The organism is Blastococcus sp. CT_GayMR16 (assembly GCF_004570875.1).
Classification (GTDB): Bacteria; Actinomycetota; Actinomycetes; order Mycobacteriales; family Geodermatophilaceae; genus Blastococcus_B.
The window spans coordinates 114,374-227,044 of sequence record NZ_SPQK01000005.1; the positions used below are offsets into that span (position 1 = coordinate 114,374).

Annotated in this window: 117 protein-coding genes, 1 tRNA gene and 1 pseudogene (2 of these 119 only partly in view); 53 read left to right on the forward strand and 66 right to left on the reverse strand. The window is 72.6% G+C overall.

What is annotated here, in order from left to right:
• The 3 genes in view from E4P38_RS08225 to E4P38_RS08235 are tightly spaced (at most 53 nt apart) and all read right to left on the reverse strand, a layout consistent with a single transcriptional unit that may run on beyond the window.
• Positions 1–76: the 5' end (the start) of an NAD(P)/FAD-dependent oxidoreductase gene (locus E4P38_RS08225; RefSeq protein ID WP_135131286.1), read on the reverse strand. Its footprint begins 1,394 nt before the window's first position; 76 of the gene's 1,470 nt are visible here — the first part of the coding sequence; it begins with the start codon at positions 74–76; its stop codon lies off the left edge, out of view.
• Positions 77–129: 53 nt separating this feature from the next.
• Positions 130–1,152: a methylmalonyl Co-A mutase-associated GTPase MeaB gene (gene meaB, locus E4P38_RS08230; protein WP_245160889.1), complete on the reverse strand. Its 1,023-nt coding sequence runs from the start codon at positions 1,150–1,152 to the stop codon at positions 130–132.
• Positions 1,149–2,336, reverse strand: coding sequence for an acetyl-CoA C-acetyltransferase (locus E4P38_RS08235; RefSeq protein WP_135131287.1), 1,188 nt, complete (start codon positions 2,334–2,336; stop codon positions 1,149–1,151). The genes meaB and E4P38_RS08235 overlap by 4 nt, the downstream gene beginning before the upstream one ends.
• Positions 2,337–2,538: 202 nt before the next feature.
• On the opposite strand from E4P38_RS08235, the gene E4P38_RS08240 reads away from it, so the two are divergent.
• From E4P38_RS08240 to E4P38_RS08270, 7 genes are all read left to right on the forward strand, one after another.
• A complete protein-coding gene (locus E4P38_RS08240) occupies positions 2,539–3,393 on the forward strand; it encodes an alpha/beta hydrolase (protein ID WP_135131288.1) in 855 nt (284 codons plus the stop codon).
• Between the two features lie 104 nt (positions 3,394–3,497).
• Positions 3,498–3,953: a methylmalonyl-CoA epimerase gene (mce, locus tag E4P38_RS08245; RefSeq protein WP_135131289.1), complete on the forward strand. Its 456-nt coding sequence runs from the start codon at positions 3,498–3,500 to the stop codon at positions 3,951–3,953.
• Positions 3,954–4,059: 106 nt separating this feature from the next.
• Entirely contained in the window at positions 4,060–5,391 is a 1,332-nt protein-coding gene (gene ccrA, locus E4P38_RS08250) for a crotonyl-CoA carboxylase/reductase (protein ID WP_135131290.1), read from the forward strand.
• 115 nt (positions 5,392–5,506) lie between these two features.
• Positions 5,507–6,595 (forward strand): hypothetical protein, encoded by a 1,089-nt coding sequence (locus E4P38_RS08255; protein ID WP_135131291.1) that lies wholly within the window; start codon positions 5,507–5,509, stop codon positions 6,593–6,595.
• Positions 6,596–6,755: 160 nt separating this feature from the next.
• Positions 6,756–7,508, forward strand: a complete 753-nt coding sequence (locus tag E4P38_RS08260; RefSeq protein ID WP_135131292.1) for a hypothetical protein — start codon at positions 6,756–6,758, stop codon at positions 7,506–7,508.
• A gap of 133 nt (positions 7,509–7,641) precedes the next feature.
• Positions 7,642–8,457, forward strand: coding sequence for a DUF4397 domain-containing protein (locus E4P38_RS08265; protein WP_167760496.1), 816 nt, complete (start codon positions 7,642–7,644; stop codon positions 8,455–8,457).
• 53 nt (positions 8,458–8,510) lie between these two features.
• Positions 8,511–9,110, forward strand: coding sequence for a class F sortase (locus tag E4P38_RS08270; protein ID WP_167760497.1), 600 nt, complete (start codon positions 8,511–8,513; stop codon positions 9,108–9,110).
• Positions 9,111–9,170: 60 nt separating this feature from the next.
• Here E4P38_RS08270 and E4P38_RS08275 read toward each other — a convergent pair whose 3' ends face one another.
• The 3 genes from E4P38_RS08275 to E4P38_RS08285 all read right to left on the reverse strand — a co-directional run bounded on the left by E4P38_RS08275 (position 9,171) and on the right by E4P38_RS08285 (position 12,143).
• Positions 9,171–9,488 carry a hypothetical protein gene (locus E4P38_RS08275; RefSeq protein ID WP_135131294.1) on the reverse strand — a complete coding sequence of 106 codons (318 nt, stop codon included), beginning with the start codon at positions 9,486–9,488 and terminating at the stop codon, positions 9,171–9,173.
• 3 nt (positions 9,489–9,491) lie between these two features.
• On the reverse strand, positions 9,492–11,273 hold the full coding sequence (locus E4P38_RS08280; RefSeq protein ID WP_135131295.1) for a 3-hydroxybutyryl-CoA dehydrogenase: 1,782 nt from the start codon (positions 11,271–11,273) through the stop codon (positions 9,492–9,494).
• Positions 11,274–11,363: 90 nt separating this feature from the next.
• Positions 11,364–12,143, reverse strand: a complete 780-nt coding sequence (locus E4P38_RS08285; protein WP_135131296.1) for a DUF5995 family protein — start codon at positions 12,141–12,143, stop codon at positions 11,364–11,366.
• A 154-nt stretch (positions 12,144–12,297) separates the two neighbouring features.
• On the opposite strand from E4P38_RS08285, the gene E4P38_RS08290 reads away from it, so the two are divergent.
• The gene (locus E4P38_RS08290) at positions 12,298–12,792 is read left to right on the forward strand and encodes an AAA family ATPase (protein ID WP_209309004.1); all 495 of its coding nucleotides are present in this window, start codon (positions 12,298–12,300) and stop codon (positions 12,790–12,792) included.
• Here E4P38_RS08290 and nucS read toward each other — a convergent pair.
• The gene (gene nucS / locus E4P38_RS08295; RefSeq protein ID WP_135131297.1) at positions 12,789–13,460 is read right to left on the reverse strand and encodes an endonuclease NucS; all 672 of its coding nucleotides are present in this window, start codon (positions 13,458–13,460) and stop codon (positions 12,789–12,791) included. The two genes, E4P38_RS08290 and nucS, sit on opposite strands and share 4 nt — an antisense overlap.
• Before the next feature lie 54 nt (positions 13,461–13,514).
• On the opposite strand from nucS, the gene E4P38_RS08300 reads away from it, so the two are divergent.
• Positions 13,515–14,372 (forward strand): hypothetical protein, encoded by an 858-nt coding sequence (locus E4P38_RS08300; protein WP_135131298.1) that lies wholly within the window; start codon positions 13,515–13,517, stop codon positions 14,370–14,372.
• On the opposite strand, the gene E4P38_RS08305 is transcribed toward E4P38_RS08300, so the two are convergent.
• The 3 genes from E4P38_RS08305 to E4P38_RS08315 are packed head-to-tail and all read right to left on the reverse strand — an operon-like array spanning position 14,362 to position 17,677.
• On the reverse strand, positions 14,362–14,862 hold the full coding sequence (locus tag E4P38_RS08305; RefSeq protein ID WP_135131299.1) for a pyridoxamine 5'-phosphate oxidase family protein: 501 nt from the start codon (positions 14,860–14,862) through the stop codon (positions 14,362–14,364). The genes E4P38_RS08300 and E4P38_RS08305 overlap by 11 nt on opposite strands.
• Positions 14,862–15,635, reverse strand: coding sequence for an enoyl-CoA hydratase-related protein (locus tag E4P38_RS08310; protein WP_135131300.1), 774 nt, complete (start codon positions 15,633–15,635; stop codon positions 14,862–14,864). The genes E4P38_RS08305 and E4P38_RS08310 overlap by 1 nt, the downstream gene beginning before the upstream one ends.
• Entirely contained in the window at positions 15,632–17,677 is a 2,046-nt protein-coding gene (locus tag E4P38_RS08315) for a protein meaA (RefSeq protein WP_135131301.1), read from the reverse strand. The genes E4P38_RS08310 and E4P38_RS08315 overlap by 4 nt, the downstream gene beginning before the upstream one ends.
• Positions 17,678–17,776: 99 nt before the next feature.
• Here E4P38_RS08315 and E4P38_RS08320 point away from each other — a divergent pair, with 99 nt between their 5' ends.
• Complete coding sequence (locus E4P38_RS08320) at positions 17,777–18,109, forward strand: hypothetical protein (protein ID WP_135131302.1); 333 nt, start codon at positions 17,777–17,779, stop codon at positions 18,107–18,109.
• Between the two features lies 1 nt (position 18,110).
• On the opposite strand, the gene murA is transcribed toward E4P38_RS08320, so the two are convergent.
• The gene (murA, locus tag E4P38_RS08325; RefSeq protein ID WP_135131303.1) at positions 18,111–19,391 is read right to left on the reverse strand and encodes a UDP-N-acetylglucosamine 1-carboxyvinyltransferase; all 1,281 of its coding nucleotides are present in this window, start codon (positions 19,389–19,391) and stop codon (positions 18,111–18,113) included.
• A gap of 39 nt (positions 19,392–19,430) precedes the next feature.
• Between murA and E4P38_RS08330 the strand changes: the two genes are divergently transcribed.
• Positions 19,431–20,045 carry a cob(I)yrinic acid a,c-diamide adenosyltransferase gene (locus E4P38_RS08330; RefSeq protein WP_135131304.1) on the forward strand — a complete coding sequence of 205 codons (615 nt, stop codon included), beginning with the start codon at positions 19,431–19,433 and terminating at the stop codon, positions 20,043–20,045.
• A gap of 6 nt (positions 20,046–20,051) precedes the next feature.
• Here E4P38_RS08330 and E4P38_RS08335 read toward each other — a convergent pair whose 3' ends face one another.
• From E4P38_RS08335 to argS, 24 genes are all read right to left on the reverse strand, one after another.
• Positions 20,052–20,450 carry a DUF2550 domain-containing protein gene (locus E4P38_RS08335; protein WP_135131305.1) on the reverse strand — a complete coding sequence of 133 codons (399 nt, stop codon included), beginning with the start codon at positions 20,448–20,450 and terminating at the stop codon, positions 20,052–20,054.
• A 37-nt stretch (positions 20,451–20,487) separates the two neighbouring features.
• Complete coding sequence (locus E4P38_RS08340; RefSeq protein ID WP_135131306.1) at positions 20,488–20,874, reverse strand: F0F1 ATP synthase subunit epsilon; 387 nt, start codon at positions 20,872–20,874, stop codon at positions 20,488–20,490.
• A gap of 121 nt (positions 20,875–20,995) precedes the next feature.
• The gene (locus tag E4P38_RS08345; protein WP_135131307.1) at positions 20,996–21,178 is read right to left on the reverse strand and encodes a hypothetical protein; all 183 of its coding nucleotides are present in this window, start codon (positions 21,176–21,178) and stop codon (positions 20,996–20,998) included.
• Between the two features lie 260 nt (positions 21,179–21,438).
• Positions 21,439–22,881, reverse strand: a complete 1,443-nt coding sequence (gene atpD, locus E4P38_RS08350; protein WP_135131308.1) for a F0F1 ATP synthase subunit beta — start codon at positions 22,879–22,881, stop codon at positions 21,439–21,441.
• 73 nt (positions 22,882–22,954) lie between these two features.
• Positions 22,955–23,929: a F0F1 ATP synthase subunit gamma gene (locus E4P38_RS08355; RefSeq protein WP_135131309.1), complete on the reverse strand. Its 975-nt coding sequence runs from the start codon at positions 23,927–23,929 to the stop codon at positions 22,955–22,957.
• Positions 23,930–23,932: 3 nt separating this feature from the next.
• Entirely contained in the window at positions 23,933–25,570 is a 1,638-nt protein-coding gene (gene atpA, locus E4P38_RS08360) for a F0F1 ATP synthase subunit alpha (protein WP_135131310.1), read from the reverse strand.
• 58 nt (positions 25,571–25,628) lie between these two features.
• Entirely contained in the window at positions 25,629–26,504 is an 876-nt protein-coding gene (locus E4P38_RS08365) for a F0F1 ATP synthase subunit delta (RefSeq protein ID WP_135131311.1), read from the reverse strand.
• Positions 26,504–27,067, reverse strand: coding sequence for a F0F1 ATP synthase subunit B (locus E4P38_RS08370; RefSeq protein WP_135131312.1), 564 nt, complete (start codon positions 27,065–27,067; stop codon positions 26,504–26,506). Before E4P38_RS08370 ends, E4P38_RS08365 begins: the two co-directional genes overlap by 1 nt.
• 53 nt (positions 27,068–27,120) lie before the next feature.
• Entirely contained in the window at positions 27,121–27,348 is a 228-nt protein-coding gene (gene atpE / locus E4P38_RS08375; protein ID WP_014742489.1) for an ATP synthase F0 subunit C, read from the reverse strand.
• A gap of 91 nt (positions 27,349–27,439) precedes the next feature.
• Positions 27,440–28,264: a F0F1 ATP synthase subunit A gene (atpB, locus tag E4P38_RS08380; protein WP_135131313.1), complete on the reverse strand. Its 825-nt coding sequence runs from the start codon at positions 28,262–28,264 to the stop codon at positions 27,440–27,442.
• Positions 28,261–28,419, reverse strand: a complete 159-nt coding sequence (locus E4P38_RS23485; RefSeq protein ID WP_245160890.1) for a hypothetical protein — start codon at positions 28,417–28,419, stop codon at positions 28,261–28,263. Before E4P38_RS23485 ends, atpB begins: the two co-directional genes overlap by 4 nt.
• A 184-nt stretch (positions 28,420–28,603) precedes the next feature.
• Complete coding sequence (locus E4P38_RS08390; protein ID WP_135131315.1) at positions 28,604–29,080, reverse strand: hypothetical protein; 477 nt, start codon at positions 29,078–29,080, stop codon at positions 28,604–28,606.
• Positions 29,077–30,318: an MraY family glycosyltransferase gene (locus tag E4P38_RS08395; protein ID WP_135131316.1), complete on the reverse strand. Its 1,242-nt coding sequence runs from the start codon at positions 30,316–30,318 to the stop codon at positions 29,077–29,079. Before E4P38_RS08395 ends, E4P38_RS08390 begins: the two co-directional genes overlap by 4 nt.
• A 4-nt stretch (positions 30,319–30,322) precedes the next feature.
• Positions 30,323–31,642: a serine hydroxymethyltransferase gene (glyA, locus tag E4P38_RS08400; protein ID WP_135131317.1), complete on the reverse strand. Its 1,320-nt coding sequence runs from the start codon at positions 31,640–31,642 to the stop codon at positions 30,323–30,325.
• Positions 31,643–31,710: 68 nt separating this feature from the next.
• Positions 31,711–32,352: an L-threonylcarbamoyladenylate synthase gene (locus E4P38_RS08405; RefSeq protein ID WP_135131318.1), complete on the reverse strand. Its 642-nt coding sequence runs from the start codon at positions 32,350–32,352 to the stop codon at positions 31,711–31,713.
• Positions 32,353–32,379: 27 nt separating this feature from the next.
• Positions 32,380–33,219 carry a peptide chain release factor N(5)-glutamine methyltransferase gene (gene prmC / locus E4P38_RS08410; RefSeq protein WP_135131319.1) on the reverse strand — a complete coding sequence of 280 codons (840 nt, stop codon included), beginning with the start codon at positions 33,217–33,219 and terminating at the stop codon, positions 32,380–32,382.
• 11 nt (positions 33,220–33,230) lie between these two features.
• Positions 33,231–34,304, reverse strand: coding sequence for a peptide chain release factor 1 (gene prfA / locus E4P38_RS08415; protein ID WP_135131320.1), 1,074 nt, complete (start codon positions 34,302–34,304; stop codon positions 33,231–33,233).
• Between the two features lie 91 nt (positions 34,305–34,395).
• Complete coding sequence (gene rpmE / locus E4P38_RS08420; protein ID WP_135131321.1) at positions 34,396–34,641, reverse strand: 50S ribosomal protein L31; 246 nt, start codon at positions 34,639–34,641, stop codon at positions 34,396–34,398.
• 135 nt (positions 34,642–34,776) lie between these two features.
• On the reverse strand, positions 34,777–36,843 hold the full coding sequence (rho, locus tag E4P38_RS08425; RefSeq protein ID WP_348633783.1) for a transcription termination factor Rho: 2,067 nt from the start codon (positions 36,841–36,843) through the stop codon (positions 34,777–34,779).
• 364 nt (positions 36,844–37,207) lie between these two features.
• Complete coding sequence (gene thrB / locus E4P38_RS08430) at positions 37,208–38,122, reverse strand: homoserine kinase (RefSeq protein ID WP_135131323.1); 915 nt, start codon at positions 38,120–38,122, stop codon at positions 37,208–37,210.
• Positions 38,119–39,192, reverse strand: coding sequence for a threonine synthase (gene thrC, locus E4P38_RS08435; RefSeq protein ID WP_135131324.1), 1,074 nt, complete (start codon positions 39,190–39,192; stop codon positions 38,119–38,121). Before thrC ends, thrB begins: the two co-directional genes overlap by 4 nt.
• The gene (locus tag E4P38_RS08440; protein ID WP_135131325.1) at positions 39,189–40,493 is read right to left on the reverse strand and encodes a homoserine dehydrogenase; all 1,305 of its coding nucleotides are present in this window, start codon (positions 40,491–40,493) and stop codon (positions 39,189–39,191) included. Before E4P38_RS08440 ends, thrC begins: the two co-directional genes overlap by 4 nt.
• Entirely contained in the window at positions 40,490–41,983 is a 1,494-nt protein-coding gene (gene lysA, locus E4P38_RS08445) for a diaminopimelate decarboxylase (RefSeq protein ID WP_135131326.1), read from the reverse strand. The genes E4P38_RS08440 and lysA overlap by 4 nt, the downstream gene beginning before the upstream one ends.
• Positions 41,980–43,641: an arginine--tRNA ligase gene (argS, locus tag E4P38_RS08450; RefSeq protein WP_135131327.1), complete on the reverse strand. Its 1,662-nt coding sequence runs from the start codon at positions 43,639–43,641 to the stop codon at positions 41,980–41,982. The genes lysA and argS overlap by 4 nt, the downstream gene beginning before the upstream one ends.
• 132 nt (positions 43,642–43,773) lie before the next feature.
• Between argS and E4P38_RS08455 the strand changes: the two genes are divergently transcribed.
• The 3 genes from E4P38_RS08455 to E4P38_RS08465 all read left to right on the forward strand — a co-directional run bounded on the left by E4P38_RS08455 (position 43,774) and on the right by E4P38_RS08465 (position 45,414).
• Positions 43,774–44,580, forward strand: coding sequence for a DUF3105 domain-containing protein (locus tag E4P38_RS08455; RefSeq protein WP_135131328.1), 807 nt, complete (start codon positions 43,774–43,776; stop codon positions 44,578–44,580).
• Between the two features lie 44 nt (positions 44,581–44,624).
• Complete coding sequence (locus E4P38_RS08460) at positions 44,625–45,284, forward strand: DUF305 domain-containing protein (protein ID WP_135131329.1); 660 nt, start codon at positions 44,625–44,627, stop codon at positions 45,282–45,284.
• 58 nt (positions 45,285–45,342) lie between these two features.
• Positions 45,343–45,414, forward strand: a tRNA-Arg gene (locus E4P38_RS08465).
• Positions 45,415–45,445: 31 nt separating this feature from the next.
• On the opposite strand, the gene E4P38_RS08470 is transcribed toward E4P38_RS08465, so the two are convergent.
• Complete coding sequence (locus tag E4P38_RS08470; protein WP_245160891.1) at positions 45,446–45,787, reverse strand: RidA family protein; 342 nt, start codon at positions 45,785–45,787, stop codon at positions 45,446–45,448.
• Between E4P38_RS08470 and E4P38_RS08475 the strand changes: the two genes are divergently transcribed.
• Positions 45,786–46,673 (forward strand): alpha/beta hydrolase, encoded by an 888-nt coding sequence (locus tag E4P38_RS08475; protein WP_245160892.1) that lies wholly within the window; start codon positions 45,786–45,788, stop codon positions 46,671–46,673. The genes E4P38_RS08470 and E4P38_RS08475 overlap by 2 nt on opposite strands.
• A gap of 10 nt (positions 46,674–46,683) precedes the next feature.
• Here the strand turns inward: E4P38_RS08475 and E4P38_RS08480 are convergent, their stop codons facing one another.
• Complete coding sequence (locus tag E4P38_RS08480; protein WP_209309005.1) at positions 46,684–47,454, reverse strand: 3-oxoacyl-ACP reductase family protein; 771 nt, start codon at positions 47,452–47,454, stop codon at positions 46,684–46,686.
• Positions 47,455–47,568: 114 nt separating this feature from the next.
• Here E4P38_RS08480 and E4P38_RS08485 point away from each other — a divergent pair, with 114 nt between their 5' ends.
• The 3 genes from E4P38_RS08485 (at position 47,569) to E4P38_RS08500 (ending at position 51,079) form a co-directional block, all read left to right on the forward strand.
• Positions 47,569–49,071 (forward strand): long-chain fatty acid--CoA ligase, encoded by a 1,503-nt coding sequence (locus tag E4P38_RS08485; protein ID WP_135131331.1) that lies wholly within the window; start codon positions 47,569–47,571, stop codon positions 49,069–49,071.
• 357 nt (positions 49,072–49,428) lie between these two features.
• A complete protein-coding gene (locus E4P38_RS08495) occupies positions 49,429–50,532 on the forward strand; it encodes an alpha/beta fold hydrolase (RefSeq protein ID WP_135131333.1) in 1,104 nt (367 codons plus the stop codon).
• A 1-nt stretch (position 50,533) separates the two neighbouring features.
• Entirely contained in the window at positions 50,534–51,079 is a 546-nt protein-coding gene (locus E4P38_RS08500; protein WP_135131334.1) for a GNAT family N-acetyltransferase, read from the forward strand.
• Here the strand turns inward: E4P38_RS08500 and E4P38_RS08505 are convergent.
• The 3 genes from E4P38_RS08505 to E4P38_RS08515 all read right to left on the reverse strand — a co-directional run bounded on the left by E4P38_RS08505 (position 51,066) and on the right by E4P38_RS08515 (position 54,335).
• Positions 51,066–52,703 (reverse strand): ABC-F family ATP-binding cassette domain-containing protein, encoded by a 1,638-nt coding sequence (locus E4P38_RS08505; RefSeq protein WP_135131335.1) that lies wholly within the window; start codon positions 52,701–52,703, stop codon positions 51,066–51,068. The two genes, E4P38_RS08500 and E4P38_RS08505, sit on opposite strands and share 14 nt — an antisense overlap.
• Before the next feature lie 68 nt (positions 52,704–52,771).
• Positions 52,772–53,857, reverse strand: coding sequence for an adenylate/guanylate cyclase domain-containing protein (locus E4P38_RS08510; RefSeq protein ID WP_135131336.1), 1,086 nt, complete (start codon positions 53,855–53,857; stop codon positions 52,772–52,774).
• A 13-nt stretch (positions 53,858–53,870) separates the two neighbouring features.
• On the reverse strand, positions 53,871–54,335 hold the full coding sequence (locus E4P38_RS08515; RefSeq protein ID WP_245160893.1) for a universal stress protein: 465 nt from the start codon (positions 54,333–54,335) through the stop codon (positions 53,871–53,873).
• 124 nt (positions 54,336–54,459) lie between these two features.
• On the opposite strand from E4P38_RS08515, the gene E4P38_RS08520 reads away from it, so the two are divergent.
• The 11 genes from E4P38_RS08520 to E4P38_RS08570 all read left to right on the forward strand — a co-directional run bounded on the left by E4P38_RS08520 (position 54,460) and on the right by E4P38_RS08570 (position 68,314).
• Positions 54,460–55,683, forward strand: coding sequence for an MFS transporter (locus E4P38_RS08520; RefSeq protein ID WP_135131338.1), 1,224 nt, complete (start codon positions 54,460–54,462; stop codon positions 55,681–55,683).
• Between the two features lie 245 nt (positions 55,684–55,928).
• Positions 55,929–56,810, forward strand: coding sequence for an ATP-binding cassette domain-containing protein (locus E4P38_RS08525; protein WP_280791066.1), 882 nt, complete (start codon positions 55,929–55,931; stop codon positions 56,808–56,810).
• Complete coding sequence (locus E4P38_RS08530; RefSeq protein WP_135131340.1) at positions 56,807–57,562, forward strand: ABC transporter permease; 756 nt, start codon at positions 56,807–56,809, stop codon at positions 57,560–57,562. The genes E4P38_RS08525 and E4P38_RS08530 overlap by 4 nt, the downstream gene beginning before the upstream one ends.
• Before the next feature lie 45 nt (positions 57,563–57,607).
• Complete coding sequence (locus E4P38_RS08535; RefSeq protein ID WP_135131341.1) at positions 57,608–58,417, forward strand: ankyrin repeat domain-containing protein; 810 nt, start codon at positions 57,608–57,610, stop codon at positions 58,415–58,417.
• Between the two features lie 165 nt (positions 58,418–58,582).
• Positions 58,583–62,428 carry a multifunctional oxoglutarate decarboxylase/oxoglutarate dehydrogenase thiamine pyrophosphate-binding subunit/dihydrolipoyllysine-residue succinyltransferase subunit gene (locus tag E4P38_RS08540; protein WP_135131342.1) on the forward strand — a complete coding sequence of 1,282 codons (3,846 nt, stop codon included), beginning with the start codon at positions 58,583–58,585 and terminating at the stop codon, positions 62,426–62,428.
• A 6-nt stretch (positions 62,429–62,434) separates the two neighbouring features.
• Positions 62,435–62,617 (forward strand): DUF6104 family protein, encoded by a 183-nt coding sequence (locus tag E4P38_RS08545; protein WP_135131343.1) that lies wholly within the window; start codon positions 62,435–62,437, stop codon positions 62,615–62,617.
• The gene (locus E4P38_RS08550) at positions 62,614–63,342 is read left to right on the forward strand and encodes an AAA family ATPase (protein ID WP_135131344.1); all 729 of its coding nucleotides are present in this window, start codon (positions 62,614–62,616) and stop codon (positions 63,340–63,342) included. Before E4P38_RS08545 ends, E4P38_RS08550 begins: the two co-directional genes overlap by 4 nt.
• A gap of 221 nt (positions 63,343–63,563) precedes the next feature.
• The gene (locus E4P38_RS08555; protein ID WP_135131345.1) at positions 63,564–64,277 is read left to right on the forward strand and encodes a metal-dependent hydrolase; all 714 of its coding nucleotides are present in this window, start codon (positions 63,564–63,566) and stop codon (positions 64,275–64,277) included.
• A 41-nt stretch (positions 64,278–64,318) separates the two neighbouring features.
• The gene (locus tag E4P38_RS08560) at positions 64,319–65,506 is read left to right on the forward strand and encodes an RtcB family protein (protein ID WP_135131346.1); all 1,188 of its coding nucleotides are present in this window, start codon (positions 64,319–64,321) and stop codon (positions 65,504–65,506) included.
• Positions 65,507–65,531: 25 nt separating this feature from the next.
• Complete coding sequence (locus tag E4P38_RS08565; RefSeq protein ID WP_135131347.1) at positions 65,532–66,869, forward strand: MFS transporter; 1,338 nt, start codon at positions 65,532–65,534, stop codon at positions 66,867–66,869.
• Positions 66,866–68,314: an aminotransferase class V-fold PLP-dependent enzyme gene (locus tag E4P38_RS08570; protein WP_135131348.1), complete on the forward strand. Its 1,449-nt coding sequence runs from the start codon at positions 66,866–66,868 to the stop codon at positions 68,312–68,314. The genes E4P38_RS08565 and E4P38_RS08570 overlap by 4 nt, the downstream gene beginning before the upstream one ends.
• Here E4P38_RS08570 and E4P38_RS08575 read toward each other — a convergent pair.
• Both E4P38_RS08575 and E4P38_RS08580 read right to left on the reverse strand, forming a co-directional pair.
• Positions 68,304–69,497: an NADP-dependent malic enzyme gene (locus E4P38_RS08575; protein WP_209309006.1), complete on the reverse strand. Its 1,194-nt coding sequence runs from the start codon at positions 69,495–69,497 to the stop codon at positions 68,304–68,306. The two genes, E4P38_RS08570 and E4P38_RS08575, sit on opposite strands and share 11 nt — an antisense overlap.
• Before the next feature lie 41 nt (positions 69,498–69,538).
• Complete coding sequence (locus E4P38_RS08580) at positions 69,539–69,922, reverse strand: S26 family signal peptidase (RefSeq protein WP_245160896.1); 384 nt, start codon at positions 69,920–69,922, stop codon at positions 69,539–69,541.
• 51 nt (positions 69,923–69,973) lie between these two features.
• Between E4P38_RS08580 and sodN the strand changes: the two genes are divergently transcribed.
• The 6 genes from sodN to E4P38_RS08610 all read left to right on the forward strand — a co-directional run bounded on the left by sodN (position 69,974) and on the right by E4P38_RS08610 (position 74,568).
• The gene (sodN, locus tag E4P38_RS08585; RefSeq protein ID WP_135131350.1) at positions 69,974–70,375 is read left to right on the forward strand and encodes a superoxide dismutase, Ni; all 402 of its coding nucleotides are present in this window, start codon (positions 69,974–69,976) and stop codon (positions 70,373–70,375) included.
• A 157-nt stretch (positions 70,376–70,532) separates the two neighbouring features.
• Entirely contained in the window at positions 70,533–71,783 is a 1,251-nt protein-coding gene (locus E4P38_RS08590) for a PP2C family protein-serine/threonine phosphatase (RefSeq protein ID WP_135131351.1), read from the forward strand.
• Between the two features lie 50 nt (positions 71,784–71,833).
• Positions 71,834–72,499, forward strand: a complete 666-nt coding sequence (locus tag E4P38_RS08595; RefSeq protein WP_135131352.1) for a phosphatidylserine decarboxylase — start codon at positions 71,834–71,836, stop codon at positions 72,497–72,499.
• Between the two features lie 7 nt (positions 72,500–72,506).
• Positions 72,507–73,304 carry a CDP-diacylglycerol--serine O-phosphatidyltransferase gene (pssA, locus tag E4P38_RS08600; protein ID WP_135131353.1) on the forward strand — a complete coding sequence of 266 codons (798 nt, stop codon included), beginning with the start codon at positions 72,507–72,509 and terminating at the stop codon, positions 73,302–73,304.
• A complete protein-coding gene (locus tag E4P38_RS08605) occupies positions 73,301–73,789 on the forward strand; it encodes a GNAT family N-acetyltransferase (protein WP_135131354.1) in 489 nt (162 codons plus the stop codon). The genes pssA and E4P38_RS08605 overlap by 4 nt, the downstream gene beginning before the upstream one ends.
• A complete protein-coding gene (locus E4P38_RS08610; protein WP_135131355.1) occupies positions 73,786–74,568 on the forward strand; it encodes an HAD-IIA family hydrolase in 783 nt (260 codons plus the stop codon). Before E4P38_RS08605 ends, E4P38_RS08610 begins: the two co-directional genes overlap by 4 nt.
• Positions 74,569–74,596: 28 nt before the next feature.
• Here the strand turns inward: E4P38_RS08610 and E4P38_RS08615 are convergent, their stop codons facing one another.
• Together E4P38_RS08615 and E4P38_RS08620 are read right to left on the reverse strand one after the other, a co-directional pair.
• Positions 74,597–75,583, reverse strand: coding sequence for a hypothetical protein (locus tag E4P38_RS08615; protein ID WP_135131356.1), 987 nt, complete (start codon positions 75,581–75,583; stop codon positions 74,597–74,599).
• 101 nt (positions 75,584–75,684) lie between these two features.
• A complete protein-coding gene (locus E4P38_RS08620; protein ID WP_245160897.1) occupies positions 75,685–76,167 on the reverse strand; it encodes a hypothetical protein in 483 nt (160 codons plus the stop codon).
• An 81-nt stretch (positions 76,168–76,248) separates the two neighbouring features.
• Here E4P38_RS08620 and E4P38_RS08625 point away from each other — a divergent pair, with 81 nt between their 5' ends.
• Together E4P38_RS08625 and E4P38_RS08630 are read left to right on the forward strand one after the other, a co-directional pair.
• Complete coding sequence (locus E4P38_RS08625; protein WP_135131357.1) at positions 76,249–77,211, forward strand: diacylglycerol kinase family protein; 963 nt, start codon at positions 76,249–76,251, stop codon at positions 77,209–77,211.
• A 308-nt stretch (positions 77,212–77,519) separates the two neighbouring features.
• Positions 77,520–77,771, forward strand: a complete 252-nt coding sequence (locus E4P38_RS08630; RefSeq protein WP_135131358.1) for a WhiB family transcriptional regulator — start codon at positions 77,520–77,522, stop codon at positions 77,769–77,771.
• A 289-nt stretch (positions 77,772–78,060) separates the two neighbouring features.
• On the opposite strand, the gene E4P38_RS08635 is transcribed toward E4P38_RS08630, so the two are convergent.
• Complete coding sequence (locus E4P38_RS08635) at positions 78,061–79,542, reverse strand: PAS domain-containing sensor histidine kinase (protein WP_135131359.1); 1,482 nt, start codon at positions 79,540–79,542, stop codon at positions 78,061–78,063.
• A 91-nt stretch (positions 79,543–79,633) separates the two neighbouring features.
• Between E4P38_RS08635 and E4P38_RS08640 the strand changes: the two genes are divergently transcribed.
• On the forward strand, positions 79,634–80,140 hold the full coding sequence (locus tag E4P38_RS08640) for a GNAT family N-acetyltransferase (protein WP_135131360.1): 507 nt from the start codon (positions 79,634–79,636) through the stop codon (positions 80,138–80,140).
• 1 nt (position 80,141) lies between these two features.
• Here E4P38_RS08640 and E4P38_RS08645 read toward each other — a convergent pair whose 3' ends face one another.
• The 4 genes from E4P38_RS08645 to E4P38_RS08660 all read right to left on the reverse strand — a co-directional run bounded on the left by E4P38_RS08645 (position 80,142) and on the right by E4P38_RS08660 (position 82,851).
• Positions 80,142–80,366 carry a biotin/lipoyl-binding carrier protein gene (locus E4P38_RS08645; protein WP_209309007.1) on the reverse strand — a complete coding sequence of 75 codons (225 nt, stop codon included), beginning with the start codon at positions 80,364–80,366 and terminating at the stop codon, positions 80,142–80,144.
• Between the two features lie 54 nt (positions 80,367–80,420).
• Positions 80,421–81,473, reverse strand: coding sequence for a biotin carboxylase N-terminal domain-containing protein (locus E4P38_RS08650; RefSeq protein WP_135131362.1), 1,053 nt, complete (start codon positions 81,471–81,473; stop codon positions 80,421–80,423).
• 341 nt (positions 81,474–81,814) lie between these two features.
• Positions 81,815–82,147, reverse strand: coding sequence for a mycothiol system anti-sigma-R factor (gene rsrA / locus E4P38_RS08655; protein ID WP_135131363.1), 333 nt, complete (start codon positions 82,145–82,147; stop codon positions 81,815–81,817).
• On the reverse strand, positions 82,144–82,851 hold the full coding sequence (locus E4P38_RS08660) for a sigma-70 family RNA polymerase sigma factor (RefSeq protein WP_135131364.1): 708 nt from the start codon (positions 82,849–82,851) through the stop codon (positions 82,144–82,146). The genes rsrA and E4P38_RS08660 overlap by 4 nt, the downstream gene beginning before the upstream one ends.
• Positions 82,852–83,059: 208 nt before the next feature.
• Between E4P38_RS08660 and ybaK the strand changes: the two genes are divergently transcribed.
• Complete coding sequence (ybaK, locus tag E4P38_RS08665; protein WP_135131365.1) at positions 83,060–83,533, forward strand: Cys-tRNA(Pro) deacylase; 474 nt, start codon at positions 83,060–83,062, stop codon at positions 83,531–83,533.
• Between the two features lie 34 nt (positions 83,534–83,567).
• Positions 83,568–83,894 (forward strand): hypothetical protein, encoded by a 327-nt coding sequence (locus E4P38_RS08670; protein WP_209309008.1) that lies wholly within the window; start codon positions 83,568–83,570, stop codon positions 83,892–83,894.
• A 13-nt stretch (positions 83,895–83,907) separates the two neighbouring features.
• On the opposite strand, the gene E4P38_RS08675 is transcribed toward E4P38_RS08670, so the two are convergent.
• Together E4P38_RS08675 and E4P38_RS08680 are read right to left on the reverse strand one after the other, a co-directional pair.
• On the reverse strand, positions 83,908–85,410 hold the full coding sequence (locus tag E4P38_RS08675) for a fused MFS/spermidine synthase (RefSeq protein ID WP_245160898.1): 1,503 nt from the start codon (positions 85,408–85,410) through the stop codon (positions 83,908–83,910).
• A 2-nt stretch (positions 85,411–85,412) separates the two neighbouring features.
• On the reverse strand, positions 85,413–86,159 hold the full coding sequence (locus E4P38_RS08680; RefSeq protein WP_135131366.1) for an SOS response-associated peptidase: 747 nt from the start codon (positions 86,157–86,159) through the stop codon (positions 85,413–85,415).
• A gap of 150 nt (positions 86,160–86,309) precedes the next feature.
• On the opposite strand from E4P38_RS08680, the gene E4P38_RS08685 reads away from it, so the two are divergent.
• The 7 genes from E4P38_RS08685 to E4P38_RS08715 all read left to right on the forward strand — a co-directional run bounded on the left by E4P38_RS08685 (position 86,310) and on the right by E4P38_RS08715 (position 95,198).
• Positions 86,310–87,752 carry an NAD-dependent succinate-semialdehyde dehydrogenase gene (locus E4P38_RS08685; RefSeq protein WP_245160899.1) on the forward strand — a complete coding sequence of 481 codons (1,443 nt, stop codon included), beginning with the start codon at positions 86,310–86,312 and terminating at the stop codon, positions 87,750–87,752.
• Positions 87,753–87,831: 79 nt separating this feature from the next.
• Positions 87,832–89,112 (forward strand): 3-phosphoshikimate 1-carboxyvinyltransferase, encoded by a 1,281-nt coding sequence (gene aroA, locus E4P38_RS08690; protein WP_245160900.1) that lies wholly within the window; start codon positions 87,832–87,834, stop codon positions 89,110–89,112.
• 10 nt (positions 89,113–89,122) lie between these two features.
• A complete protein-coding gene (gene rsgA / locus E4P38_RS08695) occupies positions 89,123–90,142 on the forward strand; it encodes a ribosome small subunit-dependent GTPase A (RefSeq protein WP_135131368.1) in 1,020 nt (339 codons plus the stop codon).
• Between the two features lie 85 nt (positions 90,143–90,227).
• Positions 90,228–90,899, forward strand: a complete 672-nt coding sequence (locus E4P38_RS08700) for a GntR family transcriptional regulator (RefSeq protein WP_209309009.1) — start codon at positions 90,228–90,230, stop codon at positions 90,897–90,899.
• A 70-nt stretch (positions 90,900–90,969) separates the two neighbouring features.
• The gene (gene atzF / locus E4P38_RS08705) at positions 90,970–92,781 is read left to right on the forward strand and encodes an allophanate hydrolase (protein WP_135131369.1); all 1,812 of its coding nucleotides are present in this window, start codon (positions 90,970–90,972) and stop codon (positions 92,779–92,781) included.
• Positions 92,782–92,818: 37 nt separating this feature from the next.
• Complete coding sequence (locus E4P38_RS08710) at positions 92,819–93,532, forward strand: cysteine hydrolase (RefSeq protein ID WP_135131370.1); 714 nt, start codon at positions 92,819–92,821, stop codon at positions 93,530–93,532.
• Between the two features lie 16 nt (positions 93,533–93,548).
• Positions 93,549–95,198 carry a regulator gene (locus E4P38_RS08715; RefSeq protein ID WP_135131371.1) on the forward strand — a complete coding sequence of 550 codons (1,650 nt, stop codon included), beginning with the start codon at positions 93,549–93,551 and terminating at the stop codon, positions 95,196–95,198.
• A 68-nt stretch (positions 95,199–95,266) separates the two neighbouring features.
• On the opposite strand, the gene E4P38_RS08720 is transcribed toward E4P38_RS08715, so the two are convergent.
• Positions 95,267–96,001: a hypothetical protein gene (locus tag E4P38_RS08720; protein ID WP_135131372.1), complete on the reverse strand. Its 735-nt coding sequence runs from the start codon at positions 95,999–96,001 to the stop codon at positions 95,267–95,269.
• A gap of 44 nt (positions 96,002–96,045) precedes the next feature.
• Positions 96,046–96,582: a DUF2087 domain-containing protein gene (locus E4P38_RS08725; protein WP_135131373.1), complete on the reverse strand. Its 537-nt coding sequence runs from the start codon at positions 96,580–96,582 to the stop codon at positions 96,046–96,048.
• A gap of 73 nt (positions 96,583–96,655) precedes the next feature.
• Between E4P38_RS08725 and hisN the strand changes: the two genes are divergently transcribed.
• Positions 96,656–97,459 carry a histidinol-phosphatase gene (hisN, locus tag E4P38_RS08730; RefSeq protein WP_135131374.1) on the forward strand — a complete coding sequence of 268 codons (804 nt, stop codon included), beginning with the start codon at positions 96,656–96,658 and terminating at the stop codon, positions 97,457–97,459.
• A gap of 10 nt (positions 97,460–97,469) precedes the next feature.
• On the opposite strand, the gene E4P38_RS08735 is transcribed toward hisN, so the two are convergent.
• Genes E4P38_RS08735 through E4P38_RS08745 form a run of 3 tightly spaced genes read right to left on the reverse strand, consistent with a single transcriptional unit; the run spans position 97,470 to position 100,374 of the window.
• A complete protein-coding gene (locus E4P38_RS08735; RefSeq protein WP_135131375.1) occupies positions 97,470–98,858 on the reverse strand; it encodes an FGGY family carbohydrate kinase in 1,389 nt (462 codons plus the stop codon).
• Between the two features lie 8 nt (positions 98,859–98,866).
• Positions 98,867–99,361 (reverse strand): XdhC family protein, encoded by a 495-nt coding sequence (locus E4P38_RS08740; RefSeq protein WP_135131376.1) that lies wholly within the window; start codon positions 99,359–99,361, stop codon positions 98,867–98,869.
• Positions 99,358–100,374 (reverse strand): aldo/keto reductase, encoded by a 1,017-nt coding sequence (locus tag E4P38_RS08745; protein WP_135131377.1) that lies wholly within the window; start codon positions 100,372–100,374, stop codon positions 99,358–99,360. Before E4P38_RS08745 ends, E4P38_RS08740 begins: the two co-directional genes overlap by 4 nt.
• A 117-nt stretch (positions 100,375–100,491) precedes the next feature.
• On the opposite strand from E4P38_RS08745, the gene E4P38_RS08750 reads away from it, so the two are divergent.
• Positions 100,492–101,886: a cystathionine beta-synthase gene (locus tag E4P38_RS08750; protein ID WP_135131378.1), complete on the forward strand. Its 1,395-nt coding sequence runs from the start codon at positions 100,492–100,494 to the stop codon at positions 101,884–101,886.
• Positions 101,883–103,019, forward strand: coding sequence for a cystathionine gamma-synthase (locus E4P38_RS08755; RefSeq protein ID WP_135131379.1), 1,137 nt, complete (start codon positions 101,883–101,885; stop codon positions 103,017–103,019). The genes E4P38_RS08750 and E4P38_RS08755 overlap by 4 nt, the downstream gene beginning before the upstream one ends.
• Here the strand turns inward: E4P38_RS08755 and E4P38_RS08760 are convergent.
• The 3 genes from E4P38_RS08760 to map all read right to left on the reverse strand — a co-directional run bounded on the left by E4P38_RS08760 (position 103,016) and on the right by map (position 105,266).
• The gene (locus tag E4P38_RS08760) at positions 103,016–104,008 is read right to left on the reverse strand and encodes an IS481 family transposase (RefSeq protein ID WP_135131380.1); all 993 of its coding nucleotides are present in this window, start codon (positions 104,006–104,008) and stop codon (positions 103,016–103,018) included. The genes E4P38_RS08755 and E4P38_RS08760 overlap by 4 nt on opposite strands.
• Before the next feature lie 131 nt (positions 104,009–104,139).
• Positions 104,140–104,430 (reverse strand): antibiotic biosynthesis monooxygenase, encoded by a 291-nt coding sequence (locus tag E4P38_RS08765; RefSeq protein WP_135131381.1) that lies wholly within the window; start codon positions 104,428–104,430, stop codon positions 104,140–104,142.
• Between the two features lie 65 nt (positions 104,431–104,495).
• On the reverse strand, positions 104,496–105,266 hold the full coding sequence (gene map, locus E4P38_RS08770; protein ID WP_135131382.1) for a type I methionyl aminopeptidase: 771 nt from the start codon (positions 105,264–105,266) through the stop codon (positions 104,496–104,498).
• 53 nt (positions 105,267–105,319) lie between these two features.
• Between map and E4P38_RS08775 the strand changes: the two genes are divergently transcribed.
• The 3 genes and pseudogenes from E4P38_RS08775 to nhaA all read left to right on the forward strand — a co-directional run.
• Entirely contained in the window at positions 105,320–105,583 is a 264-nt protein-coding gene (locus tag E4P38_RS08775; protein ID WP_135131383.1) for a helix-turn-helix transcriptional regulator, read from the forward strand.
• A gap of 71 nt (positions 105,584–105,654) precedes the next feature.
• Positions 105,655–106,167, forward strand: a complete 513-nt coding sequence (locus tag E4P38_RS08780) for a VOC family protein (protein WP_245160901.1) — start codon at positions 105,655–105,657, stop codon at positions 106,165–106,167.
• Between the two features lie 9 nt (positions 106,168–106,176).
• Positions 106,177–107,406, forward strand: a pseudogene (gene nhaA, locus E4P38_RS08785) (Na+/H+ antiporter NhaA); the annotation flags it as partial.
• A 24-nt stretch (positions 107,407–107,430) separates the two neighbouring features.
• Here nhaA and E4P38_RS23490 read toward each other — a convergent pair.
• From E4P38_RS23490 to E4P38_RS08820, 7 genes are all read right to left on the reverse strand, one after another.
• The gene (locus E4P38_RS23490) at positions 107,431–108,084 is read right to left on the reverse strand and encodes a DsbA family protein (RefSeq protein WP_245160902.1); all 654 of its coding nucleotides are present in this window, start codon (positions 108,082–108,084) and stop codon (positions 107,431–107,433) included.
• Positions 108,081–108,371 carry a GNAT family N-acetyltransferase gene (locus E4P38_RS08795; protein WP_135131386.1) on the reverse strand — a complete coding sequence of 97 codons (291 nt, stop codon included), beginning with the start codon at positions 108,369–108,371 and terminating at the stop codon, positions 108,081–108,083. The genes E4P38_RS23490 and E4P38_RS08795 overlap by 4 nt, the downstream gene beginning before the upstream one ends.
• A 39-nt stretch (positions 108,372–108,410) precedes the next feature.
• Positions 108,411–108,605, reverse strand: a complete 195-nt coding sequence (locus E4P38_RS08800) for a ferredoxin (RefSeq protein WP_135131387.1) — start codon at positions 108,603–108,605, stop codon at positions 108,411–108,413.
• Positions 108,602–109,894 (reverse strand): cytochrome P450, encoded by a 1,293-nt coding sequence (locus E4P38_RS08805; protein ID WP_135131388.1) that lies wholly within the window; start codon positions 109,892–109,894, stop codon positions 108,602–108,604. Before E4P38_RS08805 ends, E4P38_RS08800 begins: the two co-directional genes overlap by 4 nt.
• Positions 109,895–109,999: 105 nt before the next feature.
• Entirely contained in the window at positions 110,000–111,052 is a 1,053-nt protein-coding gene (locus E4P38_RS08810) for a lysophospholipid acyltransferase family protein (RefSeq protein WP_135131389.1), read from the reverse strand.
• Position 111,053: 1 nt separating this feature from the next.
• Entirely contained in the window at positions 111,054–111,932 is an 879-nt protein-coding gene (locus E4P38_RS08815) for a patatin-like phospholipase family protein (protein ID WP_135131390.1), read from the reverse strand.
• A 65-nt stretch (positions 111,933–111,997) separates the two neighbouring features.
• Positions 111,998–112,671 carry the 3' end of a DEAD/DEAH box helicase gene (locus tag E4P38_RS08820; protein ID WP_135131391.1) on the reverse strand. The gene runs 1,447 nt beyond the window's last position, so the window shows 674 of its 2,121 coding nt (coding positions 1,448–2,121); its start codon lies off the right edge, out of view; it ends in the stop codon at positions 111,998–112,000.

Consider the following 112,671-nt stretch of genomic DNA (forward strand, 5'->3'; position numbering starts at 1 on the left):
CGGCGGCCAGCCGGAGGGCGGCGGCCAGCCCGTTCGGTCCCGATCCGACGACGACGGCGTCGGCCTTGCCGTTCACTGCCGTGGCCCGTTCACCCGGTCATCCTCGCCGTGCCGGCGTGGTGCCGCCTGTCAGAGCTCGGCGAGCAACTCGTCGGCGGCGCGGAAGGGGTCGGTCTCCCCCGCGACGACGGACCCGGCGAGGGCGCCGAGCGCGGCCGAGCCGTGCACGTCGCCCATCCGCTCCCGCAGGGTGGCCAGCGCGATGGCCTCGATCTCGCGCGCCGCCCGCTCCTCGCGGCGGCGGTTGCCCTCGCCCGACGACTCGAGCCAGACGCGGTGCTCCTCGATCTTCTCGAGCACCGTGTCGATGCCGTTGTCGGTCTCGCGCGAGGCGACCGTCCGGCAGATCGGCGGCCGCCAATGACCCGCCTCGGAGTGCCGGCCGCCCAGGGACTGCATGTACCGCAGGTCGCGGACGGTCTGGTCGGCGCCGTCCCGGTCGGCCTTGTTGACGACGAACAGGTCGGCCACCTCGAGGATCCCGGCCTTCGCCGCCTGGATCCCGTCGCCCATCCCCGGCGCGACCAGGACCAGGGTGGTGTCGGCGAGCGAGGCGATCTCGAGTTCGGACTGGCCCACGCCGACCGTCTCGATGAGGACGACGTCAGAGCCGGCCGCGTCGAGGACGCGCAGCGCCTGCGGGGTGGCCCAGGCCAGTCCCCCGAGGTGCCCACGGGAGGCCATCGACCGGATGTAGACGCCGCTGTCGCCGGCGTGGTCCTGCATCCGCACCCGGTCGCCGAGCAGCGCTCCGCCGGAGAACGGCGACGACGGGTCGACGGCGAGCACGCCGACGCGCTTGCCGGCCGCGCGGAAGGCCCGCACGAGCGCCGTCGTCGTCGTCGACTTGCCGACACCGGGGGAACCGGTGAGCCCGATGACCTGCGCGTGGCCCGTGTGCGGCGACAGCGCGGCGGCCACCTCGCGCAGCGCCGGACTGGCGTCCTCGACCAGCGAGATCAGCCGCGCCACCGAGCGCGCGTCACCCTCCCGGGCGCCCGCGACCAGGGCCGGGACGTCGGCCGTCCGCCGGCCCCGCCGCCCAGCGAGGGTGGCGGCGGCCGGCGTCCGGATCGCGGTCTCTTCGATCAACGAGCGGGCACGTGCAAGATCAGGGCGTCGCCCTGACCACCACCACCGCACAGGGCGGCAGCCGCCACCCCGCCGCCACGGCGGCCGAGCTCGAGGGCCGCGTGCAGCACGATGCGGGCACCGCTCATGCCCACCGGGTGGCCCAGCGCGATCGCGCCACCGTTGACGTTGACCTTCTCGGGGTCGATGCCGAGCTCGCGGGTGGACACGATGCCGACCGCGGCGAAGGCCTCGTTGAGCTCGACCAGGTCGAGGTCCTTGGGGTCGATGCCCTCGCGCTCGCAGGCCTTGACGATGGCCCGCGAGGGCTGCGTCTGCAGGGTCGCGTCCGGCCCGGCGACGACGCCGTGCGCGCCGATCTCTGCCAGCGGGGTCAGGCCCAGCTCGGCGGCCTTCTCGGCGCTCATGACCACGACCGCGCACGCGCCGTCGGAGATCTGCGACGCCGACGCGGCGGTGATCGTGCCGTCCTTCGCGAACGCGGGCTTCAGCTTCGACAGGCTCTCGGCCGTCGTGTCGGCCCGGATGCCCTCGTCCTCGCGGAACTCGATCGGGTCACCCTTGCGCTGCGGGATGAGCACCGGGGTGATCTCGTCGTCGAACAGGCCGTTCTTCTGCGCCGCGGCGGCCTTCTGGTGGCTGGCCGCGGCGAACTCGTCCTGCTCCTCGCGGGTCAGGTCGTAGCGCGCGTTGGCCTCCTCGGTGAGTGCACCCATCGCCACCTGGTCGAAGGTGTCGGTCAGCCCGTCGTGGGCCATCGAGTCGATCAGCTTGGTGTCGCCGTACTTCGTGCCGGTACGGGAGTTGGCCAGCAGGTGCGGCGCCTGGGTCATCGACTCCATGCCGCCGGCCACGACGATCTCGAACTCGCCGGCGCGGATGAGCTGGTCGGCCAGCGCGATCGCGTCGATGCCGGACAGGCAGACCTTGTTCAGCGTGAACGACGGCACCGACATCGGGATGCCGCCGGCGACCGCGGCCGGGCGGGCGGGGTTCTGCCCGGCGCCGGCCTGGATGACGTGGCCCATGATCACGTAGTCGACCTGGTCGCCGGAGATGCCGGCCCGCTCCAGGGCCGCCTTGATCGCCACCCCGCCGAGATCGGCCGCCGAGAAGTCCTTGAGCGAGCCGAGCAGCCGGCCCATCGGGGTACGGGCGCCGCTGACGATGACCGAGCGGGACATGGGCTGCCTCCTGTGCCGGGTCGCCCACGGTGGCGACCGCAATGTCGGTGCCGCCGCGCGATACGCGGCGTCGATCTCCGAAGAGGATAGGACGCCGCGGTCGGACCGGTCACTGGCGTGACCGGGGTCTCAGGCCGAGTTTGATTGTGCGCTACCGGGTAGGGCGCAATGGACCACTCGTCCGCAAAGAGAGGGAGACCCCATGCCCCGCCTGACCGTCGGCACCGAGAACGGCCAGCCCATCGAACTCCACTACGAGGACCACGGCACCGGACGGCCCGTCGTCCTGATCCACGGATGGCCACTGTCCGGCCGCTCGTGGGAGGCCCAGGTGCCCGCGCTCGTCGACGCCGGCCACCGGGTCGTGACCTACGACCGCCGAGGCTTCGGCGACTCGTCGCAGCCCTGGACCGGCTATGACTACGACACCTTCACCGCGGACCTGCACGCACTCCTCGAGCACCTCGACCTGCGCGACGTCGCTCTCGTCGGCTTCTCGATGGGCGGCGGCGAGGTCGTGCGCTACCTGGCCACGTACGGGCCCGAGCGGGTCAGCCGGACCGTCCTGGCGTCGGCCGTCCCGCCGTTCCTCTACACGTCCGTCGACAACCCCGACGGCGGCCTGGACGACGCCACGATCGCGCAGTTCGAGGACGGCGTGCGCACCGACCGCCCCGCCTTCCTGGACGGGTTCACCGCGGACTTCTTCAACGCCGGCGGCAAGGGCCTGCTCGGCTCGAAGTCCGGCGAGGTCAGCGAGCAGCAGCGGCAGTACGCCCTGCGCATCGCGGAGTTCGCCTCGCCCAAGGGCACGCTGGACTGCATCGCCGCGTTCGGCCGTACCGACTTCCGCGGCGACGTCGCGAAGGTCACCGTGCCGACCCTGGTCATCCACGGGGACTCCGACGCGATCGTGCCCTTCGAGGTCAGCGGCAAGCGGTCGCACGAGCTCATCCCGGACAGCGAGCTGGTCGTCATCGAGGGCGGCCCGCACGGCATCAACGCCTCGCACCCGGAGCAGTTCAACAGCGCGCTGGTCGGCTTCCTCGCCCGCTGACCACACCGGCTCGTCGTCCCCGCCACACGGTCCAGTGCGGCGGGGACATCGGCGTCGCGCACCCTCGAGCTGACGTCTCAGACGTCTTTCGGCAAGATGCCCGCGTGACCACTGACGCGAGTACCGGCCTGCCGGCCGAGCTGTTCACGACCATCGACCACGTCGGCATCGCCGTGCCCGACCTCGACGAGGCGATCGCCTTCTACGCCCAGGCCTTCGGGGTGCACTCCGTGCACGAGGAGACCAACGAGGAACAGGGCGTCCGCGAGGCGATGCTCGCCGTCGGCGACGGGAGCACGCGCATCCAGCTGCTCGCGCCGCTGACGCCCGAGTCGACGATCGCCAAGTTCATCGGTCGCTCCGGCCCCGGCCTCCAGCAGCTGGCCTTCCGCGTCGAGGACGTCGAGGCGGCCAGCGCGACCCTGCGCGAGCGCGGTCTGCGACTGCTCTACGACACCCCCCGGCGCGGCACCGCCGACAGCCGGGTGAACTTCGTCCACCCGAAGGACGCCGGCGGTGTGCTCGTCGAGCTGGTGCAGCCGGCCGCCTCGGCGCACTAGCCGGCTCGACGGCACGGTTACCCACCGGTAACATGCGTCGCCAGGCACTGCTGCCCGCGCTGCCACCGCACCGCCCTCCGCGCCAACGACGACCCGGGAGACCTGTGTGAACGAGATCAGGGACGCCATCCTTGCCGGCCAGTTCGACGCCGTGGGGGGCCTGGCCGTGCCGGAGTCCTACCGCGCCGTGCTCGTGCGCAAGGACGAGCAGGACATGTTCGAGGGCATGCCCACCAAGGAGAAGGACCCGCGCAAGTCGCTGCACGTGGAAGAGGTCCCCACCCCCGAGCTCGGTCCGGGCGAGGCGATCGTCGCCGTGATGGCGTCCTCGGTGAACTACAACACCGTCTGGACGTCGATCTTCGAGCCGGTCTCGACCTTCGGGTTCCTCGAGCGCTACGGAAAGCTCTCCGAGCTCACCAAGCGGCACGACCTGCCTTACCACGTGGTGGGCTCCGACCTGGCCGGCGTCGTCCTGCGGGTGGGGCCGGGTGTGAACAAGTGGAAGCCCGGCGACGAGGTCGTGGCGCACTGCCTGTCCGTCGAGCTCGAGGACCCGGCCGGTCACGACGACACGATGATGGATCCGCAGCAGCGGATCTGGGGCTTCGAGACCAACTTCGGCGGCCTGGCCGACCTCGCCCTGGTCAAGAGCAACCAGCTGATGCCCAAGCCGGCTCACCTCAGCTGGGAGGAGGCGGCCGCCCCCGGGCTGGTCAACTCCACCGCCTACCGCCAGCTGGTCAGCCACAACGGCGCCAACATGAAGCAGGGCGACGTCGTCCTGATCTGGGGCGCCTCCGGCGGCCTGGGCTCCTACGCCACGCAGATGGCGCTCAACGGCGGCGCCATCCCGGTCTGCGTCGTGAGCAGCCCGGAGAAGGCGGGGATCGTCCGCTCCCTAGGGGCCGAGCTGATCATCGACCGCTCCGAGGAGGGCTACCAGTTCTGGAAGGACGAGAACAACCAGGACCCCAAGGAGTGGCAGCGCCTGGGCAAGAAGATCCGTGAGCTCACCGGTGGCGACGACGTCGACATCGTGTTCGAGCACCCCGGTCGGGACACCTTCGGCGCGAGCGTCTACGTCGCCAAGAAGGGCGGCACGATCGTCACCTGCGCCTCGACCACCGGCTACATGCACCAGTTCGACAACCGCTACCTCTGGATGAACCTCAAGCGGATCATCGGCTCGCACTTCGCCAACTACAAGGAGGCGTGGGAGGCCAACCGGCTCATCGACCGGGGCCTGATCCACCCCACGCTGTCGAAGGTCTACTCGATGGAGGACGTCGGGCAGGCCGCGTACGACGTCCACCGCAACCTGCACCAGGGCAAGGTCGGTGTGCTGACCCTCGCTCCCGAGGAGGGGCTCGGCGTGCGCGACCAGGAGAAGCGCGAGAAGCACCTGACGGCGATCAACCGCTTCCGCGGGGTCTGAGGGAGGTGCCCCGTCCCGGCCCCCGGGACGGGGCCACGGTGCTCAGTTGTCCCACTGGCACCGGATATCTCCCCGACACGCTGACGAGCGTTTGAGCGTCTGCGAGGATGAGTGCATGACCGACCCCCGCCACGATTCGCTGCCGATGCACGAGGCTCAGCACTCGTTCGACGTAGTGCTGCGGGGGTACGACCGCAGTCAGGTCGCCGACACGATCGAACGCCTCGAGGCCGACTTCCGGATCGCTCTCGCCGACCGCGACGCCGCCGTCTCCCGGTCCGCCGACATGGCCGGCCAGCTGTCGGCCCTGCACGGCGAGATCGAGTCGCTGCGCCGCAAGGCCGCCACGGCCTCGGCCCCCACCTTCGAGAACATCAGCGAGCGCATCCAGCACATGCTGCAGCTCGCCGAGGAGGAGGCCGGGGAGATCCGCCGGGCCGCCGAGCTCGACGCGCACGCCGTCCGCGAGCAGACCGCCGCCGAGGAGCGCGCGCTGCTGGAGCGGCACGCCGCGGGTCAGGCCGAGGTCGAGCGGATGCTCGCCGAGGCGCGCCAGACCGCCGAGCAGATCGCGCAGAAGGCCCAGCAGCGGGCCGACGAGCTCGTGGGCAAGGCGCAGGAGCGGGTGGCCCGGCTCGACGCCGAGTCGCAGGCGCGCCGGGCCAAGGTCGAGGAGGACTTCGACATCGCCCAGCGCTCCCGCCGCGCCGAGGCCGCCCGCATCGAGGAGGACCGCGAGCGCGTGTCCACCGAGGCCGCCCGGCAGCGGATCGCCGCCGCCGAGCAGCACGCCGCGCAGCTCATCGCCGACGGCGAGGCCAAGGCCGAGGCCATCCGCGGGATCCGCGACGAGCTGACCGGCCGACTGCTGCAGGCTCGTCAGCTGCTCACCTCGCTCCCCGACCTGGGCGACCGGCCGCAGCAGGCCGAGGCACCCCAGGCTCCGGTTGCGGCCCCCGAGCCCGAGCGGCGTCCGCAGCCGGGTCCGCAGGCAGCTCCACCCGCGGCACCCCCGCAGCCCGCGACCCAGGCCGTCCCGCAGGCCGTGCGCGCCGAGGGTGAGGCTGCCGCGGCTCGGCAGCCCACGCGGACCGAGCCGGCCACCCGGCAGCTCCCGATGCCCCCGCGCGGCAACGGCTCGACCGCCGCATCGGTCGGCCCGTCGACCCAGGCCATCGACCAGCCGGCACAGACGCGACACTGACGGCGAGCGAGCACCGCTCGTCCTCCGCCGTGAGCCCAGCCGCTGACGGCGCCGCCGAAAGGGGAACGTGACCTTTCAGTCGACGCCACCGCTCCGCCCCGGCGCACACCGGGCTCCGACGCGGTGGCTCCTGCGGCTCGGGGTCCTCTGCTCGGTCGCGGTGGTTGCCGTCGCCGCCGTCGTCGTGGTGGTCGCGCTGCGTCGCGAGACCACCACACAGTCCCCGGCCGCATCGGAACGGAGCGATGCGGCCTCGGCGGACGTCGTGCGGTGGGTCGAGACGGAGCTGCCGGCCGAGACTCCGGTACGCGCAGCGGGAGACGTACTGGGCGGCCTGACCGCGGCCGGTGGCGGCGACCGGTTCCGACCGCAGGAGAGCGGCGCGCCCGGGGGGCTGCTCGTCGTCCGTGGAGAGCAGCCACCGGGTTCGGCGGTGCTCGCCCGCTTCGGGGGAACGGCGGCAGGCGCTCTCGCCCTCGTCGACCCGAACCCCGGCCGGCCCACGGCGGAGCAACTGGAGCGACGGCAGCGCCTGTGCGCGGCCATCCTGGCCAATCCCGGCACGGGTGCGACCGGACGATCGGCGGACGTCCTCCGGTCTGCGGCCGTCGACGCCCGGCTGCTCGGTCTCCTCGCTGCCCTGGTGGCGCAGCTCGGCGCCGGTGTCGCCGACTTCCCGCAGCCTCCGGGCGAACCTGCCGACGGCCCGCCGGCCCGCCGCCTGCTCATCGACCGCGTCGGTACCGCGACGGTCGGGCCGGGCGAGGCTGCCGCCGACCGCCTCGTGGATTTCCTCCGGGCCCAGCTGCCCCCGTTCGCCCCGGACGACGTCGAGGTCACCGACGAGGGCGTCCTCGTCGGGTTCCGCTACGAGTCCTCGCCGGACGCGGTGGTCGAGGCGAACACTCCGTGACCGCGACACGCCACAGCGACAGGTGTGCCCCCGGCCCCAGGGGTAGGTGGACCACGACCGCCGTCACCGACGGACCGACAGTGTGCGGAGGCCCACGATGAGAGCGCTACGGGCAACAGGAGCGGCGGTCCTGATGGCCGGCGGAGTGATCGCCGGCTGGGCGGTACCGGCGGCCGCGGCCGAGGACACGGGGCTGCTGCGGCTGGCCCACCTCTCCCCCGATACGCCCGCGGTCGACGTCTACGTGGACTCCGTCGCCGACCCGGCGGCCAGGATCACGCTGACGGGCGTCGACTACGGCACCGTCTCTGAGTACCAGGACGTCCCCACCGGCGCGTACACGGTGAGCATGCGGCCCACCGGCGCCGACCCTGACACGCCTCCGGTGCTGTCGACGATCGTCGAGGTCTCGGGTGACAGCGCTCGCACCGTGGCCGGGGTCGGCCTGTTCGCCTCGCTCGGGCTGGAGATCATCGACGACTCGCTGGCGACCCCGCCGAGCGGGCAGGCCCGGATCCGCGTGCTCGCGGGCGCCTCGAACGCCCAGACGGTGGACGTCGCGACCGTCGACGGCACGACCGTCGCGTCGGGGCTCCCCTTCGCCACGACCAGCGACTACGTCGACGTGCCGGCCGGCGCGACGACCCTGCGGGTCTCGGCCGGCGGCGAACCGCCCACCGAGCTGCCGGTGGACGTCGCAGCGGGTGCCGTCTACAGCCTGGTGGTGCTGGACTCCGACGGCAGCGGGCTGAGCGTCCGGCCGGTGCTCGACGCCGCGAGCCCCGGCATCGTCCCCGCGGGTGGGGTCGAGACAGGGGCAGGTGGTACCGCGGGCGGCGACCTCCCCGTCGGTGTGATCGCCGCGGCCCTGGCTTCGGGCGGTGCGGCGCTGGCCCTCGGCCTCCGCTCGCGTCGGGGCCGGATGCGCTACGGGGCCCATTCCCGGTGACGCCCAGGTCGCCGCGGGGCCGGCACCGGTCGCACCGCACGGCCGGCCCGGCCGTGCGGCGCGCGTTCCTGACCGCTTCGGCTGCGCTCGGCCTGGTGCTGTCCCTGCCGGGCGCCCAGGTCACGAACCCGGTGGCCCCGGCCGCGTCGTCTGCACCGGTGCCGGACAGCCCCCGGCGGGTCACCCTCGCCGACGCGGGTCCCCCCGGGGCGATCGCTGCCCCCGTCCGGGTGCACATCCCGTCGATCGGCGTGGACAGCGCGCTGCTGCGACTCGGTGTCGACGACGCCGGCGCCCTCCTTCCCCCGGACGACTTCGGCCAGGCCGGCTGGTTCCCTGCCGGTCCCGTCCCCGGCGACATCGGCCCGGCCGTCATCGCCGGTCACGTGGACTCCTTCGCCGGGCCGGCCGTGTTCTTCCGGCTCCGCGAGCTGGCCGACGGGGACGAGGTCCGGGTCGACCGCGCCGATGGCACGACGATCCGCTTCACCGTGACCGCGACGCACCGGTATCCGAAGGACGAGTTCCCCACCGAGGACGTCTACGGCCCGACGCCGCGCGCCGAGCTCCGGCTGATCACCTGCGGCGGAGACTTCGACCGGTCCGCGCGGAGCTATCGGGACAACGTGGTGGTCTACGCCAGCCGAGTCTGACGACGGACCCCGTCCCCCTCACCCCTCGCACGCTCGGGGGCGAGCCTCGGGAGGGGGCCGCTAACGGCGGTTACTGCGGGACCGCCAGCAGGCGGTGTGCCAGTGCCGCCGCCAGTCGGCCGACGACTCGGTGTCCCACGGGTCGAGGTCGGAGTCGCGCGGATAGGCCGGCCAGGTCACCACGTGCGGCGTCCCGGGACGGATCTCCTGGTCGCAGCCCGGGCAGCGGTAGGTCTTGCCGGTCGCGGCCCCGGTGATCGCGCGGACGACCCAGTCGCCGTCCGCGGCCTGCTCGACCTGCTCGGAGCGACGGGCCGGCTCCCGATCCGAGGATCGGGAGCCGGACCCGGACCGAGGGCCCGGCCGCCTGCGGGGCACCTGTCAGCGGCTGGCGTAGTCCCGGAAACCGCGGCCGGTCTTCCGGCCCAGGTAACCGGCGGTGACCAGGTGCTCCAGCAGCGGGGCCGGCGCGAAGCCCGGCTCGCGGAACTCCGTGTAGAGCTCCCGCTCGATGGCGAGGGAGACGTCGAGTCCGACGACGTCCAGCAGCTCGAACGGGCCCATCGGGTAGCCGCAGCCGACCTTCATCGCCGCGTCGATGTCGTCGGCGGTCGCGTAGTGCGCCTCGAGCATCTTCACCGCGTCGTTCAGATAGGGGAACAGCAGTGCGTTGACGATGAAGCCCGCACGGTCGGTGCAGGAGACCGCGTGCTTGCCCAGCTTCTCGCTGACCGCGTGCGCGGTGGCGGCGACGTCGGGCGCGGTGGAGATGGTGGACACCACCTCGACCAGCTTCATGACCTGTGCCGGGTTGAAGAAGTGCATCCCGACGACGTCCTGGGGGCGGCCGCTGGCCTTGGCGCACTCGATGACCGGGAGGCTGGAGGTGGTCGTGGCCAGCACCGCGCCGGGCTTGGCGATCTCACCGAGGTTGGCGAACAGCGCCTCCTTGACCGGCAGCGACTCGACGACGGCCTCGATGATCAGGTCGCGGTCGGCCAGCTCGTCGAGCGACGTCGTCCCGGTGACCCGCGCCAGGATCTCCTCGCGGCCGGCCTCGTCCAGCCGGCCGCGCGCGACCTGCTTGTCCAGCGACTTCGTCAGGGCCTTGCGGACCGCGTCGACCTTCTCCGTGGCCCGCGCGACGTAGCGCACGTCGTAGCCGCCCTTGGCGACGACCTCGATGATCCCGGTGGCCATCGTGCCCGAGCCGATGACGCCGACCGTCTGCACCGGACGCGCGCCCTCGGCGGCGCCACCGGCCGCCGGGGTGGCGGCGTCGTCCACGACCTCGGCGGAGCCCGGCTCGGCGTAGCTGTAGAAGCCGCGGCCGTTCTTCCGGCCGAGCAGCCCCGCGGTGACCATCTGCTTGATGATCGGGCTCGGCGCGTGCAGCCGGTTGCGCGACTGCTTGTACATCGTGTCGAGGATCTCGTAGGCGGTGTCGATGCCGATGAGGTCCATCAGGGCGAGCGGGCCCATCGGCAGGCCACAGCCGAGCCGCATGGCGGCGTCGATGTCCTCACGGCTGGCGTAGCGGTTCTCGTACATCGAGACGGCGTGGTTGAGGTAGCCGAACAGCAGGGCGTTGGCGATGAAGCCGGCCTTGTCGCCGATCGTGACGTCGACCTTGTCCAGGCGGGCGGCCAGTGCCTCGATGTCGTCGACGACCGACTGCTCGGTGACGACGCTGCGCACGACCTCGACCAGCTTCATGACCGGCGCCGGGTTGAAGAAGTGCATGCCGATGACCTTGTTCGGCCGCCCGGTCGCGACGGAGAGCTCGGTCACCGAGAGGCTCGAGGTGTTGGTCGCCAGGATGGTGTCGGGCGGACAGATCTTGTCCAGCTGCGCGAAGATCTCGGTCTTCAGCTCCATGCGCTCGGGCACGGCCTCGATGACGAGCTCGGCCGAGGCGAGGTCCTCCATCGAGCTGCTGAACCGGATCCGCTCGAAGATCGCGTCGCGGTCGGCCGGGTCGAGCTTGCCGCGGCTCACGGCGCGCTCGGTGGACTGCTCGACGTGCGCGCGGCCACGGGCCACCGCCTCGTCGTTGATCTCCACGGCGGTGACCGACAGGCCCGCCCGCGCGAGCACCTCGGCGATGCCGGCACCCATGGTGCCCAGCCCCACGACGCCGACCTCGTTCAGTTCTCTGGCCACGCTGCCACTCCTCCAGGTCAGGGATCGCAGGGAAGTCTCTCACCTCGGCGCGCCCGCGGCCCGTCTGGGGTTACCGGCCGGTAACCGGCGTCAGAGGCCGAGGGCGCCGTCCAGTCGTTCGATCGCCTCGGGCGTCGCCGTCCGCTCGGCGAACCGGACCACCTGGAGCGCGGCCGGGACCGGGAAGGGCGGCGCCAGGACGCCCCGGGCGAGACCGGAGGCGTAGCGGTCGAGCATCCGCACCGTGACCTGCCGGGCCTCCGGGGTCTGCTCCGCCAGCAGGACGGCGGCCTCCCACGCCTCCGCACGGGCCCGCTCCACCGCGAAGCCGAGGATCTCCTCGTCGATCCGGCCGAGCACCACGTCGAGCCCACCGAAGATCGGGGAGAGCTGGTTGAGGGCGCCCTGCAACCGGCAGAGGACGTCGAGGAGGACGTCGTTGACGCGCCCGAAATCGTCCGCCAGCCCGCCGATCTCCGCACCCGGGGCCGTCTCCGCCGCCGCGACCGCCAGGTCGAGATTGATGTGGGCGTTCACGCCGAGCAGCACGTGCTGGACGAGCACGAGGTCGGCGTCCTCGGTCGCCCGGAAGGCCAGCCGCCAGCTCCGTCCGCAGTCGCGCCCGTCGCGCCAGGCCGACAGCGCGGTCAGGTAGCGGCCCGCGAAGACGGCGTCGAATCGGCTCAGCCGGTCGGCGTCGTCGAAGAACCCGTCGGCTGTCCGCCGGGCGACCTCGGCGGTCACCTGCCGGTAGACCGCGGCGAACAGCCCGATCCGGTCGCCCGCCCGGGCCGCGTCGTCCACGACAGTGCGCAGCGCGGCGAGCACCTCGTCGATGGTCCGGGGCGGCGCGGCGGGCGCGACGGTCATGCACCCACCCTGGCGCGCCCCGGGGCGGTCGGGCCAGGGGTCCGTGCGCCCGGGCTCAGAACAGGGGTGCAGGGGCGGCCCGTGTCCCGACGACGCCCGTGAACGATGACGCTGCCGCCAGGCACCGCGCTCGCGCCCCGGATACGGTCCCGCCGTGGTCGCGATCCTCGTCACCGGCATGTCGGGAACGGGCACCTCGACGGCACTGGCCGAGCTGGCCCGACGGGGGTTCCGCGTCGTGGACACCGACTACGACGGTCTCAGCGTCGAGTCGTGGTGTGCCGAGGAGTCCCGGCCGGAGCAGTTGTGGCGCGAGGACAAGATCGACGCGCTGCTCGCCCGGCACGAGAACAGCAGTCCCGAGGAGCCGCTGTTCGTCGGGGGCTGCGTCTCGAACCAAGGACGGTTCTATCGTCGGTTCGCAGCCGTCGTGCTGCTCAGCGCCCCGGTGGACGTGCTGCTCGAACGACTGACCACCCGGACCACGAACGCCTTCGGCAAGAGCAGTGACGACCGCGACCGCGTGCTGGCCGACCTCGCCGCCGTCGAGCCGCGCCTCCGTGCCGGGGCGGACGCGGAGATCGACACCCGCGCTCCCGTCGCCGAGGTTGCCGACCGGCTCGTTCGGATCGCTCGGGGGGCCAGCTAGAAGAGGCGGGCGCTCGGGTCGTCGGTGCCCTTGAGGACGGCGTAGTCGACGGTGACGCAGTCGATCCCGCGGTCGGCGGCGAGCACGCGCGCCTGCGGCTTGATCTCCTGCGCGGCGAACACACCCTTGACCGGGGCGAGCAGCGGATCGCGGTTGAGCAGCTCGAGGTAGCGGGTGAGCTGCTCGACGCCGTCGATCTCGCCGCGGCGCTTGATCTCCACGGCGACCACCGCACCAGCGGCGTCGCGGCACAGCAGGTCCACCGGGCCGATCGCCGTCGGGTACTCCCGGCGCACCAGCGACCAGCCCGCGCCGAAGGTCTCCACGTGCAGGGCCAGCAGCCGCTGCAGCTCCGCCTCCACGCCGTCCTTCTGCAGGCCGGGGTCGACGCCGAGCTCGTGCGAGTGGTCGTGCAGGACCGACTCGATGGTCAGGATGAGCTGCTCACCGGCCTTGTTGGTCACCGTCCAGGTGCCGGCACCGTCGACCAGCTCGTCCCTGAGGGTGCAGGGCGGGCTCATCCAGTTCAGCGGCTTGTAGGCGCGGTCGTCGGCGTGGATGGAGACCGAGCCGTCGGCCTTGACCAGCAGCAGACGGGTCGCCATCGGCAGGTGGGCGGTGAGCCGCCCGATGTAGTCCACGGAGCAGCGGGCGATGACCAGACGCACGGGCGACGACGCTACCGGGTGGAACCGATCGGGCATCGGTCGCGTCCTAGGGGCATGACGATCCTGGGTGCACTGCGTCCGGCGGTCGCGGGCGCCGTCCTGCTGGGGCTGGTGTCCTGCGGCGAGCAGGGCGGGGCGGCCACACCGTCCACGCCGACGACCGTCGTGCCGGCCGCCGCCGAGGGGCTGGTGCTCCGCGTCGAGTACACCGGCGGCTTCATCAGCCCGCAGGTGCTTGTCTCCCGCCTGCCGATCGTGAGCGTCTACGCCGACGGGCGGGTGCTCTCCGAGGGCCCGGTCGCGGCCATCTATCCCGGCCCGGCGCTGCCCAACGTCCAGGAGCAGCAGATCGACCAGGGCGCCGTGCAGGACCTCGTCGACCGGGCTCTGGCGGCCGGGGTCGCGGAGACCTCCGACCTCGGCTCTCCCCCGGTCGCCGACGCACCGAACACCCGCTTCACCGTCGTCACGGCGTCGGACACCTACGTCCGCGAGATCTACGCCCTCTTCGAGACGCCGCTGGAGAACAGCGGCCTCACCGCCGATCAGGAGGCCGCGCGCGCGAAGCTGAGCGACTTCCTCGCCACCGTGACCGACCCCTCCGGAACGCAGTCGCACGCCTACGAGGCGGACACCGTCGCGGCCATCGCGTCCCCCTGGATCGACCCGGAGGACGGCCTCGAGCAGCCGGAGGTCGCCTGGCCCGGCCCTGCCCTGCCGGGGGAACCGACCGGCGGCCCCTTCGAGATCAGCTGCGTGATCGCGTCCGGCGACCAGGCGCGGGCAGTTCTCGAGGCCGCGGGCTCGGCCAACGGCGCAACCCCGTGGGTCACCGCCGACGGGGCCCGATGGTCGGTCGTCCTCCGGCCGTTGCTGCCCGACGAGTCCGGCTGCGCCGACCTCACCGACTGAACGTCCAGCGGGTAGGGCTGCCGGTGAAGTCGTCGTGGCTGAGCGCCACGACCCGCTCCGGACGGACGGCGAACGTGCCGTTGACCGTCGGGTCGAGGAACTCGACGGTCATCCCGGCCCGGTACTTGGCGTTCATCGCGTCGAGGAAGGCGGCGATCCCGCCGGGGTCGGTCACCTGCCGGGCGACGCCGTCGACGACGACCGGGTTCTGCGCGTCGTCGGTCGTGAGCGTGCAGCGCGCCTCGACCGCGAGGTCGCGGGCCTTGCGGGACCGCATCCCGCTCGAGAACCAGACCCCTCCGTCGAGCCACACGCCCCAGACCGGCATGACGTGCGGTGCACCGTCGGGCCGCACCGTGGCGCACCAGTAGTCGTGCGAGACGGTCAACCGGCGCTCGGCCTCGGCCCAGCCGATGAGGCCGCTGCCCTCTTTCGCCGGCAGCACGCCGTAGCCCGGCATGAACGGGCGATCGGCGGCCGGCTGGACCATCAGTCGGGCCAGACCGGGCGGCGCTTCTCGAGGAAGGACGCCATGCCCTCGCGGGCGCCGGGGATCTGGCTGGCCGCCGCCATGACCTCGATCGCGGTGTCGTAGGCGTCCCGCTCCGGCCGGTCGAGCTGGGCGTACATCGTCTGCTTGCCCCAGGCCTTGCTGGCCCGCGAGCCCCGGGTCGCCCGCGCCATCAGGTCGTCGACCGCGGCGTCGAGCTCGGCGTCGGGCACGACCCGGTTGACCAGGCCCCAGTCCAGCGCGGTTGCCGCGTCGATGACGTCGCCGGTGAGCGCCAGCTCCATCGCCCGCTTCCGGCCCACGTTGCGGGCGATCGCGACCATCGGGGTGTGGCAGAACCAGCCGCCCTTGCCACCGGGCGCCGCGAACCCGGCCGACTCCGCGGCGACCGCCAGGTCGCAGGAGGCGACGAGCTGGCAGCCTGCGGCCGTGGCGAGCGCGTGCACCCGCGCCAGCACGACCTGCGGCACGTCCTGCACCGTCTGCATGAGCTCGGTGCAGAGCTTGAGCAGGCTGCGCACCTCGGGCAGCTCCGCCCCGGCGACGTCGGCGAAGTCGTGCCCGGCACTGAAGACCGGCCCCTCGCCGGCGAGCACGATCCCCGCGGCGTCGCTCGCGCCGACGTCCGTCACGGCGGCGAGCAGCTGGGTCAGGTGCTCGCGGGACAGCGCGTTCCGCTTGGCCGGCCGCGTCATCGTGATGCGGACGACGTCGCCGTCCCGCTCGACCCTCGGTGCGCCGTCCCCGCTCATGCCGGCTCGGGGACCTTCTCGGCGGGGAGATCATTCGCCGCGCGGATCACGTCGACGACGGCGCCCATGATCTCGGTCAGCCCGAAGTCCTTGGGTGTGAAGACCTGCGCGACCCCCTGCTCGCGCAGCCGCCGCGCGTCGCTGTCGGGGATGATCCCGCCGACCACGACCGGGACGTCGTCCAGGCCCGCCGCACGAAGCCCTTCCAGCACCGCCGGCACGACCTGCAGGTGCGAGCCGGACAGCACCGACAGGCCCACGACGTGGACGTCCTCCTCGACCGCGGCCGACACGATCTGCGCCGGGGTCAGCCGGATGCCCTGGTAGATGACCTCGAATCCGGCGTCGCGCGCCCGGACGGCGATCTGCTCGGCGCCGTTGGAGTGCCCGTCGAGCCCCGGCTTGCCGACCAGGAACCGCAGTCGGCCGCCCAGCTCCTCGCCGGTCGCCCGCACCCGCTCCCGGATCTCGATCAGGGTGTCGTCGGCCTCGCCGCCGCCGCTCGCGGCGGCAACCCCGGTCGGCGCCCGGTACTCGCCGAACACCTCCCGGAGCACCCCGGCCCACTCCCCCGTGGTCACGCCCGCGCGGGCGCAGTCCAGGGTCGCGGCCATCAGGTTGGTGTCGGTGCCGGCCGCCTCGCGCAGGGCGTCGAGGGCCTTGTCGCACCGCCCCTGGTCCCGCTCGGCCCGCCACTTCCGGACGGCCTCCTGCGCCGCGTTCTCCACGGCGGGGTCGACCGTCATGATCGCGGTGTCGAGGTCGGCGAGCAGCGGGTTGGGCTCGGTGGTCTCGAAGCGGTTGACGCCGACGACGACGTCCTCACCGCTCTCCATGCGCCGGCGCTTCTCCGCCAGCGAGCCGACGAGCTCGCCCTTCATGTAGCCGGACTCGACGGCCGGCACCGCACCGCCCATCTCCTGCACGCGGGCGATCTCCGCCCGGGCGCCCTCGACGATCTCGGCGACCTTCTGCTCGACGACGACGGAGCCGGTGAACAGGTCGTCGTACTCCAGCAGATCGGTCTCGAACGCCAGCACCTGCTGCAGCCGCAGCGACCACTGCTGGTCCCAGGGGCGGGGCAGGCCCAGCGCCTCGTTCCAGGCCGGCAGCTGCACCGCGCGGGCGCGGGCGTCCCTGGAGAGGGTGACCGCGAGCATCTCCAGCACGATCCGCTGGACGTTGTTCTCCGGCTGCGCCTCGGTGAGGCCCAGGGAGTTGACCTGCACGCCGTAGCGGAACCGCCGGTGCTTGGGGTCCTCGACGCCGTACCGCTCCTTCGTCAGCTCGTCCCAGAGCTGGGTGAAGGCGCGCATCTTGCACATCTCCTCCACGAAGCGGACACCGGCGTTGACGAAGAAGGAGATCCGGGCGACGACCTCGCCGAAGCGCTCCTGCGGCACCTGACCGGAGTCGCGCACGGAGTCCAGGACGGCGATGGCCGTGCTGATCGCGTAGGCGACCTCCTGGACCGGCGTCGCGCCGGCCTCCTGCAGGTGGTAGCTGCAGATGTTGATCGGGTTCCACTTCGGCATGGCCGTCACCGTGTAGGCGACCATGTCGGTGATCAGCCGCATCGAGGGCGCGGGCGGGAACACGTAGGTGCCCCGCGACAGGTACTCCTTGATGATGTCGTTCTGCGTGGTGCCGGCGAGCTTCTGGAGGAGTTCGTCCACATCGGCGCCCGTGCGCTCTGCTTGTTCGATGGCGACCGCCTGGTAGAGCGCGAGCAGCCACATCGCGGTGGCGTTGATCGTCATCGACGTGTTCATCTCGTCGAGCGGGATGCCGTCGAAGAGCGCGCGCATGTCGCCGATGTGGGTCACCGGGACGCCGACCTTGCCGACCTCACCGACGGCGAGCTCGTCGTCGGGGTCGTACCCGGTCTGCGTGGGCAGGTCGAAAGCGACCGACAGGCCGGTCTGTCCCTTCGACAGGTTGTTGCGGTACAGGGCGTTGGACTCGGCCGGCGAGGAGTGGCCGGCGTAGGTGCGCATGACCCAGGGGCGGTCGCGCTCCAACGGATTCGAAGGGAACGGCATGTCCGCGGAGTCTAGGGCGGTTACCGGCCAGTAGCAGCGTGGTCCCCGAAGCAGAGGCGGTGGCACACTCGATCGGCGTACGGACGGGAGGAGACGACGGTGCCGATCAACGCGGGCAGTCTGCACTTCCTCGTGGGCCCGGCCATTGCGTTCGTCGTCCTCGGGCTGCTGGCGTTCTTCATGCGCTGGGCGTTCGGCAGCGGTTACGGCCGGGAGCGGCCGCCGGCGGTCCCTGCGGAGGACGGCCTGCTCACCCTGATCGCCACGCTCTCCCGCCGGGAGTCCGCGCTCGCCCTGCGCGCGGTGCTGTCCGACGCCGGTATCCGCTCGACGATCCGCATCCCGGCGCCGCACCGGGCCGACGTCCTGGTGTTCCCCGAGGACGCCGAACGCGCCCGCACGCTCGCGGCGATCTTCCCCGGGCGGGAGTGACTCAGCCGGGCCGCTGGGTCCGCTCGACCTGCGCCCCGAGGCCCCGCAGCTGCTCCACGAAGTCGGGGTAGCCGCGGTCGACGTGGTGCACCTCCTGCACCTCGGTGACGCCGTCGGACACCAGTCCGGCGAGCACCAGCCCGGCGCCCGCGCGGATGTCGGTGGCCACGACCGGCGCGCTGGAGAGCTTCTCCCGGCCGCGGACGACGGCGTGGTGGCCGTCGATGCGGACGTCGGCGCCGAGCCGCACCAGCTCGTTGACGAACATGAACCGGCCCTCGAAGACGTTCTCGGTGATCAGCGCGGTACCGGTGGAGACCGCGGCCAGGGCCACCGCCATCGGCTGCAGGTCGGTCGGGAAGCCGGGGAAGGGCAGCGTGACGACGTCGACGCAGCGCGGGCGCCCCTCCATCGCGACCCGGATGCCGTCGGGCAGCGACTCCACCTGCGCGCCCGCGTCGGTGAGCTTGTCCAGCGCGACGGCGAGGTGCCCGGCCACGGCCCGCTCGATGACGACGTCCCCGCGGGTCATCACCGCACCGATCGCCCACGTGCCCGCGACGATCCGGTCGGGGACGGTCGTGTAGGTCACCGGCGCGAGGCCGTCCACGCCCTCGATCGTGATCGTGGAGGTGCCGGCGCCGTCGATCCGCGCGCCCATGGCGCCGAGCATCGTGCAGAGGTCGACGATCTCCGGCTCGCGGGCGGCGTTGTCGATGACGGTGGTGCCCTGGGCCAGCACCGCCGCCATGACCAGGTTCTCCGTGGCGCCGACGGAGGGGAAGTCCAGCCAGATCGACGTGCCGGTCAGCCGGGGTGCCGTCGCGACGAGGAAGCCGTGCTCGCTGACGATCGTCGCGCCCAGCCGCTCCAGGCCGGAGATGTGCATGTCCAGCCCGCGCGAGCCGATGGCGTCGCCGCCGGGCAGCGCCACCCGCGCGGTACCGCAGCGGGCCACCAGCGGGCCGAGCACGCTGATCGAGGCCCTCATCCGGCGCACCAGGTCGTAGTCGGTCTCGGTCGAGGGCTTCTCGGGCACGTCGACGACGACGCGGCCTCCGCCACCACCGCCGGCCGTGCGCTCGTAGGTGACCTCGCAGCCCAGCCGCCGGAGCACCTCGCTCATGATGGCGACGTCGAGGATGTCCGGGACCTCCTCGATGGTGGTCACCCCGGGGGCCAGCAGCGCGGCCGCCATGAGCTTGAGCGCGCTGTTCTTGGCGCCCGTGACCCGCACCCGGCCGGTCAGGGCCGCGCCGCCGGTCACCTCGAAGCACTCCACCCGGCCACCCTAGGCGGGGCACGACATAGGCTCGCGGCCATGGTCCGGCTGACGCGCATCTACACCAGGACCGGCGACGCCGGTGAGACCCACCTCGGCGACATGAGCCGGGTGTCCAAGGCCGATCCGCGCGTGGTGGCGTTCGCCGACGTCGACGAGGCCAACAGCGTCATCGGCGTCGCGCTCGCGCTGGCCCCGCCGGAGCCGGCGATCGCCGACCTGCTGCGCAGCATCCAGAACGACCTCTTCGACGTCGGTGCCGATCTGTGCACCCCGGTCATGGCCGACCCGGAGTTCCCTCCGCTCCGGGTGACGGCGGCGTACACGGAGCGGCTCGAGGCCGCCTGCGACGAGTACAACGAGGCGCTGCCCACGCTCAACAGCTTCATCCTGCCCGGGGGGACGGCAGGGGCGGCGCTGCTGCACCAGGCGCGGGTGGTCGCCCGGCGGGCCGAGCGCAGCATCTGGACCCTGCTGGCCGCCGACGCCGAGCGCACCAACCCTGAGACCGCCCGCTACCTCAACCGGCTCTCGGACCTGTTGTTCATCCTGGCCCGCACCGCGAACCCCGGCGGGGACGTGCTCTGGGAGCCGGGTGCCCACAGCGGGGCGCACGCCCAGCGGGCGGCAGGGAGCAGCACCGCCTCCCACTGAACGGCGTCACCCCGGTGGGGCCGACTCCACCCAGGACAGGAAGCCGGTCACCGTCGAGCTGTCCATGGCGAGCTCGCGGGGTCCCTCCGGGGTGCTGATGGTGAGGACGACGACGTCCGAGGGCAGCGCGAGGTCGTCGCGGCCGGGGCTGCGCTGCGACTGCACCTGGAGCTCCCCGCGGCCGAGCCGCTCCTGGGGGCGCACCGACAGCGACAGCCCGCGGTACCAGAGCAGCATGTCGCCGCCGTACCAGGCGACGCCGACCGACCAGCGCGGTGACCGGACCGGCCGCAGCCACACGGTGACCGCGCCGAGGCCGGAGAGCAGGAAGCGCCGGCGCAGCAGGAACGCCACGGTGACCGCGACCAGACCGACGCCGAGCAGGACGAGCAGGACCGTGGTCACGGGCGTCCGGGTGCCGGCGGTCGGATCAGCGGATGGCTCAGGCGGTCTCGCCGGCCGCCCGCAGTCGGGACTGGGCACGGCGGGCGGCGTCGAGAGCCTCCGGCTCGTCGGAACCCTCCGCGCGGCTCAGCGCCTCGCGGGCGCGCGCCACGTCGATCTCTCCTGCGATCTCCGCGGTCTCGGCGAGGATGGACACCCCGCGCTCGGTGATCGACAGGAACCCGCCGTGGGCCGCGACGATGACGTCCTCACCGGACTCGGTGCGGATCGTCACGACGCCGCCCTCGGCGAGCTGGCCGAGCAGGGGCGCGTGGCCGGGGAGGACACCCAGCTCGCCCTCGGTCGTGCGGGCGATGACCATCGTGGCCTCGCCGGACCAGATCTTCTGCTCGACGGCCACCAACTCGACCTGCAGGGTCGCCACGACACTCCTCGGGATCCACGGAACGGACCCCCAGCCTAACCGCGGGGCGATCGTCTGGAACGGCCACCCTGCAGGGGCCCGCGCCGAGCCTGCGAGGCGTGGGGGGAAGGGTGGTCCTCTTTCAGGCCGAGCGGCGGTACAGCAGTGTCCAGCGGCCGACGCGGACCCAGGGGTGGCGGACGCTGGAGGCCGGGGCCCATTCCTCGGTGCCGAACCGCGGTCCTTCAGCCCATTCCACCGGCGCGTACGGCGGCCAGGTCCAGTCGCCTTCGTCGCTGCTCGGTGATGCGGCGTTCAGGTCCACGTCGTTCCTCAGCACGGTGCCCGTGGCTCGGGCGGATCTCTGTGATGGTCGGCAGGTGGAGCGCCGACCACGAGGGACCGTAGCGGTGATCCACCCACTCGGGTGACGGATTCGTCCCCCGGACGAGATTTTGTCGGGGATCCGGCCCAAAGGAAGGCCGGCACGACGCCGGCCGGGCCTCCCGGAGGGAGACCCGGCCGCGGTCGGGCCCCTGCGTGGTCCCGCCGCAGACGTGCGAGCGGCGGGGGCAGGGTGTCCGGCTACTTCTTGAGCTTCTCCGCGTTCTTCTCCAGGTCCTCGAGGCCACCCTGCATGAAGAAGGCCTGCTCGGGGAGGTGGTCGTAGTTGCCCTCGGTCAGCGCCTTGAAGGCCTCCAGCGTCTCCGACAGCGGGACGAAGGAGCCGGGCTGACCGGTGAAGGCCTCGGCCACGAACATGTTCTGCGAGAGGAAGCGCTCGATGCGCCGGGCCCGGTTCACCGTGACCTTGTCCTCTTCACCGAGCTCGTCGATGCCGAGGATGGCGATGATGTCCTGGAGCTCCTGGTAGCGCTGGAGGATCCGCTTCACCGTCTGGGCGATGTCGTAGTGCTCCTGGCCCACGTACTGCGGGTCGAGGATCCGGCTGGTGGAGTCCAGCGGGTCGACGGCCGGGTAGATGCCCTTCTCCGAGATCGGCCGCGAGAGCACGGTCGTCGCGTCGAGGTGGGCGAACGTGGTGTGGGGTGCGGGGTCGGTGATGTCGTCGGCGGGCACGTAGATCGCCTGCAGCGAGGTGATCGACCGGCCTCGGGTCGAGGTGATCCGCTCCTGCAGCTCGCCCATCTCGTCGGCCAGCGTCGGCTGGTAGCCCACGGCCGACGGCATCCGGCCCAGCAGCGTGGACACCTCGGAGCCGGCCTGCGTGAACCGGAAGATGTTGTCGATGAAGAGCAGCACGTCCTGGTTCTTCTCGTCCCGGAAGTACTCCGCCATCGTCAGCGCCGACAGGGCCACGCGCAGCCGGGTGCCCGGCGGCTCGTCCATCTGCCCGAAGACCAGGGCGGTGGACTCGATGACGCCGGACTCGGTCATCTCCGTGATGAGGTCGTTGCCCTCACGGGTGCGCTCGCCGACGCCGGCGAACACCGAGACGCCACCGAACTCCTGCGCGACCCGGCGGATCATCTCCTGGATCAGCACGGTCTTGCCGACGCCGGCCCCGCCGAACAGGCCGATCTTCCCGCCGGCCACGTACGGCGTCAGCAGGTCGATGACCTTGATACCGGTCTCCAGCAGCTCCGTGCGGCCCTCGAGCTGGTCGAAGCGCGGCGCGTGGCGGTGGATCGTCCAGCGCTCGGCGTCGGCGCCGTAGCCGGGCTCGTCCAGGCACTCCCCCAGGGCGTTCCAGACGTGCCCCGTGACGACGTCGCCGACCGGCACGCTGATCGCCGACCCGGTGTCGGTGACCTCCGCGCCGCGGACCAGGCCGTCGGTCGGCGCCATCGAGATGGTGCGGACGACGCCCTCGCCCAGGTGCTGGGCTACCTCGAGGGTCAGGATCTTGCCCAGGTCGGCGAGCGTGACCTCGACCTTCAGGGCGTTGAACAGGTCGGGCATCGCGTCGCGCGGGAACTCGACGTCGACGACCGGCCCGGTGACCCGCACGACGCGGCCGGCGGCCGTGGTCTGCGAGCTGGTCGGACGGTCCTCGGTGACGGTCATCTCTAGTGCTCTCCTGCCCTCGGGCTGCGGTGGTCTCGCATGTTCAGGTGGTTCATGTCGGTCGGTCGCACGATCAGTCGGCAGCGCCGGCCGAGACCAGTGCCTCGGAACCGCCCACGATCTCGCTGATCTCCTGGGTGATCTCGGCCTGGCGGGCCTGGTTGGCCTGCCGGGAGAGGTTCTTGGCCAGCTCCTCGGCGTTGTCGGAGGCCGACTTCATCGCCCGGCGCCGCGACGCGGACTCCGACGCCGCCGCCTCGAGCATCGCCGCGTAGATGCGGGTGGTGATGTACTTCGGCAGCAGGGCGTCGAGCAGCCCCTCGGCCGACGGCTCGAACTCGTACGACGTCGGGACGCCGGAGTCATTGCCGGTCTCGCCATGTTCGCGGTCCTCGCGCTCGTAGTCGAACTCCTCGACCTCTTCGACCTCCAGCGGCGCCATCCGCTTGGCGACCGGCACCTGGGCGAGCAACGAGCGGAACTCCGTGTAGACGATGTGCAGCTCGTCCACGCCGGGGACGCCGTCCGCGCCGGACCCGCCGTCCTCGTCGTCCAGACCTGCGGTGAAGACGTCGATGAGCGCGGTGCCGACCTCCTGGGCGTCCTCGTACGAGGGCTGCTCGGAGAAGCCGGTGAACGTCTCGGCCATCTCACGGTCGCGGAAGGAGTAGTAGGTCTCCCCCTTGCGGCCGACGACGTAGAGGACCGGCTCCTTGCCCTCCTGGCGCAGCAGGGCGAGCAGCTCCTCGGTCCGCCGCAGCACGTTGACGTTGTACGAGCCGGCGAACCCTCGGTCGGAGGTGATCACCAGCACCGCCGCGCGGTTCGGGTTCTGCCGCTCGGTCAGCAACGGGTGGTCCAGGGACGCCGAGGACGCCAGCGCCGACAGCACGCGGGTGATCTCCCGGGCGTAGGGCTTGGACGCCTCCACCCGGGCCTGGGCACGCACGATGCGGGCACCGGCGATCAGCTCCTGCGCCGAGAAGATCTTCTTCGTCGACTGCGTGGAGCGGATGCGGCGCCGCAGCGCGCGGAGTGAGGCGGCCATGGGTCAGGCCTTCTTCTTGACCTGGACGCGCTCCTGGCCACGCTCGGACGCGTCCATCGCCTCGGCCTCGGGCTCGTTGACCTTGAGCGACTCGCCCTCGCCGGTGGTGAACTGGCCGTAGAACGCCTCGACCGCCTTCTCCAGGCTCTGCACGGCGTCGTCGCCGAGCTGCTTGGAGGTGCGGATCTCGTCGAAGACGCCCTCGTGGTTGCGGGAGATGAAGTCGAGGAACTCGGACTCGAACCGCCGCACGTCGCTCACGGGCACCACGTCGAGCTTGCCGGTGGTGCCCAGCCACAGCGAGACGACCTCGCGCTCGACCGGGTAGGGCGAGTACTGCCCCTGCTTGAGCAGCTCGACCAGGCGCTGGCCGCGGTCCAGGGTCGCGCGGCTGGAGGCGTCGAGGTCCGAGGAGAAGGAGGCGAAGGCCTCCAGCTCACGGAACTGGGCGAGGTCCAGACGCAGGCGGCCGGCGACCGAACGCATGGCCTTGATCTGGGCCGAGCCACCGACGCGGGACACCGAGATGCCGACGTTGATGGCGGGCCGGACACCGGAGTTGAACAGACCGGTCTCGAGGAAGATCTGGCCGTCGGTGATCGAGATGACGTTGGTCGGGATGTAGGCCGACACGTCGTTGCCCTTGGTCTCGACCAGCGGCAGCCCGGTCATCGAGCCGGCGCCGAGCTCGTCGGAGAGCTTCGCGCAGCGCTCCAGGAGACGGGAGTGCAAGTAGAAGACGTCGCCCGGGTAGGCCTCGCGGCCCGGCGGACGGCGCAGCAGCAGCGACACCGCGCGGTAGGCCTCGGCCTGCTTGGAGAGGTCGTCGAACACGATCAGGACGTGCTTGCCCTCGTACATCCAGTGCTGGCCGATGGCCGAGCCGGTGTAGGGGGCGATGTACTTGAAGCCCGCGGCCTCGGAGGCGGGAGCCGCGACGATGGTCGTGTACTCCATCGCGCCGGCCTCCTCGAGGGCGGTGCGGATGGCGGCGATCGTCGAGCCCTTCTGGCCGACGGCGACGTAGACGCAGCGGACCTGCTGCTCCGGGTCGCCGGTCGCCCAGGCTTCCTTCTGGTTGATGATCGTGTCGGTGACGATCGCCGTCTTGCCGGTCTGGCGGTCACCGATGACGAGCTGACGCTGGCCGCGGCCGATCGGCGTCATGGCGTCGATCGCCTTGATGCCGGTCTGCAGCGGCTCCTTGACCGACTGGCGCTGGACCACCGTCGGCGCCTGGAGCTCGAGCGCCCGGCGGCCGGTGGACTCGATCGGGCCGCCACCGTCGATGGGGTTGCCGAGCGGGTCGACGACCCGGCCGAGGTAGCCGTCGCCGACGGGCACGGAGAGCACCTCGCCGGTCCGGCGGACCTGCTGGCCCTCCTCGATGCCGGAGAAGTCACCCAGGACCACGACGCCGACCTCGCGCACGTCGAGGTTCAGGGCCAGGCCACGGACGCCGCTCTCGAACTCGAGCAGCTCGTTGGTCATGACCGAGGGCAGGCCTTCGACACGGGCGATGCCGTCGCCGGCCTCGGTGACGGTGCCGACCTCCTCGCGGGAGATGTCGGGGCTGTACTCGGTGACGTACGTCTGGATGGCACTGCGGATCTCGTCTGCGGAGATCGTCAGCTCGGCCATGGGTCTGAGTCCTCTTCCCTGCGGGGTCGTGTCTGGAGTGGTCGGTCGGTGGGGGCGGTCAGCCGGCCAGTCGCCGTTCGGCGGCTTCCAGGCGGTGGGCGATGCTGCCGTCGATGACCTCGTCGCCCACCTGGACGATCAGGCCGCCGAGCACGCTCGGGTCCACGGTGATCTGCAGACCGACGGTCCGCCCGTAGATCCGTCGGAGCACGTCGGTCAGCCGCTGCTCCTGCGCGGCGGTCAGCGCCACGGCGGTGGTCACCCGGGCCACGGACTGGCCGCGGCGCCGGCTGGCCACGTCGGAGAGGCGCTCGACGGCGTTCTCCGCGGTGCCGAGGTGCGGGCCGGTCAGCACGTTGCGCAGGAGCTGCTCGGTGACGGGGCTGACCCGCCCGGAGAGCAGCCGGTCCAGCAGCGCGGTCTTGCCCTCGGCCGAGGCCTTCCGGTCGCTGAGGATGCGGCCCAGCTCTCGGTCGCCTCCGACGATCCGGCCGAAGCGGAAGAGCTCGTCCTCGACGGAGTCGAGCTCGCCGCGGGCGTCCGCGGCGTCCAGCGAGGCCTCGATCGCGAGCGCCTGGAAGGCATCGACGAGGTCGATCGGGTGCGACCAGCGCTGGCGCGCGACGGTCTCGATCAGGTCGAGCGCGGTGTCGGACACCTTCGAAGCGAAGAGCCGCTGGGCCAGACCCGCACGGTCCTCCGGCCGGCCCGCCGGGTCCGACAGCGCGCGGCGCAACGTGAGCTGGCCGTTCAGCAGCCGCGCGACGGAGAAGAGCTCGTCGGCCAGCGCCAGCAGCTCGGGTCCGGTGGCCGCGCGCGACGGCTGCCCAGTCAGGCGGTCCTTGGCCCTCTCCAGGACGCCGGAGGCCGGACGACTGAGCTGCTCGAGGCGCTCGCGCGCCTCGGCCATCGCCGCCCGGCTCGAGGCCTCCATCAGCGGGAGCCCTTTCGTGCGCCGACCGCGCCGTCGCCGGCTGCCGCCATGCCGTCGAGTTCGGCGAGGAAGCGATCGACGGTGCCGCTGCGCCGGGCGTCCTCGGCGAGGGACTCGCCCACGACCTGACCGGCCAGCTGGACGGCGAGCGTCCCGATCTGGCCACGCAGCTCGTTGACCACCTGCTGCCGCGCGGTCGCCAGCTGCTCCTCGCCGCGGGCGACGATCCGCGCCGACTCTTCCTGCGCCTGGACCCGCAGCCCCTCGAGGATCTGCTGGCCCTCGGCGCGGGCCTGGTCGCGGATCTGCGCGGCCTCGCTCCGGGCCTCGGCGAGCTGGGCACGGTACTGCTCCAGCGCCTCCTTGGCCTCCGCCTGCATTGCTTCGGCCCGCTCGATGCCACCCTCGATCGCCTCGCGGCGGGCCCGGAAGACCTGCTCGAACCGCGGGGCGACGAACTTGAACATCACCAACAGCACGATCCCGAAAGCGATCAGGCCGATGATGATCTCGCCCAAGGGCGGAAGGAGCGGGTTCTCGCTTTCCGCGGCCAGGATGTTCATGCGCTCAGTGTCCCTGTCTGGAGTGGGTGTCCGGACTCGTCAACGAGTTCCGGTCAGGTGCCGAAGACGAAGGGGACGACGAAGCCGATCAGGGCCAGCGCCTCGGAGAGCGCGAAGCCAAGGAAGGCGTACGTACGCGTCAGGCCGGCCGATTCGGGCTGCCGGGCGGTCGCCTGGATGTAGGCGGCCCACACGATGCCGACACCGATACCGGGGCCGATCGCGGCGAGGCCGTAGCCGACCGAGCCGATGCTTCCGGTCAGTTCTGCCAGAACGTCCATTGCGGGGTATTCCTCCTCTGTCGTCGCCCGGCGGGTGCCGGGCGGCTGGCGGGGTGGTGCGGGTGGTGCAGTCTGAAGGGTGCAGTCGCGCTCAGTGCTCGGCTTCGATCGACCCGTTGAGGTAGGTGCCCATCAGCACGGTGAAGACATATGCCTGCAGGAAGATGACCAGCAACTCGAAGAACGTCATCACGATCGCCATCAGCGCCGAGATGGGTCCGAAGACGACCGAGTAATTGCCCACCTGGAACAGGTAGACGGCGCCGAGAGAGAAGACGACCAGCAGCATGTGGCCGGCGAACATGTTGGCGAAGAGACGGACGGCGAGGGTGAACGGCCGAACGACGAAGTTCTGCAGAATCTCGATCGGCGTCACCAGGATGTACATCGGCTTCGGGACGCCGGGCAGGAAGAGGATGTCCTTGAAGTACTTCCCCGCCCCCTGCTCGCGGATGCCGATCCAGATGTACATGACCCAGCAGATGGCGGCGAGCACCAGGGGGAACGCGAACTTCGACATCGGCGAGATCTGGGCGAGCGGAACGATCGCCATCAGATTGTTCGCCAGGATGAAGAAGAAGAGCGCGCCCAGGAACGGCGCGAAGGGCAGCCCCTTGGGGCCGACCACGTCCCGCGCGATGCCGTCGCGCACCAGCGAGTAGCCGGACTCCCCGACGAACTGCAGCTTGCCGGGCACCATCTGCGGGTTACGCACCGCCGCGATCAGGAACGCCACGAGGGCGAGCGTCGCGATCCACAGGATGATCGTGATCCGGGTGATCTCGAAGTCGATGCCGAGCACCGAGAAACTGGCGACCACCTCCGGATAGAACTCACCGAGGCCGGGGGCCTGAAAACCGTCGCCGGATCCTTCGGCAGCGAGCACGCCGCCGAGCGCGAGGGCGCTGGAGGTCACCGTTGTCCCTTCTGCGTCCTGGGCTGGCTCCGTCGTCCGCCCGGGGTCTTGCTCTTGCTCTGCCCGTCCCCTGACGAGGGGGCAGCGCCATACCGGGCGACCACGAGGTAGATCGCCACCGTCATGCCGAAGATGATGCCGACCGGGAAGAACACTCGAGTGTCCAACCAGCGGTCGAGCAACCAACCCGCCCCGCCCCACACGGCCATCCCGGAGATCAACGTCCCGATGACGGCATAACCCGTCTCGGCACCACTGCCCTGCCGAGCCGGACTCGCGGGTCGAGGTCGAGCGGCCCCGCGTGCAGGGCTGTCCTCGGCCATCGCGTCGGACACTATCTCAGCCCCGTGGAGCAGGCTTTTCCGGGTCCAGGTGCGAGGCCGATGCGGCCCCTGCCGGCGGGGCCGGAGGGGGCACGTAGTACAGCTGGCGAGTCCAGACCCATCGCAGCTGGATTCCGCTCCACAGCAGCGCCCCGGCGACGACCGTGAACGCCAGCGTCCGCACGTCCAGCCACCTGTCGTCGGGCAGCGCGGAGAGGAACGCGAACAGGATCAGCGCCTTGACCAGGAAGGTTCCCAGCGCCGCGGGCAATGTGAAGGTGTCGTCGATGCGACCGGCCCACGCGACCACGATGCTCGAGACCGAGAAGAACGCGGTCACGATCGCGGCGCCCACGAGCACTGCCATGGCGTCCGCCCATCCCAGCAGGAGACCGGTGATCACGGCGGCCACGACGGCCACCGCCGCGGTGATCAGGGCCCCCACCCGGAGGAAGGAGATGTCCCAGGGGACCTGGCTGCGGGGCGGGGTCACGGGACCACCTGTCGGTCGGCCGGCTGGCGCGGAACCGGGCCGGAGGTCGGGTCGGTGACGCGCAGCGCGCGGGCCGTGGGGTGCTCGGCGCGGCTGCGCTCCCGCTGGGCGGCCAACTCGGCGGCGCGCGCCTCCCGCGCCGCCCGACGGGCCCGCGGACTCAGGACGACGACCACGCCGACAACCAGCAGCACGGCGATGGCGACGAGCAGCTCGGCCTGACCCCCGGTGATCGACAGGGCGACGGCGCCGAAGGAGAGCAGGGCCGCCCAGAAGTACATGACGAGGACGGCGCGACGGTGGGAGTGCCCGATCGACAGCAGCCGGTGGTGCAGGTGCATCTTGTCCGGCGAGAACGGCGACTGGCCCTTGCGGGTGCGCCGGATGACGGCCAGGACGAGGTCGATGAACGGGATGAAGAGCACCGCGATCGGCACGAGGAGGGGCAGCGCGAGGGGCAGCAGGCTCGCCGCGGAGTCGAACGACTGCGCGTCCACTCCCCCGGTGGCCGTCACCGCCGCCGCCGAGAGCATGAGGCCGACGAGCATCGAGCCGGAGTCACCCATGAAGATGCGGGCCGGGCTGAAGTTGTGCGGCAGGAAGCCCAGGCAGGCACCGGCGAGCACCGCCGTGATGAGCGCCGGGGCACTCGCGACGTCGTCGTAGCCGGTGAGTCCCAGGTGGTAGCTGTAGGCGAAGAAGGCCAGGGCGGCGATCGCCGAGACCCCCGCGGCGAGCCCGTCCAGGCCGTCGATGAAGTTCAGCGCGTTCACCGTGAGGACGGTCAGCAGGATCGTCAGGGGGACGCCGGTGTCGGGGCCGAAGGAGATGGTGCCGATGTCGGCGACCGGCAGGAACAGGAACGCCAACTGGACGCCGAGCAGCACCATCACGCCGGCCGCGGCGATCTGCCCGGTGAGCTTGGTGAGCGCGTCCAGGCCCCACTTGTCGTCGAGCACGCCGAGCAGGCAGATCAGCCCGCCGGCCACCAGCACGGCGTAGGTCTGGGAGTCGTCGAACGTCCGCTGCAGCGCCGGGAGGCGGCTGGCGACCAGGACGGCGGCGGCCACCCCGAGGTACATGGCCACGCCGCCGCCGCGCGGGGTCGGGATGACGTGCACGTCCCGGTCCCGGGGAGCGGCCATCATCCGGAAGCGGATCGCCACCATCCGCACCACGGGGGTGGCCAGGAAGGTGACCACTGCCGCGGTGAGCAGGACGACGGCGTACTCGCGCATCAGGTCAGCCGGCGCGCTGAGTCTGGTCGCGAGCGGGCTGGGGATGAGCAGTCGGTCGGGTCGGGTGGGGATAGGCAGGGTGCGCGCCGACCAGCTCACGGACGCCGGCGGCCACCTCGGCGGTGCGGCTGCCGTCGGCGTCGCGGATCGCGGTCCCGATGAGCGAGGCGATCGACTTCATGTCGGTCTCGACCATGCCCTGCGTGGTGACGGCCGGGCTGCCGACACGGATGCCGGAGGCGATCGAGGCCGGCTGCGGGTCGAAGGGGATGGCGTTCTTGTTGAGCACGATGCCGGCGGCGTCGCACCGCTTCTCGGCGTCCGCGCCGCTCACCCCGGTCTCCCGGAGGTCGAGGAGCGCCAGGTGCGTGTCGGTGCCGCCGGCGACGGGGCGGAGGCCCTCGGCGGCCAGGCCCTCGGTCAGCGCCTGGGCGTTCGAGATGACCTGCCGGGCGTAGGACTGGTACTCCGGCTGGAGGCACTCCTTGAGGTTCACCGCCTTGGCCGCGACGGCGTGCATGAGGGGGCCGCCCTGCATCATCGGGAAGACGGCCTTGTCGATGGCCTTGGCGTGCTCGCTCCGGCAGACGATCGCGCCGCCGCGGGGACCACGCAGCACCTTGTGGGTGGTGAAGGTGACGACGTCGGCGTAGGGCACGGGGCTCGGGATGGCCTTGCCGGCGACGAGGCCGATGAAGTGCGCGGCGTCGACCATCAGGACGGCGCCGACCTCGTCGGCGATCTCGCGGAACGCGGCGAAGTCGATCAGCCGCGGGATGGCCGAACCGCCGCAGACGATCATCTTCGGCCGGTGCTCCCGGGCCAGGTCACGGACCTGGTCGTAGTCGATGTGCTCGGTGTCGGTCCGAACGCCGTACTGCACGGCGTTGAACCACTTGCCCGAGAAGGAGACCTTCGTCCCGTGGGTGAGGTGACCGCCGTGCGGCAGCGCCATGCCCAGCAGGGTGTCGCCGGGCTGGAGGAACGCCCCGTAGGCCGCCAGGTTGGCACTGGCGCCGGAGTGCGGCTGCAGGTTGACGTGGTCGGCGCCGAAGAGCTCCTTGCCCCGCGCGATGCCGATCTCCTCCGCGCGGTCGACGACCTCGCACCCGCCGTAGTAGCGGCGGCCGGGATATCCCTCGGCGTACTTGTTCGACAGCGTGCTGCCCAGCGCGGCGAGCACCGCGGGGCTGGTGAAGTTCTCGCTGGCGATCAGCTGCAGGCCGTTGCGCAGGCGGTCGAGCTCGTCGACGACGACACCGGCGATGTCGGGGTCGAACGCGGCCAGGGCGTCGAAGTCCGGGCCCCAGTAGGGGGTGCTCATCTCGGGGCGCTCCAGGTTGCTCGGCGCGGGGGTCGCCCCACGGTATCGCCTGGCGCCGGCGGACCCGGTCAGTCGGTGATGTCCGGGACGACGTCGCGGAGGGTGTCGACGGGGATCGCGCCGACGCGCAGCACCCTCAGGGTGGGACCGGTGCAGTCGACGATCGTGCTGGCTGCGGACCCGGTTCTCGGGCCGCCGTCCAGGACGACGGACGCGTGGGTGCCCAGCTGGTCGACCGCCTCCTGGGCGGACGTCGCGGCCGGCCGTCCCGACCGGTTGGCGCTGGAGACGGCGAGCGGCCCGGTGCGGCGGAGCAGGTCGCGGGCGACCTCGTCGTCGGGCAGCCGGACGGCGACCGTCCCCTCGGCGTCCCCGAGGTCCCAGGCCAGTGACGGGGCGTGCTCGAGGACGAGGGTGAGCCCGCCCGGCCAGAACGCCTCGGCGAGCTGGTGGGCTGCCGGCGGCAGGTTCACCACGAGCCCGGCGATGGTCGACGCCTCCCCGATGAGCACCGGGACGGGCATCGTCCGGCCCCGGTTCTTGGCCGCGAGCAGGCCGGTGACGGCGGCGGGGGTGAACGCGTCGGCCGCGACGCCGTAGACGGTGTCGGTCGGCAGCAGCACGAGCTCACCGCGGCCGATCGCGGCGGTGGCCGCGTCGAGGCCGGCGGCGCGGGCGGCGGGGTCCGAGCAGTCGAAGAGGTCAGCCACGGGGCAGTAGTCTCCCCCACCGCCGGTTCACCGACGGCGGGCGGTGGTGAAGCGGGGCCGGCCGGCCAGGTCGGGATGGTCCTCGACCTCGGTGAACGCACCGTGCGCACGGACGACGGCCGGGAGCGCGCTGCCCTGCTGGTCGGCGTGCTCGATGCCGAGCCACCCGCCGGGTCGCAGCAGCCGCGCGGCGGTGACGAGCAGGCCGCGCACGACGGCGAGGCCGTCGGGTCCGCCCCACAGCGCCAGCGGCGGGTCGTGGTCGGCGACCTCGCGCGGCACCCCCGCGCCGTCGGGCACGTAGGGCGGGTTGGAGACGACGAGGTCGACGGCGCCGTCCAGCTCGCGCAGCAGGCCGGGGTCGGTCATGTCGCCGTCGAGCACCTCGACCGCGGGGTCACCCGCCTCGGCGCGGGCCGTGGCGTTGTGGCGGGTCCACTCGATCGCGCCGGGGTCCCGCTCGACGGCGGTGACCCTCGCCGCCGGGAACTCGTGCGCCAGCGACAGCGCGATCGCGCCGGACCCGGCTCCCAGGTCGACGACGACGGGCGCGTCGGACCCGGCCAGCCGCTCCAGTGCCCAGCCGGTGAGCTGCTCGGTCTCGGGCCGGGGCACGAAGACGCCCGGTCCGACGGCGAGCTCCAGGAACCGGAAGGGCGCGCGGCCGGTGAGGTGCTGCAGCGGCACCCGGTCGGCCCGCTGGTCGACGAGCGTGCCGAACCGGACGGACACGTCGTCCGGGACGGTCACCAGCGTCAGCAGCCGGCCGCGGGTGACGCCGAGCACCGAGGCGAGCAGCAGCTCGGCGTCCACCCGCGGGGACTCGACGCCGGCATCGGTGAGCCGACGGGCCGCGTCACCCAGCATCTCGCGAACGTTCAGGAGCCGGCCGCCAGCAGCTCGGCCGTGTGCGCCGCCATCAGGGCGTCGATGACCGCGTCGAGGTCGCCGTCGACGACCTGGTCGAGGTTGTAGGCCTTGTAGCCGACCCGGTGGTCGTTGATCCGGTTCTCCGGGAAGTTGTAGGTGCGCACCCGCTCGCTGCGGTCCATCGTCCGCACCTGGCTGCGCCGCTGGTCGCTGGCCAGGGCGTCGGCCTCCTCGCGGGCGGCGGCCAGCAGGCGGGAGCGGAGCACGCGCAGCGCGGACTCGCGGTTCTGCAGCTGGCTCTTCTCGTTCTGCGAGCTGACGACGATGCCGCTGGGCAGGTGGGTGATCCGGACGGCGGAGTCGGTCGTGTTCACGCTCTGGCCGCCGGGACCCGACGAGCGGAAGACGTCGATGCGGAGGTCGTTGGGGTCGACGCTGACGTCGACGTCCTCGGCCTCCGGCAGCACGAGGACGCCGGCCGCGGAGGTGTGGATGCGGCCCTGGCTCTCGGTGACCGGCACCCGCTGCACGCGGTGCACGCCGCCCTCGAACTTCAGCCGCGACCAGATCCCCTCGTCCGCCCGCGACTTCACCGCGACCGCGACGTCCTTGTATCCCCCGAGGTCGGACTCGACGGCGTCGAGGATCTCGGTGGACCAGCCGCGGCGCTCGGCGTAGCGGAGGTACATGCGCAGCAGGTCGCCGGCGAACAGCGCGGACTCCGCGCCCCCCTCCCCCGCCTTGATCTCGAGGATGACGTCCTTGTCGTCGTCGGGGTCCTTGGGCAGCAGCTGCTCGCGCAGCCGCCCCGACAGCTGCTCGACCTGGGTCTCGAGCGTGCGGGCCTCGGCCGCGAACGAGGCGTCCTCCCCGGCCAGCTCGCGAGCGGTGGCGAGGTTGCCGCGGGCCTCGTCCAGTGCCCGGGCCGTCTCGACGAGCGGAGCGAGCTGGGCATAACGACGGCCCAGCCGTCGGGCCCGCGACTGGTCGGTGTGCACGGCGGGGTCGGCCAGCTCCCGCTCCAGGGAGGCGTGCTCGCCGAGCAGGTCGGTCAACATGTCGGTGCCGTCGGTGCTGCTCATGGGAGGACTCCCCTCGTGGGTCGTGGGCCGGACATGCGAACGGCGCCCGTCCCGCCCCTCGAGAGGGGCGGCACGGGCGCCGTCGGGATGGCTACTTGTCGGCGGACTCGCCGGCAGCGGCACCGGCCGTGGCGCGCTTGCCGAACCGCTTCTCGAAGCGGGCGACGCGGCCACCGGTGTCGAGGATCTTCTGCTTGCCGGTGTAGAACGGGTGGCACGCGGAGCAGACCTCGACGGTCAGCTGACCGGTCGGGGACGTGCTGCGCGTGGTGAACGTGTTCCCGCAACCACAGGTCACCGTGGTCTCGTGGTACGCGGGGTGGATGTCGGGCTTCATGCCTGTCGCCTCTTCCGAGAAAGTCTGTGTGTTCGTGTGGTGGAACGCCCACGGCCGGTCGTTATTCCGGCCCGCACAGCGGGGCTCGACGCGCCAGTATTCCTGACGCCCCGAGCCCGCCGGCGAGCGGTCCTCTTACTCGTTGCCCGGGCCCAGCGTCGTCTTCTGGATCTGCATCAGGAACTCGACGTTGTTGCGGGTCTTCTTCAGCTTGTCGAGCAGCAGCTCCAGCGCCTGCTGCGGCTCGAGCGCGGCGAGCACCCGGCGCAGCTTGATGACGATGGCGAGTTCCTCGGGGTTCATGAGGATCTCTTCCTTGCGGGTGCCCGACGCGTTGACGTCGACGGCCGGGAAGACGCGCTTGTCCGCCAGGCGGCGGTCGAGCTTGATCTCCGCGTTACCGGTGCCCTTGAACTCCTCGAAGATGACTGTGTCCATCGTGGAGCCGGTCTCGACCAGCGCCGAGGCGATGATCGTGAGCGAGCCGCCGTTCTCGATGTTGCGGGCAGCACCCAGGAAGCGCTTGGGCGGGTACAGCGCCGTGGAGTCGACACCACCGGAGAGGATGCGCCCGCTGGCGGGGGCCGCCAGGTTGTAGGCGCGGCCCAGGCGGGTGATCGAGTCCAGCAGGACGACGACGTCGTGGCCCATCTCGACCAGGCGCTTGGCCCGCTCGATGGAGAGCTCGGCGACGGTCGTGTGGTCTGCCGGCGGCCGGTCGAAGGTCGAGGCGATGACCTCGCCCTTCACCGAGCGCTGCATGTCGGTGACCTCTTCCGGACGCTCGTCGACCAGGACGACCATCAGGTGGCACTCGGGGTTGTTCGTCGTGATCGCGTTCGCCAGCGCCTGCAGCACCATCGTCTTACCGGCCTTGGGCGGGCTGACGATGAGCGCGCGCTGCCCCTTGCCGATCGGCATGACCAGGTCGAGGACCCGGGTGGTCAGCACGTTCGACTCGGTCTCCAGCCGCAGGCGCTCCTGCGGGTAGAGCGGGGTCAGCTTGGTGAACTCGGGCCGGTTCTTCGCCTGCTCGGGGTCGAGGCCGTTGACCGTGTCGAGGCGGACGAGCGCGTTGTACTTGTCCTTCCGCTCGCCCTCGCGCGGCTGGCGGACGGCGCCGGTGATGGCGTCACCGCGGCGCAGGCCGTGGCGGCGCACCTGGGACAGCGAGACGTAGACGTCGTTCGGGCCGGTCAGGTAGCCCGACGTCCGGACGAACGCGTAGTTGTCCAGCACGTCGAGGATGCCCGCGACGGGCAGCAGGACGTCGTCCTCGCTGACGGTCGGCTCGCCCTGGTCGAAGCGCTCGCGGCCTCCACCGCCCCCGCCCTGGGCGGTACCACCGCGGCGGTTGCGGTCGCGGTAGCGGCGGCCCCGGCGGCCGCGGCCGCCCTCGAAGTCGTCGTCGTCCTCGTCGTTGTTGGGGTTGTTCCGGTCACTGGTGTTGCGGTCGTTCGGATTGCGGTCGTTCGTGTTGCGACCGTCGTTGCGGTTGTCGGGCCGTCCGCCGCGGTCGTTGCGCTCGCCGCGGTCGGGACCGCGGTTCCCGCCGTCACGGTTGGCGGTGCGGTCGTTGCCACCGTCACGGTTGGCGGTGCGGTCGGAGCCACCGTCGCGGTTCGCGCTGCGGTCGTTGCCACCGTCGCGATTGACGGTGCGGTCGTTGCCACCGTCGCGATTGACGGTGCGGTCGGAGCCACCGTCGCGGTTCGCGCTGCGGTCGCGGCCGGCGCGCTCGCGGTTGCGCTGGGGACGGTCACCGTCGGTGCGCTCGCCGTCGGCGGGGGCACTCGCGGTGTCGCTCTCGCCGGCGGAGGCGGCAGTGAGGTCGGCGTCGGAAGAACCGGCGTCCGGGGAGCTCGCGTCCGAGGGGGCGTCGGCGGACGGCGAACCGGCCGGTCGACTGGCCCCACGACGGGTGCGCAGCGGGCGGGTGGCCTCGGGGGTGTCGCCGGCCGAGCCGTTCAGCGGGCCGCTGTTGGCGCCGCCGCTGACGGGGGCCTCGAGCGGCTCGACGGCAGCCGGGGCTGCGACGGGGGCGGAGGCGGTGGTGCCGTTGCTCGCGGAGGGGGCGTCCGCGGAGGCGGACCCGCCCACCTGGCGGGCGGAGATGGCGGCTACGAGGTCGCCCTTGCGCATGCGGCCGGTGCCGGCGATGCCCAGTTCGCCCGCGAGACGCTGCAGCTCGGGCAGCAGCATCCCGGACAGGCCGTTGCCGCGGCGCCGGGCGCTGCCCGTCGTCCCAGAAGCGGCAGGTGCCTCGGTCGTGCCGGCGGCGTCGCGCGCGCCGGTCTCGCCGAGGTCGGTGGTTTCACTCACGTACAGGTCCTTCCCTGCGGTGACCTGCGCGTTCCAGCGCAGGGGGTGCCCCGGTCCCCGACGGTCCGGCCCGGAGGCGGGAACGCACAGGGGAACAGGTCGAAAAGATGCGAGGCGGATCAGCGGCGAAGAGAGATCGTCTGCTTCGGCCCCGCGCGAGGCTCGCCCGAGTGGGCGGCTACGCCGTGAGCCTAGACGCAGCTCACGGACTGGACAACACCGATGGGTACCGGCGTGTTCCTCGTTACCGAGAAGATACCTCAGGCGCCCCCACCAGCACCTCTGCCCCGACCGCGTCGACCTCGAGTGCGAGGACCGACCACCCCGACGGAGTGAGAGCGGCGACCGCGTCCGGTCCGTCCGCGGCTCCGGCGCTCAGCACGAGGACGCTCGGCCCGGCACCGGACACGACCGCCGCGAGACCCTCGGCCCGCAGCGCGTCGATCAACGCGATCGTCGCGGGCATCGCCGCGGCCCGCTGGCGCTGGTGCAGTCGGTCGTCGGTGGCCGCGAACAGCTGCGTCGTGTCGCGGGTCAGCGCGTGCACCAGCAGCGCGGACCGGGCGGCGTTGAAGGCGGCGTCGTCGTGGGGCACGACATCGGGCAGCAGGCCCCGCGCGACGTGCGTCGACAGGGTGGCGTCGGGCACGAGGACGACGGGCCGGAGGTCCGCCGCGACGGCCAGCCGCACGGCCCGCGCTCCCCCGGGCTCGGTCCAGGAGAGGGTGGCCCCGCCGAGCAGGCACGGGGCGACGTTGTCGGGGTGCCCCTCCAGTTCGCTGGTGAGCCGGAGGACCGCCTCCTCGTCGATGCCGTCGACGTCGGGACACAGCGCCCACGCCCCCACCACGCCGGCGACGACCGCGGCCGCCGAGGAACCCATCCCCCGGCCCTGCGGGATGCCGTTGTCGGCGAGCACGCGCAGGCCCGGCGGCGTCCAGCCGAGCTGCGCGCAGGCGGCCCGGAAGGCGCGGACGACCAGGTGCGACTCGTCGGTGGGGAGCTCCCCCTCGCCCACGCCCGAGATCGACACCTCCAGGCCCGACGGCAGGACGGCGAACTCGAGGACGTCGTGCCGGGACAGTGCCAGGCCGGCGCAGTCGAAGGCCGGCCCCAGGTTGGCGCTCGTCGCCGGGACGCGGACCTGGACCGAGGTCACAAGCCGAGCAGGGACGCGGCCGCGGCCGAGTCGACCGGGATGGTCCGGGGCGCGGGCGCGCCGGAGATGGCCCACTCCGGGTCCTTGAGACCGTTCCCGGTGACCGTGCAGACGACCCGCTGGCCGGGCTCGAGCTCGCCGGCCGCGGCGACCTGCAGCAGGCCGGCGACCGAGGCGGCCGAGGCAGGCTCGACGAAGACCGCCTCGCTGCGGGCCAGCAGCCGGTAGGCGGCGAGGATCGCCCGGTCGGTGACGGCGTCGATGCGGCCACCGGAGGTGTCGCGGGCGTCGAGCGCCTTGGTCCACGACGCGGGGTTGCCGATCCGGATGGCGGTGGCGATCGTCTCCGGGTGCTCGACCACCTGGCCGGTCACGATCGGCGCCGCACCCGCGGCCTGGAAGCCCCACATGCGCGGGGTGTGCGAGGCGATGCCGGGGGCGGGGCTGTCGTGGCAGTACTCCTGGTAGCCCTGCCAGTAGGCGGTGATGTTGCCGGCGTTGCCGACCGGGAGGCAGTGGATGTCGGGGGCGTCGCCGAGGACGTCGACGATCTCGAACGACGCGGTCTTCTGGCCCTCGATGCGGAACTGGTTGACGCTGTTGACCAAGCTGACCGGGTAGTCGATCGCCAGCTTGCTGGCCAGCGCGAGGCAGTCGTCGAAGTTGCCCTCGACCTGCAGCAGCTGCGCGCCGTGCACCAGCGCCTGGGCCAGCTTGCCCATGGCGATCTTTCCCTGCGGGACGAGGACGGCGCAGGTGATGCCGGCCCGCGCGGCGTAGGCGGCCGCACTGGCGCTGGTATTGCCGGTCGAGGCGCAGATGACCGCCTTGGCCCCCTCTTCGACGGCCTTGCTGATGGCCATCGTCATGCCGCGGTCCTTGAACGAACCGGTCGGGTTGGCGCCCTCGACCTTGAGGTAGACGTCGCATCCCGTACGGCGGGACAGCTCCGGGGCCGGCAGCAGCGGGGTGTTGCCCTCCTGCAGCGTGACCACCGGGGTGCTGTCACTCACCGGCAGCCGCTTCCGGTAGGCCTCGATCAGCCCCGGCCAGCCCGGCGACACGCTCATGAGAGTCCCTCCACCCGCAGGACGCTGGTGACGCCCCGGACGGCGGGCATGTCCCGCAGCGCCGCAATAGTGGCCGACAGCGCCGCGTCGGGGGCGCTGTGGGTGACGATCACCAGGGTCGCCGCGTCGCCGCTGCCGTCCTGCCGGACCGTCGAGATGCTGACGTCGTGGACGGCGAACTCGTGCGCGACCGTCGCCAGCACACCCGGCTTGTCGGCGACGTCGAGGCTCACGTGGTACCGGGTCGGCGTCTCGTCCATCGGCCGGACGGCGAGGTTCGCGTACCCGGTGCTCGACTGCCCCGCCGCGCCGGCCAGCCGGTTGCGGGCGACCGCGACGAGGTCACCCAGGACGGCGCTGGCGGTCGGCTCGCCCCCGGCGCCCTGGCCGTAGAACATCAGTTGCCCGGCGGCCTCGGCCTCGACGAAGACGGCGTTGAAGGCACCGCCGACCGCGGCCAGCGGGTGCGAGGTCGGGATCATCGCCGGGTGCACCCGGACGGCAACGGTATCGGACATGGCATCGCCGTTCGGCCCGGTGACCCGCTCGCAGATGGCCAGGAGCTTGACCGTGCAGCCGATCTCGGCCGCGCGCGCCACGTCGGTGGCCGACACGGCGGAGATGCCCTCGCGGTGCACGTCCGACGCGGTCACCGGCGTGTGGAAGGCCAGCGACGCGAGGATCGCCGCCTTGGCCGCGGCGTCGAACCCGTCGACGTCGGCGGTGGGGTCGGCTTCGGCGTACCCGAGCTCGGTGGCCTCCGCCAGCGCCTCGGCGAACCCGGCACCGGTCTCGGCCATGCGGGACAGGATGTAGTTGGTCGTGCCGTTGACGATCCCGACGACGCGGCGGATCTGGTCACCGGCCAGCGACTCCCGCAGGGGGCGCAGCAGCGGGATGGCACCGGCGACGGCGGCCTCGTAGTACAGGTCCACGCCCGCCTTCGCCGCGGCTGCGTGCAGCGCCACGCCGTCCTCGGCCAGGAGTGCCTTGTTGGCGCTGACCACCGACTTGCCGGCCTCGAACGCGGCCAGCATGAGCGTCCGGGCGGGCTCGATGCCGCCGATCACCTCGACGACGAGATCGACGTCGTCCCGGGTCACCAGGGCGTGCGCGTCCGTGGTCAGCAGGTCCGCGGGGACGTCGGCGTGGTGGGCCGGACGCCGGACGGCGATCCCGGCCACCTCGACCCGCCGGCCGATGCGCGCGGTCAGGTCGTCGGACTGCTCGGAGATCAGCCGGAGGACCTGGCTGCCGACGGTTCCGCAGCCCAGCAGCGCGACCCGCAGCGGCGCCGTCACGACCGCACCCCCACGGCGTGCTCGGGGGCGGGCTGGGAGGGCGCCGGGGAGGGTGCGGGCAGGTCGGCGAGGACCGCGTCGAGGGCGAACACGTCGGACAGTGTCTGACGGCGGACGATCTCGGTGGCGGCGCCCTCCCGCACGGCGACCACCGGGGGCTTGAGCAGGTAGTTGTAGTTGCTCGCCATCGACCAGCAGTAGGCCCCGGTCGCGGCCACGGCGAGCAGGTCACCGGGCTGCACGTCCGACGGCAGCCAGAGGTCGCGCACGAGGATGTCGCCGCTCTCGCAGTGCTTGCCCACGACCCGGCACAGCGCCGGAGGGGCGTCGGAGCTGCGGTTGGCCAGCACGCAGGTGTAGCTGGCGTCGTAGAGGGCGGTGCGGATGTTGTCGCTCATCCCGCCGTCCACGGACACGTAGTTGCGCACCAGCGGCGTGCCCGGCGCACCGCTGGCCCCGAGCCGGACCGGCTTGATCGTGCCGATCTCGTAGAGCGTCACGGTGCCGGGGCCGGCGATCGCCCGGCCCGGCTCGACCGCGAGGCGCGGCACCGGCAGGCCCAGCTCCGCGCACTCGGACGCGATGACGGTGCGCAGCTTCGCGGCGATGTCGGACGGGCTGACCGGGTCGTCCTCCGACAGGTAGGCGATGCCGAAGCCGCCGCCGAGGTTGAGCTCCTCGAGGGTCTGTCCGGTGGCCTCCCGGACGGCGCCGAGCAGGCCCACGATCCGGTGCGCGGCCGCCTCGAAGCCGGCCGTGTCGAAGATCTGCGAGCCGATGTGGCTGTGCAGGCCGGCCAGGTGCAGCCCCGGCTCGGACACCACCCGGCGGGCGGCCGCCAGCGCATCGCCGGTGGACAGCGAGAACCCGAACTTCTGGTCCTCGTGCGCGGTGGCGATGAACTCGTGGGTGTGCGCCTCGATGCCGACGGTCGCGCGGATCAGCACCGGCACCGGCGAGCCCCCCGCGGCGACGCGTGCGGCGCCGAGCGGGACCAGCCGGTCGATCTCGTCGAAGGAGTCGACGACGACGTGGCCGATGCCCGCGTCGACGGCCAGTTGCAGCTCGACCAGCGACTTGTTGTTGCCGTGCAGGGCGATCCGTTCGGCGGGGAAGCCGGCGGCCAGCGCGAGGGACAGCTCGTTGCCGCTGCAGGCGTCCAGGTGCAGGCCGTCGTCGGCGATCCAGCGGGCCACCTGACCGCAGAGGAACGCCTTCGACGCGTAGTGGACGTCCGCGCCGTCGAACGCGTCGGCGAAGTCGCCGGCCCGGCTGCGGAAGTCGCCCTCGTCGAGCACGAACAGCGGCGTCCCGTGGGTGCGGGCCAGCTCGGTCACCGGGAGCCCGCCCAGGTGCAGCTCACCGCCGATCCGCTCGGCCGACCGCGGCCACACGTGCGGGTCCAGCGCGCCGAGCTCCTCCGGCGGCGCGCCCGCAGCCGTCGGCGGGGTGATGTTGCCGTGGAGCGGCCCCGCCGGGTGCGCCCTCACATCCGCTCCGGGGCGCTCACGCCGAGCACGGTGAGGCCATTGCGCAGCACCACCGCGGTCGCCGAGCACAGCCACAACCGCGCGGTCGTCAGCGTCGTCGGCTCCTCGTCACCGCGCGGCAGCACCCGGCAGGCGTCGTAGAAGCGGTGGTAGGTGCCGGCGAGCTCCTCCAGGTACCGGGCGACCCGGTGCGGGGCCCGCAGCTCGGCGGCAGCGGTCAGGACCCGCGGGAACTCCCCGATCGCCCGCAGCAGGTCGGTCTCCCGCTCGTGGCCGAGCAGCGCGACGTCCACGTCGTCGGGCTCTCCGAGGGAGAGCCCCAGCTCGGCCGCGTTGCGCAGGAGCGAGGAGATCCGGGCGTGGGCGTACTGGACGTAGAAGACCGGGTTGTCGTTGGTCTTCCGGCTCCAGAGGTCGAGGTCGATGTCGATCTGCTGATCCACCGAGGCCCGCGCCAACGCGTACCGGGCGGCGTCGATCCCGATCGCCTCGACCAGGTCCTCCATGTTGACCACGGTCCCGGCCCGCTTGCTCATGCGGACCGGCTCGCCGTTGCGCAGCAGGTTGACCAGCTGGCCGATCAGGATCTCGAGGTGGGCGGCGGGGTCGTCGCCGGCGGCCGCCACCAGCGCCTTGTACCGGCCGACATAGCCGGAGTGGTCGGCCCCCAGCATGATCACGACCTTGTCGAAACCGCGGCCCCGCTTGTCGAGGTAGTAGGCGCAGTCGGCGGCGAAGTAGGTCGGCTCGCCGTCGGCCTTGACCAGGACGCGGTCCTTGTCGTCGCCGAAGTCCGTCGTCCGGAGCCAGACGGCGCCGTCGGCGTCGAACACGTGACCGTGCTCCCGCAGCCGCGCGACCGCCTTCTCCAGGGCGCCCGACTCGTGCAGGCTCGTCTCGGAGAAGAAGACGTCGAACCGCACCCCCAGCGCGTCCAGGGAGCTGCGGATCTCGGCGACCATCAACTCGACGCCGCGGGTCCGGAACACCCGGAGCTGGTCACCGGCCGGGAGCTCGAGCAGGCCGGGCTCGGCGGCGAGCACTTCGGCGGCGATCTCCGCGATGTAGCTACCGGCGTAGCCGTCCTCGGGCACCGGCTGCCCGAGGGCGGCGGCCTGCAGGCTCTGGGCGAACCGGTCGATCTGCGCCCCGGCGTCGTTGAGGTAGTACTCCCGCGTCACGTCGGCGCCGCTGGCCTCCAGCAGGCGGCCGAGCGCGTCGCCGACGGCGGCCCAGCGGGTACCGCCGATGTGCACCGGCCCCGTGGGGTTGGCCGAGACGAACTCGAGGTTCAGCTTCTGCCCGGCGAGCACGTCGGTGTGGCCGTACGCGTCGCCCGCGGTCACGGCGTTGACCGCGATCTGCCCGAGCGCGCCCTGCGCGAGGGTGATGTTGAGGAAGCCGGGACCGGCCACGTCGACGCGGGCGATCCCCGGCTGCGAGCGCAGCTCCCCGGCCAGCACCTCGGCCACCTCCCGCGGCGGCCGGCCGGCGGCCTTGGCCAGCCGGAGGGCGATGTTGGTGGCGTAGTCGCCGTGCTCGCGGTTCTTGGGGCGCTCGACGACGACCCCGTCGGGCACCTCGACGGCGAGCACGCCTCGGTCGACGGCCCCGCCCACGGCGGTCCGTACGACGTCCTGCAGCTGCTCGGGTGTCACCGCACGAGCGTACTGACCCGCCTTCCCGGCACCCCGGGGCTGCCCGGCTCCCGGGGTTCGTACAGGAGCCCGACCTAGACTCGGGCACCGACGGGGTGCCCTGCGCCCGACCCCCAGCATCGAGGAGAGGCCTTGGCCAAGGACCGCACGCCCCCGCGCAGCAAGCCCGGTGGCAAGCCCGGCGGGAAGGGCAGCACCGCGGCCGGCAGTTCGGGCAGGGGTCGCACGCGGCCGCCGGCGAACGTGGTGACCCCGCAGCGGCCCTGGGGCCTGATCGCCGCGGCGATCGCGGTCGCCCTCTTCGCCGCCGCGGTCCTCACCTACGCCGTCCTCAAGGTGAACGAGTCCAACGCCGACAAGGTGCAGTCGGCCGACGAGATCGCCGACCTGCAGACCTTCGAGTACGCGGCCGGCCAGGACCACGTGACGACGCCGGTCCAGTACGAGCAGTCGCCGCCGGTCGGTGGGCCGCACGACGGCAACTGGGCCGACTGCACCGGAACCGTCTACGACGTCGACATCCGGCACGAGAACGCCGTGCACAGCCTCGAGCACGGCGCGGTGTGGATCACCTACAACCCCGACGAGCTGTCCGACGACGACGTCGCGACGCTGGCCGAGCTGGTCGACGGCGAGTCCGGCCGGATGCTCTCGCCCTACGTGGGGCTGGACTCCCCCATCAGCCTGCAGGGCTGGAACCACCAGCTGACGGTCGACTCCGTGGACGACAAGCGGATCAAGCAGTTCGCCGACTTCTTCACCCGCAACGGCGACTTCTACCCCGAGGTCGGCGCCAGCTGCGAGAACCCGGCCTTCAAGGCGAGCCCGCTCATTGCCGGTGATGCGAGCGCGCCGGTCGGCCCGAGCGACGTGCCGACGACCACGACGCCGGGGGCCGAAGCCACCGAGAGCGCACCGGCGGAGACCACCGCTCCCTGACCAGGCATCTACCTGATCATGCATCGACGACCGAGGTGACTCCCGTGACCGACACCGCTCCCGCCGGGCGCGGCCTGCTGCGACCGGCGCTGATCGCCGTCATCGCCGTCGCGCTGGTGCTGCTCGGCGGCGGGCTCGCGGTGGCCCTCGGCATCGGCCGGACGACGGAACCGTCGGCGGACTCGGTCGACGCGGGCTTCTCCCGGGACATGTCGCGGCACCACCTGCAGGGCGTGGAGATGGCCAATCTCGCGCCCGACCGCAGCACCGACCCCGAGATCCGGCAGCTGGCCTTCGACATCTCCTCGACCCAGACCAACCAGGCGGGGCGCATGGAGGGCTGGTTGTCGCTGTGGGGGCTGCCCCCCTCCGGGGGCGAGACCATGGCCTGGATGGAAGGCACGGGTCACAGCGGCCACACGATGGAGATGGGCGAGAACGACCTCATGCCGGGGATGGCAACCGAGGACGAGCTGACCGCCCTGCGCGACCTGTCCGGCACGGCGTTCGACGTCGAGTTCCTCCGGCTGATGATCCGCCACCACCAGGGCGGCAAGGAGATGGCCGTCTACGCGGCCGAGCACGCCGAGACGGCGACCGTCCGGCGGCTGGCCGGCACCATCGCCGACACCCAGACGGCGGAGGTCACGACGATGGCGCGGATGCTCTCGGCGCGCGGCGGCAGTCCCCTCCCGGCGCCCTGAGGCCCTCCGTCCGGGAGACGCCCGGAGACTGATAGCGTTTCCTCTGCAACACGGACGAGCCCCCGTAGCTCAGGGGATAGAGCACTGCCCTCCGGAGGCAGGGGCGCAGGTTCGAATCCTGCCGGGGGCACTCTTCCGCACGTGGCCGGTACGGCTGTTGCTCACGCCAGCACGGCGATCGCGTCGACCTCGACCATCAGGTCGGGCTCGGCCAGCGCCGCGACGCTGATGAGCGTCGTCGGTCGCAGCGGTTGGACACCCAGCCGCTCGGCGGCCCGCCCGACGCCCTCTCCGAGTCCGGCCAGCTTCGACTCGTCCCAGTCGACGACGTACAGCGTCACCTTGGCGACGTCGTCGAACGTGCCGCCCACGGCCGCGAGTGCCGTCGCGACGTTGAGGTAGGCCTGCTCGACCTGGGCCGCCAGATCACCCGCGCCGACGGGTTCGCCGTCCGCCGTCCGGGGAAGCGGGTGCGGGGCAGGTGCACTACCGTCCCCGCGCATGACGAGCGGGGACATCCAGCAGGCACAGGTCGGCGATCTCCAGATCGCCTACGAGACGTTCGGACGACGCGAGGACCCGCCGGTCCTGCTGGTCATGGGCCTGGCCACGCAGATGATCGGCTGGCCCGACGACTTCTGCCGGCAGCTCGCCGATCACGGCTACTTCGTCGTCCGCTTCGACAACCGCGACATCGGCCTGTCCACCCACCTGCACGACGCCGGCGCACCGGACGTGATGTCCGTGCTCGGCGGTGACCTGTCGTCGGTGGCCTACGGGCTCACCGACCTCGCCACCGACACGGTCGGCCTGCTCGACGCGCTGGGCCTGGACAGCGTCCACCTCGTCGGCGCCTCGATGGGCGGGATGATCGCCCAGCTGGTGGCCCTGCAGGCGCCCGAGCGGGTGCGCACCCTGACCTCGATCATGTCGACGACCGGTGAGCCCGCCGTCGGCGGTCCGTCCGACGCAGCGCTGGCACTGCTGCTCACTCCCCCTGCCGGCGATCGCGACGGTGCCGTCCAGCGCGTGGTCGACACCTACCGCGTGATCGGGTCCCCGGGGTTCGAGTTCGACGAGCCGGCCCTGCGGGACCGGGCCGGACTGTCCTTCGACCGCGCGTACGACCCGGCCGGCGTCGCCCGCCAGCTCGCCGCGATCCTCACGACGCCCGACCGCACCGGCGACCTGACGTCGGTGTCCGTGCCGTGCCTCGTCATCCACGGCGCCCAGGACGCACTCGTGAACGTGAGTGGCGGCCACGCGACGGCCGCGGCCATTCCGGACGCAGAGCTGCTGATCGTCGACGGGATGGGCCACGACCTGCCCCGCGCGGTGTGGCCGCAGCTCATCGACCGGATGACGGCACTGTTCGGCCGCGCGGCCTGAGCCCGCGCGCTCAGCTGGTCAGCATCCCGCCCTCGACCGGGATGGTCGTGCCGGTCACGTAGCCGCCCGCGTCGCTGACGAGGAACACGAGCGCGGCGGCCAGCTCGTCGGGATCGCCCTTGCGGCCCACCAGCACGCGCGCGAGCTGGGAGTCGATGTAGCCCTCGGGATAGGTGTCGGTCATCTCCGACTCGAAGAAGCCCGGCGCCAGCGCGTTGACCCTGATGCCCTTGCGACCGGTCCACTGCTGCGCGAGGTCACGGGTCAGCCCGATCAGCCCGGCCTTGCTCGCCGCGTACGCCGCCTGCGGCAGGCCGGCCGTGGTCAGGCCCAGGACGCTGGAGATGTTGACGATCGAACTGCCCGGCTGCATCACCCGGCCACACGCCTGGGCCATCCAGTAGCAGCCGTTGAGATTGATGTCGATGACCTGCCGGAACTGCTCGGGCGTCTCCCGGGTGGCCGGGGTCGCGGTGCCGATCCCGGCGTTGTTGACCAGGATGTCGACCCGGCCGAACTCGGCCACCGTGGCGTCGACCAGGCCCTGGCAGTCCTCGGGCAGTGCCACGTCGGTGCGCACGGAGATCGCGCGCCGGCCCGCCCGCTCCACGGCCTGCTGGGTCTCGGCCAGCCGGTCGGTGCGCCGGGCCCCGAGGGCGACGTCGGCCCCGGCCTCCGCCAGCGCCCGGGCGAACACCGCGCCGAGCCCGGAGGACGCCCCCGTCACGATCGCCACCCGGCCGTCCAGCCGGAACATGTCAAGGATCGTGCGGTCTGCCACGGGTCGGCTCCTGTCGTTGGTGAACGGTCGGACCGACGGTAACGAAGACGTGGGGTAGGTCACCTCTCGAACGGGTAGGCCGCTGGCCGGACCTCGACGGGGAGGAACCCCACCATGACCAATCTGGCTCAGAACCTGATCGACACCGCGGCGAAGGAAGGGCCCCATCCGGCGCTCCGGATGGACGAGGCACACCTGAGCTACGACGAGTTCCGGGACGCCGCGCTGCGGGTCGCCGCGTCGCTGCAGTCGCGCGGGATCCAACCGGGCGACCGCGTCGGCATGGTCCTGCCCAACGTCCTGTCCTTCCCGATCGTGTTCTACGGGGCGCTCCTCGCCGGCGCGGCCGTCGTGCCGATGAACCCGCTGCTGAAGGCGCGCGAGGTCGAGTACTACCTGCGCGACTCCGGCGCCAGGATCGTCGTCACCGGTGAGTCGTCGGCCGAGGCGGTCGGCGAGGCGGCCGGCACTGTCGGCATCGAGTCCGTGACCGTCGGACCGGCCATGCCCGATGCGCTGATGGCCGACGAGGGCCTGTCCGCGCCGGTCGAGCGGGCCGACGACGACACCGCGGTGATCCTCTACACGTCCGGGACGACCGGCCAGCCCAAGGGCGCCGAGCTCACGCACGCCGGCCTGAACAGCAATGCCCGGACGACGCAGGAGACGCTGCTGGAGGGCACTCCGGACGACGTGATCATGGGCTGTCTGCCGCTGTTCCACGTCTTCGGCCTGACCTGTTCGCTGAACGCCGGCGTCCTCGCCGGGTCCACCCTCACGCTCATCCCGCGGTTCGACGGCGGCAAGGCCCTGTCGGTGGTGGAGCGCGACGGCGTGACGGTCTTCCAGGGCGTCCCGACGATGTTCTCCGCGATGCTGCACTCCCCCGACGCCGGCAGCACCGACGTCGCCAGCCTCCGGCTGTGCGTCTCCGGTGGATCCGCCATGCCGGTGGAGGTCATGCGCTCCTTCGAGGAGACCTTCGGCTGCATCGTGCTCGAGGGATACGGGCTGTCGGAGACCTCGCCGGTCGCGTCGTTCAACCACCCGCACGCCGAGCGGAAGCCCGGATCCATCGGCACGCCCATCCGCGGTGTCGAGATGCGACTGGTCGACGACGACGGCAAGGACGTCGCCGGTGCCGAGGTCGGGGAGATCGCGATCCGCGGCGAGAACGTGATGAAGGGCTACTGGGAGCGCCCGGAGGACACCGCGAAGGCGATCCCCGACGGCTGGTTCCGCACCGGCGACCTCGCCCGCCAGGACGAGGAGGGCTACTTCTTCATCGTCGACCGCAAGAAGGAGATGATCATCCGCGGCGGTTACAACGTCTACCCGCGCGAGATCGAGGAGGCGCTCTACGAGCACCCCGCGGTGGCCGAGGTGGCGTGCATCGGCATCAGTCACCCCGACCTCGGCGAGGAGGTCGTCGCCGCCGTCGCGCTGAAGCCCGGCGCCAGCGCCGATCCCGCGGAGCTCCAGGCGTTCGTGAAGGAGCGGGTGGCCGCCTACAAGTACCCGCGGCACGTGTGGCTGGTGGACTCTCTCCCGAAGGGGCCGACGGGCAAGATCCTGCGCCGGTCGGTGGAGGTGCCCGAGGAGGTCGGTCGCCGATGAGCGCCCCGGACGGACCGGCGAAGAGACCCGCTCCCCCGGCGCCCCCGCTGTGGCGGCAGGTCTTCGACACAGCCGAGCGAGCCGTCTCGCCCCGGGCCGAGACCTTCGTGCGTACCCCGGGCTTCCACGTCGGGGTCGCACTGCTCCGGCGAGCGGAGGACGCGGTGCGCGGCACCGTCCGGGGCGCGACCGCCCGCGCCTGGCACCTGGTGAACCTTCCTGCCGGGAGTGACGTGAGCCGGCTGAGGGCGCAGATCGGGGCGCTCGACCGCGAGGTGCGGCGGCTGGGACTGCAACTGGAAGCCGAACGGCGCCGTGCGGCCGGGCGGACGACGTCAACGACGACGGAGGACAGCGATGCCGACGGTGCCCAGCCCACAGACGGTGCTCGACCGCGTCCGGCGCGACGTCGAACGCAACGCCCTCCGGGCTCGTAACGGCATCAAGCTGGTCGCCGGCGTCGACCGGCCCGGCGTGGGCCAGACCCCGAAGGACGTCGTCTGGCAGCGCGGCCGGACCCAGCTGTGGCACTACCGCAACGAGGACGTCCGCTACGGGCCGCCGCTGCTGATCGTGTTCAGCCTGATCAGCCGCAGCTACATCCTCGACCTGACACCGGGGAACAGCTTCGTCGAGCAGCTGCTCGAGGCGGGCTTCGACGTCTACCTGCTCGACTGGGGCGAGGCGGACGAGCGCGACGCGGGGAACGGCCTCGAGGACTACGTCGACGACTACATCCCGGCCGGCATCGACCGCGTGCTCGAGCTCTCCGGGGCCGACGAGGTCAACCTCTTCGGCTACTGCTTCGGCGGCAACCTCACGCTGCTCTACGCCGCGCACCATCCGGACGCCCCGCTGCGGAGCCTCACGGTGCTCGCGACGCCCGTCGACTTCCGGCACATGGGGCCGCTCGCCGACGTGTTCTCTGTCGGCCGCATGGAGGTCGAGTCGGTGCTGAGCGCCGACGGCAACGTGCCGCCGTCCGTCGTCGTCCAGGGGTTCCGCAGCCTGACCCCGACGGCCGAGGTGACCCGCTACGTCACCCTCTGGGAACGGCTCTGGAACGACGAGTACGTCGCCTCCTACCAGGCGATGACCGGCTGGTCGGACGACCACGTGCCCTTCCCGGGGGCGGCGGCCCGCCAGACCGCCGAGATGCTCGTGCGCGCCAACGGGATGGTGAACGACCGGCTCACCGTCGGCGGGGACCCGGTGCACCTGAGCGACGTCCAGGTGCCGTTCCTCACGGTGCGGGCCAACCGGGACCACATCGTGCCGCCGGAGGCGACGGCCCCGCTGATCGACCTCGTGGGCTCACCGGACAAGCACGAGCTGTGCCTGGACGCCGGCCACATGGGGCTGGTCGTCGGGCGCACGGCAGCGAAGACGACGGTGCCGACGATCATCGACTTCATCCGCCGCCGCAGCGACGAGATCTCTCCCAGCGCGCAGGAGGCCTGAGATGCCGGTGGTCGAACTCGGCCCGGAGCGCTGTGACGCGCTCCTGGCGTTCTTCGCCGCGCTGCCCGAGGGGGATCTGACCTTCATCAAGGAGGAGGTCCACGACCCCGACACCGTCCGGTCGTGGGCGGCCGGCCCGGCGTCCGGCGGACGGTGGGTGGCCGTGGACGACAGCCGGGACGGCGCGGTGACCGGATACGTCGCCGTCCGGCCGCTCCCCGGCTGGTCCGACCACGTCGGCGAGGTGCGGCTGGTCGTCGCGCCGACTTCCCGCGGGACCGGCCTGGGCCGGGAACTGGCCCGGCACGCCCTGGTGCAGGCCGTGGAGTCCGGACTCTCGAAGCTGGTGGTCGAGATCGTCGCCGAGCAGGGCGGGGCGCTGGCCCTGTTCACCGAACTCGGTTTCACCGGCGAGGCGCTGCTGGTCGACCACATCCGCGACCGGAACGGGGACCTGCGCGACCTGATGGTGCTGGCCCACCACGTCCGCGACACCTGGGCCGGGATGGACACCGTCGGCGTCGCGGACGAGCTCAGCTCTCGATGACCTTCCCGTCGGACACCTCGAGCCGGCGGGTGGTCTCGACGGACTCGAGCATCCGCCGGTCGTGGGTGACCAGCAGCAGCGTGCCCGTGTAGGCGGCCAGGGCCTCCTCGAGCTGCTCGATCGCGGGCAGGTCGAGGTGGTTCGTCGGCTCGTCGAGGACCAGCACGTTGATCCCCCGCGCCTGCAGGAGTGCCAGGGCCGCCCGCGTGCGCTCGCCCGGTGAGAGCGTCTCGGCCGGCCGGAGCACGTGGTCGGCGGTGAGCCCGAACTTCGCGAGCAGGGTCCGCACCTCCGACGTCGGCCAGTCCGGCACCTCGGCGGAGAACGCGTCCATCAGCTGCTCGGGCCCGAAGAAGCGTCCGCGTGCCTGGTCGATCTCCCCGACCTTCACGGCCGGGCCGAGCGACGCCGTCCCCTCGTCGAGCGGGATCCGGCCGAGCAGGGCGCCGAGCAGCGTCGACTTGCCAGAGCCGTTCCCCCCGGTGATGGCCAGCCGGTCGCCCCAGTCCACCTGCAGGTCGACCGGGCCGAGCGTGAAGTCGCCGCGGCGCACGACCGCCCCGCGCAGGGTCGCGACGACGGCGCCTGCCCGCGGGGCCGTGGCGATCTCCAGCCGCAGCTCCCACTCCTTGCGCGGCTCCTCGACCACCTCGAGCCGCTCGATCCGGCGGTCGGTCTGCTTCGCCTTGGCGCCCTGCTTCTCCGACGACGCGCGGTTCTTCGCCTTGATGTGCTTGTCGCCGTCCTTGGACTTCTTGATCGAGTCGCGCACGCCCTTGGCCAGCCAGTTCCGCTGCATCCTGGCTCGCGCCTCCAGGCCCGCCTTCGTGTCGGCGTAGTCGTCGTAGGCCTCGCGGGCATGCCGCCGGGCGACGTCGCGCTCCACCAGGTAGGCGTCGTAGCCGCCGTCGTGGACGCGGACGAGCTGCTGGGCGAGGTCGAGCTCGACGACCCGCGTGACCGTCTGCGCGAGGAACTCACGGTCGTGACTGACGACGACGATGCCGGCGCGGGAGTTCTCCACGAAGCGCTCCAGCTGGTCGAGCCCGGCGAGGTCGAGGTCGTTGGTGGGCTCGTCGAGCAGGAGGACGTCGTAGCGGGACAGCAGCAGTGCGGCCAGGCCCACCCGCGCCGCCTGCCCACCGGACAGGCCCGTCGTGACGGCGTCCAGGGCGACGCCGGGGGCGACGTCGGCGACGACCTCGTCGGCCCGCTCCTCGAAGTCGGCGCCACCGAGGGCGAGCCAGCGCTCGAGCGCGTCGCCGTAGGTGTCGTCGGCGCCGTCCTCGCCCTCGGTGAGCCGGTCGGTGGCGTCGTCCATCGCGGCCTGGGCCGCGGCCACGCCGGTGCGGCGGGCCAGCGCGGCGAGCACGGTCTCCCCCGGTCGCCGCTCGGGCTCCTGCGGCAGGTAGCCGAGGGTGGCCGACGGCGGGCTGACGACGACGGTGCCGTCCTCGGGTGACAGTTCACCGGCCAGCGTGCGGAGCAGCGTCGACTTGCCCGCACCGTTGACGCCGACCAGGCCGACGACGTCACCGGGGGCGACGACGAGATCCAGGCCGGAGAAGAGCACGCGGGCGCCGTGACCGGCCGCCAGTCCGCGCGCGACAAGAGTGGCACTCACACGACCCAGGGTCCCAAGCCTGTCATCCGAGTTCCCGCCCGGGCTCAGTCGTGGGGTGCGGCGGTGTCCTAGTCGACCGTGCCCTGGTCGACGGGGTCCTTGTCGACGGTGTCCTCGTCGAAGGAGCCCTCCTCGTAGCCGCTCTCGTCGCGGGCGTCGTCGGTGGGGCGGCGGCGGACCAGCCACGGCTGCAGGTGGTCGTAGCCGCGGACCGACACCCGGTGCAGCGGGCGCACCTTGTAGCCGGGGCGGTCGCGCAGCCGCTCGGCGAGCTCCCGGTCGACCAGCAGCGTGTTCGGCCGGGCGAGCGACGTCAGCCGGCTGGCCAGGTTGACCACCGGTGAGTACACGTCCCCGAGCCGGGTGAGCACCGCGCCGTAGGCGGCACCGACGCGCAGCGGCGGCCGCTCGTCGGCCGCCCACACCTCGGGCAGCTCGAGCCCGATCCCGACCGCGTCCTCGGCGCTCGCCGCGGTGAACAGCACGCCGTCCCCGACCGTCTTCACGACCCGGCCGTGGTGCCGGGCGATCACCTCGGCGGCGATGCTCTCGAAGTCCTCGATCATGGCGCCGAGTTCGCGCCCGCCCATGCCGCGGCTGCGGAAGGTGTAGCCGACCAGGTCGGCGAACCCGACCGCGAGCTCCCGGCGGTCGCCCTGCCCGGACGTGGCGGCGAGCAGCCGGTCGGCGTTGGCCGCGAGGTGCCGCCGCCAGACGTAGTCCTGCACCTCGCGCAGCCGCGGCAGCAACGCCTGGGCGGCCTCGACCGCTTCCTCCGCCGTCGCCCCTCTGCCGTCGGGGCCACCGGCGCGGAAGAGGGCGTCGGCGAGCATGTCGGTCTGCCAGTCGGCCAACCGCGACAGGGACTGCCCCATCGCGCGGGCGATGGACGCCTCGGACTCCGGCCCGACGAACCCGGAGTCGATGAGGGTGGAGAGCACCCCGAGCGCCTCGACGTCGGCGTCGGTGAACGCGGGGTCGTCGTCCGCGGCGTCGGGGAAGCCGAGGGCACGCCAGAGCCGCTGGGTGCGCTCGGGCGCCATGCCGGCCAGCTCCGCGATCTGCAGCCGGGTATAGCGCCGGGGCCCGTGGAGCAACAGCCGCTCGAGCGCCTCGCGGGCGTCGGCGACCGCGCCCGGGTCGGGCTCCGTCATGCCGCCGTCGGCCTCAGCCGGTGGTGTGCACGACGAGGACGTCGCACTGGGAGCGGCGGGTGGCGTCGGCCGGCACCGAGCCGAGCAGGCGCCCCTTGATGCCCGCCAGGCCGCGGTTGCCGACCACGAGCAGGTCGGCGTTCTCACGGCGGACGACGTCCAGCAGCGCCTCGACCGGCGAGCCCTGCACCGCGACCGTCTTCACGTCCTTTGCGCCTGCCTGGGAGGCCCGCTCATGGGCGGTGCGCACGGTGTCCTCGGCCGGATGCGAGCCGACGACCTGGTAGGCCTCGTCGCGCAGGGTGTCCTGCGCCTGGGCCAGCTCGCGGTCGTCGGTGTCCGGGGGCAGGTACGCGCACGCGATCACGAGGGTCGCGCCGCAGGCTCCGGCCAGGGCGCCCGCGCGGGCCACGGCCCGCAGGGACGACTCCGACCCGTCGGTGCCGACGACGATCGTGCGGTACGCGCTCTCGCTCACGGCGCGCACTCTATGTGACCGTGTGCCGGGAGACACCCCGAGATCATCGACGTCCGGGCATGCCCGCCGCAGTGGGAACCGCCCAGGTCCGACGCCCGCCGCTTCGCGAACAGGACACGCCCGCATGCCCGAACCCGGCACGAGTTCCCCCAGCGCGCTCCTGCGCCGTGCCCGGTTCGCGGTGGGCGCGTGCTTCTTCGTCAACGCGGTCCTCTACGCCAACCTGGTGCCGCGGTTCCCGGAGGTGAAGGCCGAGCTGGGGCTGTCGAACGTCTCCCTCGGCACCGCCCTGGCCGCTCTCCCGCTGGGGGCGCTCCTGGCCGGCCTGTCCTCGGCCGTGTTCATCCGCCGGTTCGGCTCGGCTCGGGTGGCCTCCTACGGGCTCCTCCTGCTCGCGGCGGCGGTGTGGGCGGCGGCCGCGGCGCCGAACTGGCTCCTGCTGGCTGCGGCGCTCCTGTGCGCCGGCGCGCTCGACGCCGTGGTGGACGTGGCGCAGAACGCCCACGGGCTGCGCGTCCAGCGGCTCTACGGGCGCTCGATCCTCAACGCCTTCCACGGCATCTGGAGCATCGGCGCGGTCACCGGAGGCCTGCTCGGTTCGGCCGCCGCCGGGCTGGGCGTGCCGCTGGAGGTGCACCTCGCCGTCGTCGGGGTGGTGTTCGGCGTGCCGGCGCTGCTCGGCCCCCGGGCGCTGCTCGCCGGGCCCGACGACGCCGACCGCGACGGCCCGGAGGGGGACGCCGCCGACCCCGGAAGCGGCCGACCGGCCGCGTCCCGGCCGGTCCGGCGGGCAGCCTTCGGCGCCATGGCGGCCCTCGGCGTCCTGGCCATCTGCGGCGCGTTCGTCGAGGACGCCGGCGCGTCCTGGAGCGCGCTGTACCTCCGCGACGAACTCGCCGCCGGGGCGGCCCTGGCCGGTCTGGGCTTCGTGGCCCTGCAGGCCGCGATGACGCTCGGCCGGCTCACCGGTGACCGGGCCGTCGACCGGTTCGGCCAGCGCCGGGTCGTGCGGGCGGGCGGCGCACTGACCGCCGCCGGCATGGGGCTCGCACTCGCCGTGCCATCGATCCCCGTCACGCTGCTGGGTTTCGCTCTCGCCGGACTCGGCGTGGCGACGCTCGTGCCGGCCGTCTACCACGCCGCCGACGAGCTCCCGGGCCTCCCCCGGGGGCTGGGACTGGCGGTCGTGAACTGGCTGCTGCGCATCGGCTTCCTGGTGTCGCCGCCGCTCATCGGCTTCGTCGCCGACGCCACGAGCCTGCGCGTCGCCCTGCTGACCGTCGTCGTCGCCGGGGTCGGCGCGCTCACGTTCGGGCGGGTCCTCCCGCGCACGGTGAATTCCGGCTGAACACCGGTCGACCACGCCGCGCCGGCGGCACGCCACGGCCCCGGGGGCTCCCGATGGGCGGCCCCGGTGCGCTTGGATGGGGCGAGCCACCCGATGCGACGACCCTATTCGACGACCCTATTCGACGACGAGGAGTTCCCATTCCCACGGCCAGCACCGCCCTCGGCAGCAAGACGGCCGGCTCAGGCCGGCTCGAGGTCCGCGGACTCAGCAAGTCCTTCGGGTCCGTCCAGGCCGTCTCCGACCTGAGCTTCACCGTGGAACCCGGGTCGGTGACCGGCTTCCTCGGCCCCAACGGGGCCGGGAAGACCACGACCCTGCGCATGGTCCTGGGGCTCATGCACCCCGACGCGGGGACGGCGACCTTCGACGGCACGCCCTACGCGCACCTGCCCGCGCCGCTGCGCACCGTCGGCGCCGTCCTCGAGACCGCCTTCCACCCCGCGCGCTCGGGCCGCAACCATCTACGCGTCTACTGCCGCGCCGCGGGTTTCCCGCTGTCCCGCGCCGACGAGGTGCTCGTCCAGGTCGGCCTCGCCGAGGCGGGCAAGCGCCGCGCCGGCGGCTACTCCCTCGGCATGCGCCAGCGGCTGGCGCTGGCCACCGCCCTGCTGGGCGACCCCGCCGTCCTCGTCCTGGACGAGCCGGCGAACGGCCTGGACCCCGAGGGCATCCAGTGGCTGCGCGGGTTCCTCCGCCACCTGGCCCACGACCAGGGCCGGACGATCCTGGTGTCCAGTCACCTGCTGTCGGAGGTGGAGCAGACGGTCGACCGCGTGGTCATCGTCGGCGCCGGCCGGCTCGTGCGTGAGGGCTCGATGGAGCAGCTCCGCTCGGGTGCCGACGGGGCGGGCACGGTGCTCGTCCGCAGCCCCGAGATCGCGCGGCTGGCCGAGGTGCTGACCTCGGGCGGCAGCAGCGTCAGCCAGGCGGACGGCGCACTCACCGTCACCGGCTCCACGCCCGCGGAGGTCGGCCACCGCGCCTTCACCGCCGGCATCGAGCTGCACGAGCTTCGCCCGCACACCAGTGGTCTCGAGGAGATCTACTTCCAGCTCACCAGCGGCCGGGAGCAGTTCGCCGCCCCGCCCGCCGGTACCCCTGTCGCCCCGGAGGCCACCCGATGATCCGCCTGGTGCGCGCGGAATGGACCAAGCTCTTCACCACCAAGGTATGGATCGGCCTACTGCTCGGGGCCTGCGTCCTGGTGGGCGGTTTCGCCGCGCTGCTGACGGGCTTCGCGGGCAACGCCGACAGCGGTATCCCACCGGTCGGCACCGAGGGGTTCGAGGAGATCGCCCTCGCCCAGGCCACCAACGCGACCGTGCTGGCGCTGATCCTGGGCATCATCGGGATGACGCAGGAGTACCGGCACCGGACCGCCACGCCGACGTTCCTGGCCGAGCCCCGCCGGTGGCGGGTCGTGGTCGCCAAGATCATCGCGTACGCGCTCGCCGCCGTGCCGTTCGCGCTCGTCGCACTGGCCGTGAACGTCCTGGTCGTGAGCGTCTACGCCGGCGCCCGGGGTGCCGCGCCGTCGCTCACCGGACACAACCTCGAGGTGCTCTCCAGCTCGGGCCTGGCGCTGGTCATCTACGCACTGATCGGTGTCGGGATCGGCGCCCTGCTGCGCAACCAGGTGGGCGCGATCGTCGGAGGGCTGGTGTACCTCTTCGTCGTCGAGCCGGTGATCCGGTCGATCCCCGCGACGTCGGGTGCCTACAAGTGGATGCCCGGGGGTGCGCTGGAGGCCATGACGGCGACGTTCCAGGGACCCGACCTGCTCGGCGCCTGGGAAGGCGGCCTGCTGCTGGTCGGTTACGGTCTGCTGGCTGCCCTGCTGGGCACGCTCCTGGCGGTCCGGCGCGACGTCGTCTGAACGAGGACGCCGTCCCCCCATCGCACTCCAGGACAGGATTTCCGCGTGACCACTCGCATGACCGTCCAACGACTGGGCCGGCTCATCGCCGCCGGCGACGTCGACGCCGTCCGGACCGCCGTGCAGTCCTCCCCCGCCCTCCTCACCCGCACCGTCGAGCGGGACGGGCAGGGCGGCTGGACGCCGCTGCACGTCGCCGTCGCCGAGGGACAGCCGGACGTCGTCCGCGTCCTCGTGGAGGCCGGCGCAGACCTGACCGCGCACACGGAGTTCAACCGGACGCCGCTGCACGTGGCCCTGCAGCTCCACCCGGAGCTGATGCCCGTCCTGCGCGAACTCGGGGCCCAGGTGGACGCGCCGAGCGCTGCCTACCTCGGGGACGTCGACCAGCTCACCCGCCACCTCGACGAGGGCGCCGACCCCGGCAGCCGCACCAGCGGCGCCGACCTGCTGTCGTGGGCCGCGTTCGGGGGAGCCGAGACCACCGCGAAGCTCCTCCTCCAGCGGGGCGCCGACGCCAACACCGGCGCGCTGCACTTCGCCGCCGGCGGCGCACGGCTGGACCTGGTGCGCCTGCTGCTGGATGCGGGCGCCGACGTGAACCGCCGCGACCCCACCACTGGCCGCACCCCGCTGCACGCAGCGGTGGCCGCCGGGTCCGCCGGCGACGCGCCGGAGATCGTGAAGGTGCTGCTCGAGACCGGCGCCGACGTGAACGCGACGACCCACGACGGCGCCAGCGCCCTGGACATGAGCCACGTGGCCGCAGCGCTGCATCGCCGGAACGACGCCGGTCAGGCCACCGGCCACGACGCCCTCGCCGACCTGCTCGTCGCCCACGGCGCCAAGGAGTAGTGCTCCGGGCGCCGTGCCCGACCGCACCCGCGGGCGTCCCGGCGCACCCGGTCTGCAGGGCGGACCGGGCGTAGACTCGACACCCGGTTGAGCCGTGCCGTCACGGCCCCGCCACCCGATGCACTGACGACGCAGCCCACAGAGACGAAGAAGGCACTCCACCCCGTGTCAAGCGCGAGCTCATCCCGGCCCTCATCCGCCTCCTCGTCCTCCGTGGCGGGGTTCGGCACCAACGAGTGGCTGGTCGAGGAGATGTACCAGCAGTACCTCGCCGATCCCGCGAGCGTCGACCAGGCCTGGCACGAGTTCTTCGCCGACTACCGGCCGGGCAGCCCCGTCGGCGGCGGTGACCGTGAGCAGCCGGTCGCGTCCTCCAACGGCGGCCCGGCCACGCAGAAGGCGGCCGCGGCGACGTCCTACGCCGGCCCGGCCCCCGAGCGCGAGGTGACGCCGGAGGTGCAGACCCCGAAGGCCGCCGCGCCAGCACCGGCCCAGCCCGCACCGGCCAAGCCGGCCGAGGCCAAGCCCGCCGAGGCCAAGCCCGCCGAGGCCAAGCCCGCCGAGAGCAAGCCGGCCGAGGCCAAGCCGGCCGAGAGCAAGCCGGCCGAGAGCAAGCCGGCCGCCAAGACCCCGGCTCCCCCGGTCGCCGCGGGCAAGCAGTCGCCGCTGCGTGGTGCCGCCGCCGCCGTCGTCAAGAACATGAACGTCTCGCTGACCGTCCCGACGGCGACGAGCGTGCGCGCGGTGCCGGCCAAGCTGCTGGCCGACAACCGCATCGTGATCAACAACCACCTCGCCCGCTCCCGCGGCGGGAAGATCTCGTTCACCCACCTGATCGGTTACGCACTGGTCCGGGCGCTGGACGACTTCCCGAACATGAACAGCGCCTTCGCCGACGTCGACGGCAAGCCGGTCCTGGTGCAGCCCGAGCACGTGAACTTCGGCCTGGCCATCGACCTGCCCAAGCCCGACGGCTCCCGGTCGCTCGTCGTCGCCTCGATCAAGGGCGCCGAGGAGATGGACTTCGCCCAGTTCTGGGCGGCCTACGAGGACATCATCCGTCGCGCCCGCGCCAACAAGCTCACGATGGACGACTTCACGGGCACCACGATCAGCCTCACCAACCCGGGCACGCTCGGCACCAACCACTCGGTGCCGCGGCTGACCGCCGGCCAGGGCGCGATCCTCGGTGTCGGCGCGATGGAGTACCCGGCCGAGTTCCAGGGGATGAACCCCGACGCGCTCACCGAACTGGCCGTGTCGAAGATCATCACGCTCACCTCGACCTACGACCACCGGATCATCCAGGGCGCTGAGTCCGGCGACTTCCTGCGCCGGCTGCACGGCCTGCTGCTCGGTGACGACGGCTTCTACGACAAGGTCTTCCGCTCGCTGCGGATCCCCTACGAGCCGGTGCGCTGGATGCCGGACGTGCGGATCAGCCACGAGGGGCAGATCGACAAGGAAGCCCGGGTCATCGAGGTCATCGAGTCCTACCGGCGCAACGGCCACCTCATGGCCGACACCGACCCGCTGGAGTTCAAGGTCCGGACCCATCCCGACCTCGACATCCTCGAGCACGGGCTGACCCTCTGGGATCTCGACCGCAAGTTCCCGGTCGGCGGTTTCGCCGGTGAGCGGCTCATGCCGCTGCGCGACATCCTCGGCGTCCTGCGCAACTCCTACTGCCGCACCGTCGGCGTGGAGTACATGCACATCACCGACCCCGAGGAGCGCGAGTGGCTCCAGCAGCGGGTCGAGGTCAAGCACGAGCAGCCCGACCGGGAGAAGCAGAAGCACGTCCTCGGCCGGCTGAACGCCGCCGAGGCCTTCGAGACCTTCCTGCAGACGAAGTACGTCGGGCAGAAGCGGTTCAGCCTCGAGGGTGGCGAGTCGGTCATCCCGATCCTGGACGAGGTGCTGATCGCCGGCACCGACCACGGCCTCGACGAGGTCGCCATCGGCATGGCCCACCGCGGCCGGCTCAACGTCCTCGCCAACGTGCTGGGCAAGAGCTACGCCAAGATCTTCGGCGAGTTCGAGGGCAACATGGACCCCGGCAGCGTCCAGGGGTCCGGTGACGTCAAGTACCACCTCGGGGCCACCGGCACGTTCCGCAACCCGTTCCGCACCGAGGCGGAGATCGCGGTCTCCCTGGCCAGCAACCCCAGCCACCTGGAGACGGTCAACCCGGTGCTCGAGGGCATCGTCCGCGCGAAGCAGGACATGATCGACAAGGGCGAGCAGGGCTTCACCGTGCTGCCCGTCCTGCTGCACGGCGACTCCGCGTTCGCCGGCCAGGGGGTGGTCGCCGAGACCCTGAACCTCTCCCAGCTGCGCGGCTACCGCACCGGCGGCACGGTCCACGTGGTCATCAACAACCAGGTCGGCTTCACCACGAGCCCGGCCGCTGCCCGGTCGAGCCTCTACTCGACCGACGTCGCCCGGATGATCGGTGCGCCGGTCTTCCACGTGAACGGCGACGACCCCGAGGCCTGCGTCCGGGTGGCGCGGCTGGCCGTGGAGTACCGCCAGTCGTTCAAGAAGGACGTCGTCATCGACCTCGTCTGCTACCGCCGGCGCGGGCACAACGAGGGCGACGACCCCTCGATGACCCAGCCGCTGATGTACGACATCATCGACCGCAAGCGTTCGGTCCGGAAGCTCTACACCGAGGCGCTGGTGGGCCGTGGCGACATCACGCTGGCCGAGGCCGAGGAAGCGCTGAAGGACTACCGCGGGCAGCTCGAGCGGGCCTTCGCCGAGACCCACGACGCGCAGGAGACGTCCAAGCCGCGGCCGGTCATGGACCCCCGCACGCCGCAGGAGGCCACGGTCCGGACGGCGATCACGCCCGAGGTCCTCAAGACCATCGGCGACGCGCACGTCTCCTTCCCGCCGGACTTCACCCCGCACCCGAAGCTCCAGAAGATGCTGGAGAAGCGTGCGGCGATGGCCAGCGAGGGCGGCATCGACTGGGCCATGGGCGAGCTACTCGCCTTCGGGTCGCTGCTGATGGAGGGCGTGCCGGTCCGGCTCGCCGGTCAGGACTCCCGGCGCGGCACGTTCGTGCAGCGCCACTCGGTGCTCATCGACCGGGAGACCGCCGGGGAGTACACGCCGCTGGCCAACCTGACGCCGGACCAGGCCAAGTTCTTCGTCTACGACTCGCTGCTGAGCGAGTACGCCGCGCTCGGCTTCGAGTACGGCTACTCGGTGGCCAACCAGAAGGCGCTCGTCCTCTGGGAGGCGCAGTTCGGCGACTTCGTCGACGGCGCCCAGATGGTGATCGACGAGTTCATCAGCTCCGGCGAGGCCAAGTGGGGCCAGCGCTCCGGCGTGGTCATGCTGCTCCCGCACGGCCTGGAAGGTCAGGGGCCCGACCACTCCAGCGGCCGGATCGAGCGGTTCCTGCAGCTGTCGGCCGAGAACAACATGACCGTGGCCAACTGCTCGACCCCCGCCAACTACTTCCACCTGCTCCGCCGCCAGGCCCTCTCGGACGTGCACCGGCCGCTGGTCGTGTTCACGCCGAAGTCGCTCCTGCGGGCCAAGGCCGCGGTCAGTGCGGTCGCCGACTTCACCGAGGAGAACTTCCGGCCGGTGCTGCCCGACACCGGGGTCGGCGGGGAGCCGCTGGACGACAGCGCGGTGCGTCGCGTCCTCCTGTGCAGCGGGAAGGTCGCCTACGACCTGATGGCTCACCGGGAGTCCGAGGGCACCGCCGACGTCGCGGTCGTCCGGGTCGAGCAGCTCTATCCGCTGCCGACCGAGCAGATCAACGAGCAGCTCGAGCGCTACCCGAACGCCACCGACGTCGTCTGGGTGCAGGAAGAGCCGATGAACATGGGCGCGTGGCAGTTCATGGCCGTCAACCTGCCGGAGGACCTGCCCGAGGGCCGCACCTTCCGCCGGGTCAGCCGCAAGGCGTCGGCCAGCCCGGCCGTCGGGTCGGCCAAGGTGCACGAGGTCGAGCAGCGTCAGCTGGTCGCCGAGGCCTACGCGGACTGACGGCGCATGTACTTCACCGACCGCGGGCTGGAGGAGCTGGCGAACCGGCGGGGCGAGGAGCAGGTCACCCTCGCCTGGCTGGCCGACCAGATGCAGGCCTTCGTCGACGAGTTCCCCGACTTCGAGGTCCCGGTCGAACGGCTGGCCACCTGGCTGGCCCGCGGCGGTACCGACGACGTCGACGAGTGACCCCTGAGCTGCCGCTCGCGCGGGTGACCGTGCGATCTGCCGTCCGCGATCCGGACGAGTGGTACTGGCAGCTCCCCGCCGTCGCCCAGTTGCGGGACGAGGGCATGGCCCTGGCGCCGGTCACCGTGCTGGTGGGCGAGAACGGCAGCGGGAAGTCCACGCTCGTCGAGGGGATCGCCCGGGCCTGGCAGGAGCTGCTGACCGCGCAGGTGCACCACTGGGCGCCGGAGCCGTCGGCGGAGGACGCCGCCCTGTGGCGGGCCCTGTGGTTGGAGACGGCCTACCCGCGGCCGCAGGGCGGCATCTTCCTTCGGGCCGAGTCGATGCACGAACTGTTCGCGTCCGTCGACCGCACGGCGTTCGAGCTGCGTGCTTTCGACGGCGTCCCGCTCAACACCCGCTCCCACGGGGAGGGCTTCCTCGCCTTCCTCGAATCACGGGTCACCGAGCGCGGGCTGTGGATCCTCGACGAGCCCGAGTCGGCACTGTCCTTCCGCTCGTGCCTGCGACTTCTCGCGCTGATGCACGGGATGACCGCCGCCGGCTCCCAGGTGCTGCTCGCCACCCACTCCCCGGTGCTCGCGGCGCTCCCCGGCGCGACGGTGTACGAGCTCGACGGGTCGGGCTTCGCACCGCGGCAGTGGGGCGACCTCGATCTCGTGCAGGACTGGCAGGCGTTCTTCGACGACCCGGCGCGGCTCCTGCACCACCTCCTGGACGACTGAGAGCCACGCCCGACGGCCGACCACGCGTGCCCCTCCCCCGGCAGCAAGGCGGGCCCTGTGGCTCGGCGTGCTCCCGGCCGCCCGCGCCCTGGTCGCCCGGCGACTGCCCGGTGAAGAAGGGGCCCCTCCTCCCCACCCTTCGCACGCTCAGCGCAGGCCCGGGACGGGCCACCTCGGTGCGCCTCCCTCGCGCACGGCAGGTGTAGCGGGACCCTCTGTGCGTGCTCGGTCACTCGCATGCCCTCTCGGGTCTCGCCGCGGGCGCCGCGACGCTGCCCTGGGCGCCCGTGCACGGCACCGTCTCCCAGGTCGCCTGGGTCGCCGCCGTCGGCGGGTTCGCCATGCTCCCCGACCTCGACCACTCGGGCTCGACGGTCTCCGACATGTGGGGTCCGGTCACCGACGTCCCCTCCGGCGCCATCGGCCGGCTCGCACAGGGCCACCGGTGGGGCACGCACGACGCCGTCCTCGGTCCGCTCGCGTTCGGGGCACTGGCGGTCGCCGCCGCCGGCGCCTTCTGGTCCAGCCTCCTGCTCATGGCTCTCGCCATCGGCCTGGCGTTGCGCGCCCTGAACTTCGCCATCCCGGGGCGCGTGGAGAACACCGTCGTCGGCAACCTCGTGCTGTCCTGGGGAGGCGCGTGGCTGCTGCTCGACCACAGTCCCAACCCTGGCTGGCTGCCCTGGGCCGTGGCCCTCGGCTGTCTCACCCACATCGCGGGCGACGCGCTGACCACCGCGGGCATCCCGGTGCCCCTGATCTGGATCGTCAGGCGCTGCCGGCTGAAGCTGCTGCCCATCCGGACCGGCAACATCGTGGAGAAGGCTTTGCTCGTGCCGCTCTTCCTGGCAGCCACGGTCCTGTGCATCTACCTCAACACCGAAGCGCGCACGGCGCTCGACCCGCTGGTCGAGCGCATCCTCAGCCTCGGATAACCCGTTCGCCGGAACCGGCCGCTCCCCCGCAGACTCGTGGTGTGGAACGCCTCTCCGACCGGCTCCTGAACTGGGCCAGCATCCTTGACGACGTCACTCTCCGGCAGGCTGAGAACACCGCCTCGTTGCCCTTCATCCATCCGCACGTGGCGCTGATGCCCGACGCCCACCTGGGCAAGGGTGCGACTGTCGGCTCGGTGCTGCCGACCCGCGCGGCGATCATCCCCGCGGCGGTCGGCGTCGACATCGGCTGCGGCATGATCGCCGTCCGCACGCCCTGGTCCGTGGACGAGGTGCGCGCCCGTGGCTCCCTGGCGCCGCTGCGCGGGGACATCGAGCGCGCCGTCCCGCTGTCGGCCGGGAAGTACAACCGGAAGCTCACCGCATCCGCGCGACGGCGCGTGGACGAGCTGGAGGACGTCGCCGACGAGCTCGGCACCCACGTGCTCCCGGCGGTCATCGGGGCCACCCCGAACTGGCAGCTGCAGCTGGGCAGCCTCGGCTCGGGGAATCACTTCATCGAGGTCACCGCCGACGAGCAGGACCGGGTGTGGCTGTTCCTGCACTCCGGCAGCCGCGGCGTCGGCAACAAGATCGCCATGCGGCACATCGCGATCGCGCGGAAGCGGGCCGAGCGGGACCGGCTGGACCTGCCCGACCGTGACCTCGCGTGGCTCGACGAGGGGACGGCGGAGTTCGACCAGTACATCGCCGAGCTGCGGTGGGCGCAGCACTTCGCCCTGCTCAACCGCGACGAGATGATGGACCGCGTCGCCGGGTGCCTCGCCGTGCACATGCGCGTCGGGGAGACGCCCGAGCTCGAGCGGATCCAGTGCCATCACAACTTCACCCAGCGCGAGACGCACGACGGTGTCGACCTGTGGGTGTCGCGCAAGGGTGCGATCGAGGCGAGGAAGGGACAGGACGGCTTGATCCCCGGTTCCATGGGGACGGCGAGCTACGTCGTCTCAGGCCTGGGCAACCCGCTGTCGCTGAACTCCTCCCCGCACGGGGCGGGCCGCGCGTACTCGCGCAGCAGGGCGCGGAAGACCTTCACCCGGGCCCAGCTGGAGGAGTCGATGGCCGGGATCGAGTGGCGGCACAGCGACGTCTTCCTGGACGAGAGCCCCGCTGCGTACAAGCCCATCGACACCGTGATGGAGGACGCGAAGGACCTCGTCGAGGTGCGGCACACGCTGCGGCAGCTGGTCAACGTCAAGGGCGACTGAGCGCGCCCACTACGGTGCCTTCCTTGTGACGGCCGTCTCCGCATCGCCCCGGCTCGGGCGCGGTACGCATGTGGGCTACGCGCTGGGGTCGATCGGGACGGCGGCCTTCGGCACCGTGCCGGGGCTGCTGCTCCTCTACTACCTGACCGACGTCCTCGGCGTCGCCGCGGGGATCGCCGGGCTGGTGGTGTTCGCCCCGAAGGCCTGGGACGTCGTCCTCAACCCGTGGATCGGCAACCGCTCCGACCGCACGGAGAGCCGCTGGGGTCCCCGGCGGCCGTGGATGCTGGCCGGGGGGCTCGCCCTGCCGCCGCTGTTCGTGCTGGTCTTCGCCGGCCCGAGCACTCCACCGGCGCTGGCGGCTGTCTGGGTCGCGGGCACCTTCCTCCTGGCGGCGACCGCTTACGGCTGCTTCCAGGTGCCCTACGTCGCGCAGCCCGCGGAGATCACCGACGACCCGGGCGAGCGGGCGACGCTGATGTCCTGGCGGGTGGCCGCCCTCGCACTCGGCATCCTGCTGGCCGGCGCGGGTGCCCCGGCGGTCGTCGACGCGTTCGGGAGCGGGCGCGGCGGCTACCTGGCCATGGCGGTGTTCGTCGCGCTCCTGCTGGCCCTCGGGATGCTCGGCGCGGTGGTCGGCACCCGCTCCGCCGCGACGCTGACCCGGACGCGGAGCGAGGGCCGGCTGCTCGAGACCCTCGCCGTGGCCTGGCGGGTGCGTCCGTTCCGGGTGCTGCTGATCGGCTTCGTCGTCCAGGCCCTGGGCATCGGCGTGATGCTCGCCGGCGTCCCGTACTACTCCGAGCAGGTCCTGGGAGACCCCGACGCCGGGACGCTCCTGTTCGTCGCCCTCGTGGCGCCGGCCATCCTCGTCATGCCGTTGTGGCTGCGCTTCAGCCGGCGGCGGGGGAAGCGGACCGGCCTCCTGGCCGCGTCCCTGCTGTTCGCCGCGGCCGCGGGTCTGCTCCTGGTCGTGCAGCACGGCCAGACGGCCGCGGCGATCCCGCTCGTGGTCGTGGTGGGGATCGGTTACGCCGGGATGCAGATGTTCCCGCTGGCGATGCTCCCCGACGTGATCGCCGCCGACGAGGCATCCTCCGGCGCACGCCGGGCGGGTGTCTTCACCGGCGTGTGGACGGCGGCCGAGACCCTCGGGCTCGCCGTCGGGCCCGGCCTCCTCGGTGGACTTCTCGCCCTGGCCGGTTACGTGTCCTCCACCGGGGACGACGTCGCCCAGTCCGGCACCGCCGTGACGGCCGTGCGCATCGGCTTCACGGTCCTCCCGGCCCTGCTGGTCCTGGCCGCGGTGCCCGTGTTCGCCCGCTACCGGCTCGACCCCGTCCCCGAGGAGGACCACGCGTGAGTCCGCAGGACGTCCTGACCGAGCTGACCGCGCTGCAGGCCGGCGACGTCCCGACCCACGGCGGGGCCACCATGGCCTACGTCTACGACTCCGGACGCGTCGACATCGAGGAGCTGGCGGCGGCCGCCCAGGCCGCCTTCCAGTGGACCAACGCCCTCGACCCCACCGCCTTCCCGAGCGTCGCGCGCATCGAGAACGACCTGGTCGGTGCGGCACTGGCGCTGCTCGGCGGCGGACCCACCGCCGTCGGCTCGCTGACCAGCGGCGGCACCGAGAGCTGCCTGCTTGCCGTGCTCGCCGCCCGGGAGAGGTGGCGCGCGAACGGCGGCGCCGGCCGCCCACGCCTCCTCCTGCCGGTCACGGCGCACGCCGCCTTCCGCAAGGCCGCCCACCTGTTCGACCTGGAGGTGGTCGACGTCCCGGTGGACCCGGTCACGTGCCGGGCGGACGTCGCCGCGGTCGGCGACCGCCTGGACGAACGGACGGCGCTGGTGGTGGTGAGCGCCCCGTCGTACCCGCACGGCGTGCTCGACCCGGTCGGCGAGGTCGCCGCGCTGGCCGCCGCGGCGGGGGTGCCCTGTCACGTCGACGCCTGCATCGGCGGCTGGATCCTGCCGTTCCTGGACGACGTCCCGGAGCCCTTCGACCTGTCGGTGCCCGGCGTGACGTCGCTGTCGGTCGACCTGCACAAGTACGGCTACGCCCCCAAGGGCGTCTCGGTGCTCCTGGCCGCCACCCCGGAGCTGCGGCAGGCCCACTGGTTCTCGACCGCCGGCTGGCCCGGCTACCCGGTGGTGAACCCGACGCTCGCGGGCACCCGGCCGGCCGGGGCCATGGCCGCCGCCTGGGCGGTCCACCGGCTGCTGGGCACCGACGGCTACCGCGAGCTGGCGGGGCAGGCGCACGAGGCGACGCTGGCGCTGGTGCGCGGCATCGCCGACATCCCCGGGATCCGGGTGGTCGGGCAGCCCGTGGCGACCCTCGTCGCGGTGGCCGAGGACGGTGCGGACGGGGTCGACGTGCTGAACCTCGCCGACGAGATGACCGCTCGCGGCTGGTTGCTGCAGCCCCAGCCGCCGTTCGCCCAGCCCGGCGGAGACCTGCCCGCGACGCTGCACCTGACCGTGACCGGGGCGACCGCCGGCCGCGTTCCCGCGCTGCTCGCCGACCTGACCGCGGCCGCCCGGGCCGCCGCGGCGCTCCCCCGGCCGGTCGCCGATCCGGAGCTCGTGGCCGCCGCCGCGACGATCGACCCGGCGACGCTGACCGTGGCGGAGGTCGACGCCCTGCTGGAGGTCGCGGGGGTGGGCGGCGGCCGGCTGCCCGAACGCATGGCGCCGGTGCACGCCCTGGTCGCCGCACTCCCCCGTCCCGTGGCCGAGCGGCTGCTCTCCGGCGTCCTCGACCTGGTCTACCGGCCCGCGGTCGAACCGACTAGACCGTGACGCCCTGCCGGCGTGCGCACGCGCCCACGGCGGCGGCGACGGCCTCGGCCACGCGCCGGTCGAGCGGGCTCGGCACCACGTAGTCCGCGCGCACCTCGTCACCGACGACGTCGGCGATCGCGGCCGCCGCAGCCAGCTTCATCTCCTCGGTGATGCTGTGTGCGCCGGCGTCGATGGCGCCGCGGAAGATGCCCGGGAACGCGAGCACGTTGTTGATCTGGTTCGGCAGGTCGCTGCGCCCGGTGGCGACGACGGCCGCGTACTTGGCCGCCATCTGCGGATCGACCTCGGGAATGGGGTTGGCCAGGGAGAAGACGATGCAGTTCGGCGCCATCGCGGCGATCGCCGACTCCGGCACCGATCCGCCCGAGAGACCCAGGTAGACGTCGGCCCCGCGGAGCGCGTCCACCATCGTCCCGGCATTGCCCGTGCGGTTGGTGTTCTCGACCAGCCACTGCTTGGTGGGGGTGAGGTCGGCGCGGCCGGCGTGCAGGATCCCCTGCGAGTCGGCCACGGCGATGTCGCCGACGCCTGCCTCGAGCAGGATCTTGGTGCACGCGACGCCGGCGGCTCCGGCGCCGGCGACGACGACCCGCAGGTCCGCCAGTTCGCGGCCGACCACCTTCATCGCGTTGCGCAGTGCGGCCAGGACGACGATCGCCGTCCCGTGCTGGTCGTCGTGCATGACCGGGATGTCGAGCCGCTCCCGCAGCCGCGCCTCGATCTCGAAGCAGCGCGGGGCGCTGATGTCCTCGAGGTTGATCCCGCCGAAGGACGGCGCGATCGCCACGACCGTCTCGACGATCTGGTCGACGTCGTTGGTCGACAGGACGATCGGGACCGCGGACAGCCCGCCGAACTCCGCGAACAGGCAGGCCTTGCCCTCCATCACCGGCAGGGAGGCGGCCGGTCCGATGTTGCCCAGGCCGAGGACCGCCGAGCCGTCGGAGACCACCGCGACGACGCGGGGCGCCCAGGTGAAGCGGCGCGCGAGTTCCGGCTCGGCGGCGATGGCGCTGGAGACGCGGGCGACACCCGGCGTGTAGGTCAGGGCGAGGTCGGCGATCGACTCGATCGAGCGGGTCGGCACCACCGACAGCTTGCCGCCCTCGTGGACCGCGAACGCCGGGTCGTCGGCGAATCGGTCGGCGCGCTGGTCCGTCTCGGTCTGGTTGCCGCCCATGGTCATCGCAGCGTAATCGCGGTGCCCTGCGGTGCGCGTGGTCAGGTCTCCGGGAAGGGTTGCGAGGGCAGCCGGCCGGGGCGCGGGCGCAGCCGGCCGACCACCTTCCCCACGACGACGGCGACACCGAAGGCGCGGCTGTCGTCGGTGATCAGCCGGTTGTCCCCCTCGACCCAGTGACCACCGGGAACGGCCCGGCGCACGCGCTTGACGACCAGCAGGTCCGGCCGCGAGGGGAACCGGGCGAGGACGACGTCCCCGGGGCGCACCGCGGCGGTCGAGCGCACCCGGCGCACGAGCAGCCGGTCACCGGAACGAACGGTCGGGACCATCGACGGGCCGGTCACCCGGGCCATCGCCCAGGCGCTCGGCAGGGGCGGGACCGGCTCCGGGCCCGCTTCTCCCACTCTGTCGCTGTCGATCACCGCGGGTAGGGTCGCAGACGACCCAACCCCACGACATCCGGAGGCACGTCCATGCGTTTTCCCCGCATGTTCTCCGCCGTGGAGGCCACCGCTCACTGCGACCTCCCGTGCGGCGTCTACGACCCGGCTCAGGCCCGCATCGAGGCCGAGTCCGTCAAGGCGATCCAGGAGAAGTACCAGGGCAACGAGGACCCGGTCTTCCGTACCCGCGCGATCCTGATCAAGGAGCAGCGGGCGGAGCTGGTCAAGCACCACCTGTGGGTGCTGTGGACCGACTACTTCAAGCCCCCGCACTTCGAGAAGTACCCGCAGCTGCACGAGCTGTTCAACAAGGCCACCAAGCAGGCCGGTGCGGCCGGCGGCAAGGGCAGCATGGACCCGGCGGAGGGGCAGAAGCTCCTCGACCTGATCGCCGAGATCGACAAGATCTTCTGGGAGACCAAGGCCGCCTGATGAAGGACCCCGTCCTCCTCACCCCTCGCACGCTCGGGGCGAGCCTCGGGACGGGGCCACGGCGCTGTCGGGTCACCCATTGACGGGGACCCGGCAGCGCTGCCGTGTGTGACCTGTTCGATCCCGGCGAGTTCGCGCACGCGCCTAGGGTCTGCCTATGCGCGGCTCGGAGAGTCCCTTGATCGACGTCGGCGCACTTCTGGAGAAGGTCGAGGCGGCCGCACCGATCGACTCGGTGCCCGCTGTGGCGGCCGCCCTCGGGGACATGGTCGGCGCCCGCGAGGTGAATCTGCTGATCGCCGACTTCAGCGGGCGGGCGCTCGTCCGCCTCACCTCCGCCGCACGGGTGGACGGCGCCCGTAGCCAGGGCAGGGACGAGCAGGCCGAGACGCTGCCCCTGGCGGGCACGCACTACGACCGGGTGCTGCGGACGCAGCAGCCCGACGTGCAGGCGCTCGACGACGGCGCGCGGATGACGGTTCCGGTCACCGACCGCGGCGACGCCATCGGTCTCCTCGAGCTGGTCCTCCCCCGGCACCCCTCCCCGGAGGAGGTCGCCGACATCAGCAGCGCCGCCCACGCCCTGTCCTACGTCGTCATCGCCGCCCGCCGGCACACCGACGTCTTCGAGTGGGGCCAGCGCTCGTCGCCCTTCGCCCTGGCGGCGGAGATCCAGCGGCGGCTGCTGCCGGCCTCCTACACGTGCGAGGCGGGCCAGTTCACCCTCGCGGGATGGCTCGAGCCGGCCAGCTCCGTGGGCGGCGACACCTTCGACTACACGCTGGACCGCGACTCCCTGCAGATCTCCATCACCGACGCCGTCGGCCACCAGGTGGCGGCAGCTCTGCTGGCGACGCTGCTCGTCGGCGGGCTTCGCAACGGCCGGCGGAAGGGCCTCGACCTCGGGGAGCAGGCCCGCTACGCCAACGACTCGCTCGCCGAGAACGCAGGCGCCGGCCAGTTCGTCACCGGCCAGCTGATGCGCGTCGACCTGCACGACGGGACCGCGGCGATCGTCAACGCGGGCCACCCGTTCCCGCTGCGGCTGCGGAAGGGGAAGGTCGAGGAGGTGCAGTTGCGCATCGAGGCGCCGTTCGGCGTCCTTCCCGGCAAGCGCTTCGACGTCCAGGAGTTCCCGCTGGAGCCGGGCGATCGGATCGTCCTGCTGACCGATGGCATGCAGGAGCGCAACGCGGTCAACCTCGACGTCGCCGACGCGCTCGCGAAGAGCGCCGACCTCCACCCTCGGGAGGTGGTCCACGAGCTCGGCGCGGCCGTCCTGGACGCCACCGGTGGCGACCTGCGCGACGACGCGACGATGGTCTGCCTCGACTGGTACGGCGGCCCCCCGCGCGGCCGCACGACCGCGTACGGAGCCGATCCCGAGCGCGCGTCGGGACCGGCCTGACCCCGGACGCCCGGACCGCCCCAGACGCGGGCCGGTACCGTTTGGCCACCATGCGCATCGACCGGGCCGGGTGGCCTTTCATCACCGGACCCTTGGCCCCTGCGGCCCTCCTCGCCATCGCCGGGCGCGCGAGCGGCCGCCGCTGGCCGCGGACGCTCGCCTGGCCGTTCCTGGGCCTCTCGGCCTACATGGCCCTCTTCTTCCGCGACCCCGACCGGCGCTGCGACACCACCCCACCGGCAGCCGACGAGGTCCTCTCCCCCGCCGACGGCGTGGTGATGGTGGCCGGGGAGCCGCAGGCCGGCGTCGCCCCCGAGGGCGACTGGCAGCAGGTCAGCGTCTTCCTGTCCGTCGTCGACGTGCACGTCAACCGGTCGCCCTACCGGGGCGAGGTCGTCGAGAGCTCCTACCGGAAGGGCAGCTTCCTCGCCGCCTACCGCAAGGAGTCCGCGCACCGGAACGAGCGCAGCGAGCTGTGGATGCGCGACGGTGACCGGACCGTCGTCTTCCGGCAGATCGTCGGCGTCCTCGCCCGGCGGATCGTGACCCGTACCGGTCCCGGTGACGAGCTGGCCACCGGGGAGCGTATGGGCCTGATGAAGTTCGGCTCCCGGATGGACGTGTTCCTGCCGCCCGAGTGCACGATCACCGTGACGAAGGGCCAGCGCGTGCGCGGCGGCGAGACCGTCATCGCCCGCTGGCCCGCGGCCGGCTGAGCCGGCCATGCCCTCGACCCGGCGCACGACCACCGAGTTCGTCCGCGGCTCCGTCCGCGGGAGCCGCCGGCGCGCCCTGGCGACGCTGCCCAGCCTCTTCACCCTCGGCAACATGTTCTGCGGGTTCTTCGCCATCCTGGTGTCGATCCGGGGGCAGTACAGCCTGGCCGCCGTCCTGATCGGGCTGTCGGTGGTCTTCGACATCACCGACGGCGCCGTGGCGCGTCTGGTGGGCGCGGTGACCCCCTTCGGCCTCCAGTTCGACTCCCTCGCCGACCTGGTCTCCTTCGGGCTCGCCCCGGCACTGCTGGCGTTCACCCTGTTCTCCCAGGGCCAGGACGAGTGGGACCCGCTGGGCTGGGTGGTGTGCTTCATCTGGGTGGCGTGCGCGGCGATCCGGCTGGCGCGCTTCAACACCACCATCGACCCGACCGCCGACAAGCGGTACTTCATCGGCATGCCCAGCCCCGGGGCCGCGGGCGTCGTCCTGGCGTCGGTCTTCGCGTTCGGCGACCAGATGCAGGGCCGCGACCGCCTGTGGGTGCTGCTCGTCGTCCTCGTGCCGGCGCTCCTGATGGTCACCAACATCCGGTTCCGCTCGTTCCGGTCGCTGGTCAGCCCCAAGAGCGGGCGGCCCTACGTGCTCATCGCGACCGCCGTCGTGCTGGTGATCGGCTTCGCGACGGTCCCGGTCGTCACCGGGATCCTCGTCGCCTACGGGTACCTGTTCGCACCGGTCCTCGTCCCGATCGTGGCGCCGCTGGCCCGCCTTCTCCCGGACCGCCTCAAGGAGGCCCTCTCATGACCGTGCGGCCCGTCCGGCCCGACGACGTCCCGGCGGTCGTCGGCCTCGTCCGGGAGCTGGCCGACTACGAGAAGGCGCTGCACGAGGCACGCCTCACCGAGGAGCAGCTCACCGGCGTCCTCTTCGGCGACGCCCCTGCCTTGTTCGGCCACGTCGCCACCGGTGAGGACGGCGAGATCGTCGGGATCGCGCTGTGGTTCCTGAACTTCTCCACCTGGCGCGGCACCCACGGCATCTACCTCGAGGACCTCTACGTCTCACCGCGGCACCGCGGCGCCGGCCTGGGCCGGGAGCTGCTGCGCACGCTGGCTGCGGTCTGCGCCGAGCGCGGCTACTCGCGGCTGGAGTGGTCGGTGCTCGACTGGAACACCCCGTCGATCGAGTTCTACAAGGCCGCCGGCGCCGTCCCGATGGACGGGTGGACCGTGTTCCGGCTGACCGACGACGCCCTGACCGACTTCGCCGAACCCCGGAGCGACCGATGACCACCGAGCGCACGCCGCCCGAGTGCTGGCTGACCGACATGGACGGCGTGCTCGTCCACGAGGAGAAGGCGCTCCCCGGCGCCGCGGAGTTCCTGGAGCGGCTGGTCGAGAAGCAGCGCCGGTTCCTCGTGCTCACCAACAACTCGATCTTCACCCCACGCGACCTGGCGGCCCGCCTCGCCCGCACCGGGCTGCACGTGCCCGAGGAGTCGATCTGGACCTCCGCCCTGGCGACGGCGGACTTCCTCTCGAGCCAGCTGCCCGGCGGGTCGGCCTACGTCATCGGCGAGGCGGGCATGACCACCGCGCTCCACGAGGTCGGCTACACCCTCACCGACACCGACCCCGACTACGTCGTCCTCGGGGAGACGCGCACGTACTCGTTCGAGGCGATCACCCGGGCCGTCCGGCTGATCGGGCGCGGGGCCCGGTTCATCGCGACCAACCCCGACGTAACCGGGCCGAGCCCGGAGGGGCCGCTCCCGGCCACCGGCTCCGTCGCCGCGATGATCACCCGCGCGACCGGCGCCGACCCCTACTTCGTCGGCAAGCCCAACCCGATGATGTTCCGCAGCGCCATGAACCGGATCGAGGCCCACTCCGAGTCGACGATCATGGTCGGCGACCGCATGGACACCGACGTCGTCGCCGGCATCGAGGCCGGCCTGGAGACGGTCCTCGTCCTGTCGGGGTCGACCGCCGCGTCCGACGTGTCGCGGTTCCCGTTCCGCCCCAGCCGGATCCTGGACTCGATCGCCGACGTCATCGACCTGATCTAGGGGTCGGGAGATGACCTGGGACGACGGCCTAGGAGTCGCGGACGAGAACCCTGGCCCGCGCGACCAGGAGGATGAGGCTGTCCGCCAGTTCAGTGGCGATGCGCAGTTCGTTTCGGAAAGCCCCGAGACAGCGGCGGACACTGTCGAGCAGCGGCGGGATCAGGTGAGCCTTCCCTGCCAGGTCCGTTCGTATGGCCTGATCAGCGCTCCAGATGTGGTGGATCAGCAGATACATCGGTTCGATCTGCAGCAGGACCATCTCCGGGTTGCGCTCGTACGTCGCCTCGACGACGCCCCCGAGCGGCGCTCTCACGTCCGCGAGGAGAGGAGTGGTGAGCTCCACCACCAACCGTTCGGTGATCACCGTGTCGGTGTGTTGGATCCAGCCCACGAATTCCATGGCCAGCAGGCGACAGGAATGAGCCCGCTGTGCCAGCTCCCTGTCGGCGGCAGATTCGAGACTCGCGAGGTCATCGACGAGCAACCGCGCCCACACAGGACGTCGCTTGCGCCCACCTTCATTGAGGTAACGCACGAAACCGAACCGCGTCCTGGAGAGCTGCACGAATTTGATGAGATCCTTTTCGTCGTCTGTTGCGCCTTGCATGTCTGAGCGCCGCTCACCGACGTCCAGGATTTCGTCCAGATCATCTGCAGCCTGCTGGAACTGGGCCGCCTCACCCTTGATCTTCTTGACGACGTCTTCCTGAGGTCCCGATCCCGTAGGGACGCGGTCCTCACCGAACACTGCGCCGCCCACGACCTCGAGACGGTCAAGGACGTACTGCGCCTGTTCCCGGCGAAGGCGGAATGTCACCACGTACGTGGTGAGGAACGTGATCGCGACCGCGATGAAGGCGTTCTGGACGACGTCCTGCCAGAAGTCGACCCAGTCCCATGTCGGGCCGACGAGTTGCTTGATAACCGCCGCAGAGACGGCGCCGACCGACGCGATCCCCAGCGTCACCGCCGGCGAATTCAAGATCGAACGAAGCAATCGGCGCAATACCGTCATGACGCCCCCGTGTCCCGGCCTGACAACCGGACACGAGGCTAGGACCGGCACGGTCACTTTGGACGGGTTGCATTCATCGACCTCATCCGAGGTCGGGCGCGTCAGCGGTCCAGGTAGGCGAGCCGCGCCTCCGGCGTGGCCAGGAGATAGAGCTCGGCGGCCACCAGCACCAGCACGGGCAGCCCGATCGCGGGCCGGCCGGCCTCGAACGCCGTCGTGTACGCCAGTGCCGCCAGGAGCAGTTGCAGCACGATGACGGGGCCGCGGGCCCAGCCGGCGACCCGCCACAGGCCGACCGCCGCGGTGGCGAGCAGCGCCGATCCGGCCCCGACGACCACGACCTCCGCGATCGCCCGGGACATGCTGTCGGCCGCGCTGGTCACGACCAGGTAGAGCAGCAGCACCGCCCCCACCCCGATCGCCGCCGCCTCGACGGCCACGACGACCGCGGCCCAGCGGAGCGTGCGCGGAGCCTCCGGGCGCGAACGCTCGACGCGCGCTGCGGACGACGCGGCGGCGGCGCCGAGCAGGCGGTCGGAGCGCCGGCGGGGCGGCTGCAGCGGCACTCCCGCGGGCTCGGTCACGGGCACGAGATTACGCGGGAGGCCGGGAGCCAAGGCCCTTCCTCCCCGGATTCCGGCCCTCGCGTGGTTAGCCTGGCGGGCATGCGTGCGCTCGTGGTGGTCAATCCTGCGGCGACGAGCACCACCGCCAAGATGCGCGACGTGCTGGTCGGGGCCCTGGCCAGCGAGCTCAAGCTCGACGTCGCCGAGACCACGCACCGCGGTCACGGCCGCGAGCTCGGCGCCCAGGCGGCGGCGGAAGGCATCGATCTCGTGGTGTCCGTCGGCGGCGACGGCACCGTGAACGAGGTCGTCAACGGCCTGCTCGAGAAGGGCCCGTCGCCGCACCTGCCGATGCTGGCCGTCGTCCCCGGGGGATCGACGAACGTCTTCTCGCGGGCGCTGGGCCGCTCGCGCGATCCGGTGGAGGCGACGGCCGAGATCATCTCCTCCGTCCGCGCCGGGCGCACCCGCCTGGTGTCCCTCGGGACGGCGAGCGCGTTCGGCACCGACGAGGCCGGCGGGGGCTGGACGGAGCCGCGCTGGTTCGTCTTCGCCGCCGGCCTGGGCTTCGACGCCGAGGTCATCGCCCGCGTGGAGGCGCAGCGCGCCGAGGGACGGCGGTCCACCGGCTCGCTGTACGTCCGGGAGGCCACCACCGCCTTCCTGCTGGGCCGCGAGCGCCGTCGTCCGGCGATGACCCTGCAGGTGCCCGGGGAGGCGCCGGTCGAGGACCTGTTCCTCTGCCTCGTCTCCAACGTCAGCCCCTGGACCTATCTGGGCGCCCGGCCGGTCAACCCCTCGCCCGAGGCGTCCTTCGACGCCGGCCTGGACGTGTTCGCGATGAGCCGGATGGGCCCGATCCGGATGCTGCGGACGCTCCGCCGGACGCTCGCCCGCGACCCCGGCACCTGGGGCCGCGGAGTGCACCGGAGGCACGACCTCGAGGAGCTGTCGCTCACCGCCACCCGTCCCCAGGGCTGGCAGGTCGACGGCGACCACCTCGGCACCGCGACGGGCCTGCGCGTTCGCCACGTGCCGGCCGCTCTCCGGGTCGTCGCCTGATCCGTCCCACCGCGCGCACTCACGCACGGTGCCGAGCGCTTGTCAACGTTCGGGACGGCGTGTGGTTCCGTCGAGTGGCGGGCCTAGCACGTGCATGGTGAGCTTGCTCACGGGGGGTCGAACGACGGCCTCGATCTGCTTGACAGGCGTCCTTCACGTGAAAACATCGCTGGAGAACGCAACTTGCCGGTAACAAAGCAAGTAGTCGCTGAGTCAAAGCGCTGGGCAACCGGTGTCGGCCCTGCACGCGGTCCGAGGCCGGCGACTGAAGTACCGAAACCGTAGACGACACCGAGGAGAACACCGCCATGGACTGGCGCCACCGCGCGCTCTGCCGGGACGAGGACCCCGAGCTGTTCTTCCCGATTGGGACGACCGGCCCGGCTGTCGTGCAGATCGAGCAGGCGAAGGCTGTCTGCCGTCGCTGCCCGGTAGTGCAGTCGTGCCTGGACTGGGCCCTTCGCTCGGGCCAGGACTCCGGCGTATGGGGTGGGCTCTCCGAGGACGAACGACGCGCGCTCAAGCGCCGCCAGTCTCGTACCCGGGTGCACACCGCCTGACCGGAGCACGACCGCACACCGCACGACCCGCGCCACCGCAACACTGACCGCCTCGAGGCCGGTCCGGGTTCTCCCGGACCGGCCTCGGCGCTGTGCTCTGTGATTTGTCGTCCTACCGGACGACACCGCGGCCAATTGCCGTCCCCCGGCGCCGTGGAGCCGGGTCGTCGCTCGATCGCGGGGGAGCCTCCGGCCCCCCACTCCTCACGACATTCCCTGGTCACCTCTAGCGGCACCCTCCGGGCCCCACTCCTCACGACAGCCGGTCAACCCTTCACCGCTGTCGCGGTCACCTGCGGGGTAGGCCTGCGCCGGGGAGGACGAGGACGACCTCGGTGCCGGAGTGCTCCGCGGGAGCGCCCATCGAGAGGCTGCCGCCGAGCTCGCTGGTGACCAGGGTGCGCACGATCTGCAACCCCAGCCCGTCGCTGCCGGCGAGGTCGAAGCCCTCGGGCAGGCCCTGACCGTTGTCCCGCACCCGGACCACGAGGTCGTCACCGGTCCGGTCCGCGACGAGCTCGATGATCCCTGGCTCACCGTCGGGGAAGGCGTGTTCGGCGGCGTTGTGCAGCAACTCGGTGACCGCCAGGACGAGCGGGGTCGCCGCGGCCGCGGGCAGCTCCCCGAAGGACCCGGTTCGCTGGGTCCGGGCGGCCGGCCCGACAGAGGCGAGGTCGCCCAGCATCGGCAGCACCTGGTCGAGGACGTCGTCCACGTCGACGACGTCCTCACGGCTGCCGGCCAGCGTCTCGTGCACGACCGCGATCGAGGACACCCGGCGCACCGACTCCTCCAGCGCCGCGCGGGCCGCGGGCTCGGTCATGCGCCGGGCCTGGAGGCGCAACAGCGCCGCCACCGTCTGCAGGTTGTTCTTCACCCGGTGGTGGATCTCCCGGATCGTGGCGTCCTTCGTGAGCAGCGCCCGGTCGCGCCGCCGGACGTCGGTGACGTCGCGGACCAGGACGAGCGCGCCGGCCTCCCCACCGGGGGCGTGCAGGGGAAGAGCGCGGACCAGCATCGTGGCCGTGCGCCCCTCGACGTCCATGGGGTCGGGGAACCGCCCGGCGACGGCCGCCGCGATTCCCGCGGCGGCGGCCTCCCCCGCGACCCGGTCGGCCGCGGCGGCACGGGTGAGGGTGGTCAGCTCCGCGCCGGCGAGGTCGCGGTCGACGCCGATCCGCCGGTAGGCCGACAGCGCGTTGGGGCTGGCGTAGGTGACCCGGCCGGACCCGTCCAGCCGCACCAGACCGTCACCGACCCGCGGGCTCATCTCGGCGTCCTGCGGCTTCTGCGGGGGGAAGGTGCCGGCCGAGACCATGAGGCAGAGGTCGGCGGCGATGTCGAGGTAGGTCAGTTCCAGCGTCGAGGGCGACCGGGTGACCGCCAGGTTGGTGTCCTTGGCCAGGACCGCGACGACGACGCCGTTGTGCCCGACCGGGATGACCTCGCGTCGCCGCGGAGCGGCGCCGGACCAATCCGGCTCCCCCTCGGTCACCGGACGGCCCTCCCGGTGGGCGACGACGAACGGCTCGGCGACGGCGCCGCCCACCTCGGCCCCCACCAGATCCTCCGGCCGGCTCGTCGGGGCCGTCAGCGGCCGCACCTGGGCCACGCACCACCACGCGCCGCCCGGCAACGGCACCCACAGGGTGAGGTCGGCGAACGCGAGGTCGGCCAGCAGCTGCCAGTCGGCGACCAGCCGCCGGGCGTGCTCGACCTGCGAGGGACTGGACGCCGAACCACGGGTGAGGCGATCGGAGAGGCTCGTCATGGTGGTCCGAGCCTAGAAGAAGGGCCCCCTGCCCCCCTCCGCTCGCACGCTCGCGGCGGGGCCCTGCAGGGGGCCGAACTAGGCTGCTGGCGTGGTCCAGCCCGCCGGTTCGTCGTCCCTCGTCGTGGAATCCGCCCGGCCGGAGGACTTCCCCCGCATCGCCGACCTCACCGTCGGCGTGTACGTCGGCGGCGGACTCGCAGAGCCCCACTACGCCGAGGAGCTGGCCGACGTCGCCGGCCGGGCCGGGCGGTCGGAGCTGATGGTGATCCGTGACGGCGGCGGCACCGTCGTCGGCAGCGTCGCCCTGGTGCTCCGCGGCGACTTCGGCAACATCACGACGTCCGAGGACGAGGCCGCGTTCCGGATGCTGGTCGTCGATCCGGCCGTGCAGGGACGCGGCGTCGGTGAACTGCTCGTCACCACCTGCCTGGACCGGGCCCGAGCGGCCGGCAAGCACCGGATGGTCATCTCCACCGACCCGAGGATGTCCGCCGCGCAGCGGCTCTACGAGCGGCTGGGCTTCGCCCGGCTGACCGAGCGCGACTGGTCGCCGGTGCCCGGGGTCGACCTGATGGTCTACGTGCGCGAGCTCTGAATCAGCCGGGGACGACGGTGGCGATGAGGTCGCCCTCCTGGAGCACCTCGCCCTCGACCACGTGCATGTCCTGCACGATGCCGGAGTGCTCGGTCAGCACCGGGATCTCCATCTTCATCGACTCGAGGATCACCAGCGTGTCGCCGGCGGCGACCTGCGCGCCCGGCTCGACGAGGACCTTCCAGACGCTGGAGACCATCTCCGCGTGGATCTCCTCGACCGCCACCGGGCCTCCTCTGCGTCGAACCGTCATGCTCGGAGAGTCATCCAAGCACGGCGGTCACTCGCTCGGGACCCTGCTGCCGGCGGCCAGTCGCCCCAGGACGGCACACACCTCGCCGCCGTCGTGCGGCACGCCGACGTCGGGCAGCGCGGACAGGACGTCGGAGACGGCGCGGGCCGCGGTGGCGGTGTCCGGGCCTGCCGCGCTGACGGTGGCCAGGAGCGCGTCGTACCAGCCGTCGATCCGGTCACCGGGCTCGTAGCCGCTGACCGCGACCACGTCGACGTCGGGAGCCGGAGCCGGTAGGCGGCCCGTTCCGGGCAGTCGGCCGCTCACGCGGCCCGGGGTCCCCGCAGGGAGACCGGCCCGCAGCTGGGCGACGACGGCTGCGCGCGCGGCATGCCCCCCAGGCGCGGAGGTCTCACCGGCCGCACTGCGCAGCGCCAGTTCGACGGCGTCGACGCCGTGCGCCCGCTCGAGGACGGCCATGTCGAGGGAGAACCCCGCCGCGACCTCGGCGAACGCGCCGTCGGGCGCGATGCCGACTGTCACCAGGCCGCGCCACCCCACCTCCGCCAGGCGCCGCCCCGCACCCGGCAGTTCCGCGTCCCCGTCGGGTGCCCAGTCCTCCGGCGTCCAGGACACCCGGGCGATGCCGGCCGCACGGTCACGGGTCACCGGCGTCGGTAACCGCAGCCCCTCGGCGGTCACCCAGCCCAGCAGGCCGCGCTCGCTGGCCGGCTCGACGCCGTCACCACCGAGCCGTTCGAGCACCTCGGCGTCCGGCGCCACCCACCGCAGCCCCGCCGCGACGACGGCCGTGGCCAGTCGCGCGTTCCCGGCGAGCGCAGGAGGCACGGGCAGGACGGCGGCGACGCCGCTGCGGCGGGCGGCCTCGACGATCCGGTCCACCGCGAGATAGGACTCGCTCGCGGGCGCCGGGCCCAGCAACACGGCGTCGTCGGCCAGCCGGACGTGCCGGGCGGAGCGCTCGGCCTCGGAGTGGACGGCGACCGCCTTCACGCCCAGCCGGCTGCAGGCGGTGATGACGGCGCAGGCCGCCGGACCGCGGCCCGCCACCAGCACGCTCTCGATACCCGGCAGTGCCATGGCTGTGCCCTCCTGCGTTCCCCCGTCCGGCGCCACCACGCTGTGCGGAGAACCGGAGCGCCCCGTGAGAGGCTTACCGGGTCAGCTTGGCGGTCCCGGCGACGGCGCGCACATTACGTGTGCCCGGTCCACGGCCCGCGAGGACCAGGGCCGGCTCCCACGAGCACAGCGGCCCACCGCAACGTCGAGAGGAGGGCAGCGATGTCCAAGCGCGGACGCAAGCGTCGCTCTCGCAAGAAGAGCGGCGCCAACCACGGCAAGCGGCCCAACGCCTGAGAAGCGACGAGCGCCCCACCTCCGCGACTGCAGGGGTGGGGCGCTTCGTCGTTCGGGTCCTTGTTCTAGGCCGGGCCCTCGGACTCGACGCTCACGCGCTCGACGCTGATCTGGGTGCCGTCCTCCTCGAACGAGACCGTGGTCAGCTGGACCTTGATCCGCTCGCGCAGCCCGGACGGGGTGGGGTCTCCCCCGCAGCGCCGACGGACCAGCGCCTTGAACTCCTGCTCGATCCCGAACTCGCGCAGGCACGGCGAGCAGTCCTCGAGGTGCTCGGCGATGACGGCGCGGCGGGCGTCGTCCGTCTCGTGGTCGAGGAACTCGAACACGTGGGAGAGGACGTCGTCGCAGGACGTGATCTCGATCGGCTCGCCTGCGCCCTGAACGTCGTCGGTCATGACTGGCTCGCCTCCTCACCGGCTCCGGCGCGGACGAAACCGCGCTCACGGGCGTAGTCGGCCAACAGCTTCTGCAGTCCCCGCCGGCCGCGGTGCAGCCGGGACATCACCGTGCCGATGGGCGTGCCCATGATCTCGGCGATCTCCTTGTAGGCGAAGCCCTCGACGTCGGCGAGGTACACCGCCAGCCGGAAGTCCTCCGGCAGCTGCTGGAGGGCCTCCTTGATGTCGGAGTCGGGCAGGTGGTCCAGCGCCTCGATCTCGGCCGAGCGCAGACCGCTGGAGCTGTGCTCCTCCGCGGCGTAGAGCTGCCAGTCCTGCACCTGATCGGTGGGGTACTGCTGCGGCTGCCGCTGCTTCTTGCGGTAGCTGTTGATGTAGGTGTTGGTCAGGATCCGGTACAGCCACGCCTTGAGGTTGGTGCCCTCGGCGAACTGGTGGAAGGCCGAGTAGGCCTTCACGAACGTCTCCTGGACCAGGTCCTCGGCGTCGGCCGGGTTGCGGGTCATCCGCAGCGCGGCCGGATAGAGCTGGTCGAGAAACGGAAGCGCATCGCGCTCGAAGCGCGCGTCCCGCTCGGCGCGGGTCTCGGCGACCTCGGTGCGGCTGCCGCCCTCGCGCGCCTCGGGAACGTCGACAGGGGCACCGATCGGGGTGCTCACAACGCTGGGTTCGGGCGTCTGGTCCGCGGTCTGCTCAGGCACCGACCGTCCTCTCTGGGGCCCTCTGACGCGGGGCACCGCATCGGTCGATCCTAGCCGCGCTACGTCGGGACGGCCGGGGGGCCGCCGGTGCACGGCCCTCGTGCGGGCGCTGGAGAGGGTGCTGCTCACGGCTGGTCCAACCGCGGGCGGGCGGGCCGTCATTCCCGGCCTCGGCAGATCCGCGGTGCCGACGCTACTGTGCGGCGCCGTGACGGCGACCCCGGCGGTGCGAGTGCTCGAACGGGCACGCGTGGCCCACACCCTGCACTCCTACGACCCCGAGCACCCCTCCGACCAGGGGTACGGCGAGGCCGCGGTGGCCGCGCTCGGGTCCGACCCCCGGCAGGTCTTCAAGACCCTGGTGGCCCGCGTGGACGGCGTCCTGACCGTCGCCGTCGTCCCGGTCAGCGGCACCCTCGACCTCAAGGCCCTGGCCGTTGCCGCCGGAGGGCGGAAGGCCGTCATGGCCGATCCGGCCGACGCCGAGCGGACGACCGGCTACGTGCGGGGTGGCATCAGCCCGCTGGGCCAGCGGAAGGCACTTCCGACCGTCGTCGACGAGTCCGCGCTGACCTTCGCGACGATCATGGTGAGCGCCGGGAGGCGCGGCCTGCAGGTCGAGCTCGCACCTGCGGAACTCGTGGCCCTGACCCGCGCCCGCACCGCACCGATCGGCCGCTGAACCCGCGGCCGACCGCTCCCGTCATCATCGTCGGGTGGAAGACGAGCAGGACGACCGCTGGTACGCCGTGCGATCCCTCTTCCGCCTCGCGGGTGACGGCGAGAGCGCCTACGAGGAGCGGATCACCCTGTGGCAGGCGGGTTCGGCCGACGAGGCACAGGAGAGGGCCGCGGCGGAGGCCGAGGAGTACGCCGAGTTCGCCGGCACCACGTACGTCGCGGACTTCGCCCAGCCGTACCACCTCGCTGACGCCCCACCCCGGGACGGCGCCGAGGTCTTCTCCCTGGTCCGCGACAGCGCCCTGCCGCCGAAGCCCTACGTCGATCGCTTCTTCGCCACCGGGCAGGAGCGCCGGCAGTAGGCGGCATGGAGGCTCAGCCGTAGGGCGTGAGCAGCTGGTCGACGGGCGCGTGGTCGTCGGTCAGCACGTCCGCGTCGCCGACGAACTCGGCCAGCTCGTCCCCGTCCGCGACCTGCCAGGCGAGGCCGTGGCGCCGCATCGCCTCCTCGATGGCATCGGCCGGCAGGGGCTCGCGACCGGCGACGGCGACGACGTTGCCGCCGTCCTCGCCGGCCAGCACCGGTGCCCGGGCGAGCAGCAGCACGTGCGGGAAGACCGCCCGCACCGTTGCCAGCTCTGCCCGGACGAAGCCCAGCGGCGGATGGTCGATGAGGTTGACCGCGTAGACGCCCTCGTCGGTCAGTGCCGCGTCGACGAGCTCCATGGCCTCCCGCGTCGTGAGCTGCCAGGGCACCGACAGCCCCCCGAACGCGTCGCCCACCACCAGGTCGCGGGTGCCGCCCGCCTCCTCCGCCAGGCCAACCCGCCCGTCGGCGACCCGGACCCGCAGGCGGTCGGAGGTCTCCAGGGCCAGCTGCTCCCGGTCGATGGCCACGACGCCGGGATCGACCTCGATCACCAGGCTCTCGCTGCCCGGCCGCACCTCGGCGAGGTACCGCGGCACGGTGAGCCCGCCGCCGCCGATGTGCAGCGCCGACAGCGGAGTCCCGTCCGGCGCGAGGACATCGGTGACGGCGGCCAGCGCGCGGACGTACTCGAACTCGAGGTGGGTCGGGTCGGCCAGATCGACGTAGGAGTGCCGCAGCGTGTCGAGCACGAGCACCCGCCCGGACTCCCGCGCGGGGTCGGCCACAACCCGCGCGCAGTGGTAGGCGGTCTCCTCCTCGCACGGGGTGGGGGCGACGGCGGCGAGCCCGGCACCGGCGACGGCCAGCACCAGCAGCCCGACGGGCACCCGCCCGGCGCCACCACCGGTCCGCCGGCGGAGCAGGACCCCCACCGCGACGCCGGCGACGACGGTCAGCGCTCCGGTGCCGACGAGGATCACGCTGCTCGGCAGGATCGCGATCAGCAGGAACCCGGTCACGAACGTCGCCGCGATGCCGCCCAGCGTGCCGATGCCCGAGAGCCGGCCCACCACCGCACCGGTCTCGGCGAGACTCGCCAGCTGCAGCTTCACCACCATCGGCGGAACCGCGGAGAGCAGGGCGGCGGGTACGACGACCGCGACCGCGGCCAGCAGCAGCACTCCCCCGGCGTCGGCACCTGACAGCAGCGAGCCGGTGAACCGCACCAGGGGCAGGACCGCCACGACCAGCGCCCCGCCGGCCACCATCAGCGGGGCGAGCAGCCGCCGAGGGTCGGTGCGGTCGGCCGTCGCACCGCCCGTCCACGCGCCGATGGCGATGGCCGCGAGCGCGAAGCCGATGATCGCCGTGCTGGTCTGCAGGGTGACGCCGACGTAGGGGGCGATCAGCCGGAGCCCCACGATCTCCAGCACGAGGACGGCCCCGGAGCACAGGAAGGTGACGCTCGCGGCCACCCAGTTCGGCAGCGCGGAGGCCGCAGGGTCCACGGTCAGAACAGCGCGGGCTGGTCGGCCGGCTCGCTGACCGACTCCGCCCGGGCCAGCAGCTCCGGGCCGTTGTTGGCCACGCTGTTCACCGCCGTGCTCACCGGCCGGATCTCGAAGGTCTCGACGACCTCGGGTGGGGTCGGCTCCACCAGCGTCTCGACGTCCTCGCGGGTGGGGTCCAGCCACGCCGCCCAGCGGTCGGGCGGAAGGACCAGCGGCATGCGCTCGTGGATCTCGGTGAGGACGCCCACGGCCGGCGACGTCACGATGGTGCATGTGTAGAGCCGGTCCTCACCCCGCCCCCAGACCTCCCAGAGGCCGGCGAAGGCGAGCTCCGAGCCGTCCTCCGGGGTGACGAAGTAGGGCTGCTTGGCCGGGGAGTCCAGCCGCTTCGCCCACTCGTACCAGCCGTCGGCCGGCACCAGGCACCGCCGCGTCCGCGCCGCGGTGCGGAAGGCGGGCTTGTCGGTCAGCGACTCGACGCGGGCGTTGAGCATGCGGTTGCCCACCGACACGTCCTTGGCCCAGGACGGCACGAGACCCCAGCGGACGGCGCGCAGCTCCCGGTGGCCACCACCCGTCAGTGCCCCCTCGGCGTCGCGCTCCTTCTTGTGCCGGACGACGTAGACGTCCTTGGTCGGGGCGACGTTGTAGTCGGCCGGCAGCGCCTTCTGCCCCTCGGCGCGGACGGCCTCGAACTCGATCGCGAGGTCGTCGGGACTACTGCTCGCGGCGTACCGACCGCACATGGCGCGCTCCTCCACGGTGCTGGATGACGGTCCGACTCTAGGTCCGGGCACTGACGGCGACCTGTCGCGCGTGACCGACCGGGAGACGGGTAGGGCTCGTGACGGACATCGATGTCGAAAGGCCCGTACCAACAGAGAAGGATCACCCGCGTGACCGCGACGCAGAACCCCACCAATCAGCAGACCGCCGGCGCTCGGCCCTACGCGACGGTGAACCCCTACACCGGTGAGACGGAGAAGGAGTTCCCCTTCCTGGAGACCGGCCAGATCGACGGCGTCGTCGAGCGTGCGCACGCCGCCTTCCTGGAGTGGCGCCGCCGGCCCGTCGAGGAACGTGCGCAGATCGTCGGCCGCGCCGCCGAGCTGATGCTCGAGCGCAAGGACGAGTTCGCCGCGCTGGTGACCCGCGAGATGGGCAAGCGCATCCAGGAGGCCGAGGGCGAGGTCATGCTCGCCGCCAGCATCCTCGACTACTACGCGAAGAACGGCCCGCGCTTCCTCGAGCCGCGGCAGATCGAGGTACGCCAGGGCGAGGCCGTCGTCGAGAACGAGCCGGTCGGCGTCATCCTGGCCATCGAGCCCTGGAACTACCCGCTCTACCAGGTCGTCCGGGTCGCCGGGCCGAACCTGGTGCTGGGCAACGCGATCCTGCTCAAGCACGCCGAGCTCAACCCGCAGACCGCCCTGGCGATCGAGAAGTGCTTCCTCGACGCGGGCGTCCCCGAGGGCGTCTACACGAACGTCTTCCTGGCCATTCCCGACGCCGAGCAGGTGATCGCGCACCCCCTCGTGCAGGGCGTCACCCTCACCGGCAGCGAGCGGGCCGGCAGCAGCGTGGCCTCCCTCGCCGGCAAGCACCTCAAGAAGTCGGTGCTCGAGCTCGGCGGCAGCGACCCGTTCATCGTCCTGGACACCGAGGACCTCGGGCGGACGGTCAAGGCCGCCACGATGGGCCGGATGCAGAACAGCGGCCAGGCCTGCATCGCCGCCAAGCGGCTGATCGTCCCCGAGGACATCTACGAGCCGTTCGTCGAGGGGCTGAAGCAGGCGTTCGCCACCTTCTCCCCCGGCGACCCCAGCGACCCGTCGACGTCCCTCGCGCCGCTGTCGAGCGAGCAGGCGGCCAAGGACCTGCACGCGCAGATCCAGGACGCCGTCGACAAGGGCGCCACCGTGGTCACCGGTGGCGGCCGCCCCGACCTCCCGGGCGCCTTCGTCGAGCCGACCATCCTCACCGACGTCACCCCGGAGATGCGGGCGTACTCCGAGGAGCTCTTCGGTCCGGCCGCCGTCGTCTACAAGGTGGCGAACGAGGAGGAGGCGATCGAGCTGGCCAACGCGACCACGTACGGCCTCGGTGCCGCCGTCTTCTCCAGCGACCTCGACAGGGCCCGGTCGGTGGCCGACCGGATCGACGCCGGCATGGTCTTCGTCAACCAGCCGACCGGGTCCTCCCCCGAGCTGCCGTTCGGCGGCGTGAAGCGCTCCGGCTACGGGCGTGAGCTGTCCGAGCTCGGCATGTTCGAGTTCGCCAACCGCAAGCTCACGCGGGTGATGCCGGCCAAGAAGGCGGACAAGCCGCAGGCCGGCTGAAAGAGGACCCACTGCCCCCACCACTCGCACGCTCGCGGCGGGCCCCTGCAGCGGGGCCGCCCTCAGGCAGGATGGTGTTGTGACCGACACCTGGGCGACGCCGCACCGCTCGATGCCCGTCGACGCCGTCGTCACCCTGCCCGGGTCGAAGTCGATCACCGCTCGGGCGCTGATCCTGGCCGCGTTGGCCGACGGCCCCGGTCGGCTCGTCCGGCCGCTGCGCGCCCGGGACACCGACCTGATGGCCGGCGGTCTGCGCGCGCTCGGCGTCGCGATCGACGAGGACGGCGCCGACTGGGTGGTCACCCCGCAGCCGCTGCGCGGGCCCGCCGAGATCGACGCGGGGCTCGCCGGCACGGTGCTGCGCTTCCTGCCCCCGGTCGCCGCGCTGGCCACCGGACCCGTACGGGTGGACGGCGACCCGCGGCTCCGCGACCGTCCCAACGCCGGGCTGATCGAGGGTCTGCGGGGCCTCGGCGTCGAGGTGGACGACGGTGGCCGGGGGCGGGCGCCGTTCACCGTGCACGGCACCGGCCAGGTCCGTGGCGGCGCCGTCGAGGTCGACGCGAGCGAGTCCTCGCAGGTCGTCTCCGGACTGCTCCTCGCGGCCGCCCGCTTCGATGACGGCATCGACCTGACCCTGACCGGCGGCGTGCCGTCGATGCCGCACGTCGAGATGACGGTGACGACGTTGCGGGAGCACGGCGTCGAGGTCACGTCCGGCGGGCACGCCTGGCGGGTGTCCCCCGGGCCCATCCGCGCCCGCGACGTCGTGATCGAGCCCGACCTCTCCAATGCGGCACCGTTCCTTGCGGCCGCCCTGGTCACCGGCGGCCGGGTGACGGTCCGCGACTGGCCCGAGGTCACGACCCAGCCCGGCGCCCAGCTCGACCGGCTGCTGTCGGCCATGGGCGCAGAGGTGACACGCACCCCGGAGGGACTGCGGGTGACCGGCACCGGCACGATCACGCCGCTGGTCACCGACCTCGGCGAGGTGGGCGAGCTGACCCCGGTGCTCGCCGCGCTGTGCGCCCTGGCTGACGGCCCCTCCCGACTGACCGGCATCGGCCATCTGCGGGGCCACGAGACCGACCGGCTCCAGGCGCTCGACGAGGTGCTGACGGCGGTCGGCGCGCGGGTCGAGCAACTGCCCGACGGCCTGGTCATCGAGCCCGGTCCGCGGCGGCCCGCCCTGCTCGACTCCTACGCCGACCACCGCATGGTGCACGCGGCCGCCGTCCTCGGGCTGGCGATCGAGGGCGTGCAGGCCGGCGACCCGGGCGCGGTCACCAAGACCCTGCCCGACTTCGTCGAGCGCTGGGCAGGACTGCTGGGCGAGCCCGCCGGGGTCGTCTCCTGAGCGGCCGGTCATGAGCGGACGGCAGTACGACAGCCGCTCGGACGAGGACGACGTCCGGGTGCGGCCCGGCCGCCGAGGCTCACGTCCCCGCACGCGCACCCGCCCGGCGCACGCCGACGCCGTCCCGGGGTTGGTCGTCGCCGTCGACCGCGGGCGGATGACCGTGCGCGTCGAGGGTCCCGACGGCGGCCCGGTCGACGTCACCACCATGCGGGCGCGGGAGCTGGGCAAGCACGGCGTCGTCGTCGGCGACCGGGTGCGGATCGTCGGTGACACCAGCGGCCGCACCGATTCCCTCGCCCGGATCGTGACGATCGAGGAGCGGACGACGTCGCTGCGGCGCACGGCCGACGACACCGATCCGACCGAGCGGATCGTGGTCGCCAACGCCGACCTGCTGGTCATCGTCACGGCCGTGACCGACCCGGAGCCGGCGTACGGCTTCCTCGACCGCTGCCTGGTGGCCGCCTACGCCGGCGGGCTCGAACCGCTGCTGTGCCTGACGAAGACGGACCTGGCCAGCCCGAAGCCGCTGCTGGACCGGTACGCCGGCCTCGGCCTGGACGCGGTGGCGCTCTCCCGCGAGGCGCCGCTGGACCCGCTGCTGGACCGGCTCGCCCGGCGGATCAGCGTGCTGGTCGGCCAGTCCGGTGTCGGCAAGTCGACCCTGGTCAACCGGCTGGTGCCGGATGCGTTCCGTGCGACTGGCGACGTGAGCAAGATCGGCAAGGGCCGGCACACGTCGTCCTCGGTGGTCCTGTTCGACCTGCCGCAGGGCGGGATGGTCATCGACACCCCGGGGATCCGGTCGTTCGGGCTGGCCCACGTCACCGCCGACGACGTCCTGTCCGCGTTCGACGAGATCGCCGAGGCCGCGGTCGACTGCCCGCCGGGCTGCGGGCACACCGCTGACGACCCCGAGTGCGCCCTCGACGCATGGGCGGCCGCCGGCCCGCCGGCGCGGCTCGAGCAGCTGGCCGCGCTCAGGGTCCTGCTGGGGGCTGTCGGCCAGGTAGGCCCCGGCTACTGAGCAGACGGCCCGCGGTGACCGGTTCCTAGACTGGGTGCCCGCGGAGGCACTCGCTTACCGCGGAGGGACGACGACGGGAGCACGCGTGCAGCTCGAGCCACTGGCCGAGGTGGCCGGCATCGAGTCGCCCAGCCTGGTCGACCTGGCCACCGAGCGGTTGCGCGCCGAGATCCTCTCCGGGGAGCTGCAGCCGGGCGACCGCATCGTCGAGGACACCATCCGGCGTCGGTACGGGATCAGCCGGGCGCCGCTGCGGGAGGCCCTGCGCCTCCTGGCCCAGCAGGGGCTCGTCGAGCACCTTCCCCGGCGGGGTATGCGCGTCACCACCTGGTCCCCCACCGACATCCGGCAGCTGTTCGAGATCCGGCACGTCCTCGAACGGCACGCCGTCCTGAGCGCCCTTCCCCTGAGCCGTGGCGAGGACGATCCGCTTGCCCGGGTACGGGCCCTCCTGGCCGACATGCGGACCGCCGAGCAGCGTGGCGACCGGCTGGCGAAGGACGACGCCCATCGCGCGTTCCACGCTGCGGTCGTCGGGCTCGCGGGCAACCGGCAGCTGGAGCTGGCGCTGGCGCCCATCCTGCTGAAGCTGCAGCTGCCGATGGCGGTCAACTTGCGCCGCGAGGCCGACGTGCACTCCCCCGCCCAGGGCCTCGACCGGCACGCCGCCATCCTCGCGGCCCTCGAGTCCGACGACGCCCAGACGGTCCTGGACGCCCTGGATCGGCACGGAGAGCTGGCGTACCTCCCCCTCTAGGAGCGCGCGCCACACAGCCGTAACGGAAGAGGCCCTCGGCCGGAAACAGTGATTGTCGACAATCGACCACATGCTTCCAGCGCCCCAGCCGTCCACCGCCGGGCCGACCGTGACAGAACTCCTGCACGCGCTGCGCAGCGGCGCCACGACCGTGACCTCGGTGGTGGAAGGGATCGCCGACGTCGTCGAGGAGCGCGGGGACGACGGCGTCTGGATCACCACGGTCGGACGGGAGGAGCTGCGGGAGCGGGCCGCGGAACTGGACGCCGCCCCGGGTGCGCGCGACCTGCCCCTGTTCGGGATCCCCTTCGCCGTCAAGGACAGCATCGACGTCGCTGGGTTGCCCACCACCTGCGGCTGCCCGGAGTACGCCTACGTCCCCGGGACGACCGCGCCGCTGGTCGACCGGCTGCTGGACGCCGGCGCGGTGCTCGTGGGGAAGACCAACCTCGACCAGTTCGCCACCGGCCTCAACGGCACGCGCTCGCCGTACGGCATCCCCCGGAACGTCCACGGCGGGGACCTGATCCCCGGCGGGTCGAGCTCCGGCTCCGCGCTGGCCGTCGCCACGGGGCAGGTGCCCTTCGCGGTGGCGACCGACACCGCCGGCTCCGGTCGCGTCCCCGCCGCCTTGAACGCGATCATCGGCTTCAAGCCCTCGCGCGGGCTGCTGAGCACGACCGGGCTGGTGCCCGCGTGCCGCTCCCTGGACTGCATGAGCCTCATGGGGACGACGGTGGACGACGTCCGGCGGGTGTTCGACGTCGTCGCGGCGGTCGACCCCGCCGACCCGTGGTCCCGGCCGCGCGGACGCCGCACGGTGGACAGCCCGCGCATCGGTCTCCCGCCCGCCGCGCACCTCGAGTTCCTCGGGGACCAGCAGATGCGCCGGGCGCACGAGGCCGCCCGCGAGGTGCTGCCGCAGGTCGGGACGGTGGTCGAGATCCCGCTGGAGCCGTTCCTGCTGACCGGTGAGCTGCTCTACCAGGGTCCGTGGGTGGCCGAGCGGCTCGTCGAGTTCGGGGACTTCCTGGCGGCCTCCCCCGACGCCGTGCACCCGGTGGTCGCGGAGATCCTCGAGGGCGGCCGCCGGTACACCGCCGTCGACGCGTTCCGCGCCGAGCACCGTCTCCAGGAGCTGCGGGCGGAGGTGGCCCGGCTGTGGGCCGACGTCGACGTCGTCGTCCTTCCCGCGGTTCCCACCACCTTCACCGTGGCCGACGTCCTCGAGAATCCGATCGCCACCAACACCGCGCTCGGCATGTACACGCACTGCGGCAACCTGCTCGACCTCTGCGCGGTCGTCGTTCCCGCCGGCGCCACCGAGGACGGCCGCCCGTGCAGCCTGATGGTCCTCGGCCCCGCGCTCACCGACGACGTCGTGCTCGAGGTAGCCGCCCGGCTCACCGGCAACGCCCCCGGGCCCGTCGGTCCGGCCGCTCCGACCACCGAGCTGGTCGTCGTCGGGCATCACCTGTCCGGGCAGCCACGCAACAGCGAGCTGACCGGTCGCGGCGGCGTCCTGCTCGAGACGACCACCACGACCGGGGACTACCGGCTCCTGCGGATCGGCACCGACGCACCGGGCCAGGTGCCCGTACCCGCCCTGACCCGCAGCCCGGGGACGGGCGCCCGGATCGAGGTCGAGCTGTGGCAGCTGCCCGCCGCCGAGCTCCCGGGATTCCTCGCAGGGCTGCCGGACGTGCTGGCGCTCGGCCGGGTCCGGCTGGCCGACGGGCGCACGGTCCCCGGCCTCGTCGGTGACGAGTCCGTCGTGTCCGGCTCCACCGGTAGCCCGATCACCGACATCACCGACACCGGCGGCTGGCGCCGCCACCTGGCCCGTCCCCGATCTCCGTTGGCCCCCCTGCCCGTCCGCTGACCCCCACCCGCCGCCTGCCCCAACCCCGGAGAACGCCATGAGTCCACCCGCCACCGTCCCCGCGGAGCCCGGTCCGTTCCCGCTGCCCGAGGGGAAGGTCGCCCTGCTGGTCATCGACATGCAGCGGGACTTCCTCCTGCCCGGCGGCTTCGGGGAGAGCCTGGGCAACGACGTCGGCCAGCTGCAGCAGGTCGTCCCGCCCCTCGCCCGGCTCCTCGAGGTCGCTCGGGAGGCCGGTCTGCTGGTCATCCATACGCGCGAGGGCCACCTGCCGGACCTCTCCGACTGTCCGCCCGCAAAGCTCCGCCGGGGCAGCCCCAGTCAGCGCATCGGCGACCCCGGCCCGTACGGGCGGATCCTCGTCCGCGGCGAGTTCGGCCACGACATCGTCGACGAACTGGCACCGATGGCCGGCGAGCCGGTGATCGACAAGCCCGGCAAGGGCGCCTTCTACGCCACCGGGCTGCAGGAACTGCTCGAGGCGGCAGGCATCACGCACCTGCTCGTCACCGGGGTGACCACCGAGGTCTGCGTGCACACGACCGTCCGCGAGGCCAACGACCGCGGCTTCGACTGCCTCGTCCTCTCTGACTGCGTCGGCTCCTACTTCCCCGACTTCCAGCGCGTCGGCCTGCAGATGGTCAGCGCGCAGGGCGGCATCTTCGGCTGGGTCAGCGACTCCGCATCGCTCCTGCCCGTGCTGCTCCCCTCGCTCCTCCCCCCGTCCGCCCCCGTCCCGTCCACCGTGTGAGATCAGGAGCCCTGTCATGAGCACGACCGCACCTGCGGCGCCCGCGCCGACCCTGCCCTGGTGGACCCGCGGGGACACCAACGCGTTCTTCGGACTCGCGTTCAACATCCTCGTCAACGTCCTGACGCTGACGAGCCTGATGATCTTCGTGGTCAACGTCCCGGCCGGTGACGTCCTCGGGACGGTGCTCCCCGCCATGGGCATCGCCCTGGTCCTCGGGAACGTCTACTACACCTACCTGGCCCGTCGGCTGGCCCGGCGGGAGAACCGGACCGACGTCACGGCACTCCCGTTCGGCCCCAGCGTGCCGCACATGTTCATCGTCGTGTTCGTGATCATGCTGCCGATCTTCCTGAGCACCGGAGACCCGCTGAAGGCCTGGTCGGCCGGGCTCGCCTGGGCGTTCGTCATCGGCGTCATCGTCCTGATCGGGGCGTTCGTCGGGCCCTTCATCCGCCGCGTCACACCGCGGGCGGCGATGCTCGGCACCCTTGCCGGGATCTCGCTGACGTTCATCTCGATGCGTCCGGCGGCCCAGATGTGGGAGTACGCGTGGATCGGTCTGCCGGTGCTGGCCATCATCCTGATCGGGTTCTTCACCGGGGCGAAGCTGCCCGGCAACATCCCGGTCGGGCTGGCCGCGCTGCTCGTCGGTACCGCCATCGGGTGGATCGGCGGCGCGATGTCGGTTCCCGACGTGACCGCGGCGGCCAAGGACATCGCTATTGCCGTGCCGGACCTCCGGTTCGACCTGCTGTTCGACGGGCTGCGGGACCTCGCCCCGCTGCTGGCGACCGCGATCCCCCTCGGCGTCTACAACTTCACCGAGGCCATGAGCAACGTGGAGAGCGCCGCCGCCGCCGGGGACAACTACAACCTGCGCAGCGTGTTGCTGGCCGACGGCGCGGGCGCGGTCATCGGCTCGGCCCTCGGCTCCCCTTTCCCGCCCGCGGTCTACATCGGCCACCCGGGCTGGAAGGACGCCGGTGGCCGCGCCGGGTACTCGATGGCCAGCGGCGTCCTCATCGCGGTGCTCTGCTTCCTCGGCCTGTTCGGCCTGCTGTCCGCGCTGCTGCCGCTCCCGGCGATCGTGCCGATCCTGCTCTACATCGGGCTGCTGATCGGGGCCCAGGCCTTCCAGGCGGTGCCCCGGATCCACGCCGCGGCCGTCGTCATCGCGATCCTGCCGAACATGGCGGCCTGGGCGGCCGGCCTGATCGACAACTCGCTGGCCGCGGCGGGCACGTCCGCCGCCGAGGTCGGCGACGAGGCACTCGGCAACGCCGGGGTCGTCTACGCGGGGCTCAACACCCTCGGGCAGGGGGCCGTCCTCGCCGGGCTCGTGCTGGGCGCCATCCTGACCTTCATCATCGATCGGAGGTTCGTCTCCGCGGCGGTGGCCGCGGCGGTCGGCGCGCTCCTCAGCTTCATCGGCCTGATCCACGCACCCGAGGTGGCCTGGGCCGCCAATCCGCAGGTCGCCCTCGGGTATCTGCTGCTCGGCGCGGTCTGCCTCGGCTACGGGCTGCTGGCCCGGGGCTCCGCCACACCGGCCGTGGACGGCCCGGAGCATGCGGTCACCCCGCCGGCGGCCGACGCCGAACCGGTCGCCGAGTCCAGCGTCCCCGCCCCGCGGAAGGTGGCGGCGCCGGAACCCGCGAGCTGACCGACGGGCGCCCCGGACGGCGTCGGCCCCCGGAGTCGGGGCCGGCGCCGTCCGTCGTCGGCGCGTGCTCAGGGACGGCGGAACAACCTCCGCGGCGGCTCGACGAACAGCTCGTCGGCCATCGGCTCGTCCACAGCCTCGATCGCGAGGTCGTGCCATCCGCCCGGCGTCCGGATCCCGATCTCGTCGGTGAACACGCAGACCCCGGTCCCGACGTCGAGCCGCACCCGGTAGGCGTCGGGATAGCCGCTCAGCAGGTGCTCCGGGTAGTCGCGGTACTCGACGACGTCGACCTCCCGCGACCGCAGGAGCGAGCAGCACCCGCACCGCGGTTCGTACGCCGGCGTCGTCCGGACCACGGCCTCCCACGCCGGGCGGCCCGCGTGCTCGACCTCGGTGACGCTGTCGACGACGAGCGGCGGGGCGGTCGTCCAGCTGTCGTGGTCGATCCCGTCGGCGAGCTCCACCGGGTCGAGCAGGGCCACCCAGCGGTAGTCGTCGAGCATCGGGGCGTCGTAAGAGACCCGCGGGCGCTCGGCGACCAGGCCGTCCGGTCGCAGGACCGGCGCGACCCCGCCGTCCCCGTGCAGGACGCCCGCGCGTTCCGGGGCCTCACGGACGATCCGGTGGAGCTCGCCGTCGAGGGTCTCGACACGGAGCAGGTCGGGACGCCGCAGCCAGGCGCGGATCGGCTGGACGCGACGCTCGTCGCGCCCGCGGCGCACGGTGAACCGCAGCGTCGACCACCGCCACGGCGACGAGCGCGCCAGGGCGGCGAAGGTGTCTGCGGACGGCGTCAGCACGTCGGAAGTGTGGGCGCGGTCCAGCGCAGTGACCAGCGGGTTTCTCAGACGTCGACCGGGCCGCCGCTGCGCCAGTAGACGCCTGCTTCCCGTGTGAGCATCCCCTCGTCGACGAGATAGCGGCGCAGGGCGGCGACGTCGGGGTGCCACACGCCGAGGAGCACGTTGACCTCGCGCTCGGGATAGCGGACCCCGGGTTCGAAGACCCGGACCAGGTGCTCGAGGACCACCCGCCGCTTGCTGTACTGGGCCGGGATCGACACGAGCCGGCCGTCCCGGACGAACGCGGAGAGGACGGCGTCCTCCGCGGGGTCGTCGGACAGCGGTTCCGGGGCTGGGGCGGCTTGTGCTGCGGCCCGGGCCGCGGCGCCGAACCGCTCGGTGTGCAGCGTCAGCGCGTGCCCGTCGCGGTGCACCAGGCCGGCGCGGGCCAGCCGGCGGGCGGCGAGCGCGACGTCCTTGAGCGGGAGTCCCGCGGCCGCGGCGACCTCCTCGATGGTCCCGGCCCCCAGCGCGAGGGCGGCGACCACCCGGAGCCGCGTCGGATCGCCCAGCAGGCCCACGATCGTCGCGGCGTCCACACGGGGACGGTATCGGCCCGCCCGAGGGCAGCCTCAGCGTGCTGGGGGTCGGTCCCGGCTAGGTTCGGTGTCCATGACATCCGGACGGGGCTTTTCCGAGGACATGCGGCTGGCGCACGTGCTCGCTGATCAAGCCGACTCGATCAGTCTGGACCGCTTCAAGGCTCAGGACCTGAAGGTCGACACCAAGCCCGACCTGACGCCGGTGACCGACGCCGACCGCGCGGTCGAGGAGATGCTGCGGATCACGCTGAGCCGCGCCCGCACCCGCGACGCGGTCATGGGCGAGGAGTTCGGCACGACCGGCCACGGGCCGCGGCGGTGGGTGCTCGACCCGATCGACGGCACCAAGAACTTCGTCCGCGGCGTGCCCGTCTGGGCCACCCTGATCGCCCTCTTCGACGGCGAGGAGCCGGTGGTGGGGCTGGTCTCCGCCCCGGCGCTGAACCGGCGCTGGTGGGCGGCGAAGGACGTGGGCGCCTGGACGGGCCGGCGGCTGGAGTCGGCCACCCGCTGCCACGTCTCCTCGGTCAGCGACCTGCGGGACGCGAGCCTCTCCTACTCGAGCCTCTCCGGCTGGGAGGAGCGGAACCGCCTCGACGGCTTCCTCGACCTGTCGCGGTCGGTCTGGCGCACCCGGGCTTACGGCGACTTCTGGAGCTACTGCCTCCTGGCCGAGGGCGCGGTGGACATCGCCGCCGAGCCCGAGGTGTCCGTCTGGGACCTCGCCGCCCTCGACGTGATCGTCCGCGAGGCAGGCGGCCGGTTCACCGACCTCACCGGCGCGCCCGGGCCGGCCGGCGGTAGTGCGCTGGCCTCCAACGGGATCCTGCACGACGCCGCCCTCGACCTGGTCCGCCTGCCCGAAGCCGACTGAGCGTCCGCGCCTACGTCCTCGCCCAGCGGTCGGCCGCTGCGCCGAGGTCGACGTCGGCGTGCGGCTCGACGACGGCGCCGGCCGCGCCCTCGAGGACGACGTCCTGCCCGACCCCGCGCCCGGCCAGCAGGGCGGCGCCGATCGCCGAGGCGCTGCGCAACGGCAGGTGCCGGACCGGACGGCCGAGGACGTCGGCCAGCAGCCCCTGGACGACGGCCGACCGCGCCCCGCCGCCGGTGAGCACCACCGGCTCGTCGCTCCCGGGCACCTCGAGGAGCTCGAAGGCCGCTCCGATCGCGAAGGCCACCCCTTCCACCGCGGCCCGCGCCAGGTCCGCGCGGGTGGTCCCCGGGTGCAGCCCGCTCCAGCCGCCCCGGTCCGACGGCCGGGCGACGCCGCCGCGCTCGCCGGTGAGGAACGGCCGGAAGGCCACGCCCCCGGCGCCGGCCGGTGTCGCCCCGGCGGCGTCGAACAGCTCGGTCCAGCTCAGCCCCAGCACGCCGCACACCCAGTCCCAGGCCGAGCCACCGTTCTGCAGGGCCGCCATCGCGTACCAGCCGCCGGACACGTCCGCGTACCCGTGCACGAGCGGCGCCACCGCGGGCCGCGGCGCCCAGCCGGGACGGAGCAGCTGGGCGCCGGTCCCGAGATTGACCTGGGCCACCGGGGAACCCGCCGCGAGGAGGGCGAGCGGGGTGTCGGCGCCGCCGGTCACAACGGGCACCGCGCCGACCGGCAGGTCTGCCGTCCCGAGGACCTCTGTGGTGGGCCGGACGGCGGGGAGCAGGCCGGGGTCGACGCCGGCCGCGCGGACCGCCGCCGCCGACCAGTCGTCAGCGGGAACGTCCCACAGCAGCGTCGCCGAGGCGTCGCTGCGGTCGGTGACGGCAGGGGGGCTCTCCGGCAGCAGGGTGGCCCGGAGGGCGTCCTTGGGCAGCAGCACGGTGGCCGCCCGAGCGACCGTCTCCGGCTCGTGGCGGGCCAGCCACGCCAGCAGCGGCCCCGTCATCCCGGCGACCAGCGGGTTGGCGAGGGCGGCGCGGTCGGCGTCCGGCAGGGCCCGCCAGAGGTCCAGCTCGGCCGCGGCCCGGCCGTCGGCCCAGAGCACCGCCGGGCGCAGCGCCCGGCCGGCCGCGTCCACGACGACGAGACCGTGCATCTGCCCCGACAGGCCCAGCCCCAGGACGCGTGCGCCCGCGACGGCCGGTGCCACGGCGGACAGCGCCTCGTCGAAGGCATGCCGCCAGGCGCCGACGTCGGACTCCGCCCGACCGGGGGCCGGGCGATCGATCGGATAGCCCCGCTCGGCCTCGGCGACGACCCGTCCCGAGACGTCCAGCGCGACCAGCTTCAGACCGCTCGTACCCAGGTCCGCGCCGAGGAGGACGTCGTCGGCCACCGCGCCGCTCAGCCGCCCTGGGCGGAGCCGCCGTGGGCGAAGCCGCCGCCGCGGCCGTTGCGGTCGGCGAGCAGGCCGGCCAGCGTGGAGACGGCGATCTCGGCGGGCGCCCGCGAGCCGATGTCCAGGCCGATCGGCCGGTGCACGCGGGCGATCTCCTCCGGCGCCACGCCCAGCTCGGTCAGTGCCGCCACGTGCGGCCCCTCGTGCCGCGGGTTGCCCATCACGCCGATCCAGCGGGCCGGCCGGGCCAGCGCGTCGCGCAGCAGCGCCCCCAGCTCGTCGCGGTGGTGATCGGTGACGACGACGTCGGCGTCCCCACCCGCCAGCTCGCCGTCCAGCTCGGCGAACCCGCTCGCCGTCACGTCCGCGACGACGTCCACGCCGGGAGGCGGCGCGGGGTCCACGAGCACCGTCCGGTAGCCGAGCTCCGCGCCCCAGCGCAGCAGCACCTCGGCGACCGGCGAGGCGAAGACCGCGACCAGCAGGCGCTCGGTCGTCATGCGCCGCGCTCCGGACTGTCGCCGTAGGCGTAGGAGGCGTTGACGTACCGGCCCCCCTCGGCGACGCCGGGCGGCGCGATCTCGTCCAGGCGCGCCAGGTCGCCCGCCGTGAGCTCCACCGCGACGGCCCCGGCGTTCTCCTCCAGGTAGCTCCGGCGCTTGGTGCCGGGGATGGGGACGACGTCGTCGCCCTGGGCCAGCACCCACGCCAGCGCGAGCTGCCCCGGCGTGGCGCCCTTCTCCTCGGCGAGGGTCCGGACGGCGTCCACCAGGCGCAGGTTGACCTCGAAGGCCTCGCCGGTGAAGCGGGGATGGCCGCGGCGGAAGTCGTCCTCGTCGAAGTCGTCCGGACTGGTGATCGCGCCGGTCAGGAAGCCGCGCCCCAGGGGGCTGAACGGCACGATGCCGATGCCGTGCTCGCGGGCGACCCCCAGCACCTCACTCTCCAGGTCGCGGGTCCACAGCGACCACTCGCTCTGCAGCGCGGCGATCGGGTGGACGGCGACCGCCCGGCGGATCGAGGCGGCGCTGGCCTCCGACAGCCCGAGGTGACGCACCTTGCCCTGCTCGACCAGCTCTGCCATCGCCCCGACCGTGTCCTCGATCGGCACCCGGGAGTCGACCCGGTGCTGGTAGTAGAGATCGATCACGTCGACGCCGAGCCGGCGCAGGCTCGCCTCGGCCCGGGCGCGCACGTTCTCCGGCCGCCCGTCGATGTGCATCCGGCCGGCGTCGTCACGGGAGATCGAGAACTTCGTGGCCAGCTGCACCTCGTCCCGCCGGCCGACGATGGCCTCCCCGACCAGCTCCTCGTTGTGCCCGTCGCCGTACACGTCGGAGGTGTCGAGGAACGTGACGCCGAGGTCGAGGGCCCGCCGGACGGTCGCGAGCGACTCGTCGCGGTCGGCGTCCCCGTAGGCCTGGCTCATCCCCATGCAGCCCAGACCGAGCTCGGAGACGACCAGACCGTTGCGGCCGAGCGTGCGGGTACCGACAGGGAGGAGGGAGGTCATGACTGCATCCTCACCCCCCGGCTTCCGGGCCCGCCACCGTCGCCTCCGTCTCCTCGGTCCATCTGATGGGATGGGGGTCGGACGGGCCCGGATCGGGCCCGCGTGGAGGAGGACCCCGTGCAATACGCCGAGTCCGTCGTGGACCTGGTCGGCAACACCCCGCTGGTGCGGCTCAATTCGGTGACCCGCCAGCTGGGTCCCGACGCGCCGCTGGTGCTGGCCAAGCTCGAGTACCTCAACCCCGGCGGGTCGGTGAAGGACCGCATCGCCGTCCGCATGGTCGACGCCGCCGAGGCCAGCGGTGCGCTGCAGCCGGGCGGCACGATCATCGAGCCCACCAGCGGAAACACCGGCATCGGCCTCGCCCTGGTCGCCCAGCAGCGCGGGTACAAGTGCATCTTCATCTGCCCCGACAAGGTCGGCCAGGAGAAGATCAACGTGCTGAAGGCCTACGGCGCCGAGGTCGTCGTCTGCCCGACCGCGGTCGACCCGAGCGACCCGCGCTCCTACTACTCGGTGTCCGACCGGCTGGCCCGGGAGACGCCCGGCGGCTGGAAGCCCGACCAGTACTCCAACCCGGCCAACCCGCAGTCGCACTACGAGACCACCGGTCCGGAGCTCTGGGAGCAGACCGAGGGGCGGATCACCACCTTCGTCACCGGCATGGGCACCGGCGGCACGATCAGCGGAATCGGGCGGTATCTCAAGGAGGTCTCCGGCGGCCGCGTGCGCATCGTCGGCGCCGACCCGGAGGGTTCGGTGTACTCGGGCGGCACCGGGCGGCCCTACCTCGTCGAGGGGGTCGGCGAGGACTTCTGGCCGTCGACCTACGACCGGGACATCGCCGACGAGATCATTCCGGTCTCCGACGGCGACTCCTTCGCCATGACCCGGCGGCTGGCGCGCGAGGAGGGTCTCCTCGTCGGCGGTTCCTGCGGCATGGCGGTCGTCGCCGCCCTGCAGGCCGCCGAGAAGCTCACCAAGGACGACGTCATGGTGATCCTGCTGCCCGACGGCGGCCGGGGCTACCTCAACAAGATCTTCAGCGACAAGTGGATGGCCGACTACGGGTTCCTCGACGTCGCAGCGGGCGAGACCGTGGGCGACGTGCTGCGGGCGAAGTCCGGCGAGACCCCGACGCTGGTGCACACGCACCCCAACGAGACGGTTCGCGACGCCATCGACATCCTCCGCGAGTACGGCGTCAGCCAGCTGCCGGTCGTGCGGGCCGAGCCCCCGGTGACGGCCGGCGAGGTCGTCGGCTCGGTGGACGAGAAGCTGCTGCTCGACGCCCTCTTCGCCGGGACGGCGAGCCTCGCCGACCGGGTGGAGCGGCACATGTCGCCGCCGCTGCCGATCGTCGGCTCGGGTGAGGGAGTCAGCGCCGCCGTCGCCGCGCTCGGCTCGGCCGACGCCCTCGTGGTGCACGTCGACGGCAAGCCGGCCGGCGTCGTCACCCGCCAGGACGTCCTCGGCCACCTCGCGGGGCTGAGTTCTACGGTCGTTTCATGAGCGGTTTCAACACGCGCGCTATCCACGCCGGCCAGGACCCGGACCCGGCGACCGGTGCGGTGATCGTGCCGATGCACCTGACCACCACCTACAAGCAGGACGGCGTCGGCGGCCTGCGCGGCGGCTACGAGTACAGCCGCAGCGGCAACCCGACGCGGACGGCGCTGCACGAGGCGCTGGCCGCACTGGAGGAGGGGACGACGGCGCTGGCCTTCGCGTCCGGGCTCGCCGCGGAGGACACACTGTTGCGCACCGTCTGCCGGCCCGGCGACCACGTCGTCCTCGGTGGGGATGCGTACGGCGGCACGTTCCGGCTGATCTCGCGCGTGCTGTCGGAGTGGGGCCTGGAGTACACGCCCGTCCACCTGGACGACCCGGACCAGGTGCGGGCGGCGATGCGGCCGACGACGCGGGTGATCTGGTGCGAGACGCCGAGCAATCCGTTGCTCAACATCACCGACATCGAGGCCACGGCGTCCGTGGCGCACGACGGCGGGGCGCTGCTGGTCGTCGACAACACGTTCGCCTCGCCCTACCTGCAGCGGCCCCTGACGCTCGGCGCGGACGTCGTCGTCCACTCCACGACGAAGTACCTCGGCGGGCATTCCGACGTGGTGGGGGGCGCGCTGGTCACAGGCGACGCCGCCCTGGGCGAGCGGCTGGCGTACAACCACAACGCGATGGGCGCGGTCGCCTCCCCGTTCGACTCCTGGCTCGTGCTGCGCAGCCTCAAGACCCTCGGGGTCCGGATGGACCGGCACTCGGCCAACGCTGCGCGGGTCGTCGAGTTCCTGGTCGAGCACCCGGCGGTCGCCTCGGTGCTGTACCCGGGCCTCCCGTCGCACCCCGGGCACGACATCGCGGCGAAGCAGATGTCCGGCTTCGGCGGGATGGTGTCGTTCCGGCTGCGGGACGGCGAGGACGCCGCGCTCAAGGTCTGCGACCGTGCGCAGCTGTTCACGCTCGCCGAGTCGCTCGGCGGCGTCGAGTCGCTGATCGAGCACCCCGGCCGGATGACGCACGCCAGCGCGGCCGGCTCCCCGCTGGAGGTGCCGAACGACCTGGTGCGGCTGTCAGTGGGCATCGAGGACGCCGACGACCTGCTCGCCGACCTCGAGCAGGCGCTCGCCTAGATGTACTGCCCGGACAGGTTGGTCAAGCGCGTGATGGGTGGGCGGTTGCCGGTCGCGGTGTGGGGCCGGTGATGGTTGTACTCGTGCAGCCAGGCCGGCAGGGCCTTCCGGCGAGCTGATTCGCTCTGGAACATGCGGGCGAAGGCCCAGCCGTCGGCCATGGTGCGGTGGAAGCGTTCGATCTTGCCGTTGGTCTGCGGCCGGTAGGGCCGGGTTCGGCGGGGCTTGATGCCCAGCTCGGTGCAGGCGTCGCGCCAGGCGTGGGAGCGGTAGGCCGAGCCGTTGTCGCTGAGGACTCGTTCGGTGGTGATGCCGCGGACAGCGAACCAGGCGACGGCGTTGCGCAGCACGGCGATGGCGGTGGCGGCGGTCTCGTCGTCGTGGATCTCGGCGTAGGCGACCCGGCTGTGGTCGTCGATCACGGTGTGTACGAAGGCGGTCCCAAGTACCGGATTGTGGTGCCGGTTACGTGGCTTGCCCGGGGTGTCGGCTCGGTTGCGGAGGCCCTGGGCGCGGCCGACGTAGCGCCAGCCGCCGTTGTCGGGGATGTTGCCCAGCTTTTTGACGTCGACGTGCAGCATCGAGCCGGGGTGGTCGTGCTCGTAGCGGCGGATCGGTTCGCCGGTGGCCCGGTCGACGTGGGAGAGCCGGTTGAGTCGGCAGCGACGCAGCACCGCGTGCACCGTCGAGGGCGCCAGACCAACCCGGTCGGCGATCTGGACCGGGCCCAGTCGCTTCTTCCAGCGCAGGTGCACGATCTTGCGGACGATCGGCCGGGGGGTGCGCCGCGGACAGGAGTGCGGCCGCGAGCTGCGGTCTTCCATCGCCGCGAGATCGCCCCGCCGGTACCGATCGGACCACTTCTTGGCGGTGGGCCAGGCGACGTTGAACACCGCCGCGGCGTAGCTGATCGACCAGCCGTCCTCGACCACGGCGCGGGCGAGCTTGAGTCGGTGGCGTGGAGTCAGGGCGGCGTTAGCGTGGGACACGAGGACCTCCGGGTCGTGGGCTGGTTGGCCTTCAGCAGCTCCACTCCACGTCCGGAGGTCCTCCCTCCACAAGACCGATCAGTCAGATCCCGTCATCACATGCCCTCGACCAACGTCTCTGGTCAGTACACCTAGAAGACCGGCGCGAAGTGCTCCACCGACGGGGGCGACGCGTAGAACGGGTGCAGGAGCGCGCGCCACTCCTCGTGCGCGGGCGCCCCGCGGAAGCCCACGGTGTGGTCCTCCAGCCGTTCCCACTCCACCAGCAGCAGGTAGACGCTCGGACGTTCCAGGCACCGCGACAGCGTCAGGCCCCGGAAGCCCTGCATCGTCGAGATGATGTCCTTCGCCTGCGCGAAGGCGCGCTCGAAGTCGGCCTCCTGGTCGGGCGTCACCGGCAGCATCGCCTGTTCGAGGATCACGCCCGGAGGCTATCTGCCGACCAGGACGCGGTCGCCGCCGAGCAGATCCGTCTCGGGCGACCCGCTCAGCGGAGGGCGGTGAGGATGCGGGGACCGTCGTCGGTGACCGCGACCGTGTGCTCGACGTGGGCCGCCCGGCTGCCGTCGGCGCTGCGCAGGGTCCAGCCGTCGGCGTCGACCCGGTAGTCGTCGTTCCCGCCGGCCAGGAACCAGGGCTCGATGGCGATGACGAGCCCGGCCCGCAGCGGCACCCCGCGGCCGGCCCGGCCCTCGTTCGGCACGTGCGGCGCCTCGTGCATCTGGCGGCCGACGCCGTGACCGCCCTGGTCGGTGTTGATGCCGCAGCCGCCCGCCCGGCCCACGGCGGAGATCGCGGCGGAGATGTCCCCCACGCGCCCGCCGACGACGGCAGCGGCGATCCCCGCCTGCAGCGCCGCCTCCGCGGTGGCGACCAGCCGCGCGTCGTCCTCGCGGCCGGTACCGACGGAGAACGTGGTTGCCGCGTCGCCGACCCAGCCGTCGAGGGTGGCGCCGGCGTCGACGCTCAGCAGGTCGCCGTCATCCAGGGGCTCGGGGGTGGGGATGCCGTGCAGCGCGACGTCGTTCACCGACAGGCAGACGACGCCGGGGAACGGCGGCGTCGTGGCCAGCGGCTGGTAACCCAGGAACGGCGAGGTCGCGCCGTTGCGTGCGAGGACCTCGCGGGCCACCTCGTCCAGCTGGGTGAGCCGCACTCCCGGGGCCGCGGCCGCACGCACCGCGGCGAGCATCTCGGCCACGACTGCTCCGGCTGCCCGCATCGCGTCGATCTCCCCGGGCGTCCGCAGTTCGATCATGTCAGCGTCCCTCGTCCTTCCGGTATGACTATCCCGGTATTACTATCACGGCCATGGTGCGACCGCCGCTGACCAGTGCCGAACGCGAGCGGGGCCGCCGGCTGGGAGCGCTGCTGCGCTCCTTCCGCGGAGAGCGGACCCCTGCGGAGATCGCCGTCGCGTCCGGGGTCAGCCTCGAGGCGCTCCGCAAGATCGAGTCCGGGCGGGTGCCCACGCCGGCGTTCTTCACCGTGGCCGCCCTGGCGCACGCCCTGGGCGTTCCTCTCGACGGGTTGGTGGCCGCGATCGCGGCGGACGACGCCGCACTCACCGCCTGAGAGCTCGGGAAGCACGGGCCCGGCGCCGGGGTTGTGGCCAGCAGTCGGCCCCACCGAGGAGGATGCCCACCGTGAGTACGACCGAGAGCAGCCCCCGCGACCTCAGCACGCCCGAGCAGGAGCGTGCCCGCATCCGCGACGCCTACCTCGTGCCGGCCGATCAGCGACCCGCCTCGACCGCACGCGGGCTGCACCACACCGCCCTGATCAGCAGCGACGTCGAGACGACGGTGCGCTTCTACCAGGACGTGCTGGGCTTCCCGCTGACCGAGCTCATCGAGAACCGCGACTACCCGGGGTCCTCGCACTTCTTCTTCGACATCGGCAACGGCAACCTGCTGGCCTTCTTCGACTTCCCCGGCCTCGACGTCGGCCCGTACGCCGAGGTGCTCGGCGGGCTGCACCACATGGCGATCAGCGTCGCGCCCGAGCGCTGGGAGAAGCTGGTCGAGCGGCTCACCGAGGCCGGCGTCCAGCACGAGGTGCACAGCGGCGTCTCGGTCTACTTCCGCGATCCCGACGGCGCCCGCATCGAACTGATCGCCGATCCGCTCGGCGAGATGTACGGCCAGCACGTCCTGTGACCTGACCGCATGCTCGACGTGACCCAGCCTCCCCGCCCGGGCCCGGCCCAGCGGGTGAGCGTCCCGACCCTGTCGCCGTCCTCGAAGCTGTACTTCGGCACCGAGGCCGGCGGCTCCGCACTCCTCCTCCTGGCGACCGTGCTGGCGCTGGCCTGGGCGAACTCGCCCTGGTCGGAGAGCTACGCCGCGTTCTGGTCGACGGAGGCCACCATCGGCGTCGGCGACCTCCGGCTCTCCCTCGACCTCCAGCACTGGGTGAACGACGCCGCGATGGCGCTGTTCTTCCTGGTCGTCGGGCTGGAGATCACCCGCGAGGTCAGCGTCGGCGAACTGCGCGACCGCCGGAACGTGGCCGCGCCCGCGCTCGGCGCCCTGGGCGGCCTGATGGTCCCGGCCCTGATCTACCTGGCGGTGAACCATTCCGGGCCCGCGAGCGCCGGCTGGGGCATCGTCATGTCCACCGACACCGCGTTCGTCCTGGGCATCCTGGCGCTGTTCGGGCCGCGCTGCCCCGACCGGCTGCGGCTGTTCCTGCTCACCCTCGCGATCGTCGACGACATCGGTGCGATCACGGTGATGGCGCTCTTCTACACCGACGACGTCGACATGACCGCGCTCGCCGTCGCCGCGGCTCTCGTCGCCGCGTTGGTGATCCTGCGGTGGGCCGGTGTCTGGCGGCTGATGCCGTACGTGGTCGTCGGCATCGCCCTGTGGGTCGCGGTCTACGCCTCCGGGGTCCACCCGACCCTGGCCGGCGTCCTGGTCGGGCTGCTGCTGCCCGCCCGTCCCCCGGATCCCGAGGTGGTCGAGCGCACGCGCGAGTACGGGCGGGCACTGCGCGAGGCACCGGACGCCGAGCGGGCTCGCCTCGCGGCCCTCTCGGCCGCGGCCACCGTGCCGGCCGGAGCCCGGCTGCTGTTCGGGCTGCACCGGTGGACGGCCTACGGCGTCGTCCCCGTCTTCGGCCTGGCCAACGCGGGCGTCTCCCTGAACGCCGAGACCCTTCGGACGGCGGCGACCTCGCCGGTGACCATCGGCGTCGCCGTCGCCCTGCTCGTCGGCAACGCCATCGGCATCACCGCAGGCACCGCCGTCGCGCTGCGGACGGGCCTCGGGGTGCTGCCCGGCGGGGTCCGCTGGTCGCACCTCATGGCCGGGGCGACCCTCGCCGGGATCGGCTTCACGATCGCGCTGTTCATCACCAACCTGGCGTTCACCGACGAGCACCTGCAGGAGCAGGCGACGATCGGGATCCTGGCCGGGTCAGTCACCGCAGCGATCGCCGGGGTCGTCCTGCTCCGCGTTCTCGGCGAGCGGTTCTCGCTGTGCTCGCCGGAGACCGCGGGTCCACCGACTCTGCCGCCCCGGCCCTGGGTCTCGCCGTCCGTCCGCAGCTGACCCGTTCGGCCCGTTCGCGGCGCTCCCGATCGCCCGCCGCAGGGCACCGGCCTCCACCCGGCCCGACCACAGCCGGCCGTCGATGAAGACGGTGGGCGTGCCGCCGACGCCGGCCTCGAGCCCGGCGGCGAAGTCGGCCTCGACCTTGTCGCCGAAGATCTGTGCCGCCTCCCCCACGACCAGGTCGCTGTCGAGCCCCAGCTCCTCGGCGTAGGCGCGCAGTGCGGCGTCGTCGAGCCGGTCCTGGCGGGCGAAGAGCAGCTCGTGCATCTCCCAGAAGGCGCCCTGGGCCCCCGCCGCCTCCGCGGCCAGGGCCGCGGTCAGTGCGTAGGGGTGCCGGTCGGCGATCGGGAAGTTGCGGAACACCAGCCGCACCTCCCCGCCGGAGTCCTCCACCACGTGCCGGAGCACGGGTGCGGCCGCGGCGCAGTACGGGCACTCGTAGTCGCCGTACTCGAGCAGGGTGACCGCCGCGTCCCGGTTTCCCAGGACGTGGTCGGTGACGTCCGGGGTCGTCACCGTGCCGTGGCGGCCACGAGATCGGCGTAGTCCGGATGCCGCTCGATCCAGCCACGCACGAACGGGCACCGCGGCACCACGGAGCCGCCGCGGCTCCGGACGTCGTCCAGCGCCGCGCGGACCAGCTTGCTGCCCAGGCCGTCCTGCCCCGCGTCGGGGTCGACCTCGGTGTGGGTGAACACGGTGGTGTCGCCGCGGCGCTCGTAGGCGGCGAGGCCGAGCACCCGGTCGCCGTCCCGGATCTCATAGCGGCTCTCTTCCGGGTTGTCCCGGACTGTGGTCTCCATGCGGGCGGCAACCTCTCGGGTGGGGTGGCTGTTCCGGCCTCAGTCGGCCAGGGCGAGCGCCCGGGTCGGGCAGGCCTGGAGAGCATCCCGGACGTCGGACAGCTCGTCGTCGGCCGGCTCGGGACGCAGGACGGTAAGGACGCCGTCGTCGTCGACCTCGAAGACCGCGGGCGCGAGCGCCTCGCACGTTCCCGAGCCCACGCAGCGGTTCCGGTCCACCTCCACCCGGCTCACCGGACGCCGGTCAGTCGCGCCGGGAGCCGCTTGATGCCGTTGACGAAGGAGGACCGGAGCCGGTCGGGCTCGCCGGTCACATCCAGGTCGGGCAGCCGGTCGAACAGCGCCTGGAACGTCACCGCGATCTCCCGGCGGGCGAGGTGCGCGCCGAGGCAGAAGTGCGGACCGTGCCCCCCGAAGCCGACGTGCGGATTGGGATCGCGGGCCAGGTCGAACACGTGCGGATCGGCGAACACCGCCGGGTCGCGGTTGGCCGCGGCGTAGAAGAGAAGGAACTTGTCGCCCGCGCGGAACCGGAACCCGTTCAGCTCGCCGTCCTGGGTCGCCGTGCGGCGCATCCAGGTGATCGGGCTGGCCCAGCGCACGATCTCCTCGACCGCGGTGCGGCCGAGAGTCGGGTCCGATCTCCAGCGGGCGCGCTGCTCCGGGTGCTCCGACAGGGCCAGCACGCCCTGGGAGATGGCGTTGCGCGTGGTCTCGTTGCCCGCGACCAGCAGCAGGATGAAGAACGAGGCGATCTCGGCGTGGGACAGCCGCTCGCCGTCGACCTCGGATCGGACCAGCGCCGTGGTGAGGTCGTCCGTCGGGCGCTCCAGCCGCTCGGCCGCCAGCCGCTCCATCACGCCGGCCAGCGCCATGCCCGCCTCCAGGAACGCCGTCAGCGGGTCGTCCTGGTTCTCGATCAGCTCGGGGTCGCCGCCGGAGAGCACGATGTTGGACATCGCCAGGATCTGTGCCCGGTCCTCCTCGGGGACGCCCATCATGTCGCAGATGACCCGCAGCGGGATCGGGGCGGCGACGTCGGCGACCACGTCGATGCTGCCGTCCCCGTCGTCGGCCTTGCGGCGCGCGGCGTCCAGGACGTCCTCGGCGATCTGCTGCACCGAGCCGACCAGCTGCTCGAGCATGCGCGGGGTGAAGACCTTGGCGACGATGCGCCGAATCTTGGCGTGCCGGGGATCGTCCATGCTGATCAGCGAGCCGTAGAACTCGTTGAGGTCGGCGGGGATGTCGGTGATCGACACCGCACCCTCACCCGAGCAGAACACCGCCGGCTGGGAGCTGATGGCGTCGAGGTCGGCGTACCGCGTCACCGCGTAGTAGCCGGGGCCCGGCTCCAGCATCGGCACCTCGGGCTCGGCGAAGAACGCGAACGGGCGCTCCCGGCGGAGCAGGTCGAAGACGGCGTGCCGTTCGGCCGGCGGGCGGACCCAGAAGTCGCGGTCGGACAGGTCGACGCCGTCCAGATCGAGCTGAGCTGGCCCAGCAGCGGCGTCCACGGACACGGGTTCCTCCCGGCGAAACGGTCAACGGTGACCGGAACGCTAGAGACTCGGGACGGTGCTGCACAACACGCGCGGCCGGTGAGCGCGCGAGAGAGGCCGGCGCCCTCAGCCGGTCGGCGCCGCCGGTCGGGAGGTCATCTTTTCCTCGAGCCGCGTGGTGTCGATCCAGTCGTCGATGGTCTCCCACCACCGGTAGAGCCAGTCGGTCTGCTCGGCCTCGTCGCGCGGCACCTCGTCGGCCGGCACGAACCACCAGCGCAGATACAGGGTCTTGTCCATGGGCAGTCCGCGCCAGATGTCGCGCACCGTGCTCAGGTGCTCCAGCCCGGTGTGCGCGACGAAGAGGACGTCGGCGTGCGGTGCCGCCCGCAGCGCCGCCGTGACCCCGGCCGGACGCGGCGGCAACAGGTTCCGCATCGCCTCGGCACGGCGCACAGCGGACACCAGCCCGCGCTCGCGCAGTCGCTGGATGGCCCGGAATCGGCGCTTGGGGGTGAAGTTCGCGCCCTCGGGAAAGATCAGCAGTGCGTCCTCGTGGCCCATGCCGCGGGCCAGCTCGGCGATCGCCTCCGCGGAGTCGCGCGCCCGATCTGCCGCGACGAAGTGGTTCGGCAGCCGGTTGAGGTAGACGTCGATCAACGGATCGAGCTGCAGCAGGTCCTTGAGCACGATCCGCGGCCGGCGCAGGTGGTCCCGGTTCATGAGCGTCTGCACCAGCAGGAACGAGTCGCCCGGACCGGCATGACGGGAGAGCACCACCATGGCATTGGTCGAGCCCGGGACCCCGTCGTCCAGCGGCGACCAGGACTCGCCGTCGGTGACCAGCCGCAGGGAGAACAGCCGCTGGGCCACCCGCATGATGACGTCGAGCAGCATCCGCAGCATCGTGTAGTGCGCCCGTCGGTACACCGGGCGGTCCGACCGGCGCCCCCAGCCGCTGAGCGCCCACAGGGCCGCAGCGACCACGAGCGCCGCCACCTCGAGCGCCAGGTACACGAGCGCGAAGAACAGCAGGCGCAGCGCGTACCAGCGCCCCGGCAACCACACCGAGGCGACCACCGCCACGATCACGAGCACCGGCAGCGAGACGACCGCGGCCACCAGCACACCGATGAGCAGTGGACCGGTGAACCGGCGGACGCGGCGGGGCGGGAGCACGTCAGGCCGCCCCGTCCGCGGACGCGCCCGGCCCGTCCAGATAGCTGGCGGCCGCGACGTACGCCCGCTCGATCCGGTCGGGCACGCCGGAGGGGTCCCGGTAGCGCAGGTTCCGCAGGTCGCCGGCCGCGGGCGAGGCCTGCTCACCGGACGGCAGCACGTGCAGCGTGACGTCCGGTGGCAGCGCGGCGAGATCGGCGGCGAACCGGTGCCGCCGGGCGATCTCGAAGGCGACCGACGCGACCTCCCACGGCCGCGTCGGCGGGCGGAGCGGACGCTCGATCCGCCCCACGTGCAGCACGTAGATCGTCTCGGCGCCGAGCGCGACCGCCCGGCCGACCGGGATGCTGTGCACCAGCCCCCCGTCCAGGTAGTGCTCGCCGTCGAGCTCGACCGGCGGCAGCAGCCCGGGGACCGCGCAGGACGCGAGCACCGCGTCGAGCAGATCCCCGTCGGCGAACCAGTGCTCGGCGGCCCGCTCGATGCTGGCCGCGACGCACTGGAAGGGGACCCGGAGCTCGGCGAAGGTCTGCGCCGGCAGATGCGCCATGAGCAGGTCCCGCAGCGGCTCCCTCGGGTGCAGGTGGGTGCGGGTCCGCACCAGGGTGCCGACGCGGGCGAGCACGGACCCTGAGAAGATCCCCTCGGAGGCCAGTTCCCCCCACAGCCCGCGCAACCGGTCCACCGCGCCCGGCGTGGGGTCAGCGGCGACGAACGCGCCGTTGATCGCCCCCACCGACGTGCCCACGATCAGGTCCGGGCGGATGTGGTGCTCGACCAGGGCCCGGAGCATGCCGACCTCGGCCGCGCCGAGCATCCCCCCACCACCGAGGACGAACGCCGTGCCGCCGCGCCCGGCGGGCACCGGTGTCGAGGGCATGGCCCGCATGGTGCCATCCGCGGTAGCCCCGGCAGCACGCGCCGGCCGACCTGGGGGTCGCGCGGCTACGGCAGCGCCGACAGCGCGTCCGTCAGCAACGCGACGAGCGCCTCGAGCTGCACGTCGGCCGATGACGGCACGTCCTCCTCCGAGCCGTCGAGCGCCCGAGCAGCGAGCCCCGCCTTGCTGTCGATCAGCTCGGCGATCCGGCTGTCGATGGTCTGCGCGGCGATGATGCGCCACGCGGTGACGGGTTCCGCCTGACCGATGCGGTGGCTGCGGTCGATGGCCTGCGTCTGCTCCGCATCGGTCCAGGAGAGCTCTGCGAGCACGATGTTGGAGGCGACCTGCAGGTTGAGACCCACACCGGCCGCCGTCAGGGAGCAGACCGCGATGGCGACGTCGGGATCGTTCACGAACGCGTCGATGTTCTTCTGCCGCGACGTCGGCGTCTGGTCGCCACGGATCGACGAGTAGGGGATCCCCTGTCCGGCGAAAGTCTCCTCGGCGATGTCCATCACGTCGACGTGCTTGGCGAAGAAGACCACCTTGCCCGCGCTCCGCGCGAGCTGTGCCGCGTAGTCGGCGGCGAGGCCGGCCTTCGCCTGGCCGATGCGTCGCATCATGCTGAAGACGTTCTCGCCGTCCTTCGTCGCGGCCGTGTCCTTCAGTTCCGCCCTGGCCACCCTGCGCACGATTTCGCGGTCGATGCCGTCGGCGACGGAGCCGGCCGCGCGCC

Coding starts and splice junctions, on each gene's coding strand:
- pssA (WP_135131353.1), top strand. CDS start 72,507: ATGCCCTCGACCCGGCGCACGACCACCGAGTTCGTCCGCGGCTCCGTC.
- E4P38_RS08305 (WP_135131299.1), bottom strand. CDS start 14,862: ATGGTCCAGCCGGCCGCCGATCGCCCGTTCATGCCGGGCTACGGCGTG.
- atpA (WP_135131310.1), bottom strand. CDS start 25,570: ATGGCCGAGCTGACGATCTCCGCAGACGAGATCCGCAGTGCCATCCAG.
- E4P38_RS08630 (WP_135131358.1), top strand. CDS start 77,520: ATGGACTGGCGCCACCGCGCGCTCTGCCGGGACGAGGACCCCGAGCTG.
- rho (WP_348633783.1), bottom strand. CDS start 36,843: ATGCTGCTGCCCGAGCTGCAGCGTCTCGCGGGCGAACTGGGCATCGCC.
- E4P38_RS08330 (WP_135131304.1), top strand. CDS start 19,431: ATGGTCCGGCTGACGCGCATCTACACCAGGACCGGCGACGCCGGTGAG.
- atzF (WP_135131369.1), top strand. CDS start 90,970: ATGCTTCCAGCGCCCCAGCCGTCCACCGCCGGGCCGACCGTGACAGAA.
- atpD (WP_135131308.1), bottom strand. CDS start 22,881: ATGACCGTCACCGAGGACCGTCCGACCAGCTCGCAGACCACGGCCGCC.
- E4P38_RS08395 (WP_135131316.1), bottom strand. CDS start 30,318: ATGCGCGAGTACGCCGTCGTCCTGCTCACCGCGGCAGTGGTCACCTTC.
- E4P38_RS08255 (WP_135131291.1), top strand. CDS start 5,507: ATGACCGACCCCCGCCACGATTCGCTGCCGATGCACGAGGCTCAGCAC.
- E4P38_RS08815 (WP_135131390.1), bottom strand. CDS start 111,932: ATGCCCTCGACACCGGTGCCCGCCGGGCGCGGCGGCACGGCGTTCGTC.
- E4P38_RS08530 (WP_135131340.1), top strand. CDS start 56,807: ATGATCCGCCTGGTGCGCGCGGAATGGACCAAGCTCTTCACCACCAAG.
- E4P38_RS08315 (WP_135131301.1), bottom strand. CDS start 17,677: ATGCCGTTCCCTTCGAATCCGTTGGAGCGCGACCGCCCCTGGGTCATG.
- E4P38_RS08710 (WP_135131370.1), top strand. CDS start 92,819: ATGAGTCCACCCGCCACCGTCCCCGCGGAGCCCGGTCCGTTCCCGCTG.
- E4P38_RS08605 (WP_135131354.1), top strand. CDS start 73,301: ATGACCGTGCGGCCCGTCCGGCCCGACGACGTCCCGGCGGTCGTCGGC.
- E4P38_RS08575 (WP_209309006.1), bottom strand. CDS start 69,497: ATGGGCGGCAACCAGACCGAGACGGACCAGCGCGCCGACCGATTCGCC.
- E4P38_RS08625 (WP_135131357.1), top strand. CDS start 76,249: ATGCGTGCGCTCGTGGTGGTCAATCCTGCGGCGACGAGCACCACCGCC.
- E4P38_RS08500 (WP_135131334.1), top strand. CDS start 50,534: ATGCCGGTGGTCGAACTCGGCCCGGAGCGCTGTGACGCGCTCCTGGCG.
- E4P38_RS08680 (WP_135131366.1), bottom strand. CDS start 86,159: ATGTGCGGTCGGTACGCCGCGAGCAGTAGTCCCGACGACCTCGCGATC.
- E4P38_RS08485 (WP_135131331.1), top strand. CDS start 47,569: ATGACCAATCTGGCTCAGAACCTGATCGACACCGCGGCGAAGGAAGGG.
- E4P38_RS08495 (WP_135131333.1), top strand. CDS start 49,429: ATGCCGACGGTGCCCAGCCCACAGACGGTGCTCGACCGCGTCCGGCGC.
- glyA (WP_135131317.1), bottom strand. CDS start 31,642: ATGAGCACCCCCTACTGGGGCCCGGACTTCGACGCCCTGGCCGCGTTC.
- sodN (WP_135131350.1), top strand. CDS start 69,974: ATGCGTTTTCCCCGCATGTTCTCCGCCGTGGAGGCCACCGCTCACTGC.
- E4P38_RS08370 (WP_135131312.1), bottom strand. CDS start 27,067: ATGAACATCCTGGCCGCGGAAAGCGAGAACCCGCTCCTTCCGCCCTTG.
- E4P38_RS08795 (WP_135131386.1), bottom strand. CDS start 108,371: ATGGAGACCACAGTCCGGGACAACCCGGAAGAGAGCCGCTATGAGATC.
- E4P38_RS08755 (WP_135131379.1), top strand. CDS start 101,883: ATGAGCGGTTTCAACACGCGCGCTATCCACGCCGGCCAGGACCCGGAC.
- E4P38_RS08610 (WP_135131355.1), top strand. CDS start 73,786: ATGACCACCGAGCGCACGCCGCCCGAGTGCTGGCTGACCGACATGGAC.
- E4P38_RS08265 (WP_167760496.1), top strand. CDS start 7,642: ATGGCCGGCGGAGTGATCGCCGGCTGGGCGGTACCGGCGGCCGCGGCC.
- E4P38_RS08715 (WP_135131371.1), top strand. CDS start 93,549: ATGAGCACGACCGCACCTGCGGCGCCCGCGCCGACCCTGCCCTGGTGG.
- E4P38_RS08545 (WP_135131343.1), top strand. CDS start 62,435: ATGTACTTCACCGACCGCGGGCTGGAGGAGCTGGCGAACCGGCGGGGC.
- E4P38_RS08745 (WP_135131377.1), bottom strand. CDS start 100,374: ATGACCTCCCTCCTCCCTGTCGGTACCCGCACGCTCGGCCGCAACGGT.
- E4P38_RS08310 (WP_135131300.1), bottom strand. CDS start 15,635: ATGAGCGGGGACGGCGCACCGAGGGTCGAGCGGGACGGCGACGTCGTC.
- E4P38_RS08650 (WP_135131362.1), bottom strand. CDS start 81,473: ATGGCACTGCCGGGTATCGAGAGCGTGCTGGTGGCGGGCCGCGGTCCG.
- prfA (WP_135131320.1), bottom strand. CDS start 34,304: ATGAGCAGCACCGACGGCACCGACATGTTGACCGACCTGCTCGGCGAG.
- E4P38_RS08520 (WP_135131338.1), top strand. CDS start 54,460: ATGCCCGAACCCGGCACGAGTTCCCCCAGCGCGCTCCTGCGCCGTGCC.
- rsrA (WP_135131363.1), bottom strand. CDS start 82,147: ATGACCGACGACGTTCAGGGCGCAGGCGAGCCGATCGAGATCACGTCC.
- E4P38_RS08470 (WP_245160891.1), bottom strand. CDS start 45,787: ATGCGCGGGGACGGTAGTGCACCTGCCCCGCACCCGCTTCCCCGGACG.
- E4P38_RS08300 (WP_135131298.1), top strand. CDS start 13,515: ATGACGATCCTGGGTGCACTGCGTCCGGCGGTCGCGGGCGCCGTCCTG.
- thrC (WP_135131324.1), bottom strand. CDS start 39,192: ATGAGCGTGTCGCCGGGCTGGCCGGGGCTGATCGAGGCCTACCGGAAG.
- prmC (WP_135131319.1), bottom strand. CDS start 33,219: ATGCTGGGTGACGCGGCCCGTCGGCTCACCGATGCCGGCGTCGAGTCC.
- E4P38_RS08355 (WP_135131309.1), bottom strand. CDS start 23,929: ATGGCCGCCTCACTCCGCGCGCTGCGGCGCCGCATCCGCTCCACGCAG.
- E4P38_RS08235 (WP_135131287.1), bottom strand. CDS start 2,336: ATGTCCCGCTCGGTCATCGTCAGCGGCGCCCGTACCCCGATGGGCCGG.
- E4P38_RS08510 (WP_135131336.1), bottom strand. CDS start 53,857: ATGACGGAGCCCGACCCGGGCGCGGTCGCCGACGCCCGCGAGGCGCTC.
- rpmE (WP_135131321.1), bottom strand. CDS start 34,641: ATGAAGCCCGACATCCACCCCGCGTACCACGAGACCACGGTGACCTGT.
- hisN (WP_135131374.1), top strand. CDS start 96,656: ATGACATCCGGACGGGGCTTTTCCGAGGACATGCGGCTGGCGCACGTG.
- E4P38_RS08775 (WP_135131383.1), top strand. CDS start 105,320: ATGGTGCGACCGCCGCTGACCAGTGCCGAACGCGAGCGGGGCCGCCGG.
- E4P38_RS08240 (WP_135131288.1), top strand. CDS start 2,539: ATGCCCCGCCTGACCGTCGGCACCGAGAACGGCCAGCCCATCGAACTC.
- atpE (WP_014742489.1), bottom strand. CDS start 27,348: ATGGACGTTCTGGCAGAACTGACCGGAAGCATCGGCTCGGTCGGCTAC.
- E4P38_RS08590 (WP_135131351.1), top strand. CDS start 70,533: ATGCGCGGCTCGGAGAGTCCCTTGATCGACGTCGGCGCACTTCTGGAG.
- E4P38_RS08365 (WP_135131311.1), bottom strand. CDS start 26,504: ATGGAGGCCTCGAGCCGGGCGGCGATGGCCGAGGCGCGCGAGCGCCTC.
- E4P38_RS08285 (WP_135131296.1), bottom strand. CDS start 12,143: ATGACCGTCGCGCCCGCCGCGCCGCCCCGGACCATCGACGAGGTGCTC.
- E4P38_RS08615 (WP_135131356.1), bottom strand. CDS start 75,583: ATGACGGTATTGCGCCGATTGCTTCGTTCGATCTTGAATTCGCCGGCG.
- map (WP_135131382.1), bottom strand. CDS start 105,266: ATGATCGAACTGCGGACGCCCGGGGAGATCGACGCGATGCGGGCAGCC.
- E4P38_RS08635 (WP_135131359.1), bottom strand. CDS start 79,542: ATGACGAGCCTCTCCGATCGCCTCACCCGTGGTTCGGCGTCCAGTCCC.
- rsgA (WP_135131368.1), top strand. CDS start 89,123: ATGAGCGGACGGCAGTACGACAGCCGCTCGGACGAGGACGACGTCCGG.
- E4P38_RS08740 (WP_135131376.1), bottom strand. CDS start 99,361: ATGACGACCGAGCGCCTGCTGGTCGCGGTCTTCGCCTCGCCGGTCGCC.
- E4P38_RS08475 (WP_245160892.1), top strand. CDS start 45,786: ATGACGAGCGGGGACATCCAGCAGGCACAGGTCGGCGATCTCCAGATC.
- E4P38_RS08595 (WP_135131352.1), top strand. CDS start 71,834: ATGCGCATCGACCGGGCCGGGTGGCCTTTCATCACCGGACCCTTGGCC.